This window comes from Paenibacillus sp. JNUCC 35 (assembly GCF_058269095.1).
In genome coordinates, this window is the sequence record NZ_CM177771.1 from 590001 (window position 1) to 705343 (window position 115343).

At 48.3% G+C, this 115343-nt stretch carries 56 protein-coding genes, 12 tRNA genes, 2 rRNA genes and 1 pseudogene (1 of these 71 only partly in view); 61 read left to right on the top strand and 10 right to left on the bottom strand.

The window, feature by feature from the left end; all coding sequences use genetic code 11:
* The first annotated feature begins 112 nt into the window (after positions 1-112).
* The 37 genes and pseudogenes from AC2TF6_RS02880 to AC2TF6_RS03060 all read left to right on the top strand — a co-directional run bounded on the left by AC2TF6_RS02880 (position 113) and on the right by AC2TF6_RS03060 (position 73526).
* Positions 113-3028: ribosomal RNA gene (locus AC2TF6_RS02880) — 23S ribosomal RNA — on the top strand.
* Between the two features lie 135 nt (positions 3029-3163).
* A 5S ribosomal RNA gene (rrf, locus tag AC2TF6_RS02885) occupies positions 3164-3280 on the top strand.
* A 5-nt stretch (positions 3281-3285) separates the two neighbouring features.
* Positions 3286-3361: transfer RNA gene (locus tag AC2TF6_RS02890), tRNA-Asn, on the top strand.
* A gap of 1 nt (position 3362) precedes the next feature.
* Positions 3363-3435: transfer RNA gene (locus AC2TF6_RS02895), tRNA-Thr, on the top strand.
* 6 nt (positions 3436-3441) lie between these two features.
* A tRNA-Glu gene (locus AC2TF6_RS02900) sits at positions 3442-3513 on the top strand.
* 9 nt (positions 3514-3522) lie between these two features.
* Positions 3523-3598 (top strand) — tRNA-Val (locus AC2TF6_RS02905).
* Between the two features lie 4 nt (positions 3599-3602).
* Positions 3603-3678, top strand: a tRNA-Thr gene (locus AC2TF6_RS02910).
* Positions 3679-3686: 8 nt separating this feature from the next.
* Positions 3687-3761, top strand: a tRNA-Gln gene (locus tag AC2TF6_RS02915).
* Between the two features lie 10 nt (positions 3762-3771).
* Positions 3772-3847, top strand: a tRNA-Lys gene (locus tag AC2TF6_RS02920).
* A gap of 12 nt (positions 3848-3859) precedes the next feature.
* Positions 3860-3940 (top strand) — tRNA-Leu (locus AC2TF6_RS02925).
* A 10-nt stretch (positions 3941-3950) separates the two neighbouring features.
* A tRNA-Gly gene (locus AC2TF6_RS02930) sits at positions 3951-4025 on the top strand.
* A gap of 11 nt (positions 4026-4036) precedes the next feature.
* Positions 4037-4113: transfer RNA gene (locus AC2TF6_RS02935), tRNA-Arg, on the top strand.
* A gap of 9 nt (positions 4114-4122) precedes the next feature.
* A tRNA-Pro gene (locus AC2TF6_RS02940) sits at positions 4123-4199 on the top strand.
* Positions 4200-4206: 7 nt separating this feature from the next.
* Positions 4207-4280 (top strand) — tRNA-Gly (locus tag AC2TF6_RS02945).
* A gap of 211 nt (positions 4281-4491) precedes the next feature.
* Positions 4492-7278 carry a phosphoenolpyruvate carboxylase gene (ppc, locus tag AC2TF6_RS02950; RefSeq protein WP_491309829.1) on the top strand — a complete coding sequence of 929 codons (2787 nt, stop codon included), beginning with the start codon at positions 4492-4494 and terminating at the stop codon, positions 7276-7278.
* A gap of 128 nt (positions 7279-7406) precedes the next feature.
* Positions 7407-7985 (top strand): RNA polymerase sigma factor SigW, encoded by a 579-nt coding sequence (sigW, locus tag AC2TF6_RS02955; RefSeq protein ID WP_009675029.1) that lies wholly within the window; start codon positions 7407-7409, stop codon positions 7983-7985.
* Positions 7986-8066: 81 nt separating this feature from the next.
* Positions 8067-8666, top strand: a complete 600-nt coding sequence (locus AC2TF6_RS02960; RefSeq protein ID WP_009675028.1) for a zf-HC2 domain-containing protein — start codon at positions 8067-8069, stop codon at positions 8664-8666.
* Positions 8667-8859: 193 nt separating this feature from the next.
* Positions 8860-9675: a diadenylate cyclase CdaA gene (cdaA, locus tag AC2TF6_RS02965; protein WP_009675030.1), complete on the top strand. Its 816-nt coding sequence runs from the start codon at positions 8860-8862 to the stop codon at positions 9673-9675.
* A complete protein-coding gene (locus AC2TF6_RS02970; RefSeq protein WP_491309830.1) occupies positions 9668-11002 on the top strand; it encodes a CdaR family protein in 1335 nt (444 codons plus the stop codon). The genes cdaA and AC2TF6_RS02970 overlap by 8 nt, the downstream gene beginning before the upstream one ends.
* Before the next feature lie 127 nt (positions 11003-11129).
* Positions 11130-12470 (top strand): phosphoglucosamine mutase, encoded by a 1341-nt coding sequence (gene glmM / locus AC2TF6_RS02975; RefSeq protein ID WP_491309831.1) that lies wholly within the window; start codon positions 11130-11132, stop codon positions 12468-12470.
* Positions 12471-14042: 1572 nt separating this feature from the next.
* Positions 14043-15872 carry a glutamine--fructose-6-phosphate transaminase (isomerizing) gene (glmS, locus tag AC2TF6_RS02980; protein WP_491309832.1) on the top strand — a complete coding sequence of 610 codons (1830 nt, stop codon included), beginning with the start codon at positions 14043-14045 and terminating at the stop codon, positions 15870-15872.
* 278 nt (positions 15873-16150) lie between these two features.
* Positions 16151-16375, top strand: a complete 225-nt coding sequence (locus AC2TF6_RS02985) for a hypothetical protein (protein WP_491309833.1) — start codon at positions 16151-16153, stop codon at positions 16373-16375.
* A 1001-nt stretch (positions 16376-17376) separates the two neighbouring features.
* Positions 17377-17873 (top strand): annotated as a pseudogene (locus AC2TF6_RS02990) (IS4 family transposase); the annotation flags it as partial.
* Positions 17874-18129: 256 nt separating this feature from the next.
* Positions 18130-18678, top strand: a complete 549-nt coding sequence (gene loaP, locus AC2TF6_RS02995) for an antiterminator LoaP (RefSeq protein WP_491309834.1) — start codon at positions 18130-18132, stop codon at positions 18676-18678.
* Between the two features lie 1145 nt (positions 18679-19823).
* Positions 19824-20756: an ABC transporter ATP-binding protein gene (locus AC2TF6_RS03000; RefSeq protein ID WP_491309835.1), complete on the top strand. Its 933-nt coding sequence runs from the start codon at positions 19824-19826 to the stop codon at positions 20754-20756.
* A gap of 20 nt (positions 20757-20776) precedes the next feature.
* Complete coding sequence (locus AC2TF6_RS03005) at positions 20777-21925, top strand: ABC transporter permease (RefSeq protein ID WP_377595382.1); 1149 nt, start codon at positions 20777-20779, stop codon at positions 21923-21925.
* The gene (locus AC2TF6_RS03010; protein ID WP_491309836.1) at positions 21922-23052 is read left to right on the top strand and encodes an ABC transporter permease; all 1131 of its coding nucleotides are present in this window, start codon (positions 21922-21924) and stop codon (positions 23050-23052) included. Before AC2TF6_RS03005 ends, AC2TF6_RS03010 begins: the two co-directional genes overlap by 4 nt.
* 113 nt (positions 23053-23165) lie before the next feature.
* A complete protein-coding gene (locus tag AC2TF6_RS03015) occupies positions 23166-24233 on the top strand; it encodes an ACP S-malonyltransferase (protein ID WP_491309837.1) in 1068 nt (355 codons plus the stop codon).
* Positions 24234-24248: 15 nt separating this feature from the next.
* Positions 24249-26147, top strand: a complete 1899-nt coding sequence (locus AC2TF6_RS03020; RefSeq protein WP_491309838.1) for a beta-ketoacyl [acyl carrier protein] synthase domain-containing protein — start codon at positions 24249-24251, stop codon at positions 26145-26147.
* Positions 26148-26184: 37 nt separating this feature from the next.
* Positions 26185-27426, top strand: coding sequence for an ACP S-malonyltransferase (fabD, locus tag AC2TF6_RS03025; protein WP_491309839.1), 1242 nt, complete (start codon positions 26185-26187; stop codon positions 27424-27426).
* 20 nt (positions 27427-27446) lie between these two features.
* Positions 27447-32117 (top strand): beta-ketoacyl synthase N-terminal-like domain-containing protein, encoded by a 4671-nt coding sequence (locus AC2TF6_RS03030; RefSeq protein WP_491309840.1) that lies wholly within the window; start codon positions 27447-27449, stop codon positions 32115-32117.
* A 16-nt stretch (positions 32118-32133) separates the two neighbouring features.
* The gene (locus tag AC2TF6_RS03035) at positions 32134-37029 is read left to right on the top strand and encodes an SDR family NAD(P)-dependent oxidoreductase (RefSeq protein WP_491309841.1); all 4896 of its coding nucleotides are present in this window, start codon (positions 32134-32136) and stop codon (positions 37027-37029) included.
* A gap of 56 nt (positions 37030-37085) precedes the next feature.
* On the top strand, positions 37086-37820 hold the full coding sequence (locus AC2TF6_RS03040) for a thioesterase II family protein (RefSeq protein ID WP_491309842.1): 735 nt from the start codon (positions 37086-37088) through the stop codon (positions 37818-37820).
* 61 nt (positions 37821-37881) lie between these two features.
* On the top strand, positions 37882-38106 hold the full coding sequence (locus tag AC2TF6_RS03045; protein WP_377595389.1) for a hypothetical protein: 225 nt from the start codon (positions 37882-37884) through the stop codon (positions 38104-38106).
* Between the two features lie 21 nt (positions 38107-38127).
* Positions 38128-58668 carry a non-ribosomal peptide synthase/polyketide synthase gene (locus tag AC2TF6_RS03050; RefSeq protein ID WP_491309843.1) on the top strand — a complete coding sequence of 6847 codons (20541 nt, stop codon included), beginning with the start codon at positions 38128-38130 and terminating at the stop codon, positions 58666-58668.
* A 25-nt stretch (positions 58669-58693) separates the two neighbouring features.
* Positions 58694-71389 carry an amino acid adenylation domain-containing protein gene (locus AC2TF6_RS03055; protein WP_491309844.1) on the top strand — a complete coding sequence of 4232 codons (12696 nt, stop codon included), beginning with the start codon at positions 58694-58696 and terminating at the stop codon, positions 71387-71389.
* 1375 nt (positions 71390-72764) lie between these two features.
* Positions 72765-73526 carry an ANT(4')-I family aminoglycoside nucleotidyltransferase gene (locus AC2TF6_RS03060; protein WP_491309845.1) on the top strand — a complete coding sequence of 254 codons (762 nt, stop codon included), beginning with the start codon at positions 72765-72767 and terminating at the stop codon, positions 73524-73526.
* Positions 73527-73954: 428 nt separating this feature from the next.
* Here the strand turns inward: AC2TF6_RS03060 and AC2TF6_RS03065 are convergent, their stop codons facing one another.
* Positions 73955-75010, bottom strand: a complete 1056-nt coding sequence (locus AC2TF6_RS03065; RefSeq protein WP_491309846.1) for an alpha/beta hydrolase — start codon at positions 75008-75010, stop codon at positions 73955-73957.
* Positions 74995-75891 (bottom strand): MBL fold metallo-hydrolase, encoded by an 897-nt coding sequence (locus AC2TF6_RS03070; protein ID WP_491309847.1) that lies wholly within the window; start codon positions 75889-75891, stop codon positions 74995-74997. Before AC2TF6_RS03070 ends, AC2TF6_RS03065 begins: the two co-directional genes overlap by 16 nt.
* Positions 75892-76226: 335 nt before the next feature.
* On the opposite strand from AC2TF6_RS03070, the gene AC2TF6_RS03075 reads away from it, so the two are divergent.
* On the top strand, positions 76227-76772 hold the full coding sequence (locus tag AC2TF6_RS03075) for a helix-turn-helix domain-containing protein (RefSeq protein WP_491309848.1): 546 nt from the start codon (positions 76227-76229) through the stop codon (positions 76770-76772).
* Positions 76773-77101: 329 nt separating this feature from the next.
* On the opposite strand, the gene AC2TF6_RS03080 is transcribed toward AC2TF6_RS03075, so the two are convergent.
* From AC2TF6_RS03080 to AC2TF6_RS03090, 3 genes are all read right to left on the bottom strand, one after another.
* The gene (locus tag AC2TF6_RS03080; protein ID WP_491309849.1) at positions 77102-77614 is read right to left on the bottom strand and encodes a hypothetical protein; all 513 of its coding nucleotides are present in this window, start codon (positions 77612-77614) and stop codon (positions 77102-77104) included.
* A 136-nt stretch (positions 77615-77750) separates the two neighbouring features.
* Positions 77751-78494: a spermidine synthase gene (locus tag AC2TF6_RS03085; RefSeq protein ID WP_491309850.1), complete on the bottom strand. Its 744-nt coding sequence runs from the start codon at positions 78492-78494 to the stop codon at positions 77751-77753.
* Between the two features lie 204 nt (positions 78495-78698).
* On the bottom strand, positions 78699-79703 hold the full coding sequence (locus AC2TF6_RS03090; protein WP_491309851.1) for a metallophosphoesterase family protein: 1005 nt from the start codon (positions 79701-79703) through the stop codon (positions 78699-78701).
* 496 nt (positions 79704-80199) lie between these two features.
* On the opposite strand from AC2TF6_RS03090, the gene AC2TF6_RS03095 reads away from it, so the two are divergent.
* The 3 genes from AC2TF6_RS03095 (at position 80200) to AC2TF6_RS03105 (ending at position 87050) form a co-directional block, all read left to right on the top strand.
* On the top strand, positions 80200-81873 hold the full coding sequence (locus tag AC2TF6_RS03095) for a family 14 glycosylhydrolase (protein ID WP_491309852.1): 1674 nt from the start codon (positions 80200-80202) through the stop codon (positions 81871-81873).
* Between the two features lie 263 nt (positions 81874-82136).
* Positions 82137-85712 carry an OmpL47-type beta-barrel domain-containing protein gene (locus tag AC2TF6_RS03100; RefSeq protein WP_491309853.1) on the top strand — a complete coding sequence of 1192 codons (3576 nt, stop codon included), beginning with the start codon at positions 82137-82139 and terminating at the stop codon, positions 85710-85712.
* Positions 85713-86354: 642 nt separating this feature from the next.
* Positions 86355-87050, top strand: a complete 696-nt coding sequence (locus AC2TF6_RS03105) for a hypothetical protein (protein WP_491309854.1) — start codon at positions 86355-86357, stop codon at positions 87048-87050.
* On the opposite strand, the gene AC2TF6_RS03110 is transcribed toward AC2TF6_RS03105, so the two are convergent.
* The gene (locus tag AC2TF6_RS03110; RefSeq protein ID WP_491309855.1) at positions 87037-89034 is read right to left on the bottom strand and encodes a serine hydrolase domain-containing protein; all 1998 of its coding nucleotides are present in this window, start codon (positions 89032-89034) and stop codon (positions 87037-87039) included. The two genes, AC2TF6_RS03105 and AC2TF6_RS03110, sit on opposite strands and share 14 nt — an antisense overlap.
* Before the next feature lie 293 nt (positions 89035-89327).
* Here AC2TF6_RS03110 and AC2TF6_RS03115 point away from each other — a divergent pair, with 293 nt between their 5' ends.
* From AC2TF6_RS03115 to AC2TF6_RS03135, 5 genes are all read left to right on the top strand, one after another.
* A complete protein-coding gene (locus tag AC2TF6_RS03115) occupies positions 89328-89915 on the top strand; it encodes a sensor domain-containing protein (RefSeq protein WP_491309856.1) in 588 nt (195 codons plus the stop codon).
* 81 nt (positions 89916-89996) lie between these two features.
* Entirely contained in the window at positions 89997-91847 is a 1851-nt protein-coding gene (locus AC2TF6_RS03120) for a response regulator (protein WP_491309857.1), read from the top strand.
* 188 nt (positions 91848-92035) lie between these two features.
* Positions 92036-93508 carry a 4-hydroxyphenylacetate 3-monooxygenase, oxygenase component gene (gene hpaB / locus AC2TF6_RS03125; protein ID WP_491309858.1) on the top strand — a complete coding sequence of 491 codons (1473 nt, stop codon included), beginning with the start codon at positions 92036-92038 and terminating at the stop codon, positions 93506-93508.
* A 194-nt stretch (positions 93509-93702) separates the two neighbouring features.
* The gene (locus AC2TF6_RS03130; protein WP_491309859.1) at positions 93703-93999 is read left to right on the top strand and encodes a putative quinol monooxygenase; all 297 of its coding nucleotides are present in this window, start codon (positions 93703-93705) and stop codon (positions 93997-93999) included.
* Positions 94000-94165: 166 nt separating this feature from the next.
* Positions 94166-94570: a VOC family protein gene (locus AC2TF6_RS03135; RefSeq protein WP_491309860.1), complete on the top strand. Its 405-nt coding sequence runs from the start codon at positions 94166-94168 to the stop codon at positions 94568-94570.
* Between the two features lie 91 nt (positions 94571-94661).
* On the opposite strand, the gene AC2TF6_RS03140 is transcribed toward AC2TF6_RS03135, so the two are convergent.
* Complete coding sequence (locus AC2TF6_RS03140; protein ID WP_491309861.1) at positions 94662-96539, bottom strand: bifunctional metallophosphatase/5'-nucleotidase; 1878 nt, start codon at positions 96537-96539, stop codon at positions 94662-94664.
* A gap of 286 nt (positions 96540-96825) precedes the next feature.
* Between AC2TF6_RS03140 and deoR the strand changes: the two genes are divergently transcribed.
* The 5 genes from deoR (at position 96826) to AC2TF6_RS03165 (ending at position 102787) form a co-directional block, all read left to right on the top strand.
* Positions 96826-97791: a DNA-binding transcriptional repressor DeoR gene (gene deoR / locus AC2TF6_RS03145; protein ID WP_009671421.1), complete on the top strand. Its 966-nt coding sequence runs from the start codon at positions 96826-96828 to the stop codon at positions 97789-97791.
* A gap of 76 nt (positions 97792-97867) precedes the next feature.
* Entirely contained in the window at positions 97868-98701 is an 834-nt protein-coding gene (locus tag AC2TF6_RS03150) for a purine-nucleoside phosphorylase (protein WP_491309862.1), read from the top strand.
* A gap of 274 nt (positions 98702-98975) precedes the next feature.
* Positions 98976-100289: an amidohydrolase family protein gene (locus AC2TF6_RS03155; protein ID WP_491309863.1), complete on the top strand. Its 1314-nt coding sequence runs from the start codon at positions 98976-98978 to the stop codon at positions 100287-100289.
* A gap of 117 nt (positions 100290-100406) precedes the next feature.
* Entirely contained in the window at positions 100407-101627 is a 1221-nt protein-coding gene (locus AC2TF6_RS03160; RefSeq protein ID WP_491311583.1) for an NCS2 family permease, read from the top strand.
* Positions 101628-102106: 479 nt separating this feature from the next.
* On the top strand, positions 102107-102787 hold the full coding sequence (locus AC2TF6_RS03165) for a 4'-phosphopantetheinyl transferase family protein (RefSeq protein WP_491309864.1): 681 nt from the start codon (positions 102107-102109) through the stop codon (positions 102785-102787).
* Here the strand turns inward: AC2TF6_RS03165 and AC2TF6_RS03170 are convergent.
* From AC2TF6_RS03170 to AC2TF6_RS03180, 3 genes are all read right to left on the bottom strand, one after another.
* Entirely contained in the window at positions 102750-103742 is a 993-nt protein-coding gene (locus tag AC2TF6_RS03170; protein ID WP_491309865.1) for a DNA-3-methyladenine glycosylase family protein, read from the bottom strand. The genes AC2TF6_RS03165 and AC2TF6_RS03170 overlap by 38 nt on opposite strands.
* On the bottom strand, positions 103702-104268 hold the full coding sequence (locus AC2TF6_RS03175) for a methylated-DNA--[protein]-cysteine S-methyltransferase (RefSeq protein ID WP_491309866.1): 567 nt from the start codon (positions 104266-104268) through the stop codon (positions 103702-103704). The genes AC2TF6_RS03170 and AC2TF6_RS03175 overlap by 41 nt, the downstream gene beginning before the upstream one ends.
* A gap of 94 nt (positions 104269-104362) precedes the next feature.
* Positions 104363-104932, bottom strand: a complete 570-nt coding sequence (locus tag AC2TF6_RS03180; RefSeq protein ID WP_491309867.1) for a bifunctional transcriptional activator/DNA repair enzyme AdaA — start codon at positions 104930-104932, stop codon at positions 104363-104365.
* A gap of 226 nt (positions 104933-105158) precedes the next feature.
* Here AC2TF6_RS03180 and AC2TF6_RS03185 point away from each other — a divergent pair, with 226 nt between their 5' ends.
* The 10 genes from AC2TF6_RS03185 to AC2TF6_RS03230 all read left to right on the top strand — a co-directional run.
* Positions 105159-105740 (top strand): LOG family protein, encoded by a 582-nt coding sequence (locus tag AC2TF6_RS03185; RefSeq protein ID WP_491309868.1) that lies wholly within the window; start codon positions 105159-105161, stop codon positions 105738-105740.
* 265 nt (positions 105741-106005) lie between these two features.
* Complete coding sequence (gene deoC / locus AC2TF6_RS03190) at positions 106006-106671, top strand: deoxyribose-phosphate aldolase (RefSeq protein ID WP_491309869.1); 666 nt, start codon at positions 106006-106008, stop codon at positions 106669-106671.
* 27 nt (positions 106672-106698) lie between these two features.
* The gene (locus tag AC2TF6_RS03195) at positions 106699-107100 is read left to right on the top strand and encodes a cytidine deaminase (protein WP_491309870.1); all 402 of its coding nucleotides are present in this window, start codon (positions 106699-106701) and stop codon (positions 107098-107100) included.
* Positions 107101-107222: 122 nt separating this feature from the next.
* A complete protein-coding gene (locus AC2TF6_RS03200; RefSeq protein WP_491309871.1) occupies positions 107223-108401 on the top strand; it encodes a NupC/NupG family nucleoside CNT transporter in 1179 nt (392 codons plus the stop codon).
* Positions 108402-108427: 26 nt separating this feature from the next.
* A complete protein-coding gene (gene deoB / locus AC2TF6_RS03205) occupies positions 108428-109609 on the top strand; it encodes a phosphopentomutase (RefSeq protein WP_491309872.1) in 1182 nt (393 codons plus the stop codon).
* A 54-nt stretch (positions 109610-109663) separates the two neighbouring features.
* A complete protein-coding gene (gene deoD / locus AC2TF6_RS03210) occupies positions 109664-110371 on the top strand; it encodes a purine-nucleoside phosphorylase (RefSeq protein ID WP_491309873.1) in 708 nt (235 codons plus the stop codon).
* 122 nt (positions 110372-110493) lie between these two features.
* On the top strand, positions 110494-111795 hold the full coding sequence (locus tag AC2TF6_RS03215; RefSeq protein ID WP_491309874.1) for a pyrimidine-nucleoside phosphorylase: 1302 nt from the start codon (positions 110494-110496) through the stop codon (positions 111793-111795).
* Positions 111796-112085: 290 nt separating this feature from the next.
* Positions 112086-112682, top strand: coding sequence for a TetR/AcrR family transcriptional regulator (locus AC2TF6_RS03220; protein WP_491309875.1), 597 nt, complete (start codon positions 112086-112088; stop codon positions 112680-112682).
* Between the two features lie 107 nt (positions 112683-112789).
* The gene (locus tag AC2TF6_RS03225; RefSeq protein WP_491309876.1) at positions 112790-114172 is read left to right on the top strand and encodes an MFS transporter; all 1383 of its coding nucleotides are present in this window, start codon (positions 112790-112792) and stop codon (positions 114170-114172) included.
* 308 nt (positions 114173-114480) lie between these two features.
* Positions 114481-115343, top strand: the start of a protein-coding gene (locus tag AC2TF6_RS03230; protein WP_491309877.1) for a hypothetical protein. The gene runs 916 nt beyond the window's last position; the window shows 863 of its 1779 coding nt (coding positions 1-863); its start codon is at positions 114481-114483; its stop codon lies off the right edge, out of view.

The window sequence follows — 115343 nt, forward strand, 5'->3', positions numbered from 1 at the left end:
TGTAACTAGAATCATCCAAAACCTTGATGGTTTGATGTAAAGCGAAGTTATATGGCGCATGAGCGATTTGGCAAGCTTGCTTGCTAGCGCGAATCGGCATATGACAAGCACTGGTCAAGCTAATAAGGGCACACGGAGGATGCCTAGGCGCTAGGAGCCGAAGAAGGACGTGGCGAACGACGAAATGCCTCGGGGAGCCGTAAGCAGGCTTTGATCCGGGGATGTCCGAATGGGGGAACCCAGCTGTGGTAATGCGCAGTTACCATGCAGTGAATACATAGCTGCATTGGAGGCACACCCAGGGAACTGAAACATCTAAGTACCTGGAGGAAAAGAAAACAATAGTGATTCCGTCAGTAGCGGCGAGCGAACGCGGATTAGCCCAAACCAAGGAGCTTGCTCCTTGGGGTTGTAGGACGTCAATGTGGCAAAAGTTCATTAGGTGAAGTGATCTGGAAAGGTCCGCTGGAAAAGGTAACAGCCCTGTAGCCGAAAGTGAACGTATGCCTAGACGGATCCTGAGTACGGCGGGACACGTGAAACCCCGTCGGAATCCGGCAGGACCATCTGCCAAGGCTAAATACTCCCTAGCGACCGATAGTGAAGCAGTACCGTGAGGGAAAGGTGAAAAGCACCCCGGGAGGGGAGTGAAAAAGAACCTGAAACCGTGTGCCTACAAGAAGTCAGAGCCCGTTAATGGGTGATGGCGTGCCTTTTGTAGAATGAACCGGCGAGTTACGTTTGCATGCGAGGTTAAGCTGAAAAGGCGGAGCCGCAGCGAAAGCGAGTCTGAATAGGGCGAATGAGTATGCAGGCGTAGACCCGAAACCGTGTGATCTACCCCTGTCCAGGGTGAAGGTGCGGTAACACGCACTGGAGGCCCGAACCCACGAATGTTGAAAAATTCGGGGATGAGGTGGGGGTAGCGGAGAAATTCCAATCGAACTCGGAGATAGCTGGTTCTCCCCGAAATAGCTTTAGGGCTAGCCTCGGGGGATGTGTCGTGGAGGTAAAGCACTGATTGGGTGCGGGGCCCGCCAAGGGTTACCAAGTCCAGTCAAACTCTGAATGCCACAGACATTACCCCGGGAGTCAGACAGTGAGTGCTAAGATCCATTGTCAAGAGGGAAACAGCCCAGATCATCAGCTAAGGTCCCCAAGTGTGTGTTAAGTGGGAAAGGATGTGGAGTTGCACAGACAACCAGGATGTTGGCTTAGAAGCAGCCACCATTTAAAGAGTGCGTAATAGCTCACTGGTCGAGTGACTCTGCGCCGAAAATGTAACGGGGCTAAACACACCACCGAAGCTATGACTTGCACCTTGCGTGCATGGGTAGGGGAGCGTTCTGTACGGAGTGAAGGTAGATCGTGAGGACTGCTGGACTGTACAGAAGTGAGAATGCCGGTATGAGTAACGAAAAGATCAGTGAGAATCTGATCCGCCGAAAGCCTAAGGGTTCCTGAGGAAGGTTCGTCCGCTCAGGGTAAGTCGGGACCTAAGGCGAGGCCGAAAGGCGTAGTCGAAGGACAACAGGTTGAAATTCCTGTACCACCGTAAGCCGTTACGAGCAATGGAGTGACGCAGCAGGGTAGGGACGCGGACTGATGGATGTCCGTCCAAGCAGTGAGGCTGATGTGTAGGCAAATCCGCACATCGTAAGGCTGGGCTGTGATGGGGAGCGAAAATTACAGTAGCGAAGGTCTTGATCTCACACTGCCGAGAAAAGCTTCTAGCCAGGCGAAGGTGCCCGTACCGCAAACCGACACAGGTGGGCGAGAAGAGAATTCTAAGGCGCGCGGAAGAACTCTCGTTAAGGAACTCGGCAAAATGACCCCGTAACTTCGGGAGAAGGGGTGCCCCGGTAGTGTGAATAGCACGAGGGGGCCGCAGTGAAAAGGCCCAAGCGACTGTTTAGCAAAAACACAGGTCTATGCGAAGCCGCAAGGCGAAGTATATGGGCTGACGCCTGCCCGGTGCTGGAAGGTTAAGGGGAGCGGTTAGGAGCAATCCGAAGCTGTGAACCGAAGCCCCAGTAAACGGCGGCCGTAACTATAACGGTCCTAAGGTAGCGAAATTCCTTGTCAGGTAAATTCTGACCCGCACGAATGGCGTAACGACTTGGGCGCTGTCTCAACGAGAGATCCGGTGAAATTTTAATACCTGTGAAGATGCAGGTTACCCGCGACAAGACGGAAAGACCCCATGGAGCTTTACTGCAGCTTGATATTGGACTTTGGTACGATCTGTACAGGATAGGTGGGAGCCTTTGAAGCCTGAGCGCCAGCTTGGGTGGAGGCGCCGTTGGGATACCACCCTGATCGTATCGGAGTTCTAACCTACTACCGTTAACCGGTAGAGGGACCGTGTCAGGTGGGCAGTTTGACTGGGGCGGTCGCCTCCTAAAGAGTAACGGAGGCGCCCCAAGGTTCCCTCAGAATGGTTGGAAATCATTCGAAGAGTGCAAAGGCATAAGGGAGCTTGACTGCGAGACATACAGGTCGAGCAGGGACGAAAGTCGGGCTTAGTGATCCGGTGGTACCGCATGGAAGGGCCATCGCTCAACGGATAAAAGCTACCCTGGGGATAACAGGCTTATCTCCCCCAAGAGTCCACATCGACGGGGAGGTTTGGCACCTCGATGTCGGCTCATCGCATCCTGGGGCTGAAGTAGGTCCCAAGGGTTGGGCTGTTCGCCCATTAAAGCGGTACGCGAGCTGGGTTCAGAACGTCGTGAGACAGTTCGGTCCCTATCTGTCGCGGGCGCAGGAAATTTGAGAGGAGCTGTCCTTAGTACGAGAGGACCGGGATGGACGTACCGCTGGTGTACCAGTTGTCTCGCCAGAGGCATAGCTGGGTAGCTATGTACGGAAGGGATAAGCGCTGAAAGCATCTAAGCGTGAAGCCCCCCTCAAGATGAGATTTCCCAATTAGTAAGACCCCTTGAAGACGACGAGGTAGATAGGTTGGAGGTGGAAGCACAGCAATGTGTGGAGCTGACCAATACTAATCGGTCGAGGGCTTGACCACAAGGCTTTTTCCGACAGGAAAGGCCGCATCGAAAGCATATGCTATATATGCACCACAAGATCTTTGGATGGATCGACTGCACGTTTCGCTGCTAGTTTTCAGGGAGCAACCCTGATGTGTCTGAATAGACACCTGTTTGGTGACGATGGCGGAAGGGAACCACGCGTACCCATCCCGAACACGACCGTTAAGCCTTCCAGCGCCGATGGTACTTGGACCGAAGGGTCCTGGGAGAGTAGGACGTTGCCAAGCGATATTCCCTGATAGCTCAGTTGGTAGAGCACTCGACTGTTAATCGAGTTGTCACAGGTTCGAGTCCTGTTCGGGGAGCCACGCTTCCATAGCTCAGTAGGTAGAGTGCTTCCATGGTAAGGAAGAGGTCACCGGTTCGAATCCGGTTGGAAGCTTATTAAGGCCCGTTGGTCAAGGGGTTAAGACACCTCCCTTTCACGGAGGTAACAGGGGTTCGAATCCCCTACGGGTCATTACTGGGCGGACGCTTAGCTCAGCTGGGAGAGCATCTGCCTTACAAGCAGAGGGTCGGCGGTTCGATCCCGTCAGCGTCCACCATCATGCCGTTGTAGCTCAATTGGTAGAGCAACTGACTTGTAATCAGTAGGTTGGGGGTTCAAGTCCTCTCGACGGCACCATGTTTCATTGGGGGTTAGCCAAGCGGTAAGGCAACGGACTTTGACTCCGTCATGCATAGGTTCAAATCCTATACCCCCAGCCATTTTTAGTACGAGCCATTAGCTCAGTTGGTAGAGCACCTGACTTTTAATCAGGGTGTCGAAGGTTCGAGTCCTTCATGGCTCACCATTTTTCCAACTTGCGCGTGTGGCGGAATTGGCAGACGCACTAGACTTAGGATCTAGCGTCTTTGACGTGGGGGTTCAAGTCCCTCCACGCGCATCAGTTTTATGCGGAAGTGGCTCAGCGGTAGAGCATCGCCTTGCCAAGGCGAGGGTCGCGGGTTCGATTCCCGTCTTCCGCTCCATAATTTCATATGTGCCCTTAGCTCAGCTGGATAGAGCGTTTGACTACGAATCAAAAGGCCGGGAGTTCGAATCTCTCAGGGCACGCCATTCATATTTCGGGACGTAGCTCAGCTTGGTAGAGCACCTGGTTTGGGACCAGGGGGTCGCATGTTCAAATCGTGTCGTCCCGACCATATGTATGCGGGTGTAGTTCAATGGTAGAACTCCAGCCTTCCAAGCTGGTAGCGTGGGTTCGATTCCCATCACCCGCTCCATACATAACCAACAAAGATCTCATAGAGATCTTTTTTTTATTTATCCAGAACCGGGCTTGAGTTAAATCTTACTCGGCTTTCCTGTAATTCTCAGGCATGTTTCGTCAAAAATAGCTATAATGCAACGCGTGAATGTGGTAAAATATTCTGAAATGAGTATGAAATCAGACGAAATTTGGTGTGATTATCAGTAGAGAGAAGAGGCGAGGACATGTCGGATAACGAAACAATCGTTCAGAAAAATTCTACTAACAACTTGCTTCGCAGAGATGTGCGGTTTCTTGGGCATATACTTGGGGAAGTACTGGTCCATCAGGGAGGCAATGAGCTTCTGGCAGTCGTAGAGAAGATCCGCGAACTGAGTAAATCCCTTCGGGCTCAATATGACCCAGCCATCTATGCGGAGTTTAAAGCGACGATCGACGGGCTGCAGCCTGAAATTCGTCACCAGGTTATTCGTGCTTTTGCGATTTACTTTCAACTCGTTAATATTGCCGAGCAAACCCACCGGATTCGCAGAAAACGCGATTATGAGCGTTCCTCGGGAGAAACGGTTCAGCCCGGCTCGATCGAAAGCATCGTTCAGCAGTTGAAGCAGAATCAGATTTCCTATCGTGAGGTTCAGGAAATTTTGCAGACGATCTCGCTTGAACTCGTTATGACTGCCCATCCTACAGAAGCTACACGCCGTGCGGTTCTGGATATTCACCAGCGTATTTCCCAGGACGTGATGTACCTCGACAATCCGACGCTAACCTACCGGGAGAGAGAACAGCTTAGAGAAAAGCTTCTGGCTGAGGTTATGACGCTTTGGCAAACCGATGAACTGCGCAACCGGAAACCGACCGTTATCGACGAAGTTCAGAATGGCCTTTATTATTTTGATGAAACCTTATTCGATGTTCTTCCTGAAGTTTATCAAGAATTGGAACGTTGTTTGGATAAATACTACCCGAATGAGACTTGGCACGTACCTAGTTTCCTTAAATTCGGTTCCTGGATCGGCGGAGACCGTGACGGCAACCCTTCGGTTACCTCTCATGTCACGTGGGAGACGCTGGAGCTGCACCGCGGCCTTGCCTTAAAGAAGTATGAAACAATTCTCGTGGATGTCATGTATCACTTAAGCTTCAGCAAGAATCTTGCTGAGATCAGTGATGAGCTGCAGAAATCTATTGAGGCCGATCATGAAGTTTTTGGTCCCCACAATGATTTCTGGAGCAGTGACGACGAGCCGTACCGCACCAAGATTGCCTACATGATCGAGAAAGTCAGAAACGCGGGAAATTCCCAAGTAGCGAGTTTCCAGAAGTATACCTCGCCGGACGAAATGATTGCGGATCTCTATGTGATCGAAAGAAGCTTGCGGAGCCATTTCGCCGATTATGCGGCGGACCGGTATATTAAGAAGCTGATTCGTCAGGTAGAGTTATTCGGGTTTCATCTGGCTACCCTCGACATTCGTCAGCACAGCCGCGAACATGAGCTGGCCATGACGGAAATCCTAAACCGGATCGGTATCGTGGAGGATTACAGCACACTCCAGGAAAATGAGAAGATCGAACTGTTGAGCAAGCTTCTCGATGAGCCGCGTCCGATTACATCCCCATACATGAAATACTCCGAGTCTACTCAGGAATGTCTGGATGTATATAGAAATATTTATAAGGCCCAGCATGAGTTCGGACGCTACTGCTTGAACAGCTATCTGATTAGTATGACTCAGGGCGCGAGCGACATGCTGGAGGTTATGGTTTTTGCGAAAGAAGTAGGACTTTATCGCAAGGAAGCCGACGGTACGGTTGTGAGCACCATTCAGTCGGTGCCGCTTTTTGAAACGATCGACGATCTGCATGCGGCTCCGGAAATTATGGATATTCTTTTCAAAATTCCGGCTTACCGTGCAAGCTTGAATTCTGCGGCGCCTATGCACGAAATCATGCTGGGTTATTCCGACAGCAACAAAGACGGCGGCGTTATTACCGCTAACTGGGAGCTGCGCGTCGCGCTGCGTGCCTTGACGGATACCGGAAACAAAAACGGCGTGAAGCTAAAGTTCTTCCACGGACGGGGCGGTTCGCTCGGACGCGGCGGAATGCCGCTGAACCGGAGTATTCTGGCCCAGCCTGTGGATACGATCGGCGGCGGTATCAAGATTACGGAGCAGGGCGAGGTGCTTTCATCCCGTTATTCGCTGCAAGGTATCGCGTACCGCAGCCTCGAGCAGGCAACGTTTGCTTTGATTAAAGGAGCGGTGCTGGCACGCAACCCGCAAAAACACCCGCTTGAAACCGAATGGGAAAGCATTATGAAAGGAATTTCGGAAAAAGCGCAGAATAAGTATCAGGACCTTATTTTCCGCGATCCGGATTTCATGACTTTCTTCAAGCAGTCGACGCCTCTTCCGGAGGTCGGAGAGCTGAATATCGGTTCGCGTCCTTCCAAGCGGAACAACAGCGACCGCTTTGAAGATCTGCGCGCGATTCCGTGGGTATTCGCCTGGACGCAGAGCCGTTATCTGCTGCCGGCATGGTACGCTGCGGGTACGGCGCTTCAGGACTTTTATCAGGATAAGGCCGAAAATATGTCGGTTCTTAAGAACATGTATGAGAACTGGCCGTTCTTCAAATCCATGATCGACGGTTTGCAGATGGCACTAGCCAAAGCAGACCTTCTCATCGCCAAAGAGTACGGCAGCCTGCTTAAGGAAGGCAGCATCGCAAAGCGCATATACGAGCTGATCAGCGCAGAATACGACCTGACTTCCAAACTGATTCTGGATATTACCGGGCAGCAGGAGATTCTCGACAACGTGCCGGTTATTCAAGAATCGATCCGGCTTCGCAATCCGTACGTCGATCCGCTGAGCTACCTGCAAGTAGACTTGCTCAAAGAACTGCGCGGAGCACGCGAGAATAACGAAGACGACAGCTTCCTGCTGCGTGAAGTTCTTCTTACGATCAACGGCATTGCAGCCGGACTCCGCAATACAGGCTGATAACGGACAACATCGCATAGGCACTGAAACAAAGAGTCAAGCCGTCCTTCCGGGCGGCTCGACTTTGTGTGTTTTACCGAACATAAGTGAAAAGAAGCCCCGTACTTCCTAGGGTTGGAGGAGTTATCTTGAATTTAGTAGAAACACGATTAGCCAAGCTTGCAAGGAATGGAGATCGTGGTGCTTTTGAGGAACTGGTGAATTTGTATAAAGATAAAATATTTCACCTAGCCTACAGAATGCTCGGTAACAAGCAGGAAGCCGAAGATGCTGTGCAGGATACTTTCCTGCGCGTATACAACAACTTAGACCGCTACGACGAGAACCAGAAGTTTTCTACCTGGATCTTCCGTATCGGAACCAACTTATGCATAGACCGGCTGCGCAAACGCAAACCGACCTATTCCCTCGACGCCGAAATGCCGGACAGTGAAGGGAACGATTTTTACGCCATGCTTGCGAGCAAAGATGAGCTGCCCGAGGACCAGATTGTTCTCTCGGAAACACAGCAGGTAATTCGCAGAGCCATTCAAACCTTGCCTGAAAAATACAAATCCGTCGTGATCCTGCGCTATCTCCACGATATGTCGCTTCAGGAAATCGGGGATGTACTCGGCATGCCCGTTACGACCGTCAAGACACGTGTTCACCGGGGCCGGGAGTATTTACGAAAGAAATTAGACACGGACGCAAATTTTTCTCTGTAAGTCCGATTTTTTTGAAACATCTTCTCCCGCCATACGTATGGTATTACACTATCGGCCAAGAACGAGAAAGGAGTGGCTTCGATGAATTGCAAACAGGCCCTCCCTTTGATGCACGAATATTTGGATGGGGACTTGCAGGGGGCCCAGGCGCTGGAGCTAAAGCAGCACCTTTTGTCATGTCCGGAATGCAATTCGTTGTTCCGGCAGATGGAAACGACGGATGCGCTCGTTCGTTCCATCCCTGCACCTACCGTGTCAAGTGATCTCACGAACCGTATTATGGGCAGTCTCCCTCCCGTTAAGAAGCGGAAGCCGTGGACGCAGTGGATCCGCAGACATCCTGCGGTTTCGGTAGCGGCTGTTTTTCTGTTAACGATGGCGGGCAGCTTTATGACCCTGTGGAATAACAACACCGAGTTAATGGTACGGGGTGCAGACCTGGAACGGGTAATCATCCAAGGCGATAAAGTGATCGTGCCCAGAGGAGAGACGGTAAAAGGCAATCTGGTGGTCGAGAACGGCCAACTGGTTGTAGAAGACGACGCCAATGTGGAAGGGAATCTGGTGGTTATCGACGGAAACATGAATTTGGCATCGACTGCTCACATATCCGGGGATAAAATACGCATTGACGAAGCTTTAAGCTGGATCTGGTTTAAACTGAACGATCTCATGCATTGACCTGCTTAAACAAACAGCATGCATATCTCATACAGCTAAAGTCCTCGAGGGGTACCCCGGAGGGCTTTTTTCTTTGGAGACCGGGAAATGGGTAGAATAGAAGAATTGTTCGGATTGTGGTATTATCAAGGAATAGACAGATAAAGATAAGAAAAAAAATCGGATTTTTACGCGTTGATTTGGGGGAACTCCAGTGGAATTATTCGCAGATATTTCCATCACAGATATTATAGATATCTCGATTGTCAGTTATGTGGTTTATAAATTAATTATGCTGCTGCGCGGGACAAGAGCCGTACAGCTCATGAAAGGGATCATTGTCGTACTGGTCGCCTGGGCGCTCAGTGTTGCTTTCAACCTGAACACGCTGCAGTGGATCATGAACCAGATGTTTACGGTGGGTCTGATCGCCATTATTATTATTTTTCAGCCGGAGCTTAGAAGAGCCCTGGAACAGCTGGGCCGCGGCCGGCTTTTCTCACGCAGTTCGATGGACGTGGACCAGGACGTCAACATACGGATCGGCGAAGTGATTAAAGCCATGAATTACTTGTCTCGACGTAAAATCGGGGCTTTGATCGTCTTTGAAAAGGAAACGGGCCTGACTGATTACATCGAGTCGGGAATAGCCATAGGCGGACGGATCAGTTCCGAGCTGCTTATTAATATTTTTATCCCGAACACGCCTTTGCACGACGGTGCGGTTATTATCCGGAACAACCAGCTGATGGCGGCGGGTTGTTATTTGCCCCTCTCGGAAAATCCTTTTATCAGTAAAGAGCTTGGCACCCGGCACAGGGCGGCTATCGGAATGAGCGAGGTTTCGGATGCCGTTTGCTTGATCGTGTCCGAGGAGACGGGACAAATCTCACTGTCGCTGAACGGGCAGGTCGTCCGGGATATCAAGGAAGAATCCTTGATTTCGAAGCTTTTTGATGAATTGAAGCCTAAGGCCAAAGACCGTCAAAACCCTTTCAAGAAATGGTGGGAGGGACGCAAACGTGGATAGATGGCTGAGAAATACAAATGTCGTCCGGGTGATCGCGGTCATTATCGGAATTCTTCTGTGGGCGGTTGTCCGGATGGAAGGCACTACCGTGACCAATTCGACAGCGGGGGGAATTAAAGAGCTGCCGATCAGCAATGTGCAAATTACGCCGAAATACGATTCGGATAAATACTATATTTCTTCGATTGAGCCCAGCCGGGTACAGGTGATTTTGAAAGGGAAAGATTCCGCGCTGAAGCGGGTGAGTACGAGTGAGTACAAAGTCGTGCTGGATTTGACCAAGGCCGGCGGTAAAGGCGAGTATGTCCTTCCGTTGGAGGCGGTCGGCTTCCCGTCATCTTTGCAGGTGGACATCGTGCCGCGGAACGTCAAGGTGGTCGTCGAGGAGCAGGAAATGAAGGAAGTCCCTGTGAAGATCAATGTAAAGGGAACTCCGCAGCCCGGGTATAAATCCGGCGACCCTATCGCCAAACCGAGCAAGGTGCATGTATCCGTTCCGGCGAGCAAAGCGGACGAGGTGGCGACGGTTCAAGGGGAAATCTCGGTAGATAAAGCTGATTCGGCGGTAACCAAGCAGGTGAAGCTGAAGGTCTATAACAAAGAAGGCCGCGAGCTGCCTTACGATATAAGGCCTGCCGTAGTGGACGTGGATGTCCCCGTCACCAGTCCGTTTAAAACAGTGCCTCTGCAGATTCAACTGACGGGCAGTCTGCCTCCCGGTTACAGCATCGGTTCGATCAAGCAGAATCCGGACAAGATCATGGTCTACGGACCGCAAAACGTGCTGGACGGCATGGACTTCTATTCGGGAGTTACGCTTAAGATCGACGGACTCAAGGAAACGAAAGAATTTACGCTGGACATTCCTTTGCAAAAAGGGGTGACTCAGATTGAGCCGACGAAGGTGCAGGTAACCGTTGAAATCGTCTCTTCCATCAAAAAGGAATATCCGGGAATCCCCCTGAAAATAGTGGGACAAGCGGAAGGAACGGAAGTGAAGTTCACGGATCCTCCTAACGGCAGCATTACGCTGACCCTAGAAGGAGCGGCGCCTCAAATGGAGGCTGTTAAACCGGAAGACATCCAGGCTATCGTGGATGTGAGCAATTTGCCTCCTGGGACGCACGAACTGCCGATTACCCTCAATCTGCCGCCGTACATCAAAGATGGCGGGACACAGGTCACGAAGGCAAAGGTCGTCATTTCGGCGGCTCAGACGCAAACCGAGTCGAAAAATCCGAGTCCTACACCGATTCCGATTCCGACTCCAACTCCAACCCAGAAACCGGATGCTGCGGGAGAAACGGTCCCTAAAAAGGAGCCGTAACCCCCTAAACGGGAATTTTCCTTCGTAAGTTATAAGGGATATGTTAAAATCATGACAAGTTACCAGGATTTATAAAGAAGCCGATATGGCATTCACGTGCCGTTTATGAGAAGAGGGGAAGAGAACGATGGGGAAATATTTTGGAACGGATGGAGTTCGCGGAGTAGCCAATAAGGAGCTGACACCGGAGCTGGCTTTTGAAATCGGACGCTGTGGAGGGTATGTGCTGACACGTCAGGCTCAGCATCCGAAGGTAGTCATCGGCCAGGATACGCGTATTTCGGGTCCTATGCTGGAAGCGGCGCTGATCGCAGGTCTCCTGTCGATCGGAGCGAACGTGATCCGCCTCGGCGTCGTATCTACGCCTGCCGTCGCGTATTTGACGCGCGTGCTTGGCGCCGACGCCGGCGTGATGATCTCCGCCTCCCATAATCCCGTGGAAGACAACGGGATCAAATTTTTCGGCGGAGACGGGTTTAAACTGCTCGATGAGACGGAGCTCGAAATCGAGCGCCTCCTCGACGCGGACGACGACGAGCTGCCGCGGCCGGTGGGCGGCGAGATCGGTTCCGTGTCGGATGATCCGAAGGCGAAGTTCCTGTACGCCGACTTCGTCAAGTCGACCGTGCAGCATTCGTTCGGCGGCATGAAGATTGTGATGGACTGCGCGAACGGGGCCGCTTACGAGCTGGCGCCTAAGATTTTCCGCGAGCTGGGAGCGGAAGTGATCACGCTGGGAGCGGAGCCGAACGGGCGCAACATCAATGACGGCTGCGGTTCGACTCATCCGGAGAATCTGCAGAAAGCCGTCGTGGAGCACGGCGCGAACCTCGGCCTTGCGTTCGATGGGGATGCGGACCGCCTCATCGCGATCGATGAGAACGGGGATGAAGTCGACGGCGACTTCATTTTGAGCATCTGCGGCGATGCGATGAACCGTGCGGGCAAGCTCAATCACAGCACGATTGTGACGACGGTTATGGCCAACATCGGCTTCTTTAAGGGAATTGAGGGCCACGGCCTGAAAGCGACGCAGACGGCCGTAGGAGACCGTTACGTGATGGAAGAGATGCGTAAGGGCGGCTACAATCTGGGCGGCGAACAGTCCGGCCATGTCATTTTCCTCGATTACAATACGACCGGAGACGGTATTCTTACGGGCTTGCAGCTCGCTGACACCCTCGTGGCGGGAGGGCGTCCGCTTAGCGAAGTGAAGCGGATTATGCGGAAGTTCCCGCAGGTGCTCGTCAACGTGCGTGTAGCGGATAAAAGCAAGCTGCAGGACAATGCAGCCATTGCCGGCGCAATCAGTGCCGTAGAAAGCCAACTGGGCGACAACGGCCGTGTGCTGGTGCGTCCGTCCGGGACGGAGTCTCTTATCCGCGTCATGGCGGAAGGACCGGACAAGGATACGGTGGAAGGCTATGTCAATGACATCGTGGAGGTCGTGAAGCGGGAGCTCGGTTAATTCCGGGCGCGTTTTGCTGGCTTGATTTTACCTGATATATAAGATTATAGACTGATGTGTTGATCGGTTTGTGTAGGCTGCTTTTCTCTTAAGAGAGGAGCGGCTTTTTGGCATGCGGATGGGAGGGACAGAGGGCTGAGCGGTATAGGAGAGGGGAGTAGAGTGGAGTAGAGGGTTGTGAGAGGGAAGATAAGAGGGAAGATAAGAGGAGTGAGTTCAAGGAAGCGGATGTAGATGCGCAGAAGGACTGAGCTAACGGGCAGACTCGCGATGGTTTAGAAGGATAGAAAGTCTTGTGGAATTGAACCCCGCTTCCGGAAGCAGCGTTCGATAAATTGAAGGCACCACCGCTAGCCGTTAGTTCCCGGAGTGCGGCGAGGCGTCGCATGACGGGGTGTCAGCCACACGTATGGAAGAAGAAACGAGCCTGCCGCCATGCAGTCGTACCTAGCCGAAGTGAGGCTCATACCGCGAATTTACACAAGATTTAACCGCCTATTATGGGGCTTGTATCTCATTTTGTATCGTGAGAGTTGCAAAGCGGGGCCAAAATGAATATGATGGGTATATGTTTTTTTACTCATGCAGAGAAAGGTGGATAGTGTTTCAGCAACAACAAGCGCCAGAACTTGCGCGGGAAGCGTCTGAATTGTACATGCGGGTTAATCGACCCGGTATGGCAAAGATAACGTGGAGCCGGCAAGTTGACGAGGTGAAGGTGTTCGAATTTTTCGGCGGGGACCTTCCGGTAGTTCATTCCTACCGACAAGCTGGAGAGCAAACTGTCCGGGTGACCGGGCACACAAGAATCCAGCCGAATGATTCATAGCAAGGGAATCAGGGCCGCATGCTTGGATTTTAGAAGCAGCGATGGCTCTGGTTGAGGCTGCAGACGGGTCGTACGGAAACCGCTTAGGCGGACGAACGGAGCAGTCATTTTTAGACAGGCGGAAAAGATCTTTGCCGAGCGGTGACGTTGGCTTAAGGATCTGTGCAGCATAGGGGCTGTATTGCGGCGCTGTTGGACGGGTGACCTCGGATATAGGGGCCTGTTTCTTCAGTTCTGTTTTTCGCGGCGAAGACGCTGCTTGGGCAACTTGTATCGTTACGTGTCAGGCGTCCTTTTATACTCGTTCCGGCTTATACGAGTGAGTCGCATTTTTTGAAAAACGCGAGCTCGGAAGCCTTTTTTAAGTGCGCCTGTTAGAAGATTTCAGGGCATTTAGTAGGATTATGGGTGGAAGAGTACCGGTTCACTTTTTAAAACGGGTGTTAGATATACACTTGTAAAAGACAGGTAATGATACGTAATGTATCATGTGATCTGCGCTAATCTAACCGGACATCAAGGTGGAAGAACGGCTGAGATGGTTTTGATGTTCCGGTTTTTTGAAATCATTCTTTTTAGACGAGATAAGGAATCGCAAATAAATAGGCAAGGCAGACGGCAGGAGTTTGAATTCGGGAGTGTGACTCCGTTCAGTGTTCCGCCGATCTTTGACAAACAGCCTATGAACGGTATTCGCAGGATGCGAAGCGGGTCATGGAGCTCAAATAATGGGGGTATTTTGTATGTGCGGAATCGTTGGATATATTGGTAAACGTGATTCTCAGGAAGTGTTGATCGAGGGATTGAAAAAGCTGGAGTACCGCGGGTATGACTCGGCAGGCGTGGCCGTTTATACGGAGGGCGGGCTTCAAATCAAGAAGTCGAAAGGCCGTCTGGCTGTGCTGGAATCGCAGCTTAGCGATGCGCCTTTGAACGGAACGGTAGGAATCGGTCATACGCGCTGGGCGACTCACGGCAAGCCATCGGATGAGAATTCGCACCCGCACACGGACAATTCGATGAAATTCTCGGTGGTTCATAACGGGATTATTGAAAATTACATGACGCTGAAAGATGAGCTGATCGCTAAAGGGCACACGTTCGTCTCGGAGACGGATACGGAAGTGATCTCCCATTTGATTGCCGAACTGTATGAGGGAGATATCGTTAAAGCGGTTCAGCACGCGGTTAAACAGATGCGGGGCGCTTTTGCTCTCGGCGTGCTGACGGAGTATGAGCCGGATCGGCTGGTGGCTGTACGTTTGGCCAGTCCATTGATCATTGGGGTAGGCGAAGGAGAGAACTTCATCGGCTCGGACATTCCGGCGATCCTGGAATATACGCGCAACGTGTATATCCTGAACGATGGCGAAATGGCGCTGCTTACGCGGGACGGTGTCGAATTGATGACAATCGAGGGGAATTTTATTTCTCGGGAAATGTTCCGCGTGGACTGGGATCTGGTAACGGCTGAAAAAGCGGGCTTCGATCACTTCATGATGAAGGAAATTTATGACCAGCCGAAAGCTTACCGCGATACGATCGGAAGCCGTATTTCCGAAGCCGGCGACCGCGTGATTCTGGATGAAATTTCGATGACAGCCAATCAAATTCGGAATATTCGGAATATCCAGATCGTAGCCTGCGGAACGGCGTACCATGCCGGGCTTGTCGGTAAAAGCGTCATCGAAAAGCTGGCGCGCATCCCGGTTGAAACGGATGTGGCTTCGGAGTACCGTTACCGGTCGCCGATCATCACCCCGGAAACACTGGTCATTGTCGTGAGCCAATCCGGCGAAACGGCGGATACGCTGGCCGCGCTGCGCGAGGCGAAAAGAAACGGCGCGCGCGTGCTGGCGATCACCAACGTAGTCGGCAGCTCCGTATCGCGGGAAGCGGACGATGTGATCGTGACGTGGGCGGGGCCGGAGATTGCCGTGGCTTCGACGAAGGCTTACACGACGCAGCTGATGGCTTTCTATCTGCTGGGCTTGTTCCTCGCGCAAACGCTGGAAACCGTGGAGCCGGCGGAAATCCGCCACACCTTGGCGGCTATGCAGAGCCTGCCGGAGCAGGTGGAAAGCATTCTGGCGCGCGGCGAAGAGATCCAAGCTTATGCGGAGCAGATTGCGCCGAAGGAGCACTTGTTCTTCATCGGCCGCGGTATCGACTATGCCGTTGCGCTGGAAGGCTCGCTTAAGCTGAAGGAGATCTCGTACATTCACTCCGAAGCTTATCCGGCCGGCGAGCTGAAGCACGGAACCCTCGCACTGATCGAGGATGATGTGCCGGTGATTGCCCTGGGGCTGCAATCCGACCTTCAAGAGAAGACGGTGAGCAACATCAAGGAAGTTACGGCGCGCGGCGGCAAAGTGCTGGGGATTGCTTACGAGGGGGACGCCGAGTTCGCAAAATCGGTGGACCAGACGTTCAGCATCCCGCGGACGCTGGATGTGCTGTCCCCTGCGCTGACCGTGATTCCGCTGCAGTTACTTTCGTACTATGCGTCGCTGGCACGCGGGAATGATGTGGATAAACCGCGCAATCTGGCGAAGAGCGTGACGGTGGAGTAAGGCGGAAGCGTGTTGACACAATACTGTCCAGTGATAAAAAAGTGTGGAACCAACATGTAATTTATTCAATGCATCTAGAGGGTAGCCTGAGACAATAATTTCGGGCTGCCCTCTTTTTAATAAATGAACATTCAATTTGCATGGAACTTGATGAAAGGTGGGGGATAAATGAGTGATATTGGATATAGAATAAAATGTATTCGTAAAGAAAATAATCTAAACCAATCTCAGTTTGCAAAAGTATAGGAATCTCTCAAGGGAACCTGAGTGAAATTGAAATGGGAAATAGTAATCCTTCAGCGGATACATTAATATCAATTAGGATCCAATATAAAGTTAATATAAACTGGTTGTTAGCTGGCGTAGATTCTGAAGATGGGATTACATATGAGGACTATGATGAAGAAAGGTTAATTGAGGTATATAGGAACCTTAATGATTACGATAAAAACGAAATTATAGAGATAATGCAACTGAAGACAAGATTAAGATCAAATTCATGACAAAATTCTCTAAGAAGTGTTTACCCGCTGGATAATCTCAGCGGTTTTTTTGCGTTTACTTGGAAGCTCTGCGCTGAATATTGTCTCAAACCACTAGCAGAAACACGTTTACGAAGATAAACGGAATTTTTATGAAATGGCTGTACTCTCGGAGCTTGGGAACTCTGTCCGTTCTAAATTGAAGACTAAGAAGATAAAGCATTTCTTAGTGCTTTGGTTAAGATAAGTCCCCTGTGTAAGCACTACATGCTTATCCGCATATGTTCTTTAATTAGTAATTGGAATGAAATAGCCTAAGAGAAGGCAAGGCAGCGTCCTTTACGGTCAGGATAGTGGAATGGTTAAAGGGAATATTATTATAGATAGGGGCGATTTGAACCATGGGCTAATCATATACCAGGTGGATACTTACGATGGGTACAAGAAGGTATTTTTATTCAAATCGACAGCGAAGATTTGACTATAAAGGAAATGGTCGCGTTAGCAAAGTCAATGAAATGATTAAGTGGTTGAACTAACGGGAAACGATAGCACCACGACAACAGGCTGCCGAGATCATCGGCAGCCTATTCAGCTAACGGGCCGTTTACGCAAATGAATACTATTTTTTGTATTAGGAAATATTGATGCCGTAGGTAAGAAAGCTAAGGAGGGATTCATTTAAGATTTATTATTAGCGCGGTTATCATTGCCATGGTGACTTATATACACGGAATTGGAGATGAGCCAAAGCAAGTGCACACCGCCGCTTTTGCTGAGGCGTAGGCATCACTAACACAGGATAAGGAACTTTTGAGACTTAGAAAAATTAGAGCCTCTTAATTCAACAAATCAGTGATTACGTAGAGCCATTGCCGTCACATTTGTTGGTAGAGCAACGACTCTCCAGATTATTTCGACATGGGTACAAAGCGAGAAATCCTTTCTTCCCCGAAACAGTGAGGCAATTTCATATTGGTTTCAAGGAGATTTTAGACGTTGGGGTTGGTTTGGACGGAGCGAATGTGGCTGCGGATGTGGAAGAGACAACAGCCTCCCGGCATGATGGTCCTGTTGGTGAAAAGCTTGCAAATCAAGCGTTTATTCTCGTGCAAGACCGAGCCTATGGAAAGATTGAACGGTTCGATCACTATGTTTCAGAAAGTCAGTTTTTGTCATTCGATTAAAAGAAAATGTTCACTTGGAAAAACCCCGCGCCTTACGGAGGCAGAAACCAAAGGATTCGCCTGTCACACGTGACATTACCTGTCAGCTTGGAACCAAGCAATGTCGCTCTCGTTGGCGACATCGCGTAGTCATGTTTGATGATGGACATGGACGTGAGATTCGAGTGGTTACCAATTTACTAGGTACTTCGGCGGAACAAATTGCTGACATGTATAAAGCTCGCTGGAAAATTGAGCTTTTTTTCCGTTGGATCCACCAACATTTGAACGTACCGACCTTGTTTGGCACATCTGAAAATGCGGTCTATGGCCAACTTTATGTTGCTTTGGTTGTAAAACTCGCTTTTCTTAATAAGAGAGAGCGATTAATTACTATAGATGAAAGTTAAATATACGGTTAATCAACAGGCATGGTACATATTTTGATTTAAAATCCTTTTTTTACACAGGATGTTGTTTTTCCAATTATTAAATCGAATATAAAATAAAGCGCATACAAACTTTATACTACAAAATATTACAAAATTTTTAGGATAAAGGTTGTATGCTATATCTATAATATTATCCAAATTAAAGGAGGAGAGGAAAATGAAATACTGGTACGCATTATTTGTTGAATCCAATCAAGAAGAAATGGTGCTCCAACATCTTAATCTGCATTTTGACTCCTCCATTTTAAACGCCGTAGTTCCTAAGCGAAGAGTGCCCGAGAAAAAAAACGGCAAGATTCAACATGTTATAAAGAAACTTTTCCCTGGCTATGTTCTGATCAATTGTAGGTTGACCGACGAAATCTACTATGAAATTAAGAGAATCCCCCGTTGCTACCGTATCGTCCATAATGGAAAGAGCTTTAATAAAGAGGAATGTAAAATAGAGCCTCAAGAAATCGAACCCATTATTAAATTGCTTGGTGGTAGAGATACACTGGAGTATTCTAGCGTTTATCTTGTTAACTCAAAAGTACTTGTCACTTCAGGGCCTCTAAAAGGATTAGAAGGAATCATTAAAAAAGTAGATAGCCGTAAAAATAGAGCTAAGATTGCACTGAACTTTTTGGGAAACGAAAAACTGGTAGATGTCGGAGTTGAAATTATTCACAAATTAAATCCACGTTCCTATGAACCTTCAAATTAAAAATCCCGCGAAAAGCTGCCTCTAGCCCTTGCTGGATTTATGTTATAGAAGTAAGAAACAAATTCATTCCTTTTAATATCTAAATAATATCTAGCATGGAAAAAAACGAATAACTTTACACCATCGTCCTATATTTTGATAACTATTGACAAATTTTGTGTATGGGAGTATTATTTGATCATGATATATCGCTTTATAACATATTAACATTATTAAAGATATTAATAAAACGAATATAACAATACCTGACTGGCAATAATCGATGTTTCGGCACGTTATTGGTCATAAGGAGACATAACAAGTAGCTTCAGTAGTTCGGTGAAAATATGGCTGGACGAAAGGGCGGAGCTGGGTTTTTTGTGAAAAATGTCGAAAATTTCACAAGGAGTAATTAGGAAAAAAATACATAAGAGTAAGCGACCTGTATTTAAATGGATATAGGTCGCTATTTTTTTGTAGATTGAGTTACACAATGTGAAGCTTGATCAAATAGATCATTATTGATGAAATTCATTCGAATCTTCTATATTTGAATTAATTTCATAATGCATTGCCTTAAAGAGCAACAGACTCCTCCAATTTCATCAACTTCATTTTTGAATCCATAGTTGCATACTTAAATGTGTAGTTTGGATACTGTAAAGTGAACCCTTTAAATCCATACTAAAATAGATGTTTCCCCTAACTACTTTTCTTGATTCCTCATCGAGGCTCGATGGGCATCTCGTCTCTTAACGTAAAATAAGTACCGGTTAGTTGAGCTGCAATTCTTCTTCGCAGATTGATTTCTGTTCGTCCTCCATTTGCTTTTTTTAACCAAGCTTCACGCTCGTGTTTAGGCTTTCTTTTTTTCAACTTCAACAGGCGCTCCGTGACGCGACTTTTTTCTGACTAAACTCAGGATCGATGAGATACCTAGAGTTGAAAATATAATGTCAAATCGATGTTTCCGGAATATAAGTCATAGGGAGTTCATCTCGTCTCTTTGGTTTGCTTAGTCGCTTAACCTATTCGAGATTTGGGGAGGTGCTCTTTTTTATGCCTAAAAAACCTTGTTATATCAAGGACTCAGATTTATTAAATTGATGCATTTACTATTAATGTGGGGGTAGAACATGACGACCTGTATTATGGAGGATGTGCGTATGATAATCGAAGTTTCAGACGTGGTCAAAAAATACAATAATCTCGATGTGTTGAAAGGGGTTACTCTGAGCATACGTGAAGGTGAGATATTTGGGTTGCTAGGACCGAATGGGGCTGGGAAGTCTACGTTGATGAATACGATTTTAGGACTTTTACGTTTTAACAGTGGCTCAGTGAAGATACTCGGCAAAGACTTTTCAACACATGCAACAGAGATTAAACGTAAAATTGGTTACGTTCCTCAGGAAATTGCTGTATTTGAAACGTTAAATGCGATAGATAATGTCACTTATTGGGGCAGATTGTATGGTCTGCGAGGAAATGAGTTAGCACAAATGGTTAAGAAGGCACTGGAGTTTACTGGTCTTTGGGACAGAAGGAAATCGAAAGTGAGCACCTTTTCAGGCGGCATGAAGCGAAGGCTCAATATTGCTTGTGCGATTGTGCATAAACCGCGTGTTTTATTTATGGACGAACCGACGGTTGGGGTTGATCCGCAATCACGCAATCATATCTTGGAATCTATCCGTATAATGAACAAAGAAGGCACGACGGTCATTTATACGACTCACTATATGGAAGAAATCGAGGCAATCTGTGACCGTGTTGCTATCATGGATTTTGGTCAGTTAATTGCACTTGGGACAATTGACGAATTAATCGCTGACCATATCCACGAAGTGTGCCTAAGATTGGAATTCACTGCTAATGCAGCGGAATCTGTCAAAGTAATCGAGTCCTTTGATGGAGTTTTGTCCTTTAGTGTTAACGAAGAGATATTAGAAATTAAACTAGACAAAGATGACAGTCGTATTCCTCTTATATTGGAACAATTAATCAAGCAACACTTTAATATAAAATATATGGCAGTAGAAAAACCGAATTTAGAAACTGTTTTCCTCCAATTAACAGGTAAAAAGTTGCGTGATTGAATCGGAAAAGAGGATATGCAATGAATATTTTGTTCCAGATGTTCTATGCGGTTAAACGGATGATCATGAATCCAAAAGCAATTTTGATTAATTTGCTTACTTATGCTATCGTTATTCTCATTTTGGGTTCGGTATTCGGTAGTACATATGATATACAAAAGTCATTGGGGAAGGTCACAATAGCTTATGCAAACCTTGATTCAGGCAGGAATGGCGCTATTGTTGATGCTGTTTTACATTCAAATGATGTTACTCAGCTGGCGGAACTAAAGCCGGTTATGTCATTAGATGATGGCAAAGTTCTTATTAATAAGGACGAAGCAGATGTCATTATTTATATTCCTGATAATTTCTCAGACGATAAAGATCTCCCCCATGTCGTCAAAGTCTACTTATCAACAGATTATGGTGTACCTACGATGGTTGTTAAGAACATTGTAAGTAGTCTAACTAATATGATGAATACGTCTAGTGTTATTTACAATATAACAGGACAAACAGAAGTCGATGCGATGGCTTCCGAGCTGCAGAAAAATAATGAAGAGAATGTCAAAGAACAATCCTTAACAAGTTCAAGTTTGCAAGCGACGACTGCGATGGGGTATTACAGCATAGCGATGATACTGATGCTATTATTATACGGGCAAGAATACGGTATTTTTATGGCGTCTGAAGACTATTTGGGCCCTTTAGGTAATCGAATGCGCTTGTCTGCTGTGAAACCGTATGTACAGTATATTGGCAAAGGACTTGGTTTGTCATTGGTGACATTTCTCCAAGGGGTCATCTTACTCTTGTTTACAAAGTACGTATATGGTGTGGATTGGGGAAACCATATTATGGTTGTACTTCTTACTTTGTTTATATTATCCATACTCGTTACACTACTTGGGTTGATGCTGGTTATTATTACACGTAGTATTCAAAAAGCACAATCAATATCCAATTTTATAAGTCTGGGGGGGACTTTCATCGTTGGCGGTTTTGTAATCGCGGACTTTGGATCAGTTGCCTATCTATCACCAAGCTATTACGCTAAGACTGCTCTTTTCAATGTCGTATATGGGAATCAAGTGGAACAGGCACTTATTAATATTGGAGTAATGATACTAATTTGTATCGGATTCGTGCTTGTAAGTTTGGTTGCTTCGAGGAGGACGGTAGAATGACAATATTTCTTAATTGCATTAAACGTGTTTTCCAGAAGGGTTGGAGTTTGTTGTTTATTTTTGTTATACCGATTATACTGATTGTTTTTTTGATTGTGGTGAAATCTCAGGAAGTTCAATATAAAATCGGGATAATAGATGAAGACAATACCTTGTTTACTCAAGATTTTATAGAACAATTGGAGGGGCAGTACAAGATTATCAAGCTGACGAGCAATGATGATGTCAAAAGTATGGTTATTAATTCAGAACTAGACGGTGGGTTGCTTTTTCAGCAGGGCTTCACCGAAAGCTTGTTGAATGGTGAGGACGTCTCTGTATTAATCTATGATATAGCAGGTACTGACATCTTTGGTCCTGTAAAAGTGTATGTGTCGAGCTATGTATCTTCTGCGAAACAAATTGCAAGTGCGTCTGGAGGTGATGAGAAGATTTTTTACCAAGGCATGGACTATTACAAGAACAGCGCGTTTAACGTTACATATGAAAGTGCGCTTAAGTATGCAGGTTCAGAACGAGACGTCAGCAATGCGGTAAAATCATTAGGATTTATTGCTAGTGGTATGATATTTCTCATGACATTCTCCACCAATTTAATCTTGCAAGATAAATTATCAGGTGTGTATGATCGTATTGCAGTTACGCCCGTATCGAGATTTAGTTATCTCCTACAAAACATGCTGGCATGTTTTGTGATCGCTGCTATTCAATCAGTATTGTTACTGAGCATTATATCTAGCATAGTAGATTTTCCATTCGGGCAGACATTTGAGCAGAAACAAGAAGTGTTGCTCGTATGCTTGGCTTTCTCCCTTGTTTGTGTCGCTTTAGGTATAGCAATTAGTAGATTCTCGAACACCCGCCTAATGGCTGGTTCGCTCTCGACTTTAATTTACTTTCCTATGCTAATGCTGGGGGGCTGTTTTTGGCCGCGGGAGATTATGCCTAAATTTGCGCAGCAGATCGGAGATTTTTTTCCGACGACATGGTTTTTGCAAGCAGGTAAAGATGTTATAGCCGGGAAAGGTATTGCTGCTTCTTCACAGCAATTGATATATTTGCTTTGCTTTGCAGCTCTACTTATATTTGTTTCCTTTATCGTAAGAAATGAAAAGGTAAGGACGTGATGTGAACATACAAACAATTGTGGTAGATCTAAAAAGTAAATGACATGCAAAGACAGGTCGTAATCCAATGGATTACGACCTGTCTTAACATCCAAGGAGGGAGTGTTGCGTTTATGTACAACATAGGGATCTTACTGCCAGGCATAGGATCACAATATTTAAAAATGGGAAAATCCATGTATGACAACTATGCATCAGCAAAAAGGATTTTTGATATTGCTGACGAGTGTCTAGGTTATCATCTGCGGGAACGAATTATGTACGGTGATATTAAGGAATTCAATGATAAAACATTTGTGCCGGCAGCTATTTTGACAACGAGCATTGCGTTTTTCACTGTACTTCAAGACGTATTTAATATTAAGGCGGCTTATTATGCAGGTCACAATATAGGAGAACTGTCGGCATTAGTTTGTTCAGGGGCAATCGATTTTTCAGATGCACTTAATTTTATCGTAGAACATAGTCAAATTACTCTGTCCCAAAACGATGCATCAAATAAGGAAGAAATATCATTTCGGTTACAGGAACTTATTGCAAAACTAACCTTAAAAAGGCATGTTGAAAACGTTGTCACCGCTGTAGATGGAAAAATATATACAGACAGTGAAGATATTGTGAGGTTAATGTTACAACCTTATACCCAGACCCGATGGAAAGATACGATTCGATATATGACGAACCAAGGCATTTATCGTTACATTGAAATAGGTCCTTCCAACATGTTACGTCCTCAGGTTTTAGATGTTGAGCCGGCAGCACGTGTTCTTACGATGGATTATGAAGGCGACCCTTATTATTCCACAGAACTGTTCAAGAAAAGAAAGTTATTTAATAAGACGTATTTGTTGTCAAGGATGTTAGGAGTTGCAGTTAGTGTACCAAACAATAATTTTGACGATATGGATTATCTACAAAATGTCGTTACCCCATACAATCAGTTGAAAGACATCTATGATAAGTACTCGTCCTCCAATGAACAACCTTCCGACTCAGATATGGCAGATGCAAGCCGCTATTTTATGCAAATTATGCATGGAAAAAAGACTGAGGCAAATGAGATAAACCTAAGACTATCCGATCTCCAGGAAGAAACTCTCATCGAAGATGTTGATATGTTCATTGATTTGAATAAGACCACGTTACTAGCAAAGGGCACACCGGTTAGTGGTATGTCTTAAGGAAGGAGCGACAATATGATAACAACTAAAAAGACGAATGCAATGGACCTCGTTATCTCGATGTTCAAAGACGGAAGAATAGATAAAGCAGAAGCGGGTCAATTATTAAAGGGACTGAATTCGCAAAAGACACCGGTTGCTATAGTTGGGATGGGTTGGAAATCTCCTTTGTCTGATAATTATAAGGACATATGGGATGTAATATCGAACAAGCGCACGTTAATACAGGCATGTCCAAAGGATAGAATAACACGTGCCGCGCAATTGTTGGGTGGATTAGATACTGATGAGCGTAATTATCATTATGGTGCCATCTTATCAGATATCGATGAGTTTGATTATGAATTATTTGGTATATCGCATGAAGATGCATCCTTAATGGAACCTAGCCATAGAATCATGCTTCAAGCTGCATACCGGGCACTTGAAGATGCGGGTTATCTTGGCACAGACCGCAGAAATGAGATTACAGGGGTGTATATCGCCGCTAATTTTACTGCTAACCAAATAATTAATTATCTTAAGCATATCAATGATATTAACATGAAATCGTATATGTTGAATTGGACTAGCTTTCTTGCTACACGCCTTTCAAATCAATTTGATTTGCGAGGTCCTTCAACTGTGATTGAGAATAGCTGTGTTAGTGGTGCAATAGCGCTTTATGAGGCCTGCAATTTGCTTGAAATGGGTAAAATTACGTCAGCACTTGTCGGGGGAATTAATATTTCGCATTTGCTTGATAAAAGAATAATATTGAATGAAGTTTTTCATCATGCGCCGGATATTGCGAGTAAGGGCTTTGATGATGAGCCTGGTGGTAACTATGTAGGAGAAGGCGCAATCGCCTTGTATTTAAAGCCGCTTGATAAGGCTGTGGCGGATCAAGACCGGATACATGGGATTATCCGGGGGATAGATACAAATAACAGTGGCGGGGCGGCCGTTGACTTTCTGCAAACAAGTTCGGAAATGATTACACAAGTCGTACAGGGAGCGCTTATCGATGCGAATCTACGAGCGGAAGATATTACGTATGTTGACGGTGAAGGGTATTGTGAAAGAATTGAACAAGCGTTAGAAGTTAAAGGATTGATTAATGGCTTTCAAACTTCTACACAGAAAAAACAATATTGTGCACTTGGCCTAACGAGTGTGAATTTAGGCTATTCAGAAGCAATGCTAGGTTTGAGTAATGCTGTGTGTTGTGTGCTTGCCTTAAAGAATAAGCAGATACCGCCTGTCTATAAATTTGATACCCCTTCCTCCTATTTGGATTTTATCAATTCGCCATTTTATATAAACGACAAATTAAAAGACTGGGAAGTTGAGGAAGGGAAAAAACGTATCGTTGCCTCGTTTTCTTGTGGATATGGCGGTGGGAATGCACTTACCATATATGAAGAGTATATTCCCGATGAACAGAATTTTCAGCCATGGATTAAAGACTACTATTTATTTTGTATTTCGGGGCACACGCTTGTTTCCTTGCAACAGACAATCAGCAAATTTACGGAATTTGTAAAGCAATATAAGGATACGGAGACGGCTAACGTGCTTGATTTTTCCTATACGGTTCTAGCACGTCGCCCGCATTATAGTCCGTATCGCTTAGCGGTTGTATACCGTACATTTGATGACCTCTATGATACTTTAAGCCAATGGATCGTCCAAAACAAATCCAGTCATGATATTTACTATGATGAGAAAAGAAGAAAGAGCGTTGCAGAAAATCGTAATGTAGAGCAAGGCATGTTGTCTTCTTTTGCCAGGTATGATATGCGTGAAATCGCTGAGCACTATGTAAACGGTTATGCCATTGATTTTAATATATTGTTTCATGATGAACAACCCAGATTGATTGATGTTCCAGGTTACTGTTTTACACAATCGAAATGTTGGATAGGAGGGTAGATTAGGGCGTCAATGAACGTTCTAATCAATTATTATGATGAGAAAAGCATTCTATTTTCCGGGACAAGGTTCACAATATGTTGGCATGGGGAAAACACTATGTGAAAATTCTAAAATCGCTTCAGATGTATTTGCGGAAGCGAGTGATGCATTGTCATTTGATCTAAAGAAGCTGTGTTTTGAAAGTGATCAAGCGAATTTAACATTAACACAAAATGCCCAGCCTGCGATTTTAACAACAAGTGTAGCCATGTTTCGTGTACTGATGGATAGGCATATGATTAAACCTGACTTAATGGCCGGACATAGTTTAGGTGAGATTACTGCACTCACTTGCGCAGGTGCCATCGATTTTGCTGATGCGGTCAGAATTGTGCGTAAACGGGGAGAGTTGATGCAAGAAGCGGTTGCACCGGAAGCAGGCTGCATGGTGTCAGTGTTGACGCGTGATGTGGAGAAACTTGAGCATATTTGTCATTCGGTTACTCAATCAAACGAGTTGGTAAGTATCTCTAATTATAATTCACGCAAGCAAACCGTGATTTCCGGACATCGTAAAGCTGTTGATAAGGTTGTAACTTTACTGAATGAAGAGGGGCTAAAATCTGTTTATCTCAATGTAAGCGCTCCATTTCATTGTGGCATTATGCAACCAGTCGCAACGCTCTTTGAAGAAGAACTTAATAAATACCGGTTTACAAATTTCACGATACCTGTGCTTTCTAACGTAACAGCTAAGCCTTACCTTGGCAGTGAAGATATCATTCCTAATCTTACAGCGCAAATTTACACACCTGTTCGCTGGGTAGACTGCATGCTCTATGCTAAAAAATATATGATTCAGTATGGCGTGGAAGTAGGTCCGGGACATGTACTTAAGAACTTGATGAATAACATTTTCGGTGACACGCCTATATTTGCGTATGACCATACTAATGATATCGAAAAACTTGAAAAACACATTCAGAATACTGCTATTCCGTTTTTGTCCAGAAGTTTAGGTATTTTTGCGGCTACCCGTAATAATAATTGGGATAGTGAACAATACCAGCGAGGGGTTATTGAACCCTATAGCAAGTTAAGTGCACTTCAGAGCGAGATTGAAAATGAAGGAAGAATTGCTACTGAAGATGAGATGCAACAGGCTATTACGATGCTACTAACGATGTTCAAAACGAAACAAACAAGCCGGGAAGAACAGATCGCAAGATTAAAAGAGTTATTCAGAGATTCCAATACAGAAACCATTTTCGAGCATTTTGATTACAATGCAATCTAACAAAAGAAGGGGGCTATCCAGTGGATTTGAATATGATTAAGCAAATACCGTATTCGCTATCCGATTCCGATTGTCATGAACCTTCTGCTCAAGATATAGCGATCATTGGTTTACATGCAAAAGTTGGAAAAGCCAACAATGTTAATGAGTTTTGGGATTATATCCGCGATGGGATGGACCTGATCACTGATTTTCCGCAACAACGGTATCAGGATGCGGTTCGATCATATCAGTGCATGCAACAGAAGGAAATGCCTGAAGGTTTAGGGCAATGTGCTTATATGGATCGAATCGATTTATTCGATCCAAGTGTATTTAATATCTCACCTCGGGAAGCTGAATTCATGGATCCAGCGCAGCGTATGTTTTTGGAGTCGGCTTGGACAGCGCTTGAGGATGCCGGTTATGGTGGCGGTTGTTTAAAAGGAAGTCCGACAGGTGTGTTTTTAGGCTATACAAGTCCGCCTGATTCCTACCGTTCATTGCTGAAAGAGAGTGATGCGCATACGTACGGAATTTCAGTTTCTGGAAATGTGGATGCCATTATCGCAAGTAGAATTAGCTACCTATTAAATCTAAAAGGACCGGCAGTTAATATTGATACGACTTGCTCATCCTCTTTGGTAGCTGTGCATATGGCTTGTGAGCAAATCATTAATGGCAGCATTACAATGGCGATTGCGGGTTCTGTTCGCTTCAGACTAACACCCGCACCACAAGTGATTGAGAACAAGATGGGAATTGAATCTTCTTCTTCGAGAACGAAGACGTTTAACTATGATGCAGACGGTACAGGCACAGGAGAAGGTGTTATATGTTTTATCCTGAAGTCGTTACGCGATGCGGTCCGCGACCGCGATAATATTTATGCGGTTATTAAAGGAGGAAGTATCAACCAAGATGGAGCTTCGATTGGCATTACTGCACCAAATGCCGAAGCTCAGGAATCTGTCATAAGAGGCGCATGGAAAGACGCTCGAATCAATCCTGAGACGATATCATATATTGAAGCGCATGGTACAGCAACAAAACTTGGCGATCCTGTTGAAATTAACGGTATAGAACGTGCGTTCAGCCGAGTGACGGACAAGAAACAATTCTGTGCAATCGGATCTGTAAAGAGCAACGTGGGCCACCTTGATAGTGCAGCAGGAGCGGTAGGGCTGCTTAAAGCAGTTTTAATGCTAAAGCATAAGCAATTACCTCCAACGCTTCACTTCACGGCACCTAACCAAAAGATTAATTTTTCATCATCTCCTCTTTATGTTAATGATAAGTTACGTAATTGGGAGCCGACGCATTATCCAAGACGATGTGGCGTTAGTTCCTTCGGCATGAGCGGAACAAACTGCCATGTCGTTTTAGAAGAAGCCCCCCAAGTAGAGAGTGTAATAGATAGTCCAAAACAGTCCCGGATATTTACAGTTTCAGCCAAAGATGAACAGACTGTTCGCCGTTACATTGAGCTGTATAAGCAATACTTGACGCAAATGCCAAACTGCAATCTTGATGATTTATGCTATACCGCCAATGTCGGGAGAGTTCATTTTGAATGTCGTTTTGCGATGATTCTTCATTCTCCGGATGATCTTTTTGCGATTAGTTTCACACAGCATGCTAACGATAACCGGTATGTCTTTGGCGAACATAAAATAACGGATTCCGATATTACGGATGGATATATTCACCGCAATACGGTGCAATTACTTTCGCAAAAAGCTGCTGACATAACGCAGCAAATTATCCATGAGCCGGACGAAGGGCACCATAAGGAGTTATTAAATGAATTAATTGCACTATATGTCCAAGGTGCGGCTATTGACTGGGAACAATTATATGGAAAAGAAGAACGCCGTAAATTGAGCATCCCTACTTATCCGTTCGATCACAAAAGATATTGGGTTTCGTTACCGTCTAGACAAGAAAAAGAATTATTCGAATCTCGCAAAGAGAATCTTCATCCATTAGTTCATACATGTGTGTTAGATACCCATCGTATGCATGTATATATGACAAAGATGAATGTTGAACAATGCTGGGAATTAAAATGTCATATGATAAATGGTGTTCATGTTTTACCTGGCACTGTTTTTTTTGAAATGGCCGTATTCGTAAGTACTCGGTATTTAAAACATGCTCAATTTGATATTGAGAATCTATTATATTGTGTTCCATTTGCTTGTGGCAGGGATGAAACTCGTACGATTCATACCATCATAAGGGAGGAGCATGATGTCATTACGGTAAATTGCTTTAGCAAAAACGATAAGGAAGTTGAATGGATCCATCATTTAGAAGTATCTGTGCGCACAAGAAAACATGCATCCCCTAAAAATAGGTCAATCGATATCACTTCGATTATAGCTCGTTGTGAGGTAATGGATAAGCATACATCGTTGGCACCTAAATCAATTGTAGAAATTACAGGTAATAAGTGGAACAATCTATCGGCGCTTTATAAAAATGATAAAGAACTTTTACTTTGTTTCTCAGTTGATAAAACATTACTTGCAGAAGTGGATCAATATATACTGTTTCCGTCTTTACTAGATCCGGCAATTAATTCTGGCAATTTGATTATTAATGATGTATTTTTGCCGTTCTCCTGTGAACAAGCGCGCTTCTATCAACCTCTTCCGCCTAGAATGTATAGCTATATTAAACTAAAAGAGCAAGAACGTGTAACTCAGGAGTTTGCGGCTTTTGACGTCACGCTATTGGACGAGGATTTTCATGTCATTGGGGAGCTGAACAATTATGTTATTAAAAAAATCCATGACGAGGAGAACTTTATGAAGTCCTCCCAACAACAGTATAGAACGACACACTGGATTGCTTGCTCTGACCCCATTGATAAAACGGTGAATGTTGTGAAGGAAGACGATTGCATACTCATAATGTATCGTCGAGGGCAGCTTAATTCGTCTTTGATGTTGGAGATACGTCAGTACTTTGGAAAGCGGATAATAGCTGTAGAGTTAAATGAGACCTGTGATTTTGATACCATTCTATCTTCATTGGCGAAGGAGAATATTAAATATATTGTTCATATTGCTTCGCTTATTCATGAAGAGATGCAATCAGTCTCACAGGTTATAACAGAGATGGAGTTGCTCTTCAAAAGCACATTTAATCTGATAAAGGCCTTACTTAACCAAGATGTTCGTCATTCAATAAACTTGGTTATATTCACCTCAAATGCAACGAAAGTAACCGGTGAGGAAGAACGGATTCAACCGTTGAGCTACGGATTGAGTGGGATGGTCAATACGATCGGCAGAGAGTATGCGAACATAAAGACACGCGTAATAGATATTGATAACGATACGTCTGCAGATGTTCTAATCGAAGACATGCTTAGCAATGAATCGTTGCATGCTGTGTCCTATCGAAAAAATGTGAAGTATATGCAACAACTTAACAATGTCACACATGGAACAACCCTTGATGATGAACAAATGACGTTAGTCGATAACGGGGTTTATATCATCACCGGTGGGTTAGGTGGCATGGGGTTAGCCATTTCCCAGTACTTATTCCGCCTTAATCCTACTATTCATATCGTATTGCTTAACAGGACCTATTCAAGAGATACATTTTCGCTTCTATCGGAGCCTCTTGATCCAACTCTGCGTAAGAAACTGGAGCAGGTACAAAGCCTTTGGTCTCAAGGATATTCATTGGATATTATGCAGGTTGATATTGCTGACTATGTACAAATGGATGATGCATTACAGCAATTACGAGATGCACATGGAGCGATCCGCGGGGTAATACATGCTGCCGGTATTGCTGGAGACGGTTTCATTATGAATAAGACATGGCATACGTATGAATCGGTCTTAAGGCCGAAAATTGCCGGAACCTGGGTATTGCATGAACTGACGCGCGATGATCCGTTAAGCTTTTTTGTGATGTGTTCTTCTTACGCCTCCATATTCGGTGCAGCAGGACAAAGCGATTATGTCGCTGCGAATGCGTTTCTGGATAGTTTTTCATATTACCGCCGTACATTAGGATTGCCTAGTTTGACCATTAACTGGACAGGGTGGCGTGAATCAGGGATGGCGGTAGTAAGTGGCATACGCGAAGAAGGGGTGTATGTGCGATTCCTTAATGATGAAGAAGGAGCCGCCGCGTTCTGGCATGCCTTAAAAACAAAGCTGCCACAGGTACTGATCGGAGATATTGATTACAAAGCATTAGAAATAGAACATGACAATCTTATCATCAGTTTGTTTGAGAATGGCAGCAATCATAGAGGTAACGATCAGAGTCATTGGAGTAAGGGGACTAGCCTTGAGGATAAAGAGATCGTTGTGATCGGGAAGAGTATGAGCGATATTACGGATATTGAAAGAAATGTAATCTACGCTTGGTCGCAAACTCTCGGTAAAGATCAAGTGGATATCTATGCTAAATTTTTTGAATCGGGTGGCAATTCATTGCTTGCTGCATATCTTCAAAAAGAACTGGATAAGTTCTACCCCGGTATCATCGTGATTACGGATATGTTTGTGTATTCTACAGTAGTAGAAATCGCGCAATATATTGAGGCAAAGACAATGAAGAGCGACAAGATAACAGTTAAGAAAGAAAGTAGTAATAACATACAGGATATGGTTGACCAATTCGTTTCAGGTGATATGGATATGGAGCAGGTGCTAGCCTTACTTGATAAGGACAATTAAAAGGAGGGGTTTAGTTATGAACACTGTAAAAAGATTTATTTTAGATCAACTCAGCATGAAGCATATTTCCCAAACAGAAGCAGTAAATTTGTTAGCGAAGCTTCAACAAAATGAAGAAGAGAAATTAACCGAAATAGCGGTCATTGGCGTTGCAAACAGGCTGCCTATGGCAAAAAATCCAGGAGAATTCTGGAGTAATTTGGTAAATAGCAGGGTGTGTTTTGTACCGAAACCTGAAGATAGGCTCGTTTTTGACAAAATGCTCTTAAAGAATAGTGCTTTTGCCGAGTATATCGGCTATACACCTTCGCCAGAAAATTATGACAAACTTGAACAGTTTCAAGGTGGTTATATTACGGATTGGGATAAATTTGATGCAGGCTTTTTCGGAATTCCTCCCCGGGAAGCACGCTATATCGAACCTGAGCAAAGGGTATTCATGGAAACTGCGGTGACGGCTATCGAAGATGCCGGTTATAGCATTTCGTCGATAACCAATTCGAACATGGGGGTATTTGTAGGAAAAGATGAAACAAACTCTATCCATTATAAATACCTGACCGAAGATGATCAGATGAAACTAAGTGGATTTTGGAATGGGATCTTAGCAAGCCGTATTAGCTATACGTTTAACTTAAAAGGGCCCGCTCTCGTCCTTGATACTGCCTGCTCTTCCGGACTTGTCGCAATACATGAAGCGTGCAGTGCTCTTCGCAATCAAGAGTGTGATATGGCACTGGCGGGTGGAATTAACCTCGGCATCACGGGTCTAAATATGCAAGATAGTGATAACAAGGAAACATCAGATGAGGATATGAATATTATGGACACCGTCCAATCCAAGGACTATCGCATCCGCACCTTTGATAAGAAGTGTAGTGGTACGGTGTTCTCTGAAGGTGTTGTTGTATTCTTATTGAAGCCACTAAAGAAAGCGATAAAAGATGGCGACCACATTTACGGTGTGATAAAGGGGAGCTCGGTAAACAATGATGGGGCTTCAAACGGTATCACTGCTCCGAATCCGCTTGCCCAGGAGGAAGTCATCATTAATGCGTGGAAAAGAGCTAACGTTTCACCAGAATCTATCAGTTACGTCGAGACACATGGTACTGGAACGTTGCTCGGTGACCCGATTGAAGTTACTGGCTTATCTAATGCTTTTTCAAAATTTACGGATAAAAAGCAATTCTGTGGAATTGGTTCTGTGAAAACAAACATCGGACATACGGTCGGTGCTGCCGGTCCTACAAATCTATTAAAAGTTCTTCTATCTATGAAACACCGGATGTTACCACCGAGTCTTCATTTTGAGGAGACGAATCCATACATTAATTTTATCAATTCACCTCTATATGTAGTCGATAAATGCATGGATTGGGATAGCGGGGAAATGCCGCTGCGAGCAGGAATAAGTGCGTTTGGTTTTAGTGGAACCAATTGCCACATTATCGTAGAAGATTATAAGGATTCTGATCTGTTACCGGACACGACTTCAAATAATGTACTTACTCTATCGGCAAAAACTGAAACCGCTTTAATAAGCTTAATTCATAACTATGAACAATTTCTTGAGAATGAACAAGATATACCGGTCGGTAACCTATGCTATACGGCGAACACGGGCCGGGGGCATTATACCTATCGAATCGCTATTGTATTCAATACCCTCAAAGACCTAACAGACAAACTTGCTATTCTGAAACAAAACGATTTAAAAAATATGGTCAATCATAGCATTTACTATGGAAAAAATCATGTCGTATCGGATAAGCGGCAAAGTATAAATGAAGGCGATATTTCAACTAGTGAGCTATCTCGGATAACACAAGAAGCGCAAAAACTTGTTTTAACAGGGAGAGAGGTGAGTGAAAACATTTCACAACTTTCCAAGCTTTGTGAACTATATGTAAAAGGAGCCACAGTTGATTGGAAGCAGTTGTATCAAAACGGTTCATATAAGCGCGTTTCCTTACCAACTTATCCATTTGATAGAACGCATTATTGGGCTGAACCGATTACAATGGCACAATCTATTACTAGGAAACCGGATAATACGATATTACATCCGCTTGTTCATCAATGTATTGTTGATTCGATGAAGCAAAGTGTGTATCTCATTAATCCCGAACTAACAAAAGAATGGGTTGTTACCGACCATAAGCTTATGGGCACCCACCTGCTGGTCGGAACGGCATATCTTGAAATGATTAAAGAAGCATGCCAGCATTGTTTTAACAATGCAAATATTGTGATTCAGGATCTCGTTTTTATGGCTCCATTGTTAGCTTATGAGGGGGATATGGACATCCATATTGTTATTACCCAAAATGACGTTAATGCAGATTTTTCGGTTGTATCTAGGCATGAGGAATCGACTGGGGACGTGTGGATAGAACATTCCAAGGGTACGGTTTGTATGCATGATGATACGCCGCCTAAGCAGTTGCAATTTTCAGAAATAGAATCAGATCCCGCTTTGAAAAAGTTTAGTATTAAACAAGGATTGGAAGAAAAAGAACTAATTCTTAATAGTTGGGAAAGTGATAATTATTTTGGTGAGCGTTGGGAATCCATAATGAATTTCTTCACCAAAGCAAATGGTGATCGGGATGAGATTATAACCGAGATAAAAATTCCAGACAAGTATTTGTCTGATTTAGATCATTTTTCTTTCCATCCGGCATTGGTTGACAATGCAATTAATATACCTGTTATCCGACTTTATACGGGGGGGCGTAAACTATTGCCATTCTCGTATAAAAACTTAAAATTCTATCGCCGGGTTCCGAATCATTTTTATAGTAAGATTACTATTTTGACGAAGGATAATAACACGGAAGTTTTCTCGTTCCGCGTCTCACTCGTGGATATATCCGGCAATGTGATCGCAGAGGCGGAAGAAGTCACGCTTAGGCAAATTAGCAAAATGAATGAGTTTAAAAAGAACGCCTTTTACGGTATAAACTGGATGTTGCAACCTGCAACGATACAAAAAACTCAGAATGTGCAAGGTAATATATTAGTTTTTTGTGACCAGGGTGAATATTATGCTCGTGCACTTGCAGAACGAATCCAGCATCCAGACAGTCGGTTGTTCTTTGTCTCAATCGGACAAAAATTTAGCCAAATTGATGCAACCCAGTTTACTGTCGGTGAGGACGAGGAAGATTATGACAAACTGCTTGCTGCGATTGGTGTGAACAACCTTTGTTCAGTATATCACTTCAGTACCGTTAACTTTACACGAACAGACGTTTCGGCGGAGCGATATGGAGAAGAATTACATCAAGGTCTCTATAGCGTGGTTTATTTGACCAGAGCGATACTTAGAACGATCCGTGATTCTGTCGAGTTTGTATTGTTGACTGACTATGCACATGAAGTAACAGGGGAAGAAGCTTGTATCAAGCCTGCGCACGCAGCCTTTCTAGCAGTAACCAAGTCGACTGCGACAGAGTATCCTAATCTTCGCTATCGTTGTATCGACATAGATGAGGCAACAGATATGGAGACTGTACTAGATGAGGTATTGACGGAGAATCCAACCTTCCGCGTCGCATATCGAAACAATCAACGATTCACGGAGGCACTTACTGTGATCGAACAGAAACCAGAATCGATAAGGGAGCTGGAGATTAAGCCAACAGGCGTCTATTTAATTACAGGAGGTACCGGTGGATTAGGGTTGCAAATGGCAATAGATTTAGGAAATAGGGGAGCACGAACAATCTGCCTTCTAGCTCGTAAAGCATTGCCTGACCGGTCAACGTGGCAAACATTACTTTCGAATGGAGATCGTAAACTTAAAACCCTGATTGAATCGATCTTATATCTCGAAAACCTAGGGTGTACCATTTTGCTTCGCTATACGGATGTTGGTGATAGGGTACAGATGGAAAGTATTCTATCAGAGCTAAAAACCGCATATGGTCCTATTAATGGCATTATCCACTGCGCTGGAATGGCAGGAGATGGATTCCTGTTTAACAAAAATATGAATACATTTCATGATGTCATAAGACCAAAAATTAATGGTACGGTAGTATTGGACGCTCTGACGAGAGAAGAGACGCTTGATTTCTTTATCCTGTTTTCTTCGATGACGGCTTTATTAGGAGGACCGGGGCAAAGTGATTATACCGCGGCGAACGCTTTCCTTGATGCATATGCGCCGTACCTTCGGAAAAAAGGTATACCTGCGCAAACTGTGAATTGGCCAGGATGGAGTGAAGTGGGTATGGCAGTAGATTATCAGGTTGCTGATGCCGTTACCTTATTCCGTTCACTGGAGACAGAAGTAGCTATTCAGGCGCTAAATGAGATCATAAAGTACGATTTAAGTAATGTTTTACCAGGGCAAATCAATTACGACGTTCTTCAACAAATAGGGGAGAACAATCTTCCATTTAGACTGTCGGCATGGTTGAAGAAAAACCTTGATCGTCATATGAGTCGTCACAATACACAGAGAAAACAAGTAGCCAAACAAACGATTACACCAGAAGATATACACGTTATAGGTAAAAATGATAATTATACGACCACAGAGAATGAAGTGGCGTTCCGCTATGCTGTCGTTTTGGATTTAAGGGAGATTGATATCTATGAGAGTTTTAATTCTCTCGGAGGGGATTCAATTCATGCGATGGAGCTTTTAAAGGAACTAAATGCGATATATCCTAGAACGATTGATATTACGGATATTTTTACGCACTCTTCCGTAGAAGAATTAGCAGGGCTCATTGATAAGAAGCGCGGTATCGGTAAAGAACAATCCGATGACAAGGCGTTTATTGTACCGGATTATAAATTGTCAGATGACGATATTATGTCAATGTTAGACAATGTGGAAAAAGGCAATGTATCCTCTTTCGATGAAGCGATCAAAGTAATTAAAAGTAACAAATGATACATGATTGTTTCATCATATCTCGCATTGTCGTACTGTAGAAAGGGGTTATTGATATGGGCAATGAGATTAAACTGTTTTGCATTCCTTATTCAGGGGGGTCCGCCGAAGTATATCGCAAATGGAGCAAATCGTTATATAGCGAGATACAATTATTCCCTGTGGAATTGCCGGGTCGTGGCAAGAGAATATTTGAGCCACTTAAGGACGACATAGATAGTATTGTTGAGGATATCACTGCTACGATAGCAAGCAATGTTACTTCGAACGACGATTATGCGATATATGGACATAGTTTAGGTTCATTACTTACGTTTGAAACCTATTACAAGTTAATCGAGAACGGTGTTCATAAACCGCAGCATATTTTTTTTAGCGGACGTAACGCACCACAAAATATGCATAACCAAACTTCAATTCATCTATTGCCAGACGAGCAATTTTTGCATGCGGTTATGAGTTATGGGGGCAGTACGCATGAAATAATTCAAAATCCAGAGTTGCTTGATTTATTCTTACCGATATTGCGCGCTGATTTTAAGATATCAGAAACATATGGTTACCAAGAGAAAAAAGATAAGATCGCTTGTGATATTACAATCATTAATGGTCGCAACGACCACAGTGCTATAAGGTATGACATGGCCGAGTGGAAATATTATGCAGGTGGGGCAGCGAATTTTCATACGGTAGATGGTGGTCACTTTTTTATTACAGAGAATTATGGACCTGTTGTGGATATTATCAAGCAGACATTGACAATATCGGACAAAATTCTAGAAAGGCAATGATAGATCGTTTTATTGTAAAATAATCTTCTCTTATCTTAATTGGAAAAGAGGTTTTGAATCTATGAATAGCAAGATTATATGGGGGATAGTACTATTAGCACTGAGTTTGTTTCTTAAGCCAATAATGGCGATTGCGGGGCTGAATGAAAGGTTGTTCGGATTGCACTTGCAAGGTGAAACCTTGTTTTCATTGAGTCCATTCTTAGTTCGGATTATTTTAGCAGTAATTGGGGTTATTATGCTTATCATCGGCGGTATGCAAGCTGCAAACCAGAAGAAAAAATAATTGAAAGGATAGAGAGCCATTATGAGAAAATTCGTTCCAAACAAAAAACATGAAGAAGACAGGTCTTCTTATTGGACATATTTACTTGACGATGATAGTTCGACTGCGATTAAGCCCCTTTTTCCATACAGACCGAGTTCAAAACGGACAGCGGATACGAATCAAATGGACTGGGTATTCCCGCAACATGTATGCGAAAAACTTAGAAAACTTAGCCGAGAACACAATATCCCTATGAACGTTATTATAGAGGCTGCCTGGGGACTTGTTTTACAAAAGTATAACTATACTGATGATGTCATGTTTGGAACAATAATCGACGATCCTCATTTGAACAGTGTGATGATTCCGGTAAGAATGAAGTGTAATCGAGACGACGTATTATTTGATCTATTACATCAACTAAAAGAACAAGAAGCGGAAAGTAGGAAATATGCGCATTGTGATATATTACCCCGAAAAATCAGTCACTTGATTAAAACGGTGTGTATAATTAAGGATAGAACGGACAATGGGAAACAATTGATACACCTTCCCCTTGAAGATCAATTATCTCATAATCCACCTGATTTGCTCCTTCATTTTTCTTTTGATTGTAATCAGTTGAACGTAATGATTCGTTTTGATGAATCAAATTACACCAAATCTGAAATAAACAATATACTAACAATGCTTACGTTTGCTTTGTGTGCCTTTGCTGAGAATTCGGAAAGTAAGGTGCGTGATATTTCATTCGTGAGCGGTGAGGATAGAGATAGAATCTTAACCCTGTTTCAAACCAAGCCAACCCAATATCCGCACAAGGAATCGATTAAAAGCTTATTTGAGGCACAGGTGAAGAAGGCACCGGATCGGATAGCGATATCTTGCGGGACGGAGCAACTGACGTATGCGGAGTTAAATGCGAAGGCGAACATCGTTGCCAATCGGCTGCTTGCTGCTAAAGTCAATAGCGGAACAGGCAAAGGCGAAACGATGGTAGCGCTGCTGTTAGAGCGAAATATGGATATGGTCATCGGAATACTCGGGGTCGTGAAGGCCGGATATGTCTATGTGCCAATCGATCCGGAGGCGCCGCAAGACCGTATCCAGTATACGCTGGCAGACAGTGGAGCAAGCTTGCTTCTCGTCAATCAAGGAAAAGAACAAATGGTGTCTCTTCCGCAAGGAAGTATCTATGCGATAGAGCATTTACATGCGGATGAACCGGATGCAGCATGGGGGGCAGAACTAAAAGCTAATCCGGATGTAGCCGTCGCACCGCAAGATGCGCTATATATCATCTATACGTCAGGCACGACCGGTGAGCCGAAGGGAACGGTAATCGAACATGAATGTGTCGTCCGGTTGATGCATAACGATGACATGCCGTTTCATTTCCATGAAGAGGATGTATGGAGCCTGTTTGCCGCCTACAACTTTGACGTATCGGTATGGGAAATGTATGGGGCGCTATTATACGGAGGTCACCTTGTCGTCATACCCAACGACGCCAAAAAAGACAGCTATGCTTTGTTAGATCTATTACGCGAAAAGAGGGTGACGGTACTGAACCAAGTACCGTCCTCTTTTTATAATCTGATGCAAGTAGAGCTAGCAGAAGCAGGGGAGAGACTGTACGTCAAACATCTGATCTTTGCCGGAGAGGCGCTGCAGGTAGGGAAATTAAAGGCATGGCAGGCGAAGTATCCGGAGATGAACATCGTGAACATGTACGGTATAACAGAGACGACTGTCCATGTAACGTACAAAGCGATCACCGCAGAAGATATTGCGCTAGATGTAAACGACGTCGGTAAGGCGCTTCCTACTCTCAAGATCTATATATTAGATGGGGACAAGTTATGCGGGATTGGTGTGCCCGGGGAATTGTGTGTGGCAGGCGTCGGTGTCGCAAGAGGCTACCTTAACAAACCGGAACTAACGAATAAAAAATTTGTTGCGAACCCCTTCGTACCAGGGGAGCGGATGTACCGGTCGGGGGACTTAGCCAAATGGCTACCGGACGGGAACATAGCCTATCTAGGCCGTATGGATGACCAAGTGAAGATCAGGGGATTCCGGATAGAGCTGGGAGAAGTGGAAAATGCGCTGCGGCAGCTGGAAGGGATCCAAGATGCGGCGGTCATAGTACGGGACACCCATGACGGAGAGAAAGCGCTGTCTGCTTACCTCATATCGAAAGATATCGTCCAGCTGCAAGCGGTGAGACGGGACTTGGAGGAAGTGCTGCCGGCCTATATGGTACCAGCGTATATGATGCAGATCGAACAACTGCCGGTGACGCGCAACGGCAAGCTGGATAAACGGGCACTGCCGGAGATCGTGGCAGTAAGCGAGAAGGCATACACGGCTCCGAAAAACGAACTTGAAGCGCAGCTGTGCAATATCTTTAGTGAAGTACTGGGCGTAGAGCGGGTCGGCACGCAGGACAGCTTCTTTGAACTGGGCGGAGACTCGATCAAAGCGATACGAATCGTATCGAAGTTAAGAAGTGCAGGATATTGTGTCGCAAGCAAAGATATTATGCAAAAGTATACGGTTGAGGCAATCAGCTATGCGGTACAAAAGTCTGCCCTAGAGGAGCAGTACGAGCAAGCTGAAGTAAGCGGCATCGTACCGCTGACACCGATCATCAGGGAGTTTGCGTCCTGGAATCTTCCTAAGCCGCACCACTTCAATCAGGACATGCTGATGGAGATTGATCTGGAGGATGAGAAGCAGCTTCGGGAAGTGCTGAATGCCCTCACAGCGCATCATGATATCCTGAGATCGGTCTACCGGCAAGGTCAGCTAGAGATCGTAAAGGTGAGTGACAGCAGAGCATATGAGCTGAAGGTGTATGACTATAGGGAAGAACAAGCAGCAGCAGAGCTCATGGAAGCGGCATGTACAGATCTGCATAGCAGCATTAACTTAGAAGAAGGACCGCTGGTGAAGGCAGCGATGTTCCGGACAGGTGAAGGGAATCTGCTGTTTCTAGGAATCCATCATCTTGTGGTGGACGGGGTATCGTGGCGTATCCTGCAGGAAGATATCAGCACAGCCATCCGGCAAGTAAAAGAAGGGACAAAGATCCAATTCCCGTCAAAGACAGCGTCCTATAAGGCATGGGCAGAAGCACTGGCAGAATATAAGGACAGCCATTTATTGCAGAAAGAACGGCCGTACTGGGAGCAAGTAGCCGCGCAGATGGCGGCAGGCGAACTAAGGATGGACGAACAGACAGGAGAAAGCGGGTATGACAGCTACACGATCCATTTAAGTGTGGAAGAAACGGAAAGCCTGTTGCAACGAGCAGGAAAAGCATTTCGTACTGAAGTACCGGATTTGCTTATCAGTGCCTTGGGAATGTCCGTTAAGAAACTGACAGGAGCAAGTGTAGTAACGATTGGTGTGGAAGGGCATGGGAGAGAAGCAATTCATAGACGGATCGATATCGACCGGACGATAGGATGGTTTACGAGCGTCTATCCGATTATGGTGGCGTGTCATGACGAAATGGCGGAAAGTATCATTGCAACGAAAGAGATGCTGCGCAAAATACCGAACCACGGATTTGGGTATGGCCTATTATACGATCTATTAACGGGTAATCAGCTACCAACCTTATTGTTTAACTATATGGGGCAAATGGATGCTGAAGCGAAAGGTAAAAAGATACACTTTCTTAGTTCGAGTAAGGGTTTAGCGGATGAGAATAAAATGCTGTCGGAATTGTTTATTAACGGTGTGATAAGTGAAGGGAAATTATCATTTACGTTCCGTTACAATAGAGGTCTCTTTTCAAATGGTACGATACAAAGATTCGCTGAGGTATATAAAGCTTGTATACAGTCTACTATTACATATTGTATGCAGTTGGAAGAATCGGTTCCTACACCTTCTGACTATCAAGCAGTGGATTTGACTCGTGCAGATTTATCAGTCATCCAGCATGTAGCCGGTGGTGCATTCCAAATAGATCGTATATACGGCTTAACCTCATTGCAGAAAGGGATGCTATACCATAGCATCGCCGAACCAGAATCGACAGCCTATAGAAACCAGAATATTTTTATAGGGCAAGGCTATGCCGATGAGCATATGGTGAAGCAAGCGCTTAAGCTGCTTATAATGCGGCATGAAGTGCTCCGTACAGCGATTATTCATAAAAATATCTCGATACCAAAGCAAGTCGTGATCCGAGGAAGGGAAGTGGAATACGAAAGAACCGATTTAACGGGAGTAGAACCATCAGTGCAGGCAAAACAGGTGGAAGCGATCGCCCATGACCAAATCCAGCGAGGATTTGATCTTGAACAAGACTCGTTATTGCGGGTACACCACGTAGTGCTGGCAAGAGATCGTTATCAATTGATCTGGAATTTTCATCACATTCTTTTGGACGGTTGGAGCCTACCGATAGTATACGGGGATTTCAATCGGATTTACAAAGCATTAGAGAAGGGTGTTTTGACATCTACGCTGGAGAAACAGGTGATCACAGAAAAGCAGTACCAGGATTCCTACGAAGATTATATTAATTGGCTAGAAAAACAAGATCAACAAAAAGGGCTGTCTTACTGGTCAGATGTATTAGCAGGATATGAAGAAGTTGCCGAGATTAAACCGATATATACACCGCAAGAGAGTGAACAGCAAGTACAGAGCATGGCGATTACATTATCTACTGAAGATGCCTTGCAGTTGAGGGATCTGATAGCTACCCATCAATTGACAGTGAGTAATGTGGTGGAAACGGCTTGGGGAGTTGTTTTACAAGCATATAGTGGTCAGAAAGATGTGGTGTTCGGGAAAGTAATGTCCGGGCGTCAGGCCGAAGTGCGCGGAATAGAGGGCATCGTCGGTCTGTTTATTAATACGATCCCGGTGCGTGTAGCGAGCAAAGAAAGCATGAGTATATTGGAACTGATCCAAGAAATGCAGCAGCAAGGGACTGAAAGTGAACAATATGCCTATTGTTCGCTCGCTGAGATTCAAGCGCAGACGGTGCAGAAGCAGCATTTAATCCAAGTGCTCTATATGTTTGAAAACTACTATGTGGATGAGGACAAGCTAACAGATTTTATGTACGAAATTGAGTATGGCTTGGACCAAACCAATTATAATTTGACGTTATGCGCTTATGAATATGAAGGGAAGATAGTATGTGAAATAATATACAATCCGAACGTGTATGCACGTGAGGACATAGCGCAAATTGTTGTACGGCTAGAACATGTTATACATGCTATCGTAGCAAACCCTGAAGGGAAGTTATCTGAGCTTGAAACAATAACAGAGGAAGAACAAGAACAGATACTAGGTGCATTTAATGATACGAACTTACCGTATGCAAAAGATAAAACGATTCCAGCATTATGGGAAGAGCATGTTGCTAACACACCGGATGCAATCGCCGTTGTATTTGAAGACAACCATGTGACCTATGACGCGTTAAACAAACAAATCAACCAAGTGGCATGGGCGCTTCGCAGACTGCACATTAAACCTGATGACCGCGTGGTTATCGTGGCAGAGCGAAGTGTGGAGATGATTGCCGGGATGTATGGCATCATCAAGGCAGGCGCTGCATATGTGCCGGTCGATCCTACATTTCCAGCAGAGCGAATCCAGTACATCCTAGCTGACTGTAAACCAAAGGCAGTGCTTGTGTATAAAGCTGCGATTGAAACAGACCTGCCGACGATTAATCTGGCGGACGATATGCTATGGGAAGGGAAGAGCGTTAATCCCAAGCAAATCAACCGCCCCAATGATTTGGCTTATATTATTTATACATCCGGGACTACGGGACAACCGAAGGGTGTAATGGTAGAGCATCGGGGTGTTGTGTCCTTACGGCTTCATCTTCTGAAGCAATATAACGTTACAAGTCAAGATAATGTGCTTCAATTTGCAAACTATGTTTTTGACGCTTCTGTATGGGAGATGACATTATCTCTATTGCTAGGGGCTACGCTAACATTGGTATCAAAACCCATAATAGCGGATGTAACACGTTTTAATTCTTTTATGCAAGAAAGCAGGATTACGTTAGCTGTACTGCCGCCACAATATTATCTTCAGACGGCGTTTACTGGAGTTAGATGGTTAACAACGGCTGGAGCCGCAACCAATGAGTCGGTTATTGAACAAACACGAAATAATGATTGCGGGTATTGTAACGCTTATGGTCCTACGGAATGTACGGTACAGGCTACGTATTGGGAATATGATGGGATAAGTGACGTGCCAAACAACATCCCGATTGGTAAACCGATTGCAAATAATCATGTATATATACTTGACGGGGACAAATTATGCGGGATTGGTGTGCCAGGGGAGTTGTGCGTGGCGGGCGACGGCATTGCAAGGGGCTACCTCAACAAGCCGGAACTGACCAGTAAAAAATTCGTAACGAACCCCTTTGTACCAGGTGAGCGGATGTACCGGACCGGGGACTTAGCTAAATGGCTGCCGGATGGGAATATTGCTTATTTGGGTCGTATTGACGAACAAGTGAAGATCAGGGGGTTCCGGATAGAGCCGGGAGAAGTGGAAAATGCGCTGCGGCAGCTGGCAGGGATCCAAGATGCGGCGGTCATAGTACGGGAGACCCATGACGGAGAGAAAGCGCTATCTGCCTACCTTGTTTCGAAAGATCGAGTTCAGCTGCAAGCAGTGAGGCAGGACTTAGAGGAAATACTACCGGCCTATATGGTGCCAGCGTATATGATGCAGATTGATCAACTGCCGGTCACGCGCAACGGTAAGCTGGATAAACGGGCGCTGCCGGAGATCGTAGCGGTAAGCGAAAGGGAATACACCGCTCCGAAAAACGAACTTGAAGAGCAACTGTGCACTATCCTTAGTGAAGTCCTGGGCGTAGAGCGGGTCGGCATGAAGGATAGCTTCTTTGAGTTGGGCGGGGACTCGATCAAAGCGATACGGATCATATCGAAGCTAAGAAGTATGGGTTATCATATCGCCATCAAAGATATTATGCAAAGGAATACGGTTGGAGCGATCAGCTATGCGGTACAAAAGTCTGTCGTCGAGGAGCAGTACGAGCAAGATGAAGTGAGCGGCATTGTACCGCTGACACCGATCGTCAGAGAGTTTGCATCTTGGAACCTTTCTAATCCGCATCATTTTAATCAGGATATGCTGATGGAAATTGATCTGGAAGTTGAAAAACAGCTTCGGGAGGTGCTTGATGCCCTCGTAGTTCATCATGACATACTCCGGTCTATCTACCGGGAAGGTCAACTAGAGATCGTAAAGATGAGTGACAGCAGAGCGTACGAGCTGAAGGTATATGACTATAGCGAAGAACAAGAACCAGCGGGGCTAATGGAAGCGGCATGTACGGAGCTGCATAGCAGTATCGACTTAGAAGAAGGACCGCTGGTGAAGGCAGCGATGTTCCGGACGGGTGAAGGGAATCTATTATTCCTAGGGATCCATCATATTGTGGTGGACGGCGTATCATGGCGTATCCTGCAAGAAGATATCAGCACAGCCATCCGGCAAGTAAAAGAAGGGACGGAAATCCGGTTTCCGGCAAAGACGGCGTCGTATAAGGCATGGGCAGAAGCACTGACAGAATATAAGAGCAGCCCCCTATTGCAAAAAGAACGGGCGTACTGGGAACAAGTAGCAACGCAGATGGAGTCCGGAGCACTTAGCATGGACGAACAGACGGGAGAAAGCGGGTATGGCAATTACGCGATCCATTTAAATGAAGAAGAAACCACACAGCTTATTCACCAGGCAGGTCGGGCGTATAATACCGAAATTAATGACTTGCTTATCAGCGCCTTGGGGATGACTGTGAAGAATTTGACAGGGGCTAGAAATGTAACGATTGGCATGGAGGGACACGGAAGGGAAGCGATTCATAAGCGGATCGATATCGACCGGACGGTCGGATGGTTTACAAGTGTGTATCCGGTGGTGGTATCGTGCCATGATGAGATCGCAAAAAGTATCATTACTACCAAAGAAATATTGCGAAAACTCCCGAACCGAGGACTTGGGTATGGTCTATTGCAGGAAGAATTGTCGGTCAGACCGCTTGAAATCATGTTTAACTACATGGGACAAATGGACGCTGAGGCAAAGGGGAGAAAACTACACTTTTTTAGTTCGGGTAAAGGCTTAGCGGATGAGAATAAAATGCTGTCGGAATTGTTTATCAACGGTGTGATAAGTGAAAGAAGATTAACGTTTACTTTCCGTTACAATAAAGGTCTTTTTTCCAGCAGCACGATACAAAGATTCGCTGAGATATATAAAGCGTGCACTCAGTCTATGATTGCCCATTGTATGCAGCAAGAAGAAACGGTTCGGACACCGTCTGACTATTCTGCAATTTCGATTACGGATGAAGATTTGAGTGTCCTGCATCAGCTCTATCCTGAGAAAAATGATATACAGGATATATTTGATTTATTGCCGCTACAGGAAGGTATTTTGTATCATGGCCTAAAAAGCAGTGGTTCTGAGTATCTTACCCAGTTTATTTATCAGATTAATCAACATATAGATACTGATCTCATGTGCAGTGCGTTTCAATGTTTACTTAAAAAGCATGATGTGTTGAGAACGGCGATAGTGTATGAAGGGTTAAAACATCCGAAACAGATCATACTGTCACATCGCTCACTTGATTGGGAAGAAATTGATTTAACCACATACGATGAGAAAGAACAACTAGCTAGATTAAATGAACTGATAGAGCAGGATGTCAAGCGGGGATTTGATCTGCAGCTTAATGCGCTATTTCGCATAAAAAATATTAAACTATCCACTAATTGCACGCAATTAATCTGGAGCTTTCATCATATTATCGCAGATGGATGGTGTAGTGAATTATTATGTAACGACTTAAAAAATTACTATAACCTGCTACAAAATGGGTATAGTACACACGATGTAGAACAAGCTATTGATCAAGAGAAGTTCCAGGTTGCGACGTACGGTGATTATATTCAGTGGTTTCAGAATCAGGATGAAGAGCTTGCGCTCACGTATTGGCGCGAACGACTTCGTGATTATGACCTAACATACAAATACCGTCCGTATTTCGATCCTCCATATTCCAGTTCCAACTTGGCTCAAGTGAAAAAGCAGCTGGATGTTGAATTAACAGACAGTTTGTTACTTCTTGCACAAGCGCATCAGATAACGATAAATACAATCACCGAAGCAGCTTGGGGAATCGTATTACAACAGATCAACTTTACAAATGATATCGTGTTCGGCAAAGTGATTTCGGGAAGGCATGCCGAAGTAAGAGGAATTGAAAAAATAGTAGGTCTTTTCATTAACACGATACCGGTAAGGGTGAGCGCAGACGAGGATACAACGATTATAGCACTTTTGCAGGAATTACAAGATCAAGGTATTGAAAGTACGATGCACGCTCACTGTTCACTGGTTAAAATTCAAGAACAAACCGCACAAAAATCAGATTTGATTTCATCGCTTTTTGTTTTTGAGAATCATTTGGCACAAGAACAGCAAAGTGAACATACAGATGGTTTGCAATTAGCGCTTGTTTCTTCGAGAGATGAAACAAACTATCCGCTTAATCTATTGGCTGCTGTAGAGGACAAGGCATTACGATTTACAGTTCTCTATAATCCAAACAAGCATGCTTTAGAAGAAGTAGAGATGATGCTCAGCATGTTAAACAATGTATTATGTGCGTTTGCTGAGTATCCTGAGAAGAAGATTTTCGATGTTGAATTAATTCGCAAGGAAGATAAGGCACGAATACTGGGTGAATTCAACAATACGGCAAGCACATATCCGAAACATAAATCTATTCCAGATTTATTTGAAGAACAGGTTCAACTTACGCCCGATCAAATTTGTGTGGTATGTGATAAGGAACAATTAAGCTATCAACAATTAGACAAGGCCGCGCAAGGTATTGCCACCGAATTGCGAAAAAGGGGGGTATCATCAGGTCAATTAATTGGCATCGTATGTGAGAAAAGCGTGCACATGATTGTAGGGCTGCTGGGGATACTCAAGGCAGGATGTGGCTACGTACCAATTAATACGGATGAACCGGATAACCGCCTGCGCTTTATTTTGGAAGATTGCGATTTGAATATCGTACTGTGCGGTGATGTAAAAGGGGATATGATTAATGTCCTCCAAGAGTACTGCACCGTCATTGATCTAAATGGAAGTTATGCGGCTATGACAGAGCGTGCCTTAGTAAGGGCAGATGATATGGCGTATGTCATGTATACATCCGGTACGACAGGATATCCGAAAGGTGTTTGTGTTACACATCAAAATGTCGTACGGCTTGTGAAGCAAACGAACTATGCTGATTTAAATGGGGCACATATTTTGTTAACCGGAGCACTCTCCTTCGATGCGTCGACATTTGAAATATGGGGTGCGCTTCTCAATGGCGGGAAATTAGTGTTAGCCCATATGCAAAACATAACAGACGGGAACATGTTAGGAAAGTTGATATACGAGCACCAGATTACGATGATGTGGATGACTGCACAGCTTTTCAATTATATGGTAGATACTAGATGCGAAGTTTTTCAACCATTACAGTATTTATTGGTGGGAGGAGAAAGGTTATCGGCGAAACATATCAGAGCGGTAAGGGAAAAGCATCCGACACTCAGAGTGACTAATGGTTATGGTCCAACAGAAAATACGACCTTTTCCGTTACGTATGCAATAGAAACGGATTACTTCAATATCCCCATCGGGAAGCCAATCAGCAATAGTAGAGCGTATATTTTGGATAGAAAGATGCAGCTATGCGGTATTGGTGTTCCAGGGGAACTTGTTGTAGGCGGCGACGGCGTAGCGAAAGGATATATGAACCAACCAAAACTTACTGTGGAGAAGTTTATTGAGAATCCGCTTATTCCTGGTGAGCGGCTGTATCGTACCGGAGATATTGCGATGTGGCTGCCGGATGGAAATATTGCGTATATTGGACGTATTGATGACCAAGTGAAAATTCGAGGGTACAGGATTGAAGTGGGCGAGGTAGAGCATGCTCTTCGAAAATTAGAAGGTATCCAAGATGTGATCGTCATCGCCCGTGAACAAGATGGAAGTGAAAATGAACTATATGCATACCTGGTATCTAGCACAGAGATTCAGATGCATAAAGTTCGGAATTCTCTTGGTAAGACACTTCCTGCTTATATGGTGCCGCAGCATATGGTACAGATTGAGAAAGTTCCTATGACACGAAACGGAAAGGTAGATAAGCGAACGCTTTCTGAAATACAAATCGTGCATGAGCAGCAATATACGGCTGCGGCGACTGAATTGGAATTCATTCTTTGTAATATATTCGGTGATGTACTTTCTGTTGACCGTGTCGGTATTTATGATGATTTCTTTGCGTTAGGTGGTCACTCATTACATGCTGTACGCGTTATAAATCAGATTGAAGCGATGATTGGAATACGTTTACCGATAATAACATTGTTTGAGAATCCGCATATTAAAGCGCTCAGTCAGCACCTTGAACTAATCAGTGAGGGGAATACCTCGCACAATACCTTATATCCGAAGGCTGTGTTTGAACCCATCCCGCATGCTATGCAGAAAGAAACATATCGGATGTCTTCCGCTCAAAAGCGTCTTTATGCGATTCAAGAGATGGATCAGCATAGTACGGCTTATAATATGACGTTATTGCGCAGAATGGATGCAGACCTTGATAGTGAACGACTTCAGCTAGCACTGAAGCAACTCATACAACGGCATGAAAGCTTAAGAACAAGCTTTCATATGGAGAACGGAGAAGCCATACAGCGTATTCATGACCATGTGCCGTTTACGCTTCTGATTACTGAGGAAGAAGATGATGATGTTACAGGGTTTGTGCGTGCATTTGATTTGTCTCAAGCACCATTAATACGTGTTAAAGTAATCAATCAAAAAGAAGGTGGTTATCTCCTGGCCTTCGATATGCACCATATTATTTCTGATGGGACATCGATTAATAATCTGATGCAGGATTTGTCCAAGCTATATAATGGCGAACCCCTTGAGGCAATGCCGATTCAATATAAAGATTATAGCGAATGGTTGCAGACTAAAGACATGACGGGACATGAGACGTATTGGTTGAACTCGTTGCAAGGTGAACTACCGGTACTGAATTTACCAACAGATTTTACACGTCCGCAAGTACAACAGTATACAGGGAAAGCAGTCGTGAGTCATGTAGAGTTACGGGAAGCTGTAACAGCATTGTGCCGGATGTCGGGTGCAACCGAGTATATGATACTACTGAGCACATGGATGATTTTGTTGAGTAAATATAGCCGTCAGGAAGATATTATCGTAGGTTGTCCTGTTAATGGACGTTTACACTATGATACAGAGCCTGTAATCGGTATGTTCGTGAATACGATTGCATTACGTGGAAAACCATCGGGAAAGAAGAATTTCGTGGATTTTCTGTCGGAGATGAAAGAAGTATGTCTAAAAGGGATAGAGCATCAAGCATTTCCGCTCGAAGATCTGGTTGATCTTATGGGCTTGCACCGGGATATGTCCCGGAATCCGCTTTTTGATGTGTTGTTTGTATTACAGAATAATGAAGAAGCAGACTTTGATTTTTATGGCATAAACAGTACGAATGTTCATGATGAATATAGTTTACAGCACAGTTCGGCTAAATTTGATTTAACATTAGAAGTGACGCCAATGGCAAGTGGCTACCGCATCGAAGTACGCTATGCAACAAGTCTGTTCCAGGAAGAAAGCGTACGCCGAATGGTGAAACATTATGAAACGTTGTTGGGAGCAGTTACGCAATCCCCTAAACTTGAAATATGTCAATTGCCAATGATGACGCAAGCAGAAAGACAGCACATTCTAACCTCATTTAACGATACGTCCTGTGTTTATGATGTGACGACACCCATTCATGAACAATTTGAGCAGATCGTACAGGCTATGCCGGCGAAAACAGCTCTACGCTTTCGAGATCAGGCTCTGACATACGAACAGTTAAATGTGAGAGCGAATCAGCTTGCGAGAACACTCCTACTTCATGGTACGCGCCGCGGAGATTTTGTCGGTATTTTATTCGGTCGCAGTATAGAAATGATGGTTGGAATACTCGCAACGTTAAAGGTAGGCGCGGCTTATGTGCCAATAGATCCGACATATCCTTTGGAGCGGATTCAGTATATGGTGGAAGATAGCGGGTTATCGACCGTATTGACTCAGAGGCAATACGATGACACGATCGAGCTGCCTTCCCATGTAAGACGCATTCATGTGGATCAAGAAGGGTGTGATGAACCTAGTCATAATCTGCATACGATTGTAGACGCAACCGATATCGCTTATATCATCTATACTTCAGGCTCTACAGGCAAACCAAAAGGGGTAATGGTGGAACATCGTTCGATTAGTAACTTGATTGCAGGTCTAAATCAGCTACAAAACTTGGATTCGATGAAAACAATGTTATGTGTATCGAATATTTCTTTCGACGGCACAGTCTATGAGACACTATTTGCCTTGCTCAAAGGAATGCAGATTATAATTGCCGATGAGGAGGCACAACACGATCCAAAGTTACTCTTGCAATTGATTGAGCAATATGACGTGAACATCATGAAGGGGACACCGACGCGGATGAAGATGCTTATGGATGAAGTTCGGGATGTTCATCCATTACATTGTTTGGAAGTAATTGTTGTCGGCGGAGAGCCATTAACGGATGATTTGGCTACCGCTCTGCTTGAAAATTGGAATATTCGTTTGTTCAATGTGTATGGTCCGACGGAAGCAACGGTAGACGCAACTGGGATTGAAATTCATTTACATGATAAAGTTACGATTGGAAAACCGATTGCCAATGTACAAGTATTTATATTAGATTCGTACGGATTTCCGCTTCCAATCGGTGTGGCAGGTGAGCTTTGTATCAGCGGAGCGGGTGTTGCCAGGGGATATCTTAATCGGAGTGATCTTACCGCAGAGAAATTCGTTGACAACCCATTTTTGCAGGGTGAGCGGATGTATCGCACGGGTGATCTTGCCCGCTGGCTTCCAGACGGTAATATTGAATATGTTGGCCGTATCGATGATCAAGTAAAGGTTAGAGGCTACCGCATCGAACTGGGCGAGATTGAGCATGTCCTGCGAAAACAACCTGACGTGCTGAATGCTGTTGTGATGGTTAGAGAAGATGCGGTAGGGGACGATTATATATGCGCCTATGTGGTGCCAAATGATCAAGTGACATTGGATACTGAAGCAATTAGAGAAGATATTCGCCAAGTTTTACCTGATTATATGATCCCAGCATACATCGTTCCACTGGTGCAGTTTCCTATTACGAATAATGGGAAACTAGACCGCCGCAGCCTACCTGAGCCAGATCGTAAGGGGAGGGGGAATAAGTATGTTGCTCCGAGAGATCAAACCGAATCGGTGCTTGCGAATATTTTCCGAGAGGTACTTGGTGTTGAACGTATTAGTATAAAAGATAGTTTCTTCGAACTTGGCGGAGACTCCATAAAAGCTATCCGGATTGTATCGAAGATGAGAAGCGCCGGTTATCTTATTTCGGTACCGGATATTTTAAGTCAATACACAGTTGAAAAGATTGCATACACAGTAGGCAGGGAATCAGAGATCCAGTATGATCAGGGCGAAGTTACGGGTCAGGTCCTGAATACACCGATCTTACATGATTTTTGTGCAAGAAATTACGCTAATCCTAACTATCATAATCAAGATGCTCTTTTGACGGTTAGAACGGATAATGAGTCGCACATTCATGAAGCCTTGCAAGCTGTTGCTGTTCACCATGATATATTACGGGCAATTTACCGGGATGGCAGTCTGACAATTTTAAGTAGTACGGACAGTAAACTTTATGAGTTACAAGTGTTTGAGGTTCCTGCGGATCTTAACGGTTCGACGTGGATTGAAAACGCTTCCGCTATCATTCATCGAAGCATGGATATTAACAAAGGTCCTATGATGAAAGCGGCACTCTTCAAAACCCAGTCTGCCAATTATCTTTTCTTGTGTATTCATCATCTTGTCACTGATGCAGTATCATGGCAAATTTTGCTTGAAGACTTAGAGACTGCTCTCCAGCAGCTTAAAGACGGGAAGGAAATAAAGTTACCATCAAAAACGCTTGCTTTTAAAGACTGGGCGGAATCATTAGAAGAATATAAAAACACAAACGAGATTACTACCCAAGCGAATTATTGGAATACAACCATTGCGGCCATGCAGGAAGAGAAACTGTTTATAGATGACGATCCGCATGATCATGGGTTTGAAGATGTGACAATAACGTTCCGTAAGGACAAGACAGAACAGCTCATAAGGCAAGCAGGAAAAGCGTTTGGTACCGAAATCAATGATTTGCTTATAAGTGCAATCGGCGCTGCAACACATGCGTTGACGAAACAATCCAAAGTGTCGGTTTGTCTGGAAGGCCATGGAAGAGAAGCGATACACAAAAAAGTAGATATCGATCGTACTGTAGGATGGTTTACGGTTAAGTTCCCAATTAGTGTTCCGTGTCATGATGATTTACGGAAGAGTATAATTGAGACAAAAGAAATGTTACGGAAAGTACCTTTACGCGGGTTGGGATTTGGCTTATTGCAAGGTGATTATTTGGCGATTGAGTCCGATATTTACTTCAATTATTTAGGGCAGTTGGATACAGAATCGGATGCTACCCTGTTTACGAACAACAAGAGTATAGCGAATTCGAATAGTACCGAAGGCGCAATTGATATGAACGGGTATATTGTACAGAATATGCTGCATTTTATAATCCGCTATGACCGCAGTAAATATAATAGGAAGACTGTAAAGCGTTTTGCGGCATTATATAAGGAAAAGCTTAGCGACATTATCACCTATTGCTGTGTACAAGACAAACCGGTGAAGACGGCTTCTGATTATTCCTGCGATGACTTGACGAGTGATGAATTAGTACGGATCCAGGAGTTCATTGCTGATAAAGAGGATCTTGATGATATTTATACGCTAACTCCGATGCAGGAAGGAATCTTATACCATTATTTATTGAATCGGCAATCAACCAGCTATGTTACACAAATGGTGTATCACTATAACGGTAATCAAAGTGAACATACGTTTGAGGTAGCGCTGAAATTGCTAACGAAACGACATGAAGTACTTCGCACTGCAATTGTATATGACCATGGCGCTAAATCTAGACAACTTCTTTTGCGTAGTCGTGAAATCGAATATGCAGTTTTGGACTGGTCGGGCAAGGATCGTGCAGAACAAGCTTCTCATATTTCTACATGGATTGATTCTGAACTGCAACGGGGTTTTGATCTACAACAAGAAGCATTGTTACGGGTTACCAATATCATGTTAAGTAGAACAGAAGGGAAATTAATATGGAGTTCTCACCACATCATCTCGGATGGGTGGTCAGACAACGTTATATTTAATGACTTTATTCAACTATGCGAAAAGCTGCAACAAGGCTTGTCTGTTGTGGAGCTTGAGCAAGGGTTAGAGGAAGAGAAGGAAAAGAGCTTAAATTTCAAGGACTTCGTTAACTGGTTGGAAAAACAAGATGAAGAAAGGAGCTTGTTATACTGGAGAGAGCTCCTTCTAGACTATGAAGAGTCTGCTGACATTAAGCCGCTCCGTCAACCTGAAGAAACATCTAGCGAGATGAAGCGAATTAATCATAAACTTCCTGTTGATGTAACCAGACAACTTCTTAATACGGCTGCAGCGTACAATATTACGCTGAATACTATGATAGAGACGGCCTTAGGTATCGTATTACAGGAATTGTGCGGCATAAAAGATGTTGTCTTTGGCAAGGTGGTCTCCGGAAGAAATGCTGATTTAAGAGGGATAGAGCATATTGCCGGAATATTTGTTAACACCATTCCCATTCGTATTTGTTGTGATGATGAAATGCACATATGCGATATTTGGAGAAAAACTCAAGAACAAGCGATACTAAGTGATCAGCATGGACATTGTTCTTTTGCCAAAGTACAACGACTGACCAAACAGAACACCGATTTAGTTAAAGTTTTGTTTACATTTGATAACGATGATTCATGGGATGAAGTACGCCAAAGTGAAACTTCAGCTTTTCGGTTTACCGTAGAGGATGGACGGGAGCAAACCAATTATACGACCACGTTTAAAGCGTATCTTGATATCAGTCAGCTACATGTTGATGTATTGTATGATCCTAGAAAGCTGTCAGCAGAAGACATTGTCAATATTATGTCAAAGCTACAAAATGTATTATTGTCCTGTGCAGCAAACCCAGAAATGAAGTTATCTGAACTCGAGACGACAACAGAAGAAGAAAAAGAGCAGATACTAGGTGCGTTTCAAACCAAGCCAACCCAATATCCGCACGAGGAATCGATCAAAAGCTTATTTGAGGCGCAGGTGAAGAAGACACCGGATCGGATAGCGATATCTTGCGGGACGGAGCAACTGACGTATGCGGAGTTAAATGCGAAGGCAAACATCGTTGCCAATCGGCTGCTTGCGGCTAAAGTCAGAAGCGAAGCAGGCAAAGGCGAAACGATGGTAGCGCTGCTGTTAGAGCGTAATATGGATATGGTCATCGGAATACTCGGGGTCGTGAAGGCCGGATATGTCTACGTGCCAATCGATCCGGAGGCGCCGCAAGACCGTATCCAGTATACGCTGGTGGATAGTGGTGCAAGCTTGCTTCTCGTCAATCAAGGAAAAGAACAAATGGTGTCTCTTCCACAAGGAAGTATCTATGCGATAGAGCAGTTGTATTCGGATGAACCGGATGCGGCATGGGGGGCAGAACTGAAAGCTGATCCAGATGTAGCCGTCGCACCGCAAGATGCGCTATATATCATCTATACGTCAGGCACGACCGGTGAGCCGAAGGGAACGGTAATCGAACATGAATGTGTCGTCCGGTTGATGCATAACGATGACATGCCGTTTCATTTCCATGAAGAGGATGTATGGAGCCTGTTTGCCGCCTACAACTTTGACGTATCGGTATGGGAAATGTATGGGGCTCTATTATACGGAGGTCACCTTGTCGTCATACCCAACGACGTCAAAAAGGACAGCTATGCTTTGTTAGATCTATTACGCGAAAAGAGGGTGACGGTACTGAACCAAGTTCCGTCCTCTTTTTATAATCTGATGCAAGTAGAGCTAGCAGAAGCAGGGGAGAGACTGCAAGTCAAACATCTGATCTTTGCCGGAGAGGCGCTGCAGGTAGGGAAATTAAAGGCATGGCAGGCGAAGTATCCGGAGATGAACATCGTAAATATGTACGGTATCACAGAGACGACTGTCCATGTAACGTACAAAGCGATCACTGCAGAAGATATTGCGCTAGATGTAAACGACGTCGGTAAGGCGCTTCCTACTCTCAAGATCTATATATTAGATGGGGACAAGTTATGCGGGATTGGTGTGCCCGGGGAATTGTGCGTGGCAGGCGTCGGCGTCGCAAGAGGCTACCTTAACAAACCGGAGCTAACGAATAAAAAATTCGTAGCGAACCCCTTTGTACCAGGGGAGCGGATGTACCGGTCAGGGGACTTAGCCAAATGGCTACCGGACGGGAACATAGCGTATTTAGGTCGTATGGATGACCAAGTGAAGATCAGGGGGTTCCGGATAGAGCTGGGAGAAGTGGAAAATGCGCTGCGGCAGCTGGAAGGGATCCAAGATGCGGCGGTCATAGTACGGGACACCCATGACGGAGAGAAAGCGCTGTTTGCTTACCTCATATCGAAAGATATCGTCCAGCTGCAAGCGGTGAGACGGGACTTGGAGGAAGTGCTGCCGGCCTATATGGTGCCAGCCTATATGATGCAGATCGAACAACTGCCGGTGACGCGCAACGGCAAGCTGGATAAACGGGCACTGCCGGAGATCGTGGCAGTAAGCGAGAAGGAATACACGGCTCCGAAAAACGAACTTGAAGCGCAACTATGCAAGATCTTTAGTGAAGTCCTGGGCGTAGAGCGGGTCGGCACGCAGGACAGTTTCTTTGAGCTGGGCGGAGACTCGATCAAAGCGATACGTATCGTATCGAAGCTAAGAAGCGCAGGATACCATATCGCAATCAAAGATATTATGCAAAAGTATACGGTTGAGGCGATCAGCTACGCGGCGCAAAAGTCTGCCCTAGAGGAACAGTATGAGCAAGCTGAAGTAAGTGGCATCGTACCGCTGACACCGATCGTCAGAGAATTTGCATCCTGGAATCTTCCTAAGCCACACCACTTCAATCAGGACATGCTGATGGAGATTGAGCTGGAAGAGGAGAAGCAGCTTCGGGAAGTGCTTGATGCCCTTATGGCGCATCATGATATCCTGAGATCGGTCTACCGGGAAGGTCAGCTAGAGATCGTAAAGGTGAGTGACAGCAGAGCATATGAGCTGAAGGTGTATGACTATAGCGAAGAACAAGCAGCAGCAGAACTCATGGAAGCGGCTTGTACGGATCTGCATAGCAGTATCAACTTAGAAGAAGGACCGCTGATGAAGGCAGCGATGTTCCGGACAGTGGCAGGGAATCTGCTGTTTCTAGGGATCCATCATCTCGTGGTGGACGGTGTATCGTGGCGTATCCTGCAAGAAGATATCAGCACAGCCATCCGGCAAGTAAAAGAAGGGACAAAAATCCAATTCCCGGCAAAGACAGCGTCCTATAAGGCATGGGCGGAAGCACTGGCAGAATATAAGGACAGCCATCTATTGCAGAAAGAACGGCCGTACTGGGAGCAAGTAGCCGCACAGATGGCGGCAGGCGAACTAAGGATGGACGAACAGACGGGAGAATGCGGGTATGGCAGCTGCACGATACATTTAAATAAGGAAGAAACCGCACAGCTTATCCATCAGGCAAGTCGGGCGTATAATACCGAGATCAATGACTTGCTCATCAGCGCCCTGGGAATGACCGTGAGGAAACTGACAGGGGCAAGGGATGTAACGATAGGCATGGAAGGACACGGAAGAGAACCGATTCATAAGCGGATCGATATCGACCGGACGGTTGGATGGTTTACAAGTATATATCCGGTGGTGGTACCGTGTCAGGAGGATATAGCAGAAAGTATCATTACAACCAAAGAGATGCTGCGTAAAATCCCGAACCGAGGCCTTGGATATGGTCTATTACAGGAACAATTGCCGGTCAGACCGCTTGAAGTCATGTTTAACTACATGGGACAAATGGACGCTGAGGCGAAGGGGAGAAAACTACACTTTTTTAGTTCGGGTAAGGGATCAGCCGATGAAAATATTGTATACCGTAAAGTCAATATTAACGGAAGCTTGCTAAAAGAACAGTTGCATTTCAGTATTGTCTATGACAAGAGCAAGTTGTCTGCTGGGAAGATACAACTATTTATTGAAACATTCCATGATTGTTTAATTGCTACGATTCAATTTTGTGCATCACAGGAGGAGGTTGCCATCACGATCTCGGATACGGATGCCACTGATTTGGTTGCAGACGATCTCCAGGTGATAAATGAGCTATTCGATCTAGAATAAATCTATTATAAGGTGGAGAGCGGACATGAGTTCAAAAATGGTTTTAGGTTCTAATATTGAGAATATTTACTCTCTTACCCCACTACAGGAAGGGATGCTGTATCATAAGCTGATGAATGGTGATTCTACCGCTTATGTCGTTCAGCATCGTTTTGAACTGAACGGTCTGATTAATGAACAAAAGGTACAAGAGGCAATACAACTTGTAACGATGAAGCATGACGTTTTAAGAACCTCCATCGTATTTGAGAAATTGACTATGCCCAGACAAATTATACTCAAGAACCGGACAATAGAATATGAACGGCTAGATTTATCGGATATTGCGGCATATGATCGAAACAATAAAATGGATATGATTGCGCAACTTGATGTGGAGCGCGGGTTTGATCTACAACGCGATTCTTTATTAAGGGTTAAGCTCGTTCATTTTGGAGCAAACCAATATAAGATGTTATGGACTATTCATCACATCATTATTGATGGTTGGAGTTTATCTATTTTGTTCAGTGATTTCAAAACGTATTATGACATGCTTGAAAATGGAAAGAGCTTGCAATCTATCATGTCGATAGTGGAAACTGACAAGAAGAGAATCGAAAAATATGGAGATTATGTGAAGTGGCTGGAGCAGCAAAATGCTATTGAAGGAATTGCGTATTGGGAAAAATTATTATCTGACTATGATGGAACAGCGGATATAAAGTCAATGGAGCAAACGCCATTAGAGGTGGAAACCGTTTCTTTGAGTGAAATGAAATTATCTAAAGAACAGACGGCAAGTTTGCAAAATCTCGCTGCCACCCATCATATTACGATGAATACGATTGTGGAAACAGCCTGGGGAATTGTACTGCAAGCGTATACAGGTGCCAAAGATGTTGTTTATGGCAAGGTAATTTCAGGCAGGCATGTTGCAATTAGAGGAATTGAAAAAATTGTGGGTCCATTTATCGTGACGATTCCCGCAAGAATCAGGTATAAAGAAGATGATATGGTTGTTGAAGTTTTGCGCAGCACGCAGCTACAAGGGACGAAAAGTACAGCTTATTCTTATTGTCCCTTACAGCAGATTATGAGTTTAACGAAGCAAAAATCAGAGTTGATTAAGTACTTATATGCCTTTGAAAATTATGAGCTTGATGAGACTTTATTGACACAGCACAGTGAGGGACTTGGGTTAAAAATAGAAGCTTATCGGGAGCAAACTAATTATGATTTAGTCTTAATCGTAAATTATGAACAGGGGTATTTGCGTTTTCAGATGCAGTATGCGTCAAATCATTATGGGTCAAAGGAAATAGAAGCAATGTTATTGCGCTTACAAGTTGTCTTACTCTCTTTCGCCAACAACCCAGAAAGGAAGTTATCTGAACTTGAGACAATAACAAAGGAAGAAAAAGAACAGATACTAGGTGCATTTAATGACACGTACTTACCGTATGCAAAGGATAAAACGATTCCAGCATTATGGGAAGAGCAGGTCGCTACCACACCGGATGCAATCGCTGTTGTATATGAAGACAACCATGTGACGTATGACGCGTTAAACAGAAAAATCAACCAAGTGGCATGGGCGCTTCGCAGACTGCACATTAAACCTGATGACCGCGTGGTTATCGTGGCAGAGCGAAGTGTGGAGATGATTGCCGGGATGTATGGCATCATCAAGGCAGGTGGTGCGTATGTGCCAGTCGATCCTACAATCCCGGCAGAGCGTATGCGGTTTATCCTAAATGACTGCAAACCAAAGGCAGTGCTTGTGTATAAAACTACGATTGAAACGGATCTGCCGACGATTAATCTGGCGGACGATAAGCTCTGGGAAGGGCAAGGCGAAAATCCGGAGCAAGTCAATCGCCTCGATGATTTGGCTTATATTATCTATACATCCGGAACGACGGGGCAGCCGAAAGGGGTGATGTTAGCGCACAGCGGCGTAGTTGCGATGAGGAGTTACCTGCAGGAGAAGTATGAAGTGACGCAGCAAGATAACGTGCTTCAGTTTGCCAACTATGTATTTGACGCCTCCGTATGGGAGATGACACTGTCGCTTTTGCTGGGTGCAAAGCTAACCCTCGTGTCCCAAGGGGTTCTATCGGATGTGAGCAGCTTTAACGCCTTTATTAAGAAAAACGGAATCACGTTGACGTTGCTACCGCCGCAATACTATCTGCAGACGGATATAAGCGGACTAAGGGTACTGACGACAGGGGGATCGGCAGCAAACGCGGAGATGATCGAAAAGGCAGGGAGCGGTACACGATATATCAATGCCTATGGACCGACGGAAAGTACAGTATTGGCAACTGGATGGGAATACGATGGAGAGAGTGACATTCCCTATCCTGTACCTATTGGAAAACCAACGAGCAATACGCAAATCTATATTATGGATGGCATGAAGCTATGCGGGATAGGTGTACCAGGGGAGTTATGTATTGCAGGCAGCGGTGTGGCAAAAGGGTACTTGAACCTTCCGGCACTAACCGCAGAGAAGTTTATTGAGAATCCATACGGGGAGGGAAAACTGTACCGGTCAGGGGACTTAGCGAAATGGTTGCCGGACGGGAACATAGCCTATTTAGGTCGTATTGATGGCCAGGTGAAGATCAGGGGGTTCCGGATAGAGCTGGGAGAAGTAGAAAATGCGCTGCGGCAGCTGGAAGGGATCCAAGATGCGGCGGTCATAGTACGGGAAACCCATGACGGAGAGAATGCGCTGTTTGCCTACCTAATATCGAAAGATCGAGCACAGCTGCAAGCGGTGAGACGGGACTTGGAGGAAGTGCTACCGGCCTATATGGTGCCAGCCTATATGATGCAGATCGAACAACTGCCGGTGACGCGCAACGGCAAGCTGGATGAACGGGCACTGCCGGAGATCGTGGCAGTAAGCGAAAAGGAATACACGGCTCCGAAAAACGAACTTGAAGCGCAACTATGCAATATCTTTAGTGAAGTACTGGGCGTAGAGCGGGTCGGCACGCAGGACAGTTTCTTTGAACTGGGCGGAGACTCGATCAAAGCGATACGAATCGTATCGAAGCTAAGAAGCGCAGGATATCATATTGCAATCAAAGATATTATGCAAAAGTATACGGTTGAGGCAATCAGCTACGCGGCACAAAAGTCTGCCCTAGAGGAACAGTACGAGCAAGATGAAGTAAGTGGCATCGTACCGCTGACGCCGATCGTCAGAGAGTTTGCATCCTGGAATCTTCCTAAGCCACACCACTTCAATCAGGACATGCTGATGGAGATTGATCTGGAAGATGAGAAGCAGCTTCGGGAGGTGCTTGATGCCCTTATGGCGCATCATGATATCCTGAGATCCGTCTACCGGGAAGGTCAGCTAGAGATCGTAAAGGTAAGTGACAGCAGAGCGTATGAACTCAAGGTGTATAACTATATGGAAGAACAAGCAGCAGCAGAACCCATGGAAGCGGCTTGTACCGATCTGCATAGCAGTATCAACTTAGAAGAAGGACCGCTGGTGAAGGCAGCGATGTTCCGGACAGTGGCAGGGAACCTGCTGTTTCTAGGGATCCATCATCTTGTGGTGGACGGCGTATCGTGGCGTATCCTGCAGGAAGATATCAGCACAGCCATCCGGCAAATAAAAGAAGGGACAAAAATCCAATTCCCGGAAAAGACAGCGTCCTATAAGGCATGGGCGGAAGCACTGGCAGAATATAAGGACAGCCATCTATTGCAGAAAGAACGGCCGTACTGGGAGCAAGTAGCCGCACAGATGGCGGCAGGCGAACTAAGGATGGACGAACAGACGGGAGAAAGCGGGTATGGCAGCTGCACGATACATTTAAATAAGGAAGAAACCGCACAGCTTATCCACCAGGCAGGTCGGGCGTATAATACCGAGATCAATGACTTGCTCATCAGCGCCCTGGGAATGGCCGTGAGGAAACTGACAGGGGCAAGGGATGTAACGATAGGCATGGAAGGACACGGAAGAGAACCGATTCATAAGCGGATCGATATCGACCGGACGGTCGGATGGTTTACAAGTATATATCCGGTGGTGGTACCGTGTCATGAGGATATAGCAGAAAGTATCATTACAACCAAAGAAATGCTGCGTAAAATCCCGAACCGAGGCCTTGGATATGGTCTATTACAGGAACAATTGCCGGTCAGACCGCTTGAAGTCATGTTTAACTACATGGGGCAAATGGACGCTGAGGCGAAGGGGAGAAAACTACACTTTTTTAGTTCGGGTAAGGGATCAGCCGATGAAAATACCGTCTTTCGTAAGATTATCGTCAACGGGGGCATCATGGATGGAAAGCTGCAGCTGGTGATCGGGTACAACCGGTCCTATCTATCCAGTGATAGGATGCAATCCCTTAGTGAACTATACATGACAGCGTTACTTGCGATAAAAGACCACTGTATAGCGATAAAAGAATCGGTTCGGACACCGTCTGACTACCGGGCAGCGGATTTAACCCGAACGGATTTATCGGTCATTCAACAAGCAGTCGGGGGTTCATCTCAGGTAGAGCGGATATACGGACTCACTTCACTGCAGAAAGGGATGCTATACCATAGCATCGCCGAACCAGAATCGACAGCCTATAGAAACCAGAATATTTTTATAGGGCAAGGCTATGCCGATGAATACATGGTGAAGCAAGCACTAAAGCTTCTTGCGATACGGCACGAAGTGCTGCGTACAGCGATTATTCATAAAGATATATCGATGCCGAAACAAGTCGTGATCCGAGAGAGGGAAGTGGAATACGAAAGAACGGACCTAACGGGAGTAGAAGCAATCGTGCAGGCAGAAATGGTGGAAGCGATCGCACACGGTCAAATCCAGCGAGGCTTTGACCTAGCACAAGACCCGTTATTGCGTGTACACCACGTAGTACTGTCAAAAGACTGTTATCAATTGATCTGGAATTTTCATCACATTATTATGGATGGTTGGTGCCTATCGACGGTATACGGGGAGTTCAACCGACTCTATAAAGCGCTGCAAAAAGGTGCTTTGACATCTGATCTAAAGAAGCAGGTGATAAAGGACAAGCAGGATCAGACATCCTACGAAGATTATATCGGATGGCTAGAAAAACAGGATCAAGAAAAAGGGCTGTCTTACTGGTCAGACGTATTAGCAGGGTATGAAGAAGTCGCCGAAATTAAACCAGTGTATACACCGCAAGAGAGCGAACAGCAAGTGCAGCGCCTAGCGATTACATTAACTCCTGAGGACAGATTGCGGATAAAAGAACTGACATCCGCCCATCAAATGACGGTGAGTAATGTAGTGGAAACGGCCTGGGGAGTTGTCTTGCAAGCATACAGCGGACAAAAAGATGTGGTATTCGGGAAAGTAACATCTGGACGGCAAAGCGATGTGCGGGGAATAGAAGATATCGTCGGTCTATTTATTAATACGATCCCCGTACGTGTAACGAGCAAAGAAGGCATGAGTGTAATGAGGCTGCTCAAAGAAATGCAACAGCAAGGGTCGGAAAGCGAACAATATGCCTATTGTTCACTTGCAGAGATTCAAGCACAGACGGAGCAGAAACAGCACTTGATTCAAGTGCTCTATGTGTTTGAGAACTATTATGTGGATACAGACAAGCTTACAGATTTCACGTATAAGATAGTATCTGGCCGCGATCAAAACCACTATAACTTGACGTTATGCGCATACGAGTCGGGAGAGAAGATAGTATGTGAAATACTATACAATCCGAATATGTATGCACGTGAGGACATTGTACAAATGCTTGCACGGGTAGAACATGTGCTACACGCCTTAGCAGCAAACCCAGAAATGAAGTTATCTGAACTCGAGACGACAACAGAAGAAGAAAAAGAGCAAATACTAGGCGCGTTTCAAACCAAGCCAACCCAATATCCGCACGAGGAATCGATCAAAAGCTTATTTGAGGCGCAGGTTAAGAAAACACCGGATCGGATAGCGGTATCTTGCGGGACGGAGCAACTGACGTATGCGGAGTTAAATGCGAAGGCAAACATCGTTGCCAATCGGCTGCTTGCTACTAAAGTCAGAAGCGAAACAGGCAAAGGCGAAACGATGGTAGCGTTGCTGTTAGAGCGTAATATGGATATGGTCATCGGAATACTCGGGGTAGTGAAGGCCGGATATGTCTATGTGCCAATCGATCCAGAGGCGCCGCAAGACCGTATCCAGTATACGCTGGCAGACAGTGGTGCAAGCTTGCTTCTTGTCAATCAAGGAAAAGAACATAGGGTATCACTTCCGCAAGGAAGTATCTATGCGATAGAGCAGTTGTATGCGGATGAACCGGATGCAGCATGGGGGGCAGAACTAAAAGCTAATCCGGATGTATCCATCGCACCGCAAGATGCTCTATATATCATCTATACGTCAGGTACGACCGGTGAGCCGAAGGGAACGGTAATCGAACATGAATGTGTCGTCCGGTTGATGCATAACGATGACATGCCGTTTAATTTCCATGAAGAGGATGTATGGAGCCTGTTTGCAGCCTACAACTTTGACGTATCGGTATGGGAAATGTATGGAGCGCTATTATACGGAGGTCACCTTGTAGTTATACCCAACGACGCCAAAAAAGACAGCTATGCTTTGTTAGAACTATTACGCGAAAAAAGGGTGACGGTACTAAACCAAGTGCCGTCTTCTTTTTATAATCTGATGCAAGTAGAGCTAGCAGAAGCAGGTGAGAGACTGTACGTCAAACATCTAATCTTTGCCGGAGAGGCGCTGCAGGTAGGGAAATTAAAGGGATGGCATGCGAAGTATCCGGAGATGAACATCGTAAATATGTACGGTATAACAGAGACGACTGTCCATGTAACGTACAAAGCGATCACTGCAGAGGATATTGCGCTAGATGTGAATGACATCGGAAAGGCGCTCCCTACACTGAAAATCTATATATTAGATGGGGACAAGTTATGCGGGATTGGTGTGCCCGGGGAATTGTGTGTGGCAGGCGTCGGCGTCGCAAGAGGCTACCTGAACAAGCCGGAACTAACCAATAAAAAATTCGTAGCGAACCCTTTTGTACCAGGGGAGCGGATGTACCGGTCGGGAGACTTAGCCAAATGGCTGCCGGACGGGAACATAGCGTATTTAGGTCGTATGGATGACCAAGTGAAGATCAGGGGGTTCCGGATAGAGCTGGGAGAAGTGGAAAATGCGCTGCGGCAGCTGGAAGGGATCCAAGATGCGGCGGTCATAGTACGGGACACCCATGACGGAGAGAAAGCGCTGTTTGCTTACCTAATATCGAAAGATATAGTCCAGCTGCAAGCGGTGAGACGGGACTTGGAGGAAGTGCTGCCGGCCTATATGGTGCCAGCCTATATGATGCAGATCGAACAACTGCCGGTGACGCGCAACGGCAAGCTGGATAAACGGGCACTGCCGGAGATCGTGGCAGTAAGCGAAAAGGAATACACGGCTCCGAAAAACGAACTTGAAGCGCAACTATGCAAGATCTTTAGTGAAGTCCTGGGCGTAGAGCGGGTCGGCACGCAGGACAGTTTCTTTGAACTGGGCGGAGACTCGATCAAAGCGATACGAATCGTATCGAAGCTAAGAAGTGCAGGATATCATATCGCAATCAAAGATATCATGCAAAAGTATACAGTTGAGGCGATTAGCTACGCGGCACAAAAGTCTGCCCTAGAGGAACAGTACGAGCAAGATGAAGTAAGTGGCATCGTACCGCTGACGCCGATCGTCAGAGAGTTTGCATCCTGGAATCTTCCTAAGCCACACCACTTCAATCAGGACATGCTGATGGAGATTGATCTGGAAGATGAGAAACAGCTTCGGGAAGTGCTTAATGCCCTTATGGCGCATCATGATATACTGAGATCCGTCTACCGGGAAGGTCAGCTAGAGATCGTAAAGGTAAGTGACAGCAGAGCGTATGAACTCAAGGTGTATAACTATATGGAAGAACAAGCAGCAGCAGAACTCATGGAAGCGGCATGTACGGATCTGCATAGCAGTATCAACTTAGAAGAAGGACCGCTGGTGAAGGCAGCGATGTTCCGGACGGGTGAAGGGAATCTGCTGTTTCTAGGAATCCATCATCTTGTGGTGGACGGCGTATCGTGGCGTATCCTGCAGGAAGATATCAGCACAGCCATCCGGCAAGTAAAAGAAGGGACAAAGATCCGATTCCCGGCAAAGACAGCGTCCTATAAGGCATGGGCAGAAGCACTGGCAGAATATAAGGACAGCCACCTATTGCTGAAAGAACGGGCGTACTGGGAGCAAGTAGCAATGCAGATGGCGGCAGGCGAACTAAGGATGGACGAACAGACAGGAGAATGCGGGTATGGCAGCTGCACGATACATTTAAATAAGGAAGAAACCGCACAGCTTATCCACCAGACAGGTCGGGCGTATAATACCGAGATCAATGACTTGCTCATCAGCGCCCTGGGAATGGCCGTGAGGAAACTGACAGGGACAAGGGATGTAACGATAGGCATGGAAGGACACGGAAGGGAACCGATTCATAAGCGGATCGATATCGACCGGACGGTCGGATGGTTTACAAGTATATATCCGGTGGTGGTACCGTGTCATGAGGATATAGCAGAAAGTATCATTACAACCAAAGAGATGCTGCGTAAAATCCCGAACCGAGGCCTTGGATATGGTCTATTACAGGAACAATTGCCGGTCAGACCGCTTGAAGTCATGTTTAACTACATGGGGCAAATGGACGCTGAGGCGAAGGGGAGAAAACTACACTTTTTTAGTTCGGGTAAGGGATCAGCCGATGAAAATACCGTCTTTCGCAAGATTATCGTCAACGGGGGCATCATGGATGGAAAGCTACAGCTGGTGATCGGGTACAACCGGTCCTATCTATCCAGTGATAGGATGCAATCCTTTAGTGAACTATACATGACAGCGTTACTTGCGATAAAAGACCACTGTATAGCGATAAAAGAATCGGTTCGGACACCGTCTGACTACCGGGCAGCGTATTTAACCCGAACGGATTTATCGGTCATTCAACAAGCAGTCGGGGGTTCATCTCAGGTAGAGCGGATATACGGACTCACTTCACTGCAGAAAGGGATGCTATACCATAGCATCGCCGAACCAGAATCGACAGCCTATAGAAACCAGAATATTTTTATAGGGCAAGGCTATGCCGATGAATACATGGTGAAGCAAGCACTAAAGCTTCTTGCGATACGGCACGAAGTGTTACGTACGGCGATTATTCATAAAGATATATCAATGCCAAAACAAGTCGTGATCCGAGAGAGGGAAGTAGAATACGAAAGAACGGACCTAACGGGAGTAGAAGCAATCGTGCAGGCAGAAATGGTGGAAGCGATCGCACACAGTCAAATCCAGCGAGGCTTTGACCTAGCACAAGACCCGTTATTGCGTGTACACCACGTAGTACTGTCAAAAGATTGTTATCAATTGATCTGGAATTTTCATCACATTATTATGGATGGTTGGTGCCTATCGACGGTATACGGGGAGTTCAATCGACTATATAAAGCGCTGCAAAAAGGTGTTTTGACATCTGATCTAAAGAAGCAGGTGATAAAGGACAAGCAGGATCAGACATCCTACCAAGATTATATCGTATGGCTAGAAAAACAGGATCAAGAACAAGGGCTGTCTTACTGGTCAGACGTATTAACAGGGTATGAAGAAGTAGCCGAAATTAAACCAGTGTATACACCGCAAGAGAGCGAACAGCAAGTGCAGCGCCTAGCGATTACATTAACTCCTGAGGACAGATTGCGGATAAAAGAACTGACATCCGCCCATCAAATGACGGTGAGTAATGTAGTGGAAACGGCCTGGGGAGTTGTCTTGCAAGCATACAGCGGACAAAAAGATGTGGTATTCGGGAAAGTAACATCTGGACGGCAAAGCGATGTGCGGGGAATAGAAGATATCGTCGGTCTATTTATTAATACGATCCCCGTGCGTGTAACGAGCAAAGAAGGCATGAGTGTAATGAGGCTGCTCAAAGAAATGCAACAGCAAGGGTCGGAAAGTGAACAATATGCCTATTGTTCGCTTGCAGAGATTCAAGCACAGACGGAGCAGAAACAGCACTTGATTCAAGTGCTCTATGCGTTTGAGAACTATTATGTGGATGAGGATAAGCTTACAGATTTCACGTACGAGATTACGTCATCTCGCGACCAACCCCCATACAACTTGACGTTATGCGCATACGAGTCGGGAGAGAAAATAGTCTGTGAAATGCTATACAATCCGAATGTGTATGCGAACGAGGACATTGTACAAATGCTTAGGCGGCTAGAACATGTGCTACATGCTTTAGCAGCAAACCCAGAAAGGAAGTTATCTGAACTTGAGACAATAACAGGGGAAGAAAAAGAACAGATACTAGGTGCATTTAATGATACGTACTTACCGTATGCAAAGGATAAAACGATTCCAGCATTATGGGAAGAGCAGGTTGCTAACACACCGGATGCAATCGCCGTTGTATATGAAGACAACCATGTGACGTATGACGCGTTAAACAGAAAAATCAACCAAGTGGCATGGGCGCTTCGCAGACTGCACATTAAACCTGATGACCGCGTGGTTATCGTGGCAGAGCGAAGTGTGGAGATGATTGCCGGGATGTATGGCATCATCAAGGCAGGTGGTGCGTATGTGCCAGTCGATCCTACAATCCCAGCAGAGCGTATGCGGTTTATCCTAAATGACTGCAAACCAAAGGCAGTGCTTGTGTATAAAACTACGATTGAAACGGATCTGCCGACGATTAATCTGGCGGACGATAAGCTCTGGGAAGGGCAAGGCGAAAATCCGGAGCAAGTCAATCGCCTCGATGATTTGGCTTATATTATCTATACATCCGGAACGACGGGGCAGCCGAAAGGGGTGATGTTAGCGCACAGCGGCGTAGTTGCGATGAGGAGTTACCTGCAGGAGAAGTATGAAGTGACGCAGCAAGATAACGTGCTTCAGTTTGCCAACTATGTATTTGACGCCTCCGTATGGGAGATGACACTGTCGCTTTTGCTGGGTGCAAAGCTAACCCTCGTGTCCCAAGGGGTTCTATCGGATGTGAGCAGCTTTAACGCCTTTATTAAGAAAAACGGAATCACGTTGACGTTGCTACCGCCGCAATACTATCTGCAGACGGATATAAGCGGACTAAGGGTACTGACGACAGGGGGATCGGCAGCAAACGCGGAGATGATCGAAAAGGCAGGGAGCGGTACACGATATATCAATGCCTATGGACCGACGGAAAATACAGTATTGGCAACTGGATGGGAACACGATGGAGAGAGTGACATTCCCTATCCTGTACCTATTGGGAAACCAACGAGCAATACGCAAATCTATATTATGGATGGCATGAAGCTATGCGGGATAGGTGTACCAGGGGAGTTATGTATTGCAGGCAGCGGTGTGGCAAAAGGGTACTTGAACCTTCCGGCACTAACTGCAGAGAAGTTTATTGAGAATCCATACGGGGAGGGAAAACTGTACCGGTCGGGAGACTTAGCCAAATGGTTGCCGGACGGGAACATAGCCTATCTAGGTCGTATTGATGACCAAGTGAAGATCAGGGGGTTCCGGATAGAGCTGGGAGAAGTGGAAAATGCACTGCGGCAGCTGGAAGGGATCCAAGATGCGGTTGTGATTGCAACTAATAATCATGAAATCCAATCGTTATGTGGGTATATAGTATCTCATACAGTGGTTGATCCATTTGAGATTAAACAACACTTAAAGAAGATCCTTCCATCGTACATGATTCCATCGTTTATTATGCAATTGGAGCAAATTCCTGTCACACGCTCAGGGAAAGTGGATAAACATCGGTTGCCTTCGCCAAACGTGCGTGCCCTTATGGGACACGATACATTTGTTGCCGCGCAAAACGATAGGGAGAAGGAACTTGTAACCATTTGGCGTGACATTCTTGCGAGTGAGCAAATCGGCATTCATGATAATTTCTTTGAACTAGGCGGAAATTCATTATTAATCATGAGTATGTTGGCTCGAATTGAAGAAAGGTACCCAGGGATTGTAAAAGTGGGCGATATATTCGCAAATCCTACTATCGCTCAACTGGCAACGTTCATTGATGTAAGCAGTCAAACAGCAATGAGATGTGCACAAGTTCCGTTCCCAGATTCGTATCTGTTAGGTAGTAGGAACAAGGTATTCGTATTCCATTTCCAAGATAATCGTGATTTATTTCATGCACTGAAGGAAATGCAATCAGAGAGCGAGACAGCACTGGAGTCGTGGCTATTGTTTCTGTACACATATAGTGTTATCGAGGCGACAGGTCAGCAGGAGCTGTCGGTTTGCTATGGGGCGAATAATACTTTTTCATCGTTCGAGATCAGTAATCACGACGATTTGAATGTATTGTTGGAGAACGTAAAAAGCAAGAAACAAGCAGCTCCAAAATGTACACAAGCAAAATTTATTATTGATTACAAGCAAAATGGGTTATTTCCGATGTTTTTATATCAGTTCACAGGAGAGAAAGGCTATACGGAATACTGTGATTTCTCATTCTCTTTTACTATGAATGAAGAAGCTGTTTATTTTGAGGCAAAGATTTTAAATCGTACCCTCAATTCGGATTATATTCAATCGTTGTTTTCAAGATGGATTCAGATTGTCCAGCATGTCAGCTTGAAAAATAAACATAATAGCAAAGTATGATAGGAGCCATTCCTGTAATAAAATGAATTCGTGGTTTGAATGAAAAAAGCACCTTCTGTATACTGGGGAACGTTTGATCCAAAGAACAAACCCCAGCACAGGAGGCACACTACAATGAAGTATAAACACATCAGAAAACAGAATCAACGAATTCAACAAATCCAAAAGCTTGCTCAGTACGATGGTATCGGGCAAATAAATGCAAAATATTCGAATCTGCGTTAATCTGATATTGAGCCATTTTCAAATCTACCTCACTAGTTTGTTGTCTCGACAACTACATTCTACTTGAGGGATTTGAATATGGCTCTCTTCATTTATTGGAAGAAGCTATTTTACACAATTATACGGATTCAACTAAAAAGCACTGTAGAACCTTTCTGAAATTTAATACCCTCCCTGATGTTGCTCCGATTTTTGTAAATGTTAATGGATATCAGTACAAATACCATGCTTTTTATCTACAGTGGAACAGCATACTAAATTATGGGGGGTTATAGCTTAATCCTCCAGCGGATTATGGAATAAACGAAGAAGAAGGTCGTATCTGGTACCCATTTGATAGAGGTATATTAAAATATAATTATGGTTTCCAACTTTCTTTACACGGTAATTTCTAGTGGTTCCACACTTTCTTTTTTTCATGTCTATCACGTGCCGCGGCAAACCCAATAAAATCAACAAAACAGGTTCCAGAGTTTTTTATCACTAGACACAATTTTAATTTTGTTCGATGACATTATAGTTTTTTAACTAAATAATATAGTTGTGAAGTGTACATTAAAGATATGAAATTTACCTTATAATTATGAAGTAGTTTGATGGTCCCGAAGTTAATGACTTCCGGGACCATTATTTTTATGAAAAGTACTTTTACATTGTGCGTACTTATTCTGGCTTCTATGACGAAGCCTTAAAAACCTCTCGAGGTTACACTTGCAGCCAATGACTCGGCGGCGATTGGTCTCCGGTAGCTATAAATATAAATGGGTATAAAGGACTATAATAAATATCTAACAAAAAATCCTCGGTACCCCATAAAGGGGTACCTTCAGGAAAACGCGGATTTAAAGCGGATTTAAAACGGTAAGGCAATTCCAATACTAAAAAGCCCAACTTCTCCCTAAATTAATAGAGAAATTGGGCTTTTTCATTCCTTTATTATAGCGCCCCGATTGTTGAAATTGCAGATTGGAAAGAAAGTTGCATGATTTTCCTCTTAGAGATATTATTTAATAATTAATAACTTGTTTTTACTATTATAACGAGAGGTGTTATTAATGCCAGCAGATAAAGTTCCCCGTTAAGCCCGTGGTCCCCCTTGGCCATTTATATATGATCTCATTTGATATTTTTATTAAAAGGAGAAATGTATATGATGGGTCCAAGAGAAATTATAAGAGAAGAAAGAATGGGAATCGCCAATATAATAGCCAATCAACTGATGGAAAAATACGGTTCAGATGTTGAAGCTATTGGTATCTATGGTTCTTTAGCTAGAAAAACAGATGGTCCATTTTCAGATATTGAAATTAAATGTATTTTAAATTCTATAGAAGATGGCTTTAGCTATGAGTGGACATCAGGTGATTGGAAAGCAGAAGTAAACCTGGATAATAAAGAAAATATTGTAGAAGAAGCCACTACAGTAGAAGAAAATTGGCCGCTTACTCATGGACAATTCTTCACTATACTCCCAATTTATGATCCCAATGGATTTTTCCAAGAGCTAAGACAAAAAGCAAATTCCGTGGATAACATAATTTTTAAAGAAGCGATTTGTAAAACATTAGTTGAGGAAATGTACGAATACATGGGTAAATTGAGGAATATAAAAATTCAAGGACCTGAAACATTTTTGCCTACTTTGGCTATAGAAATAGCAACTGCTGGTGCGATGATTTTAGGATTACACCATAAACGATACTTTACGACATCAGCTCAAGTATTGCCAGAAGCATTAGTATTATCAAATAGGCCGGATGGGTTTGATAAACTTTGTCAACTAGTGATGTCGGGTCACCTATATGACTCTAAAAGGATACTTGATGCATGTGAAAACTTTTGGAATGGTTTATTGGACTGGTCGAAAAAGAATGGTTATGTTATAAATTATTCCAATTGTATACCCTTTTGATTCGTCTAGGAGATGGAATGCTATCAATAATTCATTATAGTACTGCCAATGAATCATTTAGCAGGTAGCCTCAGAAATTACAATAATTTAAAACCCAATTTCTTAATTTAATGTTGAGAAATTGGGTTTTTCGTTACCTAAGAAAATGGCCCTGCCGGAACAGCGACAGGCTTTTAGTGTTTTTCGCCCAGATGTACACTTCATTCATCTGTTGAAATTGCTCTGACGGTATTTCCCAAAGCGATGGGTTTGCGAAGAGGGGCCAATAGCTGCGGGAACTTTTGTTGTTGTTTTTGCGGTATAACTCATCGTATTAAATCCCTCTCCGTCGTTTATAAATTCGTGAATAAAAGGCCCAGGTGACAATGCCGCGGGCCTCTAATTAGGCAAGCGATAAAATGTTAAAGTCCGCTCTTGCAGCAGCATCTTTATTTCACCGGTGCGTACGCTTCATCCAAGAAACCGCGGATGGCTTGAAAAGCCTGAAGTCTGTTTTTCTCAAGCAGAACCATGTGCGTCCCTTCACCGATTTCAACCCAGCGGCGATATGCAGCTCCTGTCAGGGAAGTGAAGAAGTTCTGGGCCAATTCAAGAGGGACATCGATATCCCACTCGGCATGGACAAGAAGGACGGGAACGGTAATTTCCTTAGGATCATAGAATGCTTTGCCAGCCGTCCAGTATTCGCGGATATCCAGGATAGGGCCGTTGTTAGCCCGAATATGCTCAGGATGATTGGTTAGGCTCCCTGGGTCGGAAGCAAGAGTGGCTTTGACCCATTGTTCAAACCAGCCATCCGGAATCAAATCGCCGCGTTTATGTTCCGGTGCGGCGCTTAACCAGCGTTCCTTCGTGCTGCTGACAGCAACAAGGCGATACGAACCAAGCGGACCTCCGGTATCGATAGGAACCGGTCTGGAACTCAGCCATTGCGGAGCGACAAGCGTAAGCTTGTTTACTTTATCATTGTTTTGACTGGTATAAGCTCCCGCAACCGTTCCTCCCCAAGACATCCCCAGCACGTTGACCTTCATTAAATTCCGGCGTTTCAGAACATAGTCCACGGCTGCACCAAAATCTCGGACCCCTGTTTCCGTGCGGACAAGCGGCGGATTAAGGTCGGCAGGCTGCTCCATCTCAGGCGGTCTTGTCGAGCCGCCGTAGCCGCGAACGTCCACGGCGTACACGTCATAGCCATGGCTTGCAAGGTAGTCCAGAAAAGTGAAGCCGTCCAGCTTCACATCGTACAGACTGCCAATTGGATAGGTAGCGCCATGAACCATCACGATCGTTTTTTCGTTAGAGAAGGTATTCATGGAAGCTGGACGTTTATTTCGTACATAAAGCTCGATTCCGGGCGTATCACTCGGGATACGCAGGTCTTCAGTCACGATATTTGTATCATTAAGAAAATCATGGGTTGTCATAAGTTCAGCGCCTTTCGTATTGTGTTTGTTGTCAGGTCGTATTAAATAAAGTCCCACTTGTATCCGTCCCCGCTGCGAGTCACGTACCCCGCCGCGCTTTCGGGGAAATGCGTACTGAAATAAATGACCGGGCGATCCGCTATGAATTCCAGCACCCGGAGCCGTGAAATACGGGCTTGATCCGTAAATTCGCAGTACATGGAATTCCATTCCGGATTATAGACCTGTAACGGATGGTGCATCACATCGGCGCCAAATAAAGCTTCTTCTCCACCAGATTTAAGACTGATGGACATTTGGCCGATGCTGTGGCCGGGTGTCGGAATGAATTTGAAAATATCAAGAAATTTCCCGCCCTCAGGGCCAATGGTTTGCGTTAAGCCGGCTTCAACAACAGGCAATACGCTTTCTTCGTAAACGTTAAAGTTTACTTCGTTTGCTTTGTTGTGGCTGGCTTCGCTGGAGTAATATTGTTGCTCTGCGAGGGGAAATACGTATTTGGCATTTGGGAAAGTCGGTACCCATTTTCCGTCAACGAGCTTCGTATTCCAACCGACATGGTCCACGTGCAGATGCGTCAGCAGAACGTAGTCCACTTCCTCCGGCGTAACCCCCGCCTTCTTCAGCCGCTCGAGATAAGGGAGCTGGAGATTGGCGAGATCCGGATTTAAAGGCAAGTTTTTATCATTTCCTGTAGCCGTATCGATAAGGATCGTATGCTTCGGGGTTTTCACCACCCATGTTCCAATGCTAACGATAAGCTGAGAATTGCCATCGATCAGGCCAGCCGGAAGAGAGTTCCGATTCTCCTCCAGGAACATGGGGTCCCACGATCCCGGAAAATACACTTCTGGTGGAATACCATCAAGCATCATCTCCGTGACACGTGTAACGGTAACATCACCTACTTGATAGACCTTGGGAATTTTGGTAGACATTCTTTATGCCCCTTTCGTCCTTCTGACACGGTTCTATGGATCCCGAATAACAAGGAAAGGCTTTCCGTTGCAATCATGTGATTCGTGTCTCGTTTCCCTAAAAAATTTCGCTGTAAATGAAAATTATTCTGTTGAGAATGAACGATGTGTAATATCCGGGGAAATTCGTTCGTTAACCTTAATAAAATAGTAGTCCACTAAAACAGACAAATCAACGTTTTTACACCGTAATTCCGTCCTAGTAAAAGGGCTTGATGTTGCTCATGTTTACACCTATTATAAAGTTACAAATTTCGCTGTCAGCGAAATAAGTTCGAAATTTAGGAGGCTGGCACATGAATTCGATCGGTGAAACAATTCGAAGCACGCGAAAAAAACAGAAATTAACGCTCAAGAAGGTAGCCGAAGCAGCCTCTGTATCCTTGTCTTTTCTCAGTGAAATTGAACGCGATAAGGCGAATCCGTCCATCAGTGTTCTGAAGCGCATAGCGAACGCATTAAACGTGAATTTTACGAATTTGTTCGGCGAGGAGAAGCGAAGCATTGTCGTTAGAAAAAACGAGCGCAAACCTTTGGTGCATTCCGAGGGTTCACGTATTACCTGGTACGCTCTCAGCCAAGGAAGCAGCAACAAAATGGGACCGATATGGGGAGTACTGGAACAAGGAGCAACTTACGGCGACATCGGCGTCGGCCATAGCGATGGCGAGGAGTTTCTATTTGTTCACTCCGGCCGTTTGGAGTTTGTGCTTGGCAATGAACGTTATACGCTCGAAGAAGGGGACAGCATCTATTATGATGCCAGAATCCCCCATAGTTATAAGAATATTTGGGATGGCGAAACGATGTTAATAGCGGTTTCTACTCCGCCTACTTTTTGACTAAGTCAGCAATGCTCCGAAGCGAGAAGCTCTCCTAAATTTTTACTCCTGACACAATTAATTGTTATGCAGCTCTTAACTTGAGCATAAGCTTGCAAAATGAACAACCTGCTACCTGTATCTTGGGTTGCAGGTTTTTTTGTTTTTACAGTATGTATGGAAATGCGATGTGGACGGAAGAACATTTAGGCAAAACGATTGTATGGGGGACATAACGGTATGAGGTTTGGCGCGTCTGTACAATTCCATACAAAAAGGACCCGATCTTGATCGGGTCCTTTTTTGCAACGGCAAGCTCATAGCAAGTGTTCAGTCGAACGCGCTTTTATTTACGGAATGTACTGCTGAACGATTTTCACGACCTTATGGTCTTTGATCGTTAAATGGAACGGGAATGTGCTCACATCAAGCAGGTTATTGTTATGATAAATGGCTAGGAACTTGGACAGTGACACTTCTTCGTTCCACTTGACGTCTACGCCTTCGTAAGTGCCGTCATGATCGTAAAGCTGCATGAGGACCTGGGCGTTCGGATCGATTTCGAAGCTTTCGAGCTTCTCTTGATCGTTAACGATATAGTAGCCGTCGGGGGCGTGTGTCATATCGTCGATGTCCTTTTCATATTCGAGGAACTTTTTATCGGCTTCTGCGCCTTCGTACCACTCGATTTGGTCTCCTTGCAGATAGAGAGAGCCGTTTTTATTTTCAAGGGAAGAAATCATAACGGTTATGGTGTCCTCGCTGCGGGGAACGGGCGTATATTCGGAATCGACTGCATTGGCGGAAGTGACGAAAGCCAGCATAGATATCATCAGAGTAGTGAAAAAGACCATCTTTTTCATGTGTGTGTAACCCCTTTGCGGAAAAATGATTAGGATGCCTTACAGATTCTTTACCCGGCTGGGCCGGTTTAAAACGTTCTGTCGGGCTGTTACTCTCATCATAAACCAAATCGCGCACGGAATGGTCACAATGTAGTTACAAACGGTCCGTAATCAGATAGCCTCGTTCCGGTTCAAATTCAACAAAGCCGGCCATGTGGCGGGCTTGGTACGTTAGGGGGCTGCTGCCGCCTGCCAGAAGGATGTTCAGCGTATCCCGTGTGCCTTCCGAAGGCAGATAAAAAGCCTTCCTGTGAGAAAAAACCTCGCGAAGGGTCGTGTAAATGGCGCTGATATGATTGTCGTGCATGCTTTTGCCGAACAGATTCATGAGGATGGCACCGTCCGGGTTCAGCTTGCTGCGGCTGAGCTCGAAGAATTGGCGGGAGACGAGGTGCCGGGGGGTTCCTTTCTCGGTAAAGGCATCCAGGATCAAGTAATCGTACGCCTCCAGCGGTTCCTGATCCAGAATCTCACGTCCGTCGCCGAGAATGACATTTTCCTGGTCGCAGCCGAAATAGGTTCTGCTCAGTTCCGCGACTTTAGGATCGTGTTCCGCTATGGTGAACCGTTTCTGCGGATAGTGCCCCGCCAGAGTCCCGATTCCGTGACCGATCATAAACACGTTTTCGAAAGCGGGCCGGTTCATCTCCATGAGATGGATGATCGCTCTGGGATATTCGAACAGGATGCGCCCGGGATTGTTCAGATCAAGCGCCCCTTGTATGGCATCATTTGCGAATTGGAGCACGCGGAAGCGGCCTTTCTCGCCGTACAGTTCATTCGTGTCGTAAACCCGGATCACATGGCCGGGGCCGGTTTCTTCAAAAAGCAGCTGCAAAATGTCCGTTCTCCTTTGCGGTACGCTTGAAGCGCTGGAAATGTCATAACCAGTATACCATTCCAGCAGGCTTTTCCGGTTTGGCTGGGGGCGACGGATGCTTTTCGCTTCCGGGGGGATGGATGCCGGTCAAAGGAATGGCCGGAGCGGGAAAGCTCCGCTGCCAGAATAAAGCCGCGGGCAGAAGATCCGCGGCTTTGTCTTTTAATCTTCTACGCTCCGGGGAAGGGCAAACTGGGCTTCCGGAATCCAGCGCTGCCGGTAAAAGTCGCGTCCTTTGATGCTGACTTTGTCCTTGTATACTTCGACATACAGGCCTTCGCTTTCATCCGGTCCCGTAAGCATTTCGCCGCCGTTCCCGTTGTCGGTCCAGGGCTGGATGACGGAGGACGAATTCACCATCGTAAATGTGTCTTGGACGAGGGTGCCCGGCAGTTTGAGCTCCCAGTGGGTGTGGCCTGAGAAGAAGATCACCTGGGGATAAGCCGAGAGAATTTTTCGCAGTTCCGCATGCTGAACGATGGCCCGGTTATTGACGCAGCAGAAGCTCGTGCCGGACACCGTGCCGGGAAGGGGCTGATGCAGAAAGACGAAGACGGGCTTGCCGCTCGCGGTTCCTTTCCGCAGGGAAGCTTTCAGGAATTCAAGCTGCTCCTCCGAAAGCCAGGCATCCTCCAGGTTGTTCGGATCCGACTGCCGATACTGCTCCGAGCCCAGGAAGATGAAGCGGAAGCCGTTTACCACCTGATCGCCGTAAACTTTTTTCTTGCCGGAGAGCTGAAGAAACCGTCCGATAGACGCTTGCTCCGTCTCGCCGTTCGGGAAAGCGTCCGCATTCCAGGAACCGTTCCGGTCGATCCAGGCTTTGTAGTATTCATGGTTGCCCATCGTGTAAAACACTTTGCGCGGATGCGGGTTCTGCTCCATCAGCTCGCTCAGCTTAGCGTAGTCCGCCGGCATGCCGTTTGTGAGATCGCCGTTGATGACAAGCGCGTCCGCGTCCGGGTCCAGCGTATGGAGATCGCTCAGGGCCGCTTTGAACTTTTGATGCGATTGCGGGTCCCATGACTGGATGTGAATATCGCTGATAACGGGAAAAGCGAGAAGCGGCTTCTCTTTCCCGGGTTTCGCGCCGACGGCGGAAGGAATCACGGCGGCCGCCAGAAGCGATAACGACAGGGCTGCGGAGAGGAACGTTTTTCGTAACATAGAGCCTCCTCGGTCATCGGTTTTTATTTACATTTCTTACCATACCTATTATTTGTCAGAGGGAGATCGTTGTTGTGTGTAGGTTTTATGAAGGGGGCTCAGTAATTTACTTAATTTTTAAAAGGTTTACAGCAGCCGCGGATCGGGAATCTGTTGAACAAAATCACCGTTAGGCGGGAGAGGGGACCCCTTCCCGTCTTTATTTTGCCCGGGGAGTTCATATCAAACAAGATAGTCCACCCTTTTGACAATCTTTGGGGTCGTTTTGCAGCTTGTCCATTCTTTATAATACAATTTGTAAGCGATTTCATATTAAGGAGGGAAATGACACATCCTAACCGTGCCTTTTGTTAGGCAGCGCACACGAAAAGCCGCAGCTTAACCGGACTACATAAGACGAAGGATTCAAGGGAATGAGAGAAAAAGGGCAGCCGGCTGCGGCAGCGGGGACTCTTGTAGTCTCGATAAAATGCTTGATAAAGGAAGGGTGTATGGGATGAGTTTGACGAAAAAAAGCATGAAAAAAGCGGCCCTACAGCTGCTCGGTTTCATTCTGGTACTGACGACGGTTCTGGGCTGGGGACCGGCCAGGGCCGGTGCTGCGGTTGCCGGTGATTTTCAGGCATCGGTGATGGGACCGCTGACGAAGGTTACGGACTGGAGCGCCTTCAAGAACCAGCTTCGCACGCTAAAAAGCAACGGAGTATACGCCGTCACGACCGATGTCTGGTGGGGGATGGTGGAAAGCGCCGGAGACAACCAATTCGACTGGAGCTATTATCAGACATATGCGGGTGCCGTACGGGAAGCGGGGCTAAAGTGGGTTCCGATCCTGTCCACGCACAAATGCGGCGGCAATGTCGGGGACGACTGCAACATTCCACTGCCGAACTGGCTGTGGGTTAAAGGGACGGCGGACCAGATGCAGTTCAAAAGCGAAACCGGCTATATGAACAACGAAGCCGTGTCGCCTTTCTGGAGCGGGCTGGGCACTCAGTACAGCGAGCTTTACGCTTCTTTTGCGGCTAATTTCGCTTCCTATAAGGATATTATTCCGAAGATTTATTTAAGCGGAGGCCCGTCCGGGGAATTGAGATTTCCTTCCTATTATCCGGCTGCCGGATGGAGTTACCCGTCCCGGGGCAAGTTCCAGGCTTACACGGATACCGCGAAGCAGGCGTTCCGCACGGCCATGACGGCCAAATACGGATCGCTCAGCGGAATCAACAGCGCATGGGGCCTGAGCCTGACTTCGGTCGATCAGATCAGTCCTCCTAATGACGGAGACGGCTTCTACACGAACGGAGGTTACAAGACCGCTTACGGCAAAGACTTTCTGTCCTGGTACCAAAGCGTGCTGGAAAATCATCTGGGCGTAATCGGCAGTGCCGCGCACAAAAATTTCGATTCCGTGTTCGGCGTGCCGATCGGAGCCAAAGTATCCGGCGTCCACTGGCAGATGACGAATCCGTCCATGCCGCACAGCGCGGAGCAGGCTGCCGGTTATTACGATTACAACCGTCTGCTGCAGAAGTTCAAGGACAGCAACCTGGATCTGACGTTCACCTGTCTGGAGATGTCCGACAGCGGAAGCGCGCCGAATTACTCCATGCCTTCCACACTTGTCGATACCGTCGCAGGTATTGCAAACGCCAAAGGCGTCCGCCTCAACGGGGAAAATGCGCTTCCGGCTTCGGGAACGGCCGCGTTCCAGAAAATCGAGGAAAAGCTGACCCGCTTCGGATTCAGCGGCTTTACGCTTCTGCGTCTCGCTAATGTCGTGAATGCGGACGGTTCCGCAACCGGCGAGATGGCGAACTTCAAGAAGTACGTCATCAGCCATGCGGGAACGGGTTCCGGGGGCACGAACAATACCGTAACCGTGTACTACAAGAAAGGTTACTCAAGCCCGTACATCCATTACCGTTCCGCAGGAGGGACCTGGACAGCCGTACCGGGCGTAAAAATGGCCGACTCCGAAATTAGCGGCTATGCCAAAATCACGGTCAATATCGGCGCGGCCACCCAATTGGAAGCGGCTTTTAACGACGGGAACAACAACTGGGACAGCAACAGCATGAACAACTATTTCTTCGGCACCGGGACTTCCACCTACACGCCCGGCACGGGCGGAGCGGCAGGAACCGTTAAAGCCGGAGGGCCCGCATAACTTCTTCCCGCATGTACCGCAAGCAGAAGCGGGAGGGAACCAACCGCCCGATGGTTTCTTTGAACGGCCGCCAGCCCGAAGCTGACGGCCGTTTTTCTGTGGAGGAGCAGGGGGCTGTAAGGCTGTAAAAGTCTATATCGATCCGTGAAAGGAAGTGCAAAGAAAGCGTTTTATCTTTACAAAAAAATACCACTTCTCCTGACTTATCCATGGTAGAATGAGGTCGAAAGTTCAACTAGCTTCCAGTATAAAGGAGGAAATTCATGAAGAAGAGATTCGCAGGGTGGAAGGCTAAGGTTTTCAAGGCTACACTCGCCCTATCCGCGGCACTTTCCGTGCAAGTATTGACCGATGGTTGGCAGGTGAAGGCGGAAGGGCCGGCCGATCCGGCACCTTATATTGAAGCGAAAGTCGTCAATGAGAACGCCGGCAAAAAGGTGCTTTTCGACAACACCCACGCTCAAACGGCGGGAGCCGCGGACTGGGTCATCGACGGCGGGTTCTCCGATTTCGGCAATGCGCTGGCGAATAACGGCTACTATGTGAAAGAACTCCGCAAAACGACTCCGATCACGCTGGCCGACTTAAGCGGATACGATGTTTTTGTAGTCGCGGAAGCGAATATTCCATACAAGGCAAGCGAGCAGGCGGCCATGGCGGCCTATGTGGAAGGCGGCGGAAGCATCTTCTTCATCGGCGACCACTACAACGCGGACCGCAACAAGAACCGCTGGGACGGTTCGGAAGTATTCAACGGCTACCGCCGCGGCGCTTGGGACAATCCGGCAAAAGGCATGAGCGCGGACGAGGCGGGCTCGGAGGCTATGCAGGGTGTAGTCAGCTCCGACTGGCTCGGCTCCCAGTTTGGCGTCCGTTTCCGCTACAATGCGCTCGGAGATATCACCGCCAACAACATTGTAGCTCCGGAACAGGCCTTCGGCATCACGAAGGGCGTATCCTCGGTGGCGATGCACGCCGGCTCCACGCTGGCTATCCTTGATCCGGCCAAGGCGAAGGGCATCGTGTATCTGCCGCAGACGAAAGCGGCTTGGGCCAACGCGGTCGATCAGGGCGTCTACAACGGCGGCGGAGTAGCGGAAGGCCCATATGTGGCCGTAGCCAAGAAGGGCGCGGGGAAAGCGGCCTTCATCGGCGATTCCTCTCCGGTTGAGGACGCCACGCCGAAGTATCTGCGCGAGGATACGGGCGCGAAGAAGACGACCTACGACGGCTTTAAAGAGGCGAATGACGGCGTGCTGCTCGTCAACACGATCAACTGGCTGGCGAAGAAAGAAAGCTACACGAGCCTGTCCCAGGTAAGCGGCCTCCAGCTCGACCAGCCGACGGCTCTGCTGCCTTTCGAGGCTCCGGCGGCTTCGACCGAGCCTCAGCCCGAGCCTTGGGCGGCGCCGAACGCGGGCTACAAGTGGTATGACCGCGGCACGTTCAAGCCAGGCTCCTACGGCAGCGGCGGCGGTACGACTGTGCCTTCCAACCCGGCGTACAGCTTCGTCCGCCAGGCGACTTTGCCGAACGCGGCGGACTTCCAGATCCGCGTCGTGATTGACAATCTGCCTGCGAACACGACCGTTTCGGGCTTCAGCGCAGGCGTGTATCTGGCCACGGGAGGCACGCAGGTGGCGCAGGTCCGGAATGCGGACGGCACATGGCCGGCCTCTTACGGATACAGCGCGGCTTTCAGCCTCACATCCGACAGCAAGGGCCATGCTTACAAGGATCTTACCGTCCGCATTAAGCCGGGCACGACCGGCGCGGCTAACCTCAGGCTCCGCCAGAACGGAACCAACCTGAAGACGGAAGCCGTGTCGATCGCGAACGTGCCGGCCGAGCCGCTGCCGGAAGAGCAGGGGCCGGTTCCGGCCAAGATCACCGTTGCCGAAGCGCGCAGCAAAGGCGAAGGAGCTCTGGTGACGCTGGAAGGCGTCGTTACGACAGAGCCGGGCATCTTCGGCGGCCAGTCCTTCTACCTGCAGGACGCAACCGGCGGTATTTATGTGTACCAGAACCTCGGCGGCTTTCACGCCGGGGATGTAGTGAAGGTGACGGCCTCTACGGCCGTCTACAATTCGGAATTGGAATTAACCGATCCGGTCGAAGTCGCCAAAACGGGCGCTTCGGCCGTTCCTGCGCCTGTGAAGGCCGATGCCGTGACGGCCGGCAACCAGGGGCAGCTCATCGAGCTGAGCGGAGTGACAATCGGCGCTGTCAAAAGCGCGGTGCCGGAAGGTTCTTTCGAGTTTGACGTCGTCAAAGGAGACGTGGTGAACCACATCCGCGTAGACGCGCGCACGGGGCTTACGCTGGCTTCTTTCCCGTATAAAGAAGGACAAACCGTTGACATCCGCGGTGCGGCGGCGATTTTCAAAGGTGCGTTCCAGCTGAAGCCGAGAGGACTGTCCGATTTCACGGCACAAGCGGATACGACGGCTCCGGTAACGGCTGCGACTCTTTCGGAAACGGCTAACGCGGAGGGCTGGTTTAACAAGAACGTTACCGTTACCTTAACGGCCCGCGATAACGAAGGAGCTGCCGTTCTGACGCAGTACGATATCAACGGCGGAGAGGTGAAAGGCTATTCGGAGCCGTTCACCGTCGAAACCGAAGGGACGAACATCGTCCGTTACTATTCCACGGATGCTACAGGCAACAAGGAGGAAGCCCAAACCCTTAGCATCAAGCTGGACAAAACGGCCCCGGCCGCTTCTCTGACGCTGAACGGACAAGCTGTCTCCGATGTGTCGGACAAAGATTCCTTAACCTTCCGTCTGCTGAGTACGGATGCGGGATCGGGTATTGCGGACCGGAAGCTGCTTCTGGACGGGAAGGAAATTGCCGACGGCGTGACGTTGAAAGCGGGCGAGCTCGCTGTCGGCCCGCATAACATCCAGTACCGCGTGACGGATCTTGCCGGCAATACGGCGGAGGGTACGCTCAGCTTCAACGTAAAGGCGAGCTTGACGCTTAGCCAGGTAGAGCTTACATCCGGCAAAACCGTTCTGAAGCCCGGTGAAACGACCGATCTCCGTGTGAGCGGCACATGGAGCAACGGCACAGCAGCGGATTTAACCGTGGCGGAAGTCGTTTACCGCAGCAGCAATGAAGCGGCGGTTACGGTAAACGCGCAGGGAAGGCTTACGGCCGTCGGCGAAGGAACCGCGGATCTGACGGCTTCCGTAACACTGGGCGGCGTCACCGTCGTGTCGGGCGCGGTTACCGTTACGTCCGCCAAGCCTCTGGCAACGGGTGTTCCGGGCAAGCCGGTGCTGTCCTCGAACAATGGCTATGACGGTCTCAAAGGCGGCGGCTTTACCGTGACGATGAACATGTGGTGGGGCGCCAACGGCTCCGTGTACAAGCTGTACGAGAACGGCGTGCTGATCGGCACGCAGACGCTGAAGGACGCCTCACCGGTGGCCCAGACGGTCAAAACGGATATCAAAGGCAAAGCGAACGGAACCTATACGTACACGGCCGAGCTGATCAACGCTTACGGAACGACCGTAAGTTCACCGCTCGTCGTGAACGTGATTAATGCCGCACCGGGCAAGCCGGTTCTTTCTCAGGACAACTGGGACGGCGACGGCACCTACAAGGTGACGATGAACATGTGGTGGGGTACCAACGCTTCCGAATACCGGCTGTTTGAAAACGGTCAGCTGATCGAAACGAAAGCGTTGGAAGAAGCGACTCCGGGTGCTCAGAGCACAGTAACCAGCCTTACGGGACGGGCTCCGGGAACGTATGAGTACCGTGCCGAGCTTGTAAATGCCTCGGGTGTTACCTCCAGCGAGAAAATTGTGGTGAAAGTAACCCGCTAATCTGAGCGGATCGGCTGTTCGCGGCCTTGTCCGCCCGGCTGTAAGCAAGGCTGTAAAGGATAAGGCCGAAAGCCGTTTGTTTTGGGACCAACAACAAGCTTCACTTATCACAAAAGACCTCCATTTACGCTTAAAGCGGAAGTGGAGGTCTTTCTTTTTTTGAAGCTAATTCCTGCCGGAGAAGGAGAAAAAATTCCATCCCACGTCCGGTGATTGCGCAGGAGAGCAGTTATATGATAAGGGTAGCGGCAGACAAAGAAAATGTACGGAGGAGCCTGAGAATCGAAGGACGTCGGTAGACGGCAGAAGGCAGGACGACGGACATTTAAGAGAGAGGGCGTCAGACCTCCAGCGACGAGAAAAAAGTGAATGAGCACCGTTATGCGACGCCAAGCACCGCGCACCGGGAGCCTTGTGCAGTGAGGGAGAGACGGCCGACAGAGGCCGCCGGTAATGAGAAAAAGAAGATGATGAAGTACGGGATGAACGTAGGAAATCGTGAATACGGTCTTACGGGCTCCCATTATGCGGCGGTCGAACACACAGAAACAACGAGCATTAGAGACGGTAGTCCGGTGAGGCCGGAGACTCCGTTTACCGGACATAACCGGCTATCCATCGCAACGGGAAGGAAGTGAGGGTATGATCAGGACCGATAGGAGCGGGACGGACTTTAAAGCGGTACTGTCCGCCGGATTAAAGTTTTTGGTATTGGATATGCCTGTTCTCGGGAACCTCCACCTGCATTTCGACGCCGGGGAAGAAGCGTATGTGAAGCTGTCGGGAGAGCCCCGACTGTTTCCCGCATACACGGCAAGGGAGGGGGACCGGCTTGTCCTTAAGGGCCGCAATCTTCCCGCATACTTGAGACACGGCCAGAAAGAACGGCTGCACATCGACATTCATCTGCCGGAAGACACCGCCGTGGATCTGACTTTTCTCGCGGGAGTGGTCAGCCTTAACGGCGGATACGGCCCGCTCAGCGTGAAAGGTTTCTCGGGCGAGGTTTCCGGTTACACCGGGTCGGACCGCGTCCGAGTCCGGCTTCGCTGCGGCGACGTGTCTCTGGCCGGCCTGCCGGGCGAGGCGGACATCCGGATCGGGCTGGGCAGCTCAACCTTACGCTGGTCCCGCCTGCTGGGAACCGAGCGTGTCCGGGTCCGCTGCGGCTTCGGAGGCGTAGAGCTGCTGGTTCCGCCGGACTGGGCGCAAAAAGAGGAGCAGGGCGGCTTTTTCAAGAAAAAGTGGCTCCATGCTCCTCCCGGCGCGTCTGTTTCGGCCACGGTGTGGTTCGGCGGGTTGGATGTCGGCTCCGGCTGCGGGTTTACTGCACCTTAAGCGGCAGCGTATAGCAGCCGAACGTTTTATCCAGCAGAACAGCGGCTTCCTGGCGAAGCAGCGGCTGCTTGGAGCGGAAATCGACCGAGCCGTCCGGATTAACGGAGGCGCCGGGGTCTACGATGCCCTGCGACACCAGTGCAGTGACGGCTTTAACCGCCCACTCGTCGGTCGATCCGGTCAGTTTGATTTCCGATGCAGGCTTAAGCTGCTTCATGTTCTGGATCATGGCGGCGGCCATCTGCCGTGTGACCGGAGCGTTCCGGTCGAAGCCCGGGATACCCGCGACCATCCGTTTTTTGTTGCCTTCGACCGAATAAACGATGCCGTACCACCCGTGGGCCCGCAGAAGCACATCCGCAAATTCCCCTTGGGTCATCACGCCGTTAGGTTCGAACGAATTGCCTGATCTGGCGCCCATAATTCCCCACGTATTCATGTTATCGATGTGGGTTTGGTACGGGCTGTCTTTGGCGATGTCCTCAAACGGGGATTTCTCGTGCATCTTCTGGGCATCGGAAGCGAAATCCATGCTGTTCCGGTTCGAGTAATAGAAGTACTCGATCTCCCCGTGGCTGTCTTTTTTGAACGCTAGCTTGTTTCCGGACTCGTCTTCGAAAAGAAGCGGATTGATCATTTTCAGGGTATGTTTGCCCGAGGAATTGGTTTCCATGATCAGATTGCCGTTGTCGTAGGAAAACTTCGATTTCAGGAACAGCAGGCGCGTATTCTGGTACATGCCCGTGTATCGCTGCGCTTCTTTTTCATTCAAAGGAAGGTAAGTCGGCTTCTCGGGTTCTTTCTCGGCGGGGAAATAGTGATCCATGAATTCCTCGTACACTTCGACACTCATCATGGAGTCATTGTTGTAGGACATGTAAATCCCCGTATTCTTATCCGGAAGCAGAACGATCAGGGACTGGTGCCCCGGCATGCTGCCGCCTTTGAGAACCACATGATGGCCGTTCATAAGCTCCGTAAAATATCCCTCAAAGCCGACCGTCGTAATCGGCATCGATTTTTCCGAGAATACCTGATAATTGTGCATGAGATCGATGCTCTTGGGGCTGACGATTTGTTTGCCGTCGTATTTGCCCTTTTGAAGCTGCATGATCAAATAGTTGGACATATCTTCCGCCGTCGAGAGGATGCTTCCCTGAGGCCCGTCACTCGGCGCCGGACCTGCCGTCGGCATAGGCTTGCCGGCCGGATCGTAATGAACGGCCATCCTTGCAAGCAGCTCCGGCGTAAAACGGACGCTTGTGGAATTCATGCCGAGCGGCTTGAACACCTTTTCCTGCATGTACTTGTCATAACGCAGTCCGCTCACGTTCTGAACGGCATATCCGGCCAGCAGAAAACCGAAGTTATCGTAAGTGTAGGCTTCGCCCGGCTTCCGCACGATCGTAGGCATGTGCTCGGCCAGGAACGGTTTCGCGGGGATATCCTGATCGACGAATTCGGGTCCTACATAAGTCGTAATGTCCGGATAATCGACCCCGCTCGTGTAGGTGAGAATATCGAATAAAGTGAGCGGCGTGCCTGTTTTGTTGGGCACCTTCAAGCCATCCAGGTAGGGCTCGATGTCGCCCCTCAGCTCCATTTTCCCCTCGTCCACAAGCTGCAGGGCGGCCAGAGCGGTAAACGTTTTGGTGACGGAGCCGATCTGGAATACCGTGTCTTTGTCGACCGGAATGTTCTTTTCCTTGTCCGCATAGCCGTACCCTTTACTCAGCACGACCTTGCCGTCTTTAACGACCACGAAGCTGGAACCGTTGACGTTGTATTTTTTCATTTTCTCGGCAAAGACAGGATCGGCAAACGCCTCTACTTCCTTCGCGTCGACAGGTCCTTGGACGGAACCTTGACCGGGCTGCGCAGACTCGGGCGGTTTGGCGGCCGGTGTATCGGGCGTACAAGCCGTAAAAATAGATGAAGACAGAACGAGCAGGGCAAGACTTGCGTGGCGTACGGTTTTTTTCATGGTTCATTCTCCTTTTTCGTATCGTTCTTTGTGTGACCGCTGTGTGTTTCGGTTCAGGCAAGGAGTGCCATTGAAAAACGGCGCCTCCTTTCCTTGATGTCCCCAGCATCCCAGACTTCCCGTCACAGCGGCCAGTGAGTATCCGTCGGGGGTTCGTCACTTATTCTGATGGAAATGTCATATGACATTTGCTCACTGGCGGAGCTGACAGCAGGCGGTTTAGGATACAAGCAGCCGGGAGGGCACCGTGCACAACGAAATCAAAAGAACGAACAAGAAAGGACCGAGGTTCCATGAAAAAAGAAATCGTGCAAAGTCTGCAAGATTTTTATTTTTTGCTGCTTACTTTCGTTACAGGAGTGTTTTACTTTTGCTTCTACCTGGTCAGCTTGGTATTCAGCCTGAGCATGGCTTTTACCCTGGTCGGGCTGCCGATGATCACCTATGTCATGCGCAGTACGCGCACGTTTGCCCGATATGAAAGAATTCAAACCAAAATCTACACGGATCTTTCCATTGAGCCTTACGAGCGGCCGCAAAAAAGTGAAGGCTCCGTATGGCAGCAGGCGAAAGAAGAGCTTGCGGACCGCCGGAACTGGACCATCATCGGCTGGCTGATGCTGAAATTTCCGCTTGGCCTGCTTGCCCTTCTTTTAGCCGTGCTGTGCTACATTGCGCCTGTCATCTTCATTCTGGTTCCGCTTGCGGTTCCGTACGTAGATATCAACTTTGCGGGAATGCCGGTGGATACCTTCGTAAAATCCCTCTTCGTGATGGCCGGGGGTGTTCTGCTCGCTTATGCAGGGGCAAAACTGGGCCGGAGCTCGGCGCTGCTGGCCGGGCGCTACATTCGGCAGATGTTCGAACAGCTTCACGCGTAGACAGCCGCAGCTTGCCGTGGCATAGTAAGGACAAGAACAACCGGGCGGCAAGCAAGGCAGCCAGACAAAGAGGTGATGGACATGTTCGATGCGGTCAAGCAGTGGTTCTGGTACGAATGGGCTCTCTTTATCATTCGTATATTGGTCTCTTTCTCCACAATAATTACGACCGTGCAATTTCAAAATGACTTAAACCTTCCCCTGTGGCTGGTTCTGTGCTGGGAAATCTCCGCTTTCTCGGTTCCATGGATTTTGCTGCAGGTGAATTCGACGGCGTATGTCGTTCTCGAGCTGATTTTGTCCGGAGGAGTCAGCCTCTATTTAACTTCGTTATTTCCCGAGGCCTATTTGACCTTTCTCGTACCCGCCGCCTTGATCGCAGCCAACAGTGCGGACAAAACATACCGCTGGACGGGTCCGGCGGCCGTTCTGCTGGTGCCTCTGGTGATGGTTGAATTCTCCGAACAAACGAAGCCGTTTTGGGAAATGATGTCTCAAATCGCGCTGGCTTATGCGATCGGATACGCGTTCAATTTGTTGATGGTGAATTACCGGCAAAATGAAATTATCCGCAGCCAGAACAGCGTTCTGGAGCAGTACATGTCCCAAGTGGAGCGAGTCACCCTGCTTGAAGAACGGAACCGGCTCGCCAAGGATCTGCACGACACGATGGGGCATTCATACACTTCGCTCATTATGGGATTGGAAACGCTGCGCCCGGATATCGCGACGGAGGAGGGCGAGCATAAGCTGGAGGCCCTCCTGGCCGTGACGCGCAAAAGCATGGGAGAAGTGCGGGACTTCCTGCACGGAATGGGCGCCCCGGAGGAGATGTCCTCTCTCCGGCAGGCGCTTGAGCAATTGGCGCGCGAATTCGAGGCCAGTGCGGGGGTGACCGTAAGCCTGCGGGTGCTCGGGGAGGAAACTGCCCTGCCTCAGCAGGCGAAGATGACCTTCTACCGCTGCCTGCAGGAAGCGTTCACGAATGCGGTGCGGCACGGCAGGGCAACGGAGATTCAGGCGGCGCTGCAGTTCGAGCCCCGGCAGACCCGGCTGGAAGTGCGGGATAACGGCGAGGGCAGCGAGTCTCTGCCGGAGGGCTTCGGCCTGAGGGCAATGAAGGAGCGGGCCGCAAGCCTGCAGGGGCAGGTCTCCGTCTATTCGGAGAAGGGCGTGGGAACGACCGTGACGTGCACCCTGCCGCGCCAGGCGGAGCCGGGAGGAGAAATGATCCGCCTGCTGATTGCCGACGATCAGGCGTTCATCCGCGAAAGCCTCCGGACCCTTCTGCAGGGACAGAAGGATATGACCGTTGCGGGGCTTGCCGGAGACGGCGAGCAGGCGGTGGAGCTTTGTGCGGAGCTGGAGCCCCATCTGGTGCTGATGGATCTGGATATGCCGAACATGGACGGCACTGCGGCCACACGGACGATCAAGCAGAAATGGCCGCATGTCCGGGTCGTCATCCTGACGACTTTCCAAGCGCCGGACAAAGCGCTAGAAGTGCTGCGCAGCGGCGCGGACGGCTATCTGCTCAAATCGATCGAGCCGAAGGAGCTGGCCGAGACGATCCGTCTCGTGCATCAGGGCGGCACGATGATCGCGCAGGATCTCTCGACGAAGCTGTTCGGCGAGCTGGGGGAAGCGGCCAAAGCTTCGGGGCGCAATGGCGTCTCCGGTACTTCCGAGCCGGCGGAAACGGCCGGACTGCCGGAGAAGACGGCCCCTGCCGGAGAGAGCTACGAGCTGACTCCGCGCGAAATCGAGATTTTGCGGATGCTGTCCAAAGGGCTCCGCTACAAGTCCATCGCTTCCAAGCTGTACTTGTCGGACGGAACGGTCCGGAACTATGCGTCCACGGTGTACGCCAAGCTTGGCGTGCGCAACCGGGAAGAAGCCGTGGAAAAGGCGGCGGAGGCCGGGCTTCTTTGAAGCCGTATCCGGAAAGGCTTTCGGTTCCGTGAGGAACCGGGAGCCTTTTTTGTCTAGAGGAATAAGGCTTGTCCCCCAGGCTCGTCTCAGGATGGGAAATCGCTCCGATTCCCGGCCCATTAGGTGTCCGTTTATACCAACCCGCCTTCGCCCGAATACAGTAACCATAGAGCGAGGAGGCGATTCTAATGCCCGTTAAAAACGGCAGCGACTATATAGAACGGATTAACCGGCATCTTCCCGACGTCTGGATTGCGGGAGAACGGGTGCGGGGATTGATTTCGGAGCATCAAGCTTTCAAGGGACTGATGGCGACACAAGCTTCCATGTATGATATGCAGCAGGCGGAGGAATGGCATGCGAAAATGACGTATGCTTCCCCTTCGACAGGGGACCCGGTCGGATTGTCCTTCCTGCAGCCGAAGACGAAGAAAGATCTTGCGCTGCGCAGGCAGATGATGCAAGCGTGGGCATCGGCCCATCACGGTTTCCTGGGGCGCGCTCCCGATTATATGAATACGGCCATAATGGCTTTCGCCGCAGCGGCAGGTCTGCTCGAGAAAGAAACCCCCGAATACGCGGATAACTTGAGGCGGTATTACGAATACTGCCGGGAAAACGACGTGACGCTCTCACACGTGTTCATTCAGCCGAAAGCGGCGAGAATGCCCGCTTTTCTCCGGACCTTCGAGGAAGACGCCGCCGCCCGGGTGGTCGAGAAGAATAAAGACGGGATCGTGGTCCGGGGCGCGTTCTTGCTGGATACGCAAGGGGCGACGTCGGATGAAATCCTCGTTTTTCCGGCCCCTTTTCCGTACGGGGGCGGCGAGGACAGTCCGCACGCGTTCGCTTTTGCGGTGCCGAGCAATCTGGCCGGCGTGAGCTTCGTATGCAGAGAGAGCTTCGTCGGGGGCGAATCGGCTTACAACTACCCCCTAAGCTCCCGGTACGAGGAAATGGATACGCTGGTCCTTTTCGAAGACGCGCTCGTGCCGTGGGACCGTGTATTTATATGCGGGGATGAAAGGATGGCCTGGCAGCTTGTGGAGGAAAGCCGGTTCCATATCCACGCCGGTATGCAGATCATGTGCAAAAACATCGCCAAAACGGAATTCATTCTGGGCACTCTTGAAAGAATGGTCGAAGCAGGAGGCCTCGACAGCCACAGCCATGTAACCGAGAAAGTAACGGAAGTTATCGTGGCTTTGGAGACGCTCAAGGCGCTCCAGGTTGCGGCGGAAAAAGGAGCATCCCGGGACAAATGGGGGAGTATGCTGCCCGACCCGAAGCCGCTTCTTGCGGCCAACTCCTATTTTCCGAAAGTGTATCCGCGGTTTGTGGAAATCATCCAGTTGATCGGAGCCAGCGGGCTGATCATGATTCCGGACGAAGCGGATTTCGGCACCGAGATCGGCGGGCAGCTGAACCTTTACATGAAAGGGATTGACCTGAGCGCCGAAGACAACGTGAAATTATCCCGGCTTGCATGGGAGCTTGGCGTCAGTGCGTTCGGCGGCAGGCAGGCGGTTTACGAGCGTTTTTTCTTCGGAAACGCTGCGGTTGTAGACGGACGTTTGTACAGCACCTATAAAGAACGGGAAGCGTTAGGACGCCGGGTTCAGGATTTCTTGTCGGGAAAAGACGGAAAGGGATTGGGTTAAGTTTTGCCGGTAAAAGTTGAAAAAAGTTTCGGCCCGGGCCGGGGCTTTTTTTGCTTTTTGGTTTTTTTTCTTTTATATTATTTATAGATCAATATTTTATTATTGAAGTAATTAAGAGAGCTAACGTTTGGAAAACATACAAGAGAGCCCCCTGCGGGGAGAGGCTGTCTACCATAAGAGGAGGATAACCTGTCATGATTATTATTCACGCGGCCATGCGGCTGCAGCCGGGCAAAGACGAGGCGTTTCTGAAAGAAATTCTTCCGCTCGTGGAAGCTTCGAGAGGCGAGAGCGGCAACGTTTCGTATGATCTGTACAAACATGCGGAGAAGGAGCATGCCTACACGATGGTGGAGATCTGGAAAGATCAGCAGGCTGTGGCCAGCCACAATTCCAGCGCTCATTTCAAGGCTTTCACCGGCCAAGCCGGCGAATTTCTTGCCGCTCCGCTGGATGTGAAAGTTTATGCGGCCGAGGCGGTAAAGGTGTAGAAGATGGTGCAAAACGAGCTGCCGCCTGTAGTTTACAGACGGCGGCTTGTTCCGTATACCGGGATAAAACGTTGCGGCGATCCTAAAGATGGATTACTATCGGGTTTGTGCACAGCCTGTACACATACACACATTTCATAAGCAGACGGCAAAGGAGAATCGCGTCATGTCCGCAAAAGTTATCCACCATATTTGCATTCAGACGAGCTGTTATGAACAATCACTCGCATTTTACCGGGATGCGCTCGGCTTCGAGATTGTGCAGGAAACGCCCGGTTTTCATACACGGGCTTATAATTCCTGGCTGCGGCTCGGCGAGTTTTATATCGAACTGCAAACCGGCAAGGCCGGTGAAGAGCTTCAGCCGGCGAATACGAGTTCGCGGGGAATCGTTCATTTTTGTCTATGGGCCGAGGATCTTGAAGAAGAGGTCCGCCGTTTGAAGGATTCCGGAGCGGAGTTCAGGCTTAAAAACGGCCGGGAAATTTATACGGTAGAGAACGGGAAGCTGTGCAAGCTGACGGCGCCCGAAGGAACGATCATCGAACTGAGGGATACGAAAGGGATCTGACCGGTAAAAAAGAAAGGCCCGCAGACGGGATATTCTGCGGGCCTTTCTTTTTTTGAGCAGGCTGCTACCTGATAAGGGCAGCGTGCCGCTCTTATTTTACTTCAACGATACGTCCTTCGACCTTCGGATTAACGGTTCCCTGCTTGATCAAGGATTCTTCCACGACATCGTAAAGCGTGAAGCCGGAGTCGAACACTTTCTTATTCTTCATCATGGCATAGCCGTCACCGCCGGCCGCGATAAAGTCATTCGTAGCCAGCTTGTAGGTCTTGTCCGGGTCAACCGGCTCGCCTTTCACTTTCAGCTCGACCACTCTTTCGCCGGCAGGCTTGCTGCGGTCGTAGGTGAACGTCATGCCGCCGATTTGCGGGAAGCGCCCTTCGCCGCTCTCCACTTTGCCGACTCCGTTTTCGAGTGCCGCTTTCAGCTCGCTGCCTGTAAGCTCCAGGACGACAAGAGTGTTCGGGAACGGGAGCACGTCGTACAGATTTTTCTTCGTGATGTCTCCGGCTTTCACTTGGGTCCGGATACCGCCGCCGTTAATAAGCGCAACATCGGCTTCCTGTCCGACGATCGTCTTCGTTTTGGCGAGCATGGCATCGGCGATCAGGTTGCCGAGATTGGTTTCCTTCGCGCGTACGAGGGTGCGTTCCCCGTCAAGCTGAACGTCGGTTTTGGCGATTTTCACATCAAGCTGTCCGTCTACACGGCCGACGATATCTTTAACCAGCTTCGCCATCTCGGCATCGGGCTCTACTTTCTCGTCATACTCGATCAGGCCGCCGGTAAAGCCGACAAGCTCCTTGTTGTAATAGTACAAGTCCGCGCGGCCCATTGATTTGCCGTATTCCCAGTCCTGTACGATGTACGTGCCGTTTACGAACTCCGGCTTCGTCAGTTGGGTGTGGGAGTGGCCGCCGATGATCAGGTCGATGCCGGGAACCGTCTTCGCCATTTCGCGGTCGACTTCGATGCCGTTGTGGCAGACGACGATGACGTGATCGACTTTCTTTTTCAGCTCGGGTACAAGCTGCTTCGCTACTTCGATAGGGTCCTTAAACTCCAGCGCCTTCACGTTGTTCGGATGAGTCACGATCGGTGTATCCGCGGTCGTAAAGCCGAGGATGGCGAATTTCTTGCCGCCGATTTCGGTATAATGGACCGGCTGGAGCAGCTCCGTGCCGTCTTCTTTTTTGAAAACGTTGGAAGAAATGATCGGATGATCGACCATACCTTTGAGCTTGAGCAACTGCTCGTATCCGAAGTCGAATTCATGGTTGCCCGCCGCCTGCGCGTCGTAATCGAGGTAGTTCAGAAGCGGCACGATGGACTCGCCCTTGAACAGGTTGGCGAAAACGGTTCCTTGGAAAGTATCGCCCGCATCCATCAGCATGAAATTAGGGTTTTCCGCCCGCATTTCTTTCACGAGCGTTGCGATTTTGGCGTAGCCGAACTCTTTCAGCGATTTGTTTTCTTCGATATGTCCGTGAACGTCGTTGGTATGTCCGATCGTAATATGTAAGGTGATGGCTTGGCCGAGGGCCTGCAGAAAATCTTTCCGGGATACGGAGTCGGCACCGGCCGTCAGTTTGATGTCATACCCGGCTTTTTTGGCGATTTCGGTAACGGCTGCGGCGCTGAGGACGGCGTCCGGCGTTTTTACTTCCGCTTCGCTCAGCAGTCCCTGCTTTTTGGCCCAGGACAGGGAAGCCGAAGCCCAGTGGGAAATTGAAGCGTCCGTCGTCAGAGAAGCTCCCTTGGAACGGGCGAGAATAGTAGCGAGCTCCGCTGTCGAAACACTGCGGTCCAGCGCCAGGCCGCCGCCTTCGTAGCCTTCGATGATCGCTTTCTTTTGCATCCAGTCGGTATGGCTGAGCTGGGGTGCCGTCTGGGCGTAAATCGACGTGGCTAGAATAGAAGATATGATTGCGCTTACAGATAAAGCCGAAACAAATTTGCCTTTGAACAAAAGAATTCCCCCTTAACAAAAGTAGACCCATTGTAACATGAGCCTTTGGGGGCAACAATAGAGGTATAGCGAACATAGTTTGTCAATTTGTGCACGGACGCCGCCGTAAACGCTCTCAAAAATGGTATAATGAAGAGAAGTGCTTATTGAATTCACGCTCATCTTTATTCATTTCCGGCCTGGATTGGTTTGATTTTCATAAAAGGATGTTTTATACTCAGGAAATGAAATGATGTCACTTTTATATTGAACATAATTTCATAATGCGAGGCAGGGAAAAGCTCCAATGGAAGATGAAAAGCTCAGAAAGATTATCGAGGTAGCCAAATTATACTACCAGCTGGACTATAATCAGAACCAGATTGCGCAAATGCTCGGCTTATCCCGTCCGACCGTGTCGCGTCTGCTGCAGCAGGCCAAGACAGAAGGAATCGTGAAGATTCACATCGCGGACCCTTCGGAAGATTGCGAGGCTCTTGCGGTTACCTTACGGGAGAAGTTCCATTTGAAAAAAGCGGTGGTCGCTTTCGTACCGACTTATGACGACGAAATCGTCAAGAAATTTATCGGCGAAGCGGCCGCGCAGTACTTGATGACCACGGTAAAAGACAAAGATATTATCGGGGCTTCGTGGGGAACCACGATGTATCAGGTGGCGGCGAACCTCCAGCAGAAGGGGCTGACGGATTCCCGCGTCGTGCAGCTGAACGGAGGCGTGAGCCATGCGGACATTACGATCTCTCCGTCTGAAATCATCTATCTGTTCAGCCGGGCGTTTCACGTTACGCCGTATTTCCTCTATCTCCCGGCTATCGTCGATCACAGTCTGGTCAAGCAGGCGATTCAGTCCGACCGGCATATCCGCCGCGTGCTGGATCTCGGAAAGCTGGCCAATATCGCGATCTTTACGGTCGGGCTGCCGGATGCCGAATCGGTGCTGATCCAGTCCAATTACATGACCGAGGAAGATTTGGAGATTATCCAGAGCAGAGCCGTGGGCGACATTTGCTCGCGATATTTCGACGATAAAGGGCAGATCTGCCATACCAGTCTGAACGACCGCACCATCGGCATCGAGCTGGAGGATTTAAAGGAGAAAGAACAGGCGATTCTCGTAGCCGGCGGAATGAGAAAGGTAAACGCCATTTACGGCGCGCTCCGCGGCGGCTATGCGAATACGCTCATCACCGACCAGATGACGGCCAAAGCGCTCATCGCCAAACATGACGGCGGGCAGACGGCAACAGCCTGACGGCGGGCCGACAGGATACGCGGCGCGCCCCGGCCGGGCTGTCTTGTACCGCATCAAACCAGGGGGACTTCATGAGATGACACAGACTACACAGACTAACCACGTATCGCAGGCGGCTGCCTATATTAAGGACAAGTTGCCCTATACGCCGCAGGTCGGCCTTATTCTCGGTTCTGGCCTCGGCGTTCTTGCCGATGAAATCGAGAATCCGGTCGTTATTCCTTATCACGAGATTCCCGGCTTCCCGGTATCGACGGTTGAGGGACATGCCGGCCGGCTCGTATGCGGAATGCTGCAAGGCAAGCCGGTTGTCGCGATGCAGGGACGCTTTCACTATTACGAAGGATACGCCATGAATAAGGTCGTCTTTCCCGTTTTCGTCATGAAGCAGCTCGGCGTGAGGACGCTTCTCCTGACCAATGCCGCGGGCGGGGTCGACGTAAGCCTGGAGCCGGGGGATCTGATGCTGATCTCCGATCACATCAACCTGATGGCGTCCAATCCGCTGATCGGACCGAGCGACGCGCAGCTCGGTCCGCGCTTTCCCGATATGTCGGAGGCTTACTCGAAAAGACTGCGCGAAGCGGCGCGCGAAACCGCCGGCTCGCTGAACATGAGCCTGAAAGAAGGCGTATACGCGGGCCTTACGGGCCCTTCGTACGAAACGCCGGCCGAAATCCGCATGGTGCGGGCGCTCGGCGGAGACGCGGTAGGCATGTCCACCGTGCCGGAGGCTATCGCCGCGAGCTATGCGGGGCTTGAAGTGCTGGGCATCTCCTGCATTTCCAACATGGCCGCGGGCATCCTGGAGCAGCCGCTTTCCCATGCGGAAGTCATGGAGACGACCGAGATGGTGCGCGCTAACTTCGTGGCGCTGATCAAAGGCATCATCGGCCGCAGCGACCTGTAGCGGCAGTCCGGCCGTCCCGGCCGGTACCCTCAAGGAATCCTGGATATTGCCGTCCAGGATTCTTTTTTGCGCCCGGAAAAGGGAGCGGAACGTTTTGCAAGAAGGACGGCATAAAAATAGAATAGACAGATGTAAAATAAATTTCAAATTAATATTTACATATGTTCATGTCAAACCTATAATAGGTGTAATGTATTCCGGTTTCACAAATACTAGCCCCTGACAGCGGGTTTCATGCCTTACTTTTTTCTACAACTTAGACAAGTCTGGAGAGATGGTTTTGAATACAGCCTATGTGAACGGTCACTTTTTTACGATGGATGAAAGCAGCCGGCAGTACAAAAGCGGAATGATGGCCGTCAGCGGCGACACGATCGATTATATCGGCGATCATTCCGAACAGCGGCTGGCCGCGGCGGACCGGGTCGTCGATCTGGGCGGCAAATGGGTTATGCCCGGCCTCGTCAATGTCCACTCCCATATCGTGATGACCATCCTGCGGGGAATCGGCGACGATATGCTGCTGAAGCCGTGGCTGGAGACGAAGATTTGGCCGATGGAAGCCAAGTTTACGCCGGAGATCGCGTCTGTCAGCACCCGGCTCGGCATTCTGGAGATGCTGAAGTCGGGCACGACGACCTTCTCGGATATGTTCAATCCGAACGGCATCGACCTGGACGGCATCATGCAGGAAATTGCCGATACGGGCATCCGCGGCGCATTCTCGCATACGATTTTCAGCCTGGGTACGGAGCGGCAGCAGCGGGACAACATCGCCGGCGCGGAGCGGTTCGCGAAACAGTACCGCACGTTCGCGGACGGACGTCTGACAACGATGATTGCGCCCCATAGCCCGTATGCGTGCACGCCGGCGGCGCTGGAGGAAAGCGCGCGGATCGCGGCCGAGAACGGCCTGATGGTGCACATCCACGTGTCGGAGACGGATCTGGAGATCCGCGACATCGAGAGCCGCTACGGCGTGCGCCCCGTGGAGCACCTTCGCCGCCTGGGCCTGTTCGACCGGCCGACTGTGATGGCTCACGGAGTCGTTCTTAATGAGGAAGAAAGAGCGATTCTTCATCACTATGATGTGCGGGTGGCTCATAATCCGATCAGCAACTTGAAACTGGGATCGGGAGTGGCGGACGTTGCCGCGCTTCTGGAAGCGGGAGTCAAGGTCGGCATCGCCACGGACAGCACCGCCTCCAACAACAACCTCGATATGTTCGAGGAGATGAGGACAGCGGCCCTGCTGCAGAAAGGGATTTACAAAGACGCGAGCAAGCTTCCCGCCGAAACGGTGCTGGCGCTGGCTACACGTGTCGGAGCCGATGTTATCGGCATGGGCCATACGGGATCGCTGGAGCCGGGGAAGAAGGCGGATTTTATCACCATAGATCCGTCGGACAAGCCGCATCTTCAGCCGCTGGAACAGGCGTTTTCGCATTTGCTCTACGCCGCGAGCGGACGTGACGTCTGCGATGTGTATGTCGGCGGAACAGCCGTTGTGCGCGACGGAAGCTGCCTGACGATCGACGAAGAAAAGATCTTGGCGGAGGCCAACCGTCTGCAGGCTGAGCTGCGCTAAATCCGCTGCGCGGACTGCGGTTGACTGACGGGGCAGAGTGGAGGAATAGAAGTGATTCGGGGTCTTAACCGGTATTTTCAAGTGGAAGCCCACGGGACGACGTGGAAAAGAGAGCTGATGGCAGGCCTCACCTCGTTCTTTACGAGTGCGTACATTATGCTCGTCAATCCCCTTATCCTGCAGGATACGGGGATGCCGCTGAGCGCGGGAGTACTTGCCACCATTGCGGCGACCGTTATCGGCTGTCTGATGATGGCCCTATGGGCAAATGCGCCTATTATTGTCATTCCCGGCATGGGGCTGAACGCGTTCTTTACCTACACGATCGTCCAGTCGCTGGGACTTTCCTGGCAGCAGGCGCTTGCCGTTGTCGTCGTGTCGGGTGTCATTTTCCTGCTTGCGAGCGTGTCGTCGTTCGGCAGCAAAATTTTATCGGCGGTACCCGCGTCGCTGAAGCACGGGATTACCGCGGGAATCGGCCTTATGCTTACGTTTATCGGCCTTCAGAAAGGCCATATCATTCAGCCCGATTCCGTCAACTACGTGGCACTCGGCAGTTTTACGAGTCCGGTCACGCTGGCGACGCTTATCGGACTGGCAGTTACGTTCATGCTGTTTGTCCGCAACATAAAAGGAAGCCTGCTCATCGGAATCGGGTTTACGAGCATACTGACGCTCGGACTCGCAGGTACAGGAGATGTGGCCGATAAAGCGGTCGATCTGAAGGCTTACGGGCAAGTCCTGGGAGCCGCCGATTTCAGCGTCATGCAGATTCCGTTCTGGATCGCGGTCTTTTCCATGACGATGATCGTCCTGTTCGAGAACATGGGTCTGCTCAGCGGCATGCTGCCGGATAAGGAAAAGTTCCCGAAGGCTTACCGGGTCGTGGCGGTGTCCACGATCGTGTCCGGCTTCTTCGGGACCAGTCCGACCATCGCTTCGGCCGAAAGCACATCCGGCATTTCCGAAGGCGGCCGGACAGGCATCCCTCCGCTCGTAACGGCGGTCCTGTTCCTGCTCTCCGCCCTGGCGCTGCCCGTCATCGGGCTGATTCCCGGCAATGCCGTCGCGCCGGTGCTCATGATTATCGGAGCGCTGATGATGATGAGCGTGAAGGATATTCCGTTCAACGATTTCTCGGAATATTTGCCCGCGTTTCTCATCGTGGTGTGCATTCCGCTGACGTCCAGCATCGCGGACGGTCTCGCTTTCGGCTTCATCGCGTATCCTCTGACGAAGGCGGCCATCGGCCAGTGGAGAAAATGCTCGCCTCTGCTGTACGCGATTGCCGCGCTCTTTGTCCTGAACTTCGTGGCTTCCGCCGTGTTCGTACATTAAACAGAGGAGCCTGCATCGCGAAACAGGGAAATCCGTATCGCGCGCAGCTCCCGGCTAGGGGGGGGGTTGGCCTCCCATGACTTGTGGCCAACCACGCAGTACGGCCGCTTCACGCTTGCGGACCCGGCTCCCTTCTGTCCGGGAAGCGCTGCGTCGACAGCAGCGGCACCCTAAAAAGCCTGACGATACTTGGTATCGTCAGGCTTTTTTGCATGTGAAGAAGCCTCCGGGCTCGGAGCGAACGACCTAAGAAGTCCAGCGTCCCGGCCCTGGCGTCGGCAGGATGGCTGCGGAGTGGCTGAACTGGCACCGGCTTCGTTTTTTTGCGGCCGCATAAGAAGATGGAACGGCTTATTGGAATGTCTGTCCCACAGAGGCCCTTACATTTGGTACAATAAGGGAAAAGGGGGCAGGTTCCCTTGAAAACAGGCTCTGCCTGCCTCGGTTAAGCCGACAACATCGATTATTGGGGATATGAGATGGACATTTATGCGATAAACATACGTTTCGACGAAGAAGAGACTGTACAGCATGCGGACCGGCTCATGGTCCATCTGTCGGAGGAGAAGCGGGCCAAGGCCCAAAGGTTCCACCGGATGGAGGACCGGGTGAGGGCGGTTGCCGCGGATGCCCTTGCGAGATGGTGCCTGTGCCGGAAAATGGCCGCCGCTAACCCGGAGCTGCGCTTCGGGACGAATGCCTACGGCAAGCCGCATGTGACCGCGCCCCGTACCGGCGTCCATTACAACGTGACGCATTCGGGCTGCTGGGTCGCGGCGGCCGTTTCCGAAACGGAAGTCGGCATTGACGTGGAGCAGATCCAGCAGGTGGATCTGGATATTGCCGAACGCTTTTTTTCTGCCGCGGAGAAAGCCGACCTCTTCAGCCTCCCTCCGGAGGAGCGGCTGGATTATTTCTTCGATCTGTGGACGCTGAAGGAGAGCTACATCAAAGCGGTCGGCAAAGGCTTGTCGATTCCGCTGGACTCTTTTGCCATCCGCAAGAGGGCAAGCGGCGTGTTCGAGCTGGAGCCGCAGCCGACCCATGCTTTCAAGCAGTATGAGCTTGACGGGCCTTACAAATTGTCCGTTTGCTCGACTTTGGACAATTTTCCGGATGAAGTTACCTTGCTGCGTCTGGAAGATCTGGTGTTTGAATAGCAAGAGAACCCTCCGGCAGGAGGCTTCTCCACAAATAAAACACCGCATAAGCCTCCCAGCCCCGCCAGGGAGCGAAAAGCTGCCGGATCTCTTCGAGAGCCGGCTTTTGCGTGCGGTGCAGGAGCTGCTTCAGCGCGTTGTGGAGCCCCGCGTCCCCGATCGGGAAAGCGGCCGGGTTCCGCAGGCAGCGCATCAGCACGTAATGCGCGGTCCACGGACCGATGCCGCGGATGGCGAGCAGGGTGCGCTCGGCATCCGCGTAGGACCCGGAAGCAAGAAGCGCCTCCTTCGATAGCGTGCCGCTGTCCATCAGACCCGCCACATGGAGGATGTACTCGGCTTTCTTGCCGGTGAATTGGAGCTGCCGCAGCTCTTCCACGCACACGTCCGCCAGGTCCCTCGGTTTCGGGAAAAGCCAGTAGGTGCGGCCTTCCCAAACCAGCTTTTTGCCGTAGTTCTCCACAAGCCTGCGCTTGAGCGTATAAGCGAACGTTAAATTAATCTGCTGCCCGGCGATCGCCCAGCAGAGGGCTTCGAACAAATGCGGTACGCCGATGATGCGGAGCCCGTAATACCCGGAAGCTAACGGACCGAGCAGTGGATCGGACTGCGCGGCCGCATAGAAGGGCGTCATGTCTCTGGCGAGGTCCATCCATTCCGCCGTGTAGGCCACCGCTTCCCGGACGGCGTCCGGATCTGCGGGCGGGCCCTGCAAAAACCGGAGCTGGAGCCGGCCGGGACCCGGCTCGCTGATTTCGGCCGGAAGCAGTTCTTTCCCCGCTTCGAGCAGCTTGTAAATGCGGCCGCTCTCCACGCTGTGAAGGCATTCAAGGGGGGAGCGCGTCAGGTACAGAAGCGTTTCCGGGTAACTGAACGCCGCCGGAGTCTCGATCTGCGCGATTCCCGTCTGTTCGTCAAAACTGAAAACGGGCGTGTCCTTTTGCCGTATAGTCATGGAATCCCTCCAGTCTGAGCAGCTCTTCTTTGACCTGAAGGCCTCCTCTGAAACCGGTGAGCGTCGCATTTTTGCCGATGACGCGGTGGCAGGGCACGATGATGGGAACGGGATTGGCGCCGTTGGCCGTACCGACCGCTCTTACGGCTGCGGGACTGCCCACGCTGGCCGCAATGTCGGAGTAGCTGCGCGTCTCGCCGAACGGAATTTCGGCAAGAGCCTTCCAGACGGAAGTCTGGAAGGCCGTGCCCCGCATATCGAGCGGAACGTCGAATTGCTGGCGGTTCCCTTCGAGATACTCCTTTAATTGAAGGAGATAGCCGGCCATCCGTTCTTCGTCTTCGATCAGCACGGCTCCGGGAATCTGCCTGGCGGCCCAGCTTTCCAAAGTGTCCAGACTCTCGGACGGCCACGTAATGCGGCACAATCCCCGGTCTGTGGCGGCTACGTATAAAGGTTTGTTCCGGAAAAGGGGATGCACCAGGGCCGCCCAATAAATTTCGGTTGTCGCCGAAAGAGTGTTCATTTTAGTTGCCTCCTGCTTGTCTCGGTTTGTCTTGAACTGAATTGAACTGAATTAACTTGAATTGAATTGGTTTTACTTTGGCTTCGGTACTCACTCAGGAGTTTCGGGCATTCTGTTCTCTAAATTCATTCGGCGTACAGCCGGCAGTTTTATGAAAGACCGCGGAGAAATGAGAAGCGCTGCGGAACCCGACTGCCGCGGCGATTTCGCCGATAGGCTGTTCACTCCGTGCAAGCCTGTGCTTCGCTTCCTCCATGCGGATAAGAAGAAGCTGGCGCGAGGGACTGATCCCGGTCGTCCGTTTGAACGTCCGCTGCAGATGATAAGGGCTCATGTTCAGCTCGGACGCAAGCCCGTGTAGCGTCAGATTTTCGCCATAGCGGGTGCGGATCAGGCCGAGTACGGTTTCCGCCAGTTCCGCATCGGGTCCGTGGGGACTCGGATTCTCGGGCTTGCACCTTTTACAGGGGCGGAACCCGGCTGTCAGAGCTCCTTCGATGCTATCGTACACCCGCACATTTTCGGGCTTGGGAGTCCGGGACCGGCAGGATGGCCTGCAAAAAATGCCCGTAGACGTAATGCCCACATAATACTGCCCGTCGTGACGAGTATCTCTGCTTAAAATCGTCTCGTAGACGGATTTGAAAATAGCGTCCTCGTTCATCCGTTAACCGCACCTCCTTCTCTTAACATTATAAACTTCCGTCCGGTGCTTGATAATAGGAGTGAAATAGGACAGCAAAAATTCGCTAAGACTTTGAATGTGCGAGAATCTGGAAGCAAAAGAGGGATATAGACCTTGATCGGCCGTGCCGTCCGGTTTTCCTCGGCTCTGCTTTCCACTATAATGAAGGAAGATTTTGTACAAAAAGGATGGAGGAGATCAGACAATGAAACGCATAGCGGTTTTCTGCGGATCAAGCAACGGAGCATCTGAAGTCTACAGGGAAGGGGCCGTAAGGCTCGGTCGCGAGCTTGCGGAGCAGGGTCTCGCACTCGTATACGGAGGCGCCAGTGTCGGGCTGATGGGAGCTGTGGCCGATGCGGTTCTGGAAGCCGGAGGCGAGGTTATCGGGGTTATCCCGAAAATGCTCGAGAACCGGGAAATTTCCCATCACGGCCTGACCGAACTGATCGTCGTCGATTCCATGCATGAGCGCAAAGCGAAAATGGCGGACCTTGCGGACGGATTTATGGCCCTACCGGGAGGACCGGGTACGCTGGAGGAGTTTGTGGAAATTTACACGTGGGGGCAGCTCGGTCTTCACCGGAAGCCGTTCGGGCTTGTCAATCTCAATCATTATTACGATCCCCTCGTCGCCCTCTTCGACCGGATGAATCAGGAGCAGTTTATGCAGGACAAGTACCGCTCGATGGTGCTGGTGGACGAAGACCCGGCCAAGCTGCTGGAACAGTTTGCTTCCTACAAAGCTCCGGAAGTCAAAACTTACATAAAGAACGATCAGACCTGAAATTTCAGGCATCCTTAGTAAAACGTACCGAAAAGAAGCATACTAGAGTCGTTTACGGCCTTCTTGGTGAAGAAGACTGTAAGGGGCTCTTTTTTATGCCCGGAAAAAGAGCGTAAGAAGTCTAAAGACACAAAAACGACATGAACATAATTTTACGATGTGTTTTACATATGTTCATGCGTGTGCTATCATGAAGGCATGAAATTCCTAAACACATTGTCTTTTTAAAAGGGCATGATAACTCATAATCAAGGAGTGTAAACACATGAGCATAGCCGGAATGATCGATCACACGCTGCTTCGCGCAGACGCGACAAAGGCTGAAATCACCAAGCTGACGGAAGAGGCGAAAAAGTACGAATTCGCGTCCGTCTGTGTAAATCCGACTTGGGTTGCCTATGCGGCCGAACAGCTCTCGGGATCGCCCGTGAAAGTTTGTACGGTCATCGGATTCCCTCTAGGCGCCACGACGTCTGCCGTGAAAGCGTTTGAAACGAAGGATACGATCGCAAACGGTGCCGGAGAAGTCGACATGGTCATCAACATCGGCGCCCTCAAAGCAGGCGACGATACGCTGGTGGAAAGCGACATTAAAGCCGTTGTCGACGCGGCCGCGGGCAAGGCACTGGTGAAAGTCATCATCGAAACGAGCCTTCTTACGGACGAAGAAAAAGTGCGCGCAAGCAAGCTGGCGGTTAAAGCTGGAGCGGACTTCGTGAAGACGTCCACCGGGTTCTCGACTGGCGGAGCGACACCTGCGGATGTAGCGCTGATGCGCAAAACCGTCGGTCCCGACGTAGGCGTCAAAGCATCGGGCGGCGTACGCAGTCTCGAGGATATGAACGGCATGATCGAAGCCGGGGCAACCCGCATCGGGGCTAGCTCGGGCGTTAAAATCATGGAAGGCGGCCAGTCCACTTCTTCCTACTAAACCCTGACCTTTGAGGAGGACGGATCCATGAAAGACCAGCTGATACAAGAAGCAATCGAAGCCCGCAAGCATGCCTATGTGCCTTATTCGGGCTTCCAGGTCGGAGCGGCCGTGCTCACGGGCGGGAAGGTTTACCGGGGATGCAACGTTGAGAATGCATCCTACGGTTTAACCAACTGCGCGGAGCGGACAGCTATTTTTAAAGCAGTTTCGGAGGGCGAAGGCGGGCACAAGCTCGAAGCTATCGCCATCGTGGCGGACACGGAAGGACCGGTATCGCCATGCGGCGCATGCAGACAGGTTATCGCCGAATTCAGCGACCGGAATACGAAGATTTACTTGACCAATCTTCACGGCAATACCGAAGAATGGACGATCGACCGGCTGCTCCCGGGAGCTTTTCAAGCCGATGACATGGAAAAAAAGTAAAAATCAATATGAAACTTCTTTTTGTAAACTAAATGTAAGCGCTTAATAGTTTTTCAGGTTCAGAGAACTGTGCCTGCAATCAAATCTGCTAATGCTGAGCAACCATTGGGGGAACCACTAACATGAAATATTTAGTTGCTATTCTGGGCGTGCTTGTCGTGTTCGGGCTTACTTACGCCGCCAGCAACAATCGTCACAAAATTCGATACCGTCCGCTGTTCGTCATGATCGCCCTGCAGGTGGTCCTGGCTTTCGCCCTTCTGAATACAAGCGTGGGCGAATTTCTGATCCGCGGTTTCGCAAGTGTATTCGAATCGCTTCTCGCCTATGCGTCCGAAGGGATCAATTTTGTGTTCGGTGGCATAGCGAACGACAAGACGTCTCCGTTCTTCCTGAACGTGCTGCTTCCTATCGTATTCATTTCCGCATTGATCGGGATTTTGCAGTATACTAAAATTTTGCCGTTTATCGTCAAATACATCGGTCTGGTGCTCAGTAAGGTCAACGGCATGGGTAAGCTTGAATCTTACAATGCCGTGGCATCTGCTATACTGGGTCAATCGGAAGTATTCATTTCGGTGAAGAAACAAATCGGCCTGCTGCCGAAACACCGGCTGTACACGCTTTGCGCTTCGGCCATGTCCACGGTTTCGATGTCCATCGTCGGAGCTTACATGCAGATGATCGAGCCGAAGTTTGTCGTAACGGCGCTGGTATTGAACCTGTTCGGCGGATTTATTATCTCGTCGATTCTTAACCCTTACGTGGTTACGAAGGAAGAAGATATTCTTGAAGTGCAGGAAGAAGAAAAGCAGTCTTTCTTCGAAATGCTGGGAGAATACATTCTCGACGGTTTTAAAGTCGCCATTATCGTGGCGGCCATGCTGATCGGTTTCGTGGCCCTGATCGCCTTGATCAACGGTATTTTCAACGGCATTTTCGGCATCTCGTTCCAGTCTTTGCTCGGGTATATTTTCGCTCCGTTCGCGTTTGTAATGGGCGTGCCTTGGGCCGAAGCGGTCGAAGCCGGAAGCATTATGGCAACCAAGATGGTATCCAACGAGTTCGTCGCCATGCTCGACCTTGCCAAACATACGACAATGTCCCCGCGGACTGTCGGAATCGTATCGGTGTTCCTCGTTTCCTTCGCGAACTTCTCTTCCATCGGGATCATCGCCGGTGCGGTTAAAGGGCTTCACGAAAAACAGGGCAACGTTGTGGCCCGTTTTGGTTTAAAATTACTGTATGGAGCTACATTGGTCAGCGTCCTGTCGGCTACGATTGCGGGGCTGTTCCTGTAAGCTGAATAGGAAAGGAAGCGAGAAACATGACTATGTTTAAACGGATTCACCTGATTGTACTGGACTCGGTCGGTATCGGCGAAGCGCCGGACGCCGCTAAATTCGACGACTTCGATGTCGATACCCTGGGACATATCGCCCGGGAGAGGGGCGGCCTCAACATGCCGAACATGGCCAAGCTGGGCCTCTCCAACATCCGTCCGATCGAAGGCGTGCCTGCGGCGGACAAGCCGCTGGCTTACTATACGAAGATGCAGGAAGCGTCGAACGGGAAAGATACGATGACCGGGCACTGGGAGATCATGGGCCTGAACATCGCAACGCCTTTCCGCGTGTTCCCGGACGGCTTCCCGGATGAGCTGATCGGGCGCATCGAAGAGAAAACCGGCCGCAAGGTGATCGGCAACAAGCCGGCCAGCGGCACCGAAATCATCGACGAGCTCGGTGAGGAGCACGTGAAAACCGGAGCGCTTATCATTTACACGTCCGCGGACTCCGTGCTGCAGATTGCCGCCCACGAAGACGTCGTGCCTCTGAAGGAACTTTACGAAATTTGCGAGTTCTGCCGCGAAATTACGCTGGAAGATCCGTATATGCTGGGACGCATCATCGCTCGCCCGTTCGTCGGCGAAGCCGGCAGCTTCAAACGGACGGCCAACCGTCACGATTACGCCTTGAAGCCTTTCGGGCGCACTACGATGAACGAGCTGAAAGACAAAGGCTTCGACGTGATCGCGCTCGGCAAAATCTCCGACATCTACGATGGCGAAGGCGTTACGAAAGCGGTCCGGACCGTTTCCAACATGGACGGGATGGACAAGCTGGTGGACACGCTCGGCGAGTCCTTCACCGGACTCAGCTTCTTGAACCTCGTCGATTTCGACGCTCTCTACGGCCACCGGCGTGATCCGCAAGGGTACGGACAGGCGCTGGAGGATTACGACGCCCGCCTGCCGGAAGTGTTCGCCAAATTGACGGACGAGGATCTGCTGATCGTCACGGCCGACCACGGCAACGATCCGACTTACCGCGGAACGGACCATACACGCGAATACGTGCCGCTGCTCGTTTACTCGCCGCGTTTTGCGGATGGCGGCAAAGAGCTGCCGCTGCGCCGCACGTTCGCCGATATCGGCGCTACCGTAGCGGACAACTTCGGTGTCACGCTGCCCGCCCACGGCACAAGCTTCCTGACGGACTTGAAATAAACCGGGACGATAAGCCGTCCCTTCTATCCTTATTTATAACGGAGGTATACGTTCATGAGCGTTCATATTGGTGCAAAACCGGGCGACATCGCCGAAACGATCCTGCTGCCGGGCGACCCGCTGAGAGCGAAGTATATCGCGGAAACTTACTTGTCCGACGTAATCTGCTACAACGAAGTCCGCGGCATGCTGGGCTTTACGGGCACGTATCAGGGCAAGCGGGTTTCGGTGCAGGGATCGGGCATGGGGATTCCGTCGATCAGTATTTACGTCAACGAGCTGGTCAGCCAGTACGGCGTCAAAAACCTGTTCCGCGTCGGCACGTGCGGAGCCATGCAGGAGCATGTCCGGGTCCGCGATGTGATCCTGGCCCAGGCGTCCTGCACGGATTCGAGTGCGAACCGCCATGTTTTCGGCGGCTTCGACTACTCCCCGATCGCGAGCTTCCCGCTGCTTAAGGCCGCTTACGAGCGCGGTGTGGAGAAGGGGCTTAAGCTTCATGTCGGCAACATTTTCAGCTCCGACATCTTCTACCGCGACGACAAGACGGTCGTGCAGAAGCTGATGGATTACGGCGTGCTCGGCGTTGAGATGGAGACGACCGCCCTTTACACGCTGGCAGCCAAATTCGGCGTGAACGCTCTGACGATTCTGACCGTGAGCGATCACCTTCTGACTGGCGAGGAAACGTCGTCGGAAGAACGGCAGACGACCTTCAACGAGATGATGGAAGTGGCTTTGGATACGGCGGTTTCGCTGTAGGACGTTACTAAAGATATTAAGACAGACGGATGACGGATAAACGGGACACAGGTTTAGATCTGGCACCCCCGTGAATAGGAATTAGTTAAGAGTACTTACTGGTAAAGCGAGGAGAAAAGACGATGAGAATGGTCGATTTGATTGCGAAGAAGCGTGACGGCAAAGAACTGACGACGGAAGAAATCAACTTTATTATCGAAGGTTACACGAAAGGGGATATTCCCGACTATCAGGTCAGCGCACTGGCGATGGCGATCTACTTCAAGGACATGACGGCGCGCGAGCGGGCCGATCTGACGATGGCAATCGTCAACTCCGGCGAAACGATTGACTTGTCCGCGATTGAAGGCGTCAAGGTAGACAAGCACTCCACGGGCGGAGTGGGCGACACGACGACCCTGGTGCTGGCTCCGCTCGTAGCGGCTTTGGATATTCCCGTTGCGAAAATGTCCGGACGCGGTCTGGGCCACACCGGCGGCACGATCGACAAGCTGGAAGCTATCGAAGGCTTCCACGTGGAGATCTCCAAGGACGAGTTCGTGAGCCTGGTGAACGAACACAAAATCGCTGTGATCGGGCAGACCGGCAACCTGACGCCTGCCGACAAGAAGCTGTACGCTCTTCGCGACGTGACGGCGACCGTAGATTCCATCGCGCTCATCGCCAGCTCCATCATGAGCAAGAAAATCGCCGCAGGCTCGGACGCTATCGTGCTCGATGTCAAAACGGGCGCAGGCGCGTTTATGAAAACTCCCGAGGACGCGAAAGAACTGGCGCACGCCATGGTCAGCATCGGAAATAACGTAGGCCGCAAGACGATGGCCGTTATTTCCGATATGAGCCAGCCGCTCGGCGCCGCCATCGGCAACGCGCTGGAAGTGCGGGAGGCTATCGATACGCTGCGCGGCCATGGGCCGAAGGATCTGGAAGATCTCTGCCTCGCCCTGGGAAGACAAATGGTCTTCCTGGCAAACAAAGCTTCTTCCCTGGAAGAAGCCGAAGCGAAGCTCAAAGAAGTAATCCGCAACGGCAAGGCGCTGGAGAAATTCAAGGAGTTCATCGCCAACCAGGGCGGGGATGCGTCGGTCGTGGACGATCCCGAGAAGCTGCCTAAAGCGAAGTTCCTGATCGAAGTGCCGGCACGCGAAGACGGTGTCGTAGCCGAAATCGTCGCCGATGAAATCGGTACGGCGGCTATGCTGCTCGGAGCGGGACGCGCCACGAAGGAATCGGAGATCGATTTGGCCGTCGGCCTTATGCTGAACAAGAAGATCGGCGAGAATGTTAAAGCGGGCGAATCCCTCGTAACGATCCACGCCAACCGTGAAAACGTGGACGATGTGATCGCTATGATTTACGACAACATCCGTATCTCGGACCATGCCGAATCTCCTGTTCTTATTCACGATATCGTGACAGAGTAGGGTCCGCGAGAAGCCTGGAATTTTACAGAATTACGGCTGATTGAAAAAACGGCTTCAGTCCGGCCGCAGGCCGAAGAAACCGCCGCATCGGGAATGCGGCGGTTTTTTGCGTTTGCGTGGCTGAGTTGCGGGGGGCTGAAATAGAACGGCTTGGCTTCTTTGTTTGGGGGTTGACAACAATTGGAATGGGGAATAGAATGAACGAATTGATAGTGAGTACTAACAAACATAACGATCATTTGTTTTCCTTAACGGGAAGAAACATACAGATAACAGAAGGAGGGGAAAGCATGAGCGGCAGCTCATCCTCAAGCAGCTCAGACAAACTGCTGCTGGCGGCTATCGATCTCATAGCGGATAGAGGCTATAAATGCGTCACCACCAAAGAAATCGCCGCTGCTGCGGGACTGAGTGAAATGACGCTGTTCCGGCACTTCGGAAGCAAGCAGAATTTGCTCGAATCCGCCTTCGACCGGTTTCATTACGCTGGGGAGATGCAGAAGCTTTTTACGGAAAAGCTGGTATGGGAGCTGGAAACCGATCTTCTCCTGATCAGCCGGACCTACCACGAAATCATGAACCGAAACCGCAAAATGATCCAAATCAGCCTGAGAGAATCGGGAAGCCTGCCCGGTTTCCGGGAAAAGACACAGAGGCATCCCCGCCATTTAAGAGAGTTTTTGACGGACTATTTCGTGAAGATGACGGAGCGGGGAAAAATGGTCTCGACCAATCCCGATCTCCAGGCGGTCTCGTTCATGTGGATGAATTACGGCGCGTTTATGAATAACCGGGAAGGTTGGGGAGAGGGGACGTTCGCCGATGTTGCGCTCGACGATTTTATCCGGGAAAGCGTAAAGGTGTTCGTCAGGGGGCTGACTCCCTAGTTTTTTTTGCCCGATATGTTAGTGGGCACAAACATACAAAGCTTTAATTATTAGCGAGATTAACCGAAGTATTCGGATATCATTTACATACTGGGGAGGCGAAAGCCGTGTCAACCGCTGTACAGAAAACAACCGGCGATAAAATTATGCGGGTTCTGGCGTTCACTCTCGTCATTTCGGTCATGAACGCCTCGATTTTCAACATCGTTCTGCCGCAGATCAGCGCGGAATTTCATCTGAATTCGGCCCAGGTCAGCTGGGTGGCTTCCATCTACATGCTGGTTTACGCCATCGGCTCGGTCATTTACGGCAAGCTCGCGGATAAGTATCCGTTAAAACGGCTGATCACGTTCGGGCTGACCGTTTTTGCGCTGGGCTCCGTCATCGGCCTGTCGGCCTCCGCCTACTGGATGGTCATTCTGGCAAGGGGCTTCCAGGCCATAGGATCTTCGGTAATCCCCGCGGCCGCGATGATTATCCCGATCCGGTTTTTCCCGCCGGAGACCCGCGGCAGAGCCCTGGGCATCTCGGCTATCGGGATGGCGCTCGGCAACGCGCTCGGACCGGTTCTCTCGGGCCTGATCATGAGCGTAGCGGACTGGCGCTGGCTGTTCTGCCTGTCTCTGCTCACGCTGGTGACGCTGCCCTTCTACCGCAAATTGCTGGATGACAAGCCCGGAACGGCGGGCAAAATCGACGCGTGGGGCGGCGCCCTTCTGGCGGGAACCGTCAGCCTGCTGCTGCTGAGCATCACGAACGGCGGCTGGATCACCGTGATCAGCGGAATCGTGCTGCTCGGACTTTTTGTTCTCCGCATTTTGAAGGCGGAGGAGCCTTTTATCCAGCCCCGGCTGTTTTTGAATAAACATTACGTAACGGGCCTGGTCGTTTCTCTGATCATTGTAGGTCTCGGTTTTTCCTTATCGTTCCTGATCCCTCAGCTCATGTCGCACGTGAATCATATAGAGCCCGGCATGATCGGCTTTATGATGGTGCCGGGAGCGGCCGCATCCGCAATGATGGGTCTCAGAGGCGGCAGGCTGGCGGATGAGAAGGGCAACTCCTTTCTCGTGTATCTTGCGTCCTCTCTGCTGTTTATCAGCTTTGTTCTGCTATCCTCCTTGTCCGGCGCTCTTCCCGCGCTCGTGTCGGCTCTGCTCATCTTCGGCAATGTAGGCATGACGTTCATGCAAATTGCGCTGTCCAACACCATTTCGAGGTCTCTGGCCAGAGACCAGGTCGGCGTGGGGATGGGGCTGATGGCCATGATGAATTTTATCGGAATCGCGTCCTCGTCGGCTATTTACAGCAAGCTCCTGGACAACGGGGCAACGGTGACGTGGAATCCCTTCAATCTGTACCAGGGAGCTTCCGTGTACAGCAACATTTACTTGGGGCTTGCTGTCCTCGTTCTCGCGGCGGCCGGTATTTATTTCTACCGGTTCGGCAGAACTCCGGCAAGCGCAGTACCGCGAAAAGCGGAAGCTTAAAGCTGCAAGGCAGTGGTGAAATTGAATTCGTAAAGACGAAGCACGGGAAAAGGAGATCACTGCGCGTAAGCGGTGATCTCTTTTTTTGTTACTGAAAGAAGGGGCTAATGTCCCCAAATTCAGGTTGGTTAGGGATGGATTTTTTTATAAAAAGGTTGCGTGTTATGGAATTTATTTACTGCAATTGTGCCTGTATCCTATGGTTTAATGAAGAGAGATGACAAAATGAGCCTTTTTCTCACATTCGGGCCCTGATCTGGAAATGAACCAGGGTACAGAGGGTCCATCCAACATTTGCGGAGGTTATCATGAAAAATATATGGATACGCAATCTGCTTGCTTTCTCTCTTTTGACCGGAGTGGCCTATACCTCGTTTATGACCCCGGAAGCTGCGGCAGAGTCTTCCCAGACTTCGGCCGTTCAGGGCTACATCGTACAGTCAGGCACGATAAGGGAAGCGGGCGGGATGACTGCGGCCGCGCCTTTGTTGGCGGACGGTATGATTCTGGCGGCATCCGACAAGGATGAGAACGTGATTCACATTGGGCTGAAGGAACTCGGAATTTTTGCGGGTATCATTTTCGTTATCTATCAATCGTTTCGTATTATCCGGCAGCGGAAAAGGAAGGAAAAGCTGCTCCGGGAAGCGCAGGCTTATTCTACGGATCTGTACCGGGAGAGCGAGCGCCTCGGGCTGCTGGCCGATCTGTACAAAGGGCCTTCGGCCGATAAGCGCATCCGCCCCGTAGAAGCCGAAATGAAAGATGTTTCTTCCATTCTGGATGAGATGACGGCGATGATCTCGGGCATCAAGATTTCTTTTATCGGCAATGTCAAAACGATGGAAGAAACGATGGGAGAATGCCGGGGGCTGTTGAGGCAGTATCAAGGGGTATACGGCAGTCTGAAAGGGAGCATAGACAGGCTCTGCGAGCTGGAGAAGCAGAACGACAAAGTCGTATCGGAGCTTCAGGCGAAAATCGGGTCCCTTCTGGCTAGAGCAAAGGACCGTTCGGCCGCCTACCGGGTGGATGATCTGGAGGAGGAACTGCTCAGTCTGCAAAAGCGGATCGGGATCATCGACCGGGAGCAGATGAGCGATTTTATTGACGTGAAGGAGCACCTTGCGCCGGAACGCGAGCAGCTCGCCGAGATCGAACGGCTGCTTGC

Coding starts and splice junctions, on each gene's coding strand:
- glmM (WP_491309831.1), top strand. CDS start 11,130: ATGGGGAAATATTTTGGAACGGATGGAGTTCGCGGAGTAGCCAATAAG.
- AC2TF6_RS02960 (WP_009675028.1), top strand. CDS start 8,067: ATGAATTGCAAACAGGCCCTCCCTTTGATGCACGAATATTTGGATGGG.
- AC2TF6_RS03155 (WP_491309863.1), top strand. CDS start 98,976: ATGGTTTTGAATACAGCCTATGTGAACGGTCACTTTTTTACGATGGAT.
- AC2TF6_RS03015 (WP_491309837.1), top strand. CDS start 23,166: ATGTACAACATAGGGATCTTACTGCCAGGCATAGGATCACAATATTTA.
- AC2TF6_RS02985 (WP_491309833.1), top strand. CDS start 16,151: ATGGGAAATAGTAATCCTTCAGCGGATACATTAATATCAATTAGGATC.
- AC2TF6_RS03175 (WP_491309866.1), bottom strand. CDS start 104,268: ATGAACACTCTTTCGGCGACAACCGAAATTTATTGGGCGGCCCTGGTG.
- AC2TF6_RS03075 (WP_491309848.1), top strand. CDS start 76,227: ATGAATTCGATCGGTGAAACAATTCGAAGCACGCGAAAAAAACAGAAA.
- AC2TF6_RS03000 (WP_491309835.1), top strand. CDS start 19,824: ATGATAATCGAAGTTTCAGACGTGGTCAAAAAATACAATAATCTCGAT.
- AC2TF6_RS03135 (WP_491309860.1), top strand. CDS start 94,166: ATGTCCGCAAAAGTTATCCACCATATTTGCATTCAGACGAGCTGTTAT.
- glmS (WP_491309832.1), top strand. CDS start 14,043: ATGTGCGGAATCGTTGGATATATTGGTAAACGTGATTCTCAGGAAGTG.
- deoR (WP_009671421.1), top strand. CDS start 96,826: ATGGAAGATGAAAAGCTCAGAAAGATTATCGAGGTAGCCAAATTATAC.
- AC2TF6_RS03005 (WP_377595382.1), top strand. CDS start 20,777: ATGAATATTTTGTTCCAGATGTTCTATGCGGTTAAACGGATGATCATG.
- AC2TF6_RS03200 (WP_491309871.1), top strand. CDS start 107,223: ATGAAATATTTAGTTGCTATTCTGGGCGTGCTTGTCGTGTTCGGGCTT.
- AC2TF6_RS03170 (WP_491309865.1), bottom strand. CDS start 103,742: ATGACTATACGGCAAAAGGACACGCCCGTTTTCAGTTTTGACGAACAG.
- AC2TF6_RS03090 (WP_491309851.1), bottom strand. CDS start 79,703: ATGTTACGAAAAACGTTCCTCTCCGCAGCCCTGTCGTTATCGCTTCTG.
- AC2TF6_RS03110 (WP_491309855.1), bottom strand. CDS start 89,034: ATGAAAAAAACCGTACGCCACGCAAGTCTTGCCCTGCTCGTTCTGTCT.
- AC2TF6_RS03060 (WP_491309845.1), top strand. CDS start 72,765: ATGATGGGTCCAAGAGAAATTATAAGAGAAGAAAGAATGGGAATCGCC.
- loaP (WP_491309834.1), top strand. CDS start 18,130: ATGAAATACTGGTACGCATTATTTGTTGAATCCAATCAAGAAGAAATG.
- AC2TF6_RS03185 (WP_491309868.1), top strand. CDS start 105,159: ATGAAACGCATAGCGGTTTTCTGCGGATCAAGCAACGGAGCATCTGAA.
- AC2TF6_RS03215 (WP_491309874.1), top strand. CDS start 110,494: ATGAGAATGGTCGATTTGATTGCGAAGAAGCGTGACGGCAAAGAACTG.
- ppc (WP_491309829.1), top strand. CDS start 4,492: ATGTCGGATAACGAAACAATCGTTCAGAAAAATTCTACTAACAACTTG.
- AC2TF6_RS03070 (WP_491309847.1), bottom strand. CDS start 75,891: ATGTCTACCAAAATTCCCAAGGTCTATCAAGTAGGTGATGTTACCGTT.
- AC2TF6_RS03180 (WP_491309867.1), bottom strand. CDS start 104,932: ATGAACGAGGACGCTATTTTCAAATCCGTCTACGAGACGATTTTAAGC.
- fabD (WP_491309839.1), top strand. CDS start 26,185: ATGAGAAAAGCATTCTATTTTCCGGGACAAGGTTCACAATATGTTGGC.
- AC2TF6_RS03045 (WP_377595389.1), top strand. CDS start 37,882: ATGAATAGCAAGATTATATGGGGGATAGTACTATTAGCACTGAGTTTG.
- AC2TF6_RS03095 (WP_491309852.1), top strand. CDS start 80,200: ATGAGTTTGACGAAAAAAAGCATGAAAAAAGCGGCCCTACAGCTGCTC.
- AC2TF6_RS03220 (WP_491309875.1), top strand. CDS start 112,086: ATGAGCGGCAGCTCATCCTCAAGCAGCTCAGACAAACTGCTGCTGGCG.
- AC2TF6_RS03100 (WP_491309853.1), top strand. CDS start 82,137: ATGAAGAAGAGATTCGCAGGGTGGAAGGCTAAGGTTTTCAAGGCTACA.
- AC2TF6_RS03020 (WP_491309838.1), top strand. CDS start 24,249: ATGATAACAACTAAAAAGACGAATGCAATGGACCTCGTTATCTCGATG.
- AC2TF6_RS03040 (WP_491309842.1), top strand. CDS start 37,086: ATGGGCAATGAGATTAAACTGTTTTGCATTCCTTATTCAGGGGGGTCC.
- AC2TF6_RS03150 (WP_491309862.1), top strand. CDS start 97,868: ATGACACAGACTACACAGACTAACCACGTATCGCAGGCGGCTGCCTAT.
- AC2TF6_RS03130 (WP_491309859.1), top strand. CDS start 93,703: ATGATTATTATTCACGCGGCCATGCGGCTGCAGCCGGGCAAAGACGAG.
- hpaB (WP_491309858.1), top strand. CDS start 92,036: ATGCCCGTTAAAAACGGCAGCGACTATATAGAACGGATTAACCGGCAT.
- AC2TF6_RS03115 (WP_491309856.1), top strand. CDS start 89,328: ATGAAAAAAGAAATCGTGCAAAGTCTGCAAGATTTTTATTTTTTGCTG.
- AC2TF6_RS03050 (WP_491309843.1), top strand. CDS start 38,128: ATGAGAAAATTCGTTCCAAACAAAAAACATGAAGAAGACAGGTCTTCT.
- AC2TF6_RS03105 (WP_491309854.1), top strand. CDS start 86,355: ATGATCAGGACCGATAGGAGCGGGACGGACTTTAAAGCGGTACTGTCC.
- AC2TF6_RS03120 (WP_491309857.1), top strand. CDS start 89,997: ATGTTCGATGCGGTCAAGCAGTGGTTCTGGTACGAATGGGCTCTCTTT.
- AC2TF6_RS03035 (WP_491309841.1), top strand. CDS start 32,134: ATGAACACTGTAAAAAGATTTATTTTAGATCAACTCAGCATGAAGCAT.
- AC2TF6_RS03165 (WP_491309864.1), top strand. CDS start 102,107: ATGGACATTTATGCGATAAACATACGTTTCGACGAAGAAGAGACTGTA.
- deoC (WP_491309869.1), top strand. CDS start 106,006: ATGAGCATAGCCGGAATGATCGATCACACGCTGCTTCGCGCAGACGCG.
- deoB (WP_491309872.1), top strand. CDS start 108,428: ATGACTATGTTTAAACGGATTCACCTGATTGTACTGGACTCGGTCGGT.
- AC2TF6_RS03195 (WP_491309870.1), top strand. CDS start 106,699: ATGAAAGACCAGCTGATACAAGAAGCAATCGAAGCCCGCAAGCATGCC.
- AC2TF6_RS03080 (WP_491309849.1), bottom strand. CDS start 77,614: ATGAAAAAGATGGTCTTTTTCACTACTCTGATGATATCTATGCTGGCT.
- AC2TF6_RS03160 (WP_491311583.1), top strand. CDS start 100,407: ATGGCAGGCCTCACCTCGTTCTTTACGAGTGCGTACATTATGCTCGTC.
- AC2TF6_RS03010 (WP_491309836.1), top strand. CDS start 21,922: ATGACAATATTTCTTAATTGCATTAAACGTGTTTTCCAGAAGGGTTGG.
- deoD (WP_491309873.1), top strand. CDS start 109,664: ATGAGCGTTCATATTGGTGCAAAACCGGGCGACATCGCCGAAACGATC.
- AC2TF6_RS03055 (WP_491309844.1), top strand. CDS start 58,694: ATGAGTTCAAAAATGGTTTTAGGTTCTAATATTGAGAATATTTACTCT.